We start from the raw sequence: 109,612 nt of genomic DNA, 5'->3' as shown, positions 1-109,612 counted from the left end.
CGCGGCGGCGGCGACGCTGTTCGGCTTCGCCGCCTGGGGCTTCCTGATGCGGCATTATCCGGCGAGCCTCGTCGCCCCCTTCTCGCTGCTCGTCCCCATCTTCGGGATGAGTTCCAGTGCGTTGCTGCTGGGCGAGACCTTCACCGCGGCGAAGCTGGCCGGCGGGCTCCTGGTCTTCGCCGGGCTGGCCCTGTCGGTGCTGAAACTGCCGGCTCCGGCCCGCGCGCGGGCCTGACGGCACCGGCATTGGTCAAGGTCCTATTGACCTCGATGAGCTTGACGAGGCGCTATGCCGTCCGGATCATTCCGGCCGATCAGTGCGTCACTAAACCATAGGCAGGCCTTGCTCTCTTCCGACAGGACCGCGCAGCCGGACGGCGGGATGCCGACTCCGCCGATCCGGCATTGGCTGGCCCATCTGCGCGCCAGCCGGCCTCTGCGCGTCCTGCTTCTGATCGGCGGGCTGTCGGTCGGCGTGCTGCTGGCGGCGACGATCCATTACATCGACAGCATGCGCGACCGCGAGCTGGAGGGGGCGGAGCGCGAGCTGTCCACCCTGAACCTGTCGCTCGCCGAACAGACCGCCAGCGCGACGCAGAGCGTCGATCTGGTGCTGACCACCATCATCGAGCAGCTGAAGTCGGACGGCATCGACACGCCGGAGGAGTATGTCCGCCGGCTGGGCGGACGCGACACCCACCAGATGCTGCGGGCGCGCATCACCGGCCTGCCGCAGCTGGACGCGGTGACGATGATCGCGGCGGACGGGCATCTGATCAACTTCTCGCGCTATTACCCGATACCGGCGGTCAACGTCTCCGACCGGGATTATTTCGCCTATCTGCGCGACCACGACACCACCGACCCCTACATCAGCGAGCCGGTGCAGAACCGCGGCAACGGCAGCTGGACCGTCTATCTCGCCCGCCGGGTCAGCGGGCGGGACGGCAGATTCGTCGGGCTGGTGCTGGGCGCCATCGAACTCAGCTATTTCGAGCGGATTTACAAGGCGTTGCAGCCCGATGGCGACGGCAGCATCAGCCTCTGGCGGCGCGACGGCATCCTGCTGGCCCGCCATCCGGCGCTGCCGGACATCGGCCGGCCGCTGGGCGGGCGCCAGTTCCTGAAGGTGCTGGAGCACACAAGGGCGGGCGTCTATCTCTCCGCCGGCGGGTTGAGCGACGGCGCCCGTCTGGTCGCGACGCAGGCGCTGGCCGACTATCCGCTGGTCGTCAACGTCACCCGCAAGCTCGACGCGGTGCTGAAGGAATGGCGCATCCAGGCCTGGACCATCGGCGCCGCCAGCACCATCGGCATCGCGGCGCTGCTGCTGTCGCTGTGGGCGCTGGCCCGCCAGTTCAGCGCCTACGAGGCGGCGACCCGGGCGATGGACGCCGCCCGCCGCGCGGTGGAGGGGCGGGAGCAGGCCGAGCAGGCCCTGCGCCAGAGCCAGAAGATGGAGGCGATCGGCCAGCTGACCGGCGGTGTCGCCCATGATTTCAACAATCTGCTCCAGGCGATCGGCATCAACCTGCACGTCATCGACAGCCGCACCGACGACGAACGCATCTCCGGCCCGGCGCGGCTGGCCTTGCAGGCGGTGGAGCGTGGGGCCACCCTGACCCAGCATCTGCTGGCCTTCTCGCGCCGGCAGCAGCTTCGTCCCGTTCCGGTCGACGTCGCGGCGCTGGTGGAACGGACCAGCCGGCTGCTCGGCCGCACGCTTGGCCAGTCGGTACGGATCGAGGCCGAGGTGGCGCCCGGCCTGTGGCCGGCGATGATCGACCCCACCCAGCTGGAAATGGCGGTGCTGAACCTGGCGCTGAACGCCCGCGACGCCATGCCCGGCGGCGGCACGCTGTGGATCCTGGCAAGCAACCGCACCGTCGGCAATCAGATGGCGCGCAATCAAATGGAAGGCAATCAGGCGGCCGGCACCGGTCGGCTGCCGGTGCAGGTGGAGGGGCTGGACGCCGGCGACTATGTGGTGCTGCGGGTGCGTGACACCGGCACCGGCATGCCGGCCGATGTGGCGGCCCGCGCCTTCGAGCCCTTCTTCACCACCAAGGAGGTCGGACGCGGCACCGGGCTGGGCCTCAGCATGGTGCATGGGCTGGCGACCCAGTCGGGCGGCGCGGTGGAACTGGACAGCCGGCCGGGGCTGGGCACCACCGTGACGCTCTATCTGCCGCGTGCCCGTCAGCCGGCGGAGGCGCCCGCCGCGCCGCCCGCCCCATCGCCGGGGACGGGAAATTCGCCGAATGCGGTCGCAATGGGAACCGGCTGCGCCGTCCTGCTGGTGGATGACGAGGAGCTGGTGCGCGGCGCCACCGCCGGCTATCTGGCAGAGGCGGGCTTCGCGGTTCGCGAGGCGGCCGACGCGGCGGCGGCGCTGTCGCTGCTCGACGGCGGCTTCCGGCCGGACGTGATCGTCACCGACCATATGATGCCGGGGATGACCGGGCTGGACATGGCCCGCACCCTGCGCGCCCGTCGGGACGGCACGCCGATCCTGATGGTCACCGGCTATGCCGAGGATCTGACCTCCACCGCCGCGGCGCAGGAGGTGGCGCTGACCGTGCTGTCCAAGCCGGTCGAACCGTCGCGGCTGGTCCGCTTCATCCGCGACATGGCGGCGGTGGAGGGGTGACCACCTTCCGGAGGGCTGACCAAGGGAACCCGGACGGGCATCACGGCGTTGGAAGGGCCATCCTCAATCCCTTCAGCCTCCGGAGCAGCCATGAACGCCCAATCCACCATCCGCAATGCCTATGACAGCGTGTTTGAAGGCCACACCAACCTGGGCATGGGCGAGCGCATCGTCTCGACCGGTCTCGGCCTCGCTGTCGCGGCGGGCGGGCTGCGCAAAGGCGCAAGCATTCCCGGCGCCATCATGGGGCTGGTCGGCGCCGCCCTGGTCGCCCGCGGCATGAGCGGCCATTGCCCGCTCAAGGAACGGCTGTCCGGTGGCCAGCAGGACCGGCTGGGCCATGGCGGTTTCTATGGCGAGTCGCGTGACATGGACCATGCGCGGATGGCGGAGACCCACTGATCCGCCGGGCGGCGGCTCCCATCCATTCACGAAACGCCGCCGCGCCGTTAACCCTGATGGTGAATTGTTGGGCGGACCAGCCACGAAGGGAAGACCGGGCCATGCGGGTGTGCCATCCTGCGCAACCCGGTCTGCCGGCTCCGGCCCGCAGCCCTCCGGGTTGTCGTCCCGCTCAGGAGATCCACCGCATGTGGTTTGCCGCTTTCCGATCCCGTTCCGCCATTGCGGCAATGGCGGCGCTCTGCGTCGGCTCCGCCTTGGTGCTGCCGGTGCCGGTGCTCGCCCAGAAGGCTGCTGCTCCGGCCCTGGCGCCGGCATCGGCTCCGGTCCGCTACGACATCGGCTACAATGTCTTCTATCCCGTCCGCGGCCAGAACGGGATGGTCGCCTCCGAACACCGGCTGGCGACCGAGATCGGCGTCGAGATCCTGAAGCGTGGCGGCAACGCGGTCGATGCGGCGGTCGCCGTCGGCTTCGCCCTGGCGGTGGTGCTTCCGAATGCCGGCAACATCGGCGGCGGCGGTTTCATGGTCGTCCATGACGCCAGGAGCGGCAAGGACGTCGCCATCGACTTCCGCGAGATGGCGCCGGCCAAGGCCTTCCGCGACATGTATCTGGACCAGGAGGGCAAGGTCGTTCCCGACCGCTCGCTCTACACCCATCTGGCTGTCGGCATCCCCGGCACCGTCGCCGGGCTGGCCCATGCGCTGGAAGGATACGGCACGATGACGCTGGCCGACGTGCTGGCCCCGGCGATCAGGCTGGCGCGCGAGGGCTATGCTGTCACTCCGCAGCTGGCCGGGCTGCTGGAGGTCGAACGCGACCACCTGGCGGCGTGGGACGCCACGAAATCCATCTTCTTCAAGGACGGCCGGCCGCTGACCGCCGGCGAGACGCTGGCCAACCCCGACCTCGCCAACTCGCTGGAGATGATCGCCCAGCAGGGACCGAAGGCCTTCTATGAAGGCGCCATCGCCGAGAAGATCGCGGCGGAGATGGCCAAGCATGGCGGCTACATCACCAAGGAGGATCTCAAGGCCTACAAGGTGGTTGAGCGCGAGCCGGTCAGCGGCAGCTACCGCGGCTATACGGTCAAGTCGATGCCGCCGCCCAGCTCCGGCGGCACCCACATCATCCAGATGCTGAACATCCTGGAGCGCTGGCCGCTGAAGGATTACGGCCCCGACAGCGCCAAGTCGATCCACCTGATGGCGGAGGCGATGAAGCTGGCCTACGCCGACCGCTCCGAATATCTGGGCGATCCCGACTTCACCAAGGTGCCGGTGAAGGGGCTGACCTCGCGCAAATACGCCGACGAGCTGGCGGCCAGGATCGATCCGGAGAAGGCGACACCGGCCGGCAGCATCAAGCCCGGCAAGCCGGCGCCCTATGAAAGCGACCAGACCACCCATTTCTCGGTGGCCGACAACCAGGGCAACGTCGTCAGCACCACCTATACGCTGAACCTCAATTTCGGCAGCGGCATCGTCGCCGAGGGCACCGGCATCCTGCTGAACAACGAGATGGACGATTTCTCGGCCAAGCCGGGCGTTCCCAACGCCTTCGGTCTGGTCGGCGGCGACGCCAACGCCGTCCAGCCCTTCAAGCGGCCACTCAGCTCGATGTCGCCGACCATCGTGCTGAAGGACGGCAAGCCCTGGCTGGTCACCGGCAGCCCCGGCGGCAGCCGCATCATCACCACCACCATGGAAACGGTGATCGACCACATCGACTTCGGCATGAACCCGGCCGAAGCCGCCGCCCTGCCGCGCGTCCATCACCAGTGGACCCCCGACGAGCTGCGGGTGGAAAAGGGCCTGAGCCCCGACACCGTCCGCCTGCTGGAGGGGATGGGCCACAAGGTGGCGGTGAAGCCGACGATGGGCCGCACCCAGACCATCCAGCTGCGCGAGGACGGGCTGTACGGCTATTCCGACCCGCGCAACCCCGATGGCATGACCCTGGGATATTGAAAGGATTATTGACCGCAGGGAGCTGGCCGAAAGGAAAGAAGGACGCCCGGCGACGGCCGGGCGTCACAATTCCCGTGTACAAAGAAAAAGCGGCGTGCTTTGGTAACCTTTGATCCGCCGTTCCGGGCGGCGCAGGGCCCAAGGGCTCGTGCCCGTTCCGGGAAGGCAACGGAACAGTTGGATTAAGGCGGGCCTGTCGGTTAGCCTTTGCAGGAGTGAACCGGAGCATTTGCCGTGGACAAGGCCTTGGTCGAAAAGAACCGCGAGTGGACCTATCAGCGTGAAGGAAAGCAGCCCGTCACCATCCGGGTCGCCGATTTCGAGCGCGAGGGGAAGCGCATCGTCGCTTTCCTGGAACAGACCGACATCGCCAAAGCGGCCGGGTCGCCCCAGCCGGCCGTGAATGACTGGCCCCGCATCGCCGAGGCCTATGCGAAGGAACAGGGCGTGTCGCTGAGCGACATCTATTGGTACGAGCTGCATCCACGCCGCTTCGCCAATGGCCGCCCCAACGTGTCGGAATACCGCCCCGGCATGGCCGAGTGGCGCTTCGAGACCAGCATCCCGCTCGCCCGCGCCATCGTCGAGCAGCTGGGCTTCGACCCCGACAATCTGCCGCTCGACATCTGACGGTCCCGCATACGGCTCCCGCGCGCAGCCTCTGTGATGCGCCGCGGAGCCGGTGTATGATGCCGGCATCGGCCAGGCGGCCGGCGGGCCAAGCGTTCGATGGGACGGTTCCGTCGCCGCGATGGGGAGACAGAGGATGAAGACGGTGCGGAGGGCGATCGCCCTGGGTGCTGCGATGCTGGCGGTTGCGGCCGCAGGTGCCGTGATGTCGGTTCCGGGTGCGGCGCAGGCGCGCGCCTCGGTGTCGGTCGGCATCGGCGTCGGACCGGTTTTCCCGGCCTATGGCTATTACCACCCCTACCGCTACTATTACGCGCCGCCTCCGCCGGTGGTGCAGTATTACGCGCCCCCGCCGGTCATCTATGCGCCGCCTCCGCCGGCGGTCCAATATTACGCGCCGCCCGCTGCGGCCGGCGTCGACCCGGCCGGACCGGTCTATTATTCGCGCAGCGGTCAGCAATGCCGCGAATACCAGAGCCGCGCCATGGTCGGCGGCCGCTCGCAGCCGGTCTACGGAACCGCCTGCCTCCAGTCCGACGGGACGTGGCGCATCGTCAACTGAGTTTGCCTCGGTGGTGAGGGCTCTTCGGCCCTCAGGCTTCCCCCGGGATCAGGTCCGGCAGTTCGTCGGCATTCTCATGGTGGATTCTGCACACCTCGTCCCAGCGCGACAGGAAGGCGTCCAGCAGCGCCGGATCGAAGTGGCGCCCACGGTTTTCGACCATGTAGGCGCGCGCCTCCTCCAGCGTCCAGGACCGCTTGTAGGGGCGGGTGGAGGTCAGGGCGTCGAACACGTCGGCGATGGCGACGATGCGGCCGGACAGCGGGATGGCGCTCCCGGACAGGCGGTTGGGATAGCCATTGCCATCAAATTTCTCATGGTGGCTGAGCGCGATCTCCGACGCCAGCCGCAGAAGCGGGATGGCGCTGTCCGCCAGGATGCGGTGGCCGATGGTGGCGTGCTGGCGCATCACCGTCGTCTCTTCCGGCGTCAGCCGGCCCGCCTTCAGCAGGATCATGTCGGGGATGCCGATCTTGCCGATGTCGTGCATCGGCGCCGCCTTCATCAGCTCCTGCGCGAAGGCGGCACCGCAGCCGGCCGCTTCGGCGATCAGCCTCGAATAGAGCGCCATCCGCTCGATATGGGCGCCGGTTTCGGGATCGCGGTACTCGGCGGCGCGCGACAGGCGGCTGACCAGCTCCTCCCCCTGGCGCTGGAGGGCGGCGGTCACCCGCTCCACCTCGGCGGCCAGCAGGGCGGCGCGGTCGCGCAGCAGGGCGCGGCTCTGGCGCAGGGCCAGCAGGTTGCGCAGGCGGGCCTGCACCTCCGGCACGATGATCGGCTTGGTCAGGAAATCGCTGCAGCCCTCGTCCAGCGCCCGCACGCGGATGTCGACCGCCGTGTTGGCGGTGATCATCACCACCGGCACGCTGTCCAGATGCGTATCGTCGCGGATGTGACGCAGCAGATCGATGCCGTCCATCTCCGGCATCATCTGGTCGAGAAGGATCAGGTCCGGCTCGTTCCCGCGCAGCCATTCGACGGCGTCCAGCGGGTTTTCCATGGTCACCGGCTCCGCATCGTCCAGGCGGCGGACGATGGCGGCCATGATGAACAGGTTCGTGCGGTCGTCGTCAACGATCAGGATGTTCATCCCGCGACATTCCCCTTGGCATCGGCCCCCTTGGCATCGGCCCCCTTGGCATCGGCCCCTTTGGCTTCCGTCCCCTCGTCCGCCGCCCCCCTGCCTTCCGCCGCCTGCCGTCCGGCGTCCCGGCGCATGGCGACCAGCCGGTCGGCTTCCGCCAGCAGGGCCTTCAGGTCGACCGGCTTCTCGAACGCCGCCTCCGCTCCCAGCAGGCGGGCCATACCCGGCAGCTCCAGCCGCAGGCGCAGGCTGCCGCCGGTCACCGCGATCAACGGCGGGCGCGACTGTTGTGCCTTCAGCCGCAGGATGATCTCGTAGCCGTCGGCCTCCGGCATGATGATGTCGGTCACCACCAAATCCACCTGATGGGCGGTCAGGATGTCCAAGGCCGCATTGCCGTTCTCCGCCTCGTGGACGGTGTAGCCGGCGCGTTGGAAGGCGATGCGCACCATCCCGCGGAAGTCGGGATCGTCGTCGACCAGCAGGACGGACGGCGCGGCTTCGGTCGTGGGAGAGGAGGCGGGCCGGGCCCGCATCTCGTAGAGGGTCATTTCCATGGGTGCCGCTTCCGTGGTCCGCCGCCCGACCGGCGGGTCGCGCCGGAAAGAAATCGCAATGGTTCAGCATATCCGGCCATCGCCGTGTGTACCCGCGGCGTCTGGGATAGCAGGGGCGGGAAATGGGATAGCGGGGATATTATCCCGCGGCCGGGGAAATATGATTCGTCAGGCAAATATGACTGACGTGAAATATGGCGAGGCCACGAAAACTTAAGATTTCGTCCGACACAATAGGGAATGTTGATACTATGGGATGAGCGGTTGCCGAGGGTGGCGGAGGCTGGTTGATGAAGATCTTGGTGGCGGACGACCATCCCCTGTTCCGGGACGCGTTGGAGCTGTCGATCCGCCAAGCCTGGCCGGATGCCGAGATCGGCTGCATCGGCTCGCTGCTTGAATTGCCGTCCGTCCCGGCGTCGGTGGACGGCATGGACGGCGCCGTCTTCCGCTATGACCTGATCGTGCTCGACTGGCGGATGCCCGGCGCGGAGGGCGGCAATCCGATCAGCGTTCTTCGCCAGGCCGGTGTCCTGGGGCCGGTCGCCGTCGTGACGGGGGCGGAGGATGCGCTCACCGCCCTGGAGGTTCTGCGCTGCGGCGCCGAAGCCTTCCTTCCGAAGACCACGCCGCGCCGCATCCTGGCCCAGGCCCTGCGTCTGGTGGCCGAAGGCGGCAGCTTCGTGCCGAAATGCGTGGCGCTCGACCTGCTGCACATGAGCGACCTGTCGCTCGACGACGACGAGGCGGAAGAGGCCGATGCGCCGTCGCTGGAGGGGGAGGGGGCGCCGTCCTCGCCCCTGACCGACCGGGAACAGCAGGTGCTGTCGATGCTCGCCACCGGCGCCACCAACAAGGAGATCGGCCGGCACCTCACCCTTCAGGAGGTGACGGTCAAGCTGCACACCCGCCGCATCCTGCGCAAGCTGGGCGCCCGCAACCGCACCGACGCCGTGCGCCGGGCCCAGCAGGCCGGCCTGTTATCGCGAAGCCTGGACGAAGCGTCACCCTGACAGGGAAATGGATAGGGCGGGTCGGACAGGGAAGCCCGGCGAAGGGAAGAGAACCGGAAGCAAGCCGGCGACTGTGCATGTTTCCGGTCGGATTACCGCATAGGGCTGGTCCCAGCAGCACGACGCCAGCCCTTCTGTTATGGTGGCGCTCTTCGGTCATACGCCTTTATCCAGCGCGGCAGAGACGGGCGTGACAGCAATGGGGCCGCATTCCGAGTCGCCGATGAGCCCATCCGACCATTCCCTGTCCGGTCCGCGAACAGGCCGCGCCGCACCCGTTTTCGCTGCGTCCGCCTTTGCCGCCCCTGTCCTTGCCGCAGTGGGTGGAGCGGCGCTGTTTCTGCTGTCGGCACTCGCCTCGCTGCGCGAAGCCGCACCCTGGGCGCTTCCCCTGACGGCCGCCGCCAGCGGCGCGGCGGCCGGGCTGGCGCTTCTATCGGCCCGAAGCGCCGGACGCCGCGCGGCTCCCCGGGATCAGGCGCCGCCCGGTTCCGCCCTGCCGTCCCCGTCCTTGTCCCCATCCTCGCTCCTGTCGCCGCCCTTGCCGCAGCCCGTCCTGCCGTCCATGCCGGCGACGCCGCCGGCCGCGGAGTGGGCTGCCGGGGCCGCCGTCCGCATCGCCGCGCTGGAAGAGGCGCTGCGCGACAAGGACAGGCAGGCGGCCGAGCGGCTGCGCGGCCAGCAGCTGGCGGCGATGGATGCCCGTGCCGAGCTTGCCAGCGCCATCGTCCACGATGTGAACAACGCGCTCGGCGCGGTCTCCGGCTACGCCGATTTCCTCGCCAGCGATCTTCCGGCCGGTTCGCCCCAGGCGGACTATGCCAACCGCATCGTCACCGCCGTCGACCGTGCCCGGCCCGGCCTGCGCCGGCTGGTGACGGCCGCGCGGATGGAGGCGGCCCCGATGAAGCCCGAACGCGCCGCCGGCATTCTGGACGAGGCGGCGATGCTGCTGCGCGCCGTTCCGGCGCCGCCGGGCAGCCTCGCCGTCCGCCACGACACCGGCACGCCCGATCCACTCTGCAACGCCGATCTGCTGGCGCGGACGCTGGCGGGGCTGGCGGCGGAGATCCTCGCCGCCACCGGCCGGGCCGGCGATGCCCGGCTTTGCCTGCGGGCCGCGGCCGATCCCTCCGATGCGTGCGTCTCCGGTCTGGCGGAGCAGGACGATGCCGCCGCCGGTTGGGCCGTCCGCCCGCTCCTGATGCCGCACCCGGGGCCGCACACCCTGTTCGAGCTGCGCGTCGACGGCCCGCCGCCGGCCGATGACGTGCTGTCCATGCTGGTCGATCCCCTGCTGTTCGCCCGCGCCTGCTACCGCCGGGGCCAGTCCGGCCGTGGGGACGGCGCCCATTGGCCGGCGGCCCTGCTGACCGCGCGGCTCCATGACGGTGGGTTGAGCCTGCTGACCCACCCCGCCGAAGGCACGGTGGTGCGGCTGTATATTCCCGCCGCGCCCGTTCCGCTCCGCTCCTCCCGGCCGCCCGTGCTGGCGCAACCGGCGCCGGCTCCGGTGAAGCCCAGCCTCGCGCCGGCCTGCAAGGTTCTGGTCGTCGACGCCGACCCGACCTCGGGCGACCGCTTCCAGACCGGGCTGGAGCGGCAGGGGTTCGAGGTGTCGGTCTGTGACGACCTTCGCGATGCACTGGACGTCGTCACCGACGAACCGGGATTCTTCGACGTGGTGGTCGTCGGTCCGGGGTTGAGCGCGCTTCCCGCCGGTCTGGCGCTGGCCGGCCGTCTGAAGGCGCTGAGGCCGGACCTGCCTTGCGTGCTCTATGCCGCGGCGGGCGCGGGGTCTCCGGGAGCGGCGGCCGCCCCGCTTGAGCCCGGGGAGGGAGCGGCCGACCTTCTGCTGCCGCTGCCCGTCGATCTGCCGCGGCTGGCGCGCGGGGTGGCGGCGCTTGTCGCCGGCGGCCAGGGAAGTGGCCAGGGAAGCGGAGACGCGATGACCGGAGAGCGGCGCTGATGGGCGGGCGCCTTCACCTGCATGGTTTCGTCATCGCCGTCTGGACGGCGACCCTGGTGATCGCCGCGGGATTGTGGGCGGCTGCCCTGACGCTGGCCCATTACGACGATGCCGAGGCGATGGCGCGGGCCGAGCGTGACAGCGGCAATCTTGCCCGTGTCGTCGCCGAACAGGCGACCCGGACGATCGCCGAGGCCGATCAGATCCTGCTGTTCCTGATCGACGACTACCACGAGCATGGCGACATCTGGACTGCGGGCATCTCCCAAATGCTGCGGCAGGCGGTCGAGCGGTCGGGCATCCTGGTCCAGCTGGCGGTGATCGACTCGCATGGCGATTTGATCCACACCAGCGTAGAGGACACGCCGGTCCGCATCCATCTGGCCGACCGCGAGCATTTCCGCGTCCATGTCAACAACCCGTCCGCCGGACTTTTCATCGGAAAGCCGGTGTTCGGCCGGGCATCCGGCAAATGGTCGATCCAGCTGACGCGGCGCGTCAACAACAGCGACGGCAGTTTCGCCGGGGTGCTGGTCGCCTCGATGGACCCCTTCTATTTCAGCCGCTCGCTGGAGGATCTGGACGTCGGCCCCAACGGCGTGGTGTCGATCATCGGCACCGACGGCATCCTGCGCGCCCGCTCGCTGATGAACGACCGCATCGTCGGCCGGGACGTCAGCGAGTCGCCGACCCTGCTGCTGGCCCGCCGCCAGCCCACCGGCTTCGTGCGCTCCGCCAGCGTCATCGACGGCATCCCGCGCCTGCAATCCTTCCGCACCCTGACCTCCTATCCGCTGATCGTCACCGCGGCCTTCGACGAGGGCTCGTTCCTGGCCGACACCCGCAAGCGCCAGCGGGTCTATCTGCTGGCGGCCACCGCGTGCAGCGCCGGGTTGATCGGGCTGGCGCTGCTGGCGACGCGGCAGACGGCGCGGCTCGCCGCCCTGGCCCGAGAGCTGGCCCGGAGCGAGGAGCGCTTCCGCGATCAGGCGGAGACCGCCTCCGACTGGTTCTGGGAGATGGACGCCGACCTGCGTTTCTCCAATCTGGCCGGGCCGCTGGTTCCGCATGTCGTCAACGGCACGCTGCCCATCGGCCTCCGGCGGGAGGACGTGGCGCTGCGCGAGCCGGGGGACGCCGCCAAGTGGGAGAATCACCGTCGGATGATGGAGCGGCGGGAGCCGTTCCGGAACTTCCGCTACCGGGTGATGACGGCGGCGGGCCTGCGCTATTTCAGCGTCAGCGGCCGCCCGATCTTCGACGAGACGGGAAATTTCCGCGGCTATCGCGGCTCGGCCACCGACATCACCGAGCGCGAGCTGGCCGCCAACCGGCTGGCCTCCAGCGAGGCGCGCTACCGCGCCATGTTCGAGGCGGTCGGCCAGCCGATCATCACCATCGACGAGAACGGGACGATCGACGCCTTCAACCGGGCGGCGGAACGGCTGTTCGGCTACCGCGCGGCCGATGTGGTCGGCGGGCCGATGACCCGGCTGATGCCGAGCGCCGTCGGCGCCGTCCATGACGGGCTGCTGGCCACCTATTGCGAGAGCGATGCCTCGGTCCCGCGATCGGAGATGCGGGAGCTGACCGGCCGCCGCAAGGACGGCAGCGAGTTCCCGCTGGAGGCGACGCTGGCCGGCTGGCGCGAGGGCGACCGCCGCTACGTCACCGGCGCGCTGCGCGACGTCACCGCCCAGCGCGAGATCGAGGCCAGCCTGCGCCGCGCCAAGGAGGCCGCCGATCAGGCGAACCGCGCCAAGGGCGAGTTCCTGGCGACGATGAGCCACGAGATCCGCACGCCGATGAACGGAGTGCTGGGCGCACTCGCCCTGGTGGAGGGGCCGAACCTGAACGAGGAGCAGCGCCAGCTGCTGGACGTCGCCAACCGGTCGGGCAACGCGCTTTTGCAGATCATCGACGACATCCTCGACCTGTCGAAGCTGGAAGCCGGCAAGGCGGAGGTCGAGCCGGTGGATTTCGAGCTGCGCGCCGTGCTGGGCGACAGCATCGACCTGCTGGAACCGACCGCCTGCGGACGCGGCCTGATCCTGACGCGGGAGGTCGACCCCGCCGTGCCCGAGCGGGTGCGCGCCGACCTGCGCCGCATCCGGCAGGTTCTGGTCAATCTGGTCGGCAACGCGCTGAAATTCACCCACCGCGGCGGCGTCGCCGTGCGGGTCGGGCTGGACGGAACCGGGACGGAGGCCGGTTCGGCAGGGGCGGCCGGCGGCCGCTTCTTCCTGCGCTTCGAGGTGGCCGACACCGGAATCGGCATTCCGGAGGACGTGCAGCCCACCCTGTTCCGCCGCTTCACCCAGGCCGACAGTTCCACCACGCGCCGCTTCGGTGGCACCGGGTTGGGGCTGGCGATCAGCCGGGAACTGGTGACGCTGATGGGCGGACGCATCGGCGTGGTCAGCGCCGAGGGCAAGGGCAGCACCTTCTGGTTCACCGTCCGCTGCGAACCCGCCGCCGATCCGTCTGCCGGCGTGCTGGCCGTGCCCTGCGGCCCCGAGCCCGTGGCGGGAACCGGGACGGCCGAATGCCGGACGGGGCAGTCGGCGGGTCTGCATGTGCTGGTCGCCGAGGACAACGAGATCAACCGCGACATCGTCGTCACCATGCTGCGCCGCGCCGGCCACCGCGTGACCGCGGTGGAGGACGGGCTCCAGGCGGTGCGGCTGGTGGAGGAGGGCGGATTCGATCTTGTCCTGATGGATGTGCAGATGCCGGTGATGGATGGGGTCACCGCCACCCGCCACATCCGCACCATGCCGGGCGAGGCGGGCCGCCTGCCCATCGTGGCGCTGACCGGCAACGTCATGCCCGGTCACCGCGCCGAATATCTCGCCGCCGGCATGACCGCCTATCTGACCAAGCCCATCGTGTCGGCCGATCTGTTCGACGTGCTGGCGTCGGTGGTCAACGCGCGGATGGCGGGCGATACGGAGGAGGGCGGCATGCCGCCGCAACAGGCTGCCCTGCCGCCCGTCCCGTCCCCCGCTCTCCTGCCGGAGGCGGAGCTTTGGCGTGCGGCGCCGCTGATGGATGGCGGGCAGGCCGAGTCGCTGCGCGCGGTGATCGGGGAGGAGGCCTGGACGCGGACCGTGGCCGCCTTCCGGCGGACGGTGGACGACAGCGTTGCCGCCATCCGCGATGCGGCCGGACAGCCGGTCGAGGGGGGCGATCTGCCGCTGGTCCGCATCGCCCACACTCTGAAGGGAACGGCTGCCAACATCGGTGCCGTCCGTCTCAGCCGTCTCGCCTCGCTGCTGGAGCAGCAGGCGCAGAGCCATGGCGGCTGGGCCGCCGACGATCCCCATTGCGGGGCGCTGAGCGGTGTCGCCGAAGCCACGTTGGAGGTGCTGTCCTCGCAGTTCCAGCCGGCCGACGAGGCCGCCCGGGAGCAGGAGACAGCCTGACGCAACGAATACTCCGCCGGCTGTTCCTTTGTTTCCGAAGCAGTTTCACAGAATTTCTCAAGATGAAATCCGGATTATTATCACACAATTGGTCACACTTAAGCCTTTCCAGTGACGAAATTATTTGTGTAGTCTATGAGAAAATTTGCCGGATTCCGCTGGCCGGTCGGACTCTTAACCATTGAAGTTCTTAATCATGATGGCTGTCGGTAGCATTCTGCACATCATCTCGATCCGGGCGAAGGTTGTGTCGGTCGCGGTGTTCGTCTTCGCCGCGGTCTGCCTGTCCTCCGTCCTCACCATGCGTGACATGGGCCGGCAGACCGATCATCTGTCCGAAGTGCAGCGCGGCGCGCACGACGTGGTCGGCAGCGTCATTCCCCTGCTGTCGCTGGTCTGGGAAATCCGCAACGACGTGGTGCAGACCCAGCAATGGCTGACCGACATTTCGGCCACCCGCGGGCTGGACGGGATGAATGACGGCCCGGAAAAGGCCGCCGACTATGCCCGCAAGTTCGAGGAGCACACCGTCAAGGCCACCGAACTGGCGCGGGCACTGAACCTGCCCCAGGTGGTCGGCGAGATCGACAGCGCCCGCAAGGCTTTCGGTCCCTATTACGACATGGGCCGGCGGATGGCGCAGGCCTATGTCGACGGCGGGCCGGAGGCCGGCAACCGGATCATGGGAGAGTTCGACAGCGTCGCCGACGCGATGGGCGACAGCCTGGAGACGCTGGGCGCCAGCGTGGTCGCCGTCAGCGGCGACCGGCTGAAGGAGCTGACCGGTGGCATCGAGGTGGTGCGGGAAACGTCCGACGGTCTGCGCTGGACGCTGATCGGCGCCGGGCTGGCCATCCTGCTGATGGCGTTGGCCTGCGTCATCTTCCTGGAGGCGGCGGTGATCCGCCCGATGGACCGGCTGCGCCGCGCCATGGTCGCGCTGGCCGGCGGCACCCTGGAGGTCGAGGTCGGTCTGGACGGGCGCCGGGACGAGATCGGCCACATGGCCGACACCGTCCGCGTCTTCCAGAAGAGCGCGCAGGAGAACGCCCGGCTGCGCGCCGCCCAGGAGGAAACCCGCCGCCGCGGCGAGGAGGAACGGCGCCACGCGCTGGAGGCGATGGCGGAAAAGGTGGAGCGCGAGACCCGCGTCGCCGTCGACCATGTGGCGGAACGCACCAGCCGCATGAGCAGCAATGCGGGCGCCATGGCGGAATCGGCGGTGCAGGTCAGCGGCAATGCGCAGAACGTCGCCGCCGCCGCCCAGCAGGCGCTGAGCAACGCCGAAACCGTCGCCGCCGCGACCGAGGAGCTGTCGGCCTCCATCGGTGACATCGGCATGCAGGTGTCCACCGCCACCCAGGTCACCGGCCGCGCGGTGGAGCGGGCCGGCCTCGCCCGGTCGACCATCGAACGGCTGTCGGCCTCGGTCGAGCGCATCGGCGCCGTCGCCCGGCTGATCGGCGACATCGCCAGCCAGACCAACCTGCTTGCCCTGAACGCCACCATCGAGGCGGCGCGGGCCGGCGATGCCGGGCGCGGCTTCGCCGTGGTGGCGAACGAGGTGAAGAATCTCGCCAGCCAGACCGCCCGTTCCACCGAGGAGATCGGCTCGCTGATCTCGGAGGTCGAATCCGTGACGGCATTGGCCGTCGGCGCCGTCGGCGAGGTGTCGGAGACCATCGACGAGGTGGCCGGCATTTCGTCCTCCATTGCCGCCGCGGTGGAGGAGCAGGCGGCGGCGACCCAGGAGATCGCCCGTTCGGTCACCCAGACCAGCGATGCGGCGAAGGAGGTGTCGATGCGGATCGGCAGGGTTTCCGCCGAGGCCGATTCAACCCAGAACCGGGCCGACGAGGTGCGCACCGTCGCCGACGATGTCGCCGGCGGCATCGACGCCCTGCGCAACGTGCTGATCCGCGTCGTCCGCACCGCCACCGCCGATGTCGACCGCCGCCAGCGCCCGCGCTTCGCCGTCTCGATCGGCTGCGTGCTGGAGGTTCCGGGATCCCGCCCGGCGTCCGTCACCATCGCCAACCTGTCGGCGGGCGGCGCCATGCTGACCGGCCTCCCCGATCCGGTGACCGGCGGAACGGTGACCCTGCGCATCGACGGCTTGGCCCGCCCGCTCACCGCACGGGTCAAGTTCGGCGAGCAGGACCGGCTGCATGTGAAGTTCGATCTGTCCGAGGCCGAGCAGGAGGCGTTCGACCGCGAGGTCGACCGGCTGACGCGCGGCCTGACGCCAATGGCCGCGGTGGCGTGACCGCAGAGAGGTGGTGGATACGTCCTGCCCTACAGCCCGATGAAGGGCTGCATCAGCCGGCCCATCAGGCCGGTGAAGCGCAGCGGCGCGTCGGTGGCGATCAGGCAGATGCAATCGCGGTGGCTGTCGGCGATCGGCTGGTGGCTGGTCTCGCCATCGACCTCCGCCAGATCGCCGGGGCCGTAGCGGCCGAGCTCGTCGGCGAAATGGCCGCTGAGCACCACGGTCAGTTCCAGCCCGCCATGGCCGTGGTGGGGCAGGGCGGTGCCGGGCGCGATGCGCAGCAGCTGGGCGGCACCGCCGGATGCCGTGCGCGGCAGCAGTTCCACCCGCCGCACGCCCGGGGCCAGACGCTGCCAGGGCAGGCCGTCGAGCGACGGGACATAGGTGCGCAACGGACGGGGCAGGGCCGGCGTCGTATCGGCCGTGGGGACGTGGTTCGGCTTGCTCAGCCGCAGCCTGGAAGGCAGGGCCTTGCACGGATTGGCCGGCGCCTCCTCCCGGTCCAGCCGGTCGAGCGTGGCGGCCAGCGACAGTGTCTCCAGCGGGGCCGGCGGCAAATCCTCCAGCAGGGCGCCGCCCAGCGCCTCCACCTCCGCCAAGGCGGCGCGGCAATCGGGGCAATGGGTGAGATGGACGGCGACGGCCAGCGACAGCCCTTCTCCCAGGCTGCCCGCGCCGTAAGCCACCAGCAAGGCGTCGCTGGGGTGATGGTTCGGCAGGAAGATCTGGCGGGCGGTGGATTGGCGGGGGGTCATCGGTCGTCGTCTCCCAACGCCTTGCGGATCTTGACCATGGCCAGACGCAGGCGCGATTTCACTGTGCCCAGCGGCACGTCCAGCCGTTCGGCGATCGCCGGATGGGCAAGGTCGGCGAAGAAGGACAGCCGCACCACCTCCGCCTGCTCCGGCGTCAGCGAGGCCAGCGCGCCGCGCAGCCGGCTGGCGCGGCGGTCGCCGTCCAGAAGTTCGTCGGCGCGCGGGCGGTCGTCCTCATGCTCCAGCAATTCGTCGTCCGACACCTCCGGATGGCGCTCACGGCGCAGCGCGTCGATGCGCAGGTTGCGGGCGATGGTGAAGACCCAGGTCGCCGCCTCCGCCTTCGCCGGGTCGTAGAGGGCGGCCTTGCGCCACACCGACAGCAGGGTGTCCTGCGCCAGATCCTCCGCCCGCTGCGCCGGCATGCCGAGCTTCAGCATGTAGGCCTTCACCCGCGGGGCGAAATGGGCGAACAGCCGGGCGAAGGCCTGCCGGTCGCCCGCCGCCACCGCGACCAGATCGGCGGACAGCTGCGCAGCCGCCGGATCGTCGCCGCGTGCCGGCAACCCGCCGCCCGGTGCTCCGGATCTGGCGCGGTCCGGTCCGGCGGCATGGGTCAGAAGGGTGGCCAAGGGGGCGATCATGCTGGAGTTACGCCGACGCCCGCGCTTCGGATCACTGGTGCCTGCGTCTTTTTGTCCGTGTCTCCCCGTGCATTCCGCCGGGTGACCGGAAAGCGCGAGCGTGGCGATGATCCAACCGCGATCCGCCTCCGTATCTCGATCACACGCCGAGCCTACCCATTCCGGTTAGGGTGCCGACCCTCAGACCGATCCCGGAAACAGCCAAGACCCCGAAAAGGGCCGCCCCATGCCGCAATCCCCGTCTCCCCCTTCCTCTCCGGCTCCGCTCGACATCGCCGTGATCGGCGCCGGCATCGCCGGGCTGTCGGCGGCCTGGCTGCTGTCGAAGACGCACCGCGTCACCCTCTACGAGAAGGAGGACCGGCCGGGCGGCCACGCCAACACGGTGGATGTGGAGGGGGAGGCCGCCACCCCGGTCGACACCGGCTTCATCGTCTACAACGAGCCCTGCTACCCCAATCTGGTGGCGTTGTTCGACCATCTGGGTGTCGCGACCCGGGCGACCGACATGAGCTTTTCCGCCTCGCTGGACGGCGGGCGGGTGGAGTATGCCGGCAGCTCGCTCGGCACCCTGTTCGCGCAGAAGCGCAACCTGCTGCGCCCGCGCTTCTGGCGGATGATCGCCGACCTCTTGCGCTTCTACCGCGAGGCGCCCGGCCTGTTGACGGATCCGGCGGCGGAGACGCTGACGCTCGGCGACGTGCTGGACCGCGGCGGCTATTCCGACGCCTTCGTCCGCGACCATCTGCTGCCGATGGCCGCCGCCATCTGGTCGACCCCGGCGGACTCGATGCGCGGCCATCCCGCCGCCGCCTTCATCCGCTTCTGCGACAACCACGGCCTGCTGAGGATCACCGGCCGCCCGGTCTGGCGCACGGTGGAGGGCGGCAGCCGCAGCTATGTCGGGCGCATCCTGGCCGACATGCCCGGCGCCCTGAGGCTGAATTGCGGGGTGGAGGGAATCGTCCGCGAGGAGAACCGTGTGCTGCTGCGCGACCGCCGCGGCGTTGTGCGCGCCCACGACCATGTGGTGATCGCCACCCACGCCGATCAGGCGCTGTCCCTGCTGGAGGATGCCGGGGAGGAGGAGCGCCGGCTGCTGGGCGCCTTCGGCTATGAGCGCAACCTTGCCATCCTGCACAGCGACGCCGCCCTGATGCCGAAGCGCCGGGCGGTGTGGTCGAGCTGGAACTATCTGGCCGAGCAGGGCGATGGCGGCCGGCAGGGGGAACGCGACGCCGTGTGCGTCACCTACTGGATGAACCGGCTACAAGGCTTCCTGCCAAGGGAACGCGATCTGTTCGTCACGCTGAACCCGATCCGCCCGCCGCGCGAAGGCAGCATCCTGCGCAGCGTGCTCTACGACCACCCCATTTTCGGGATGGAGGCGCTGGCGGCGCAGAAGCGGCTGTGGAGCCTGCAAGGAAAGCGGCGGACCTGGTTTGCCGGCTCCTATTTCGGCGCCGGCTTCCACGAGGACGGGGCGCAGGCCGGCCTTGCGGTGGCGGAGGCGCTGGGCGGCCTGCCACGGCCCTGGACGGTGGCGAACCCGTCCGGCCGCATTTATGTCGGACCGACGCCGGCGCCGGCACCCGTCCAGGCAGCGGGCGCCGCCGAGCTGGAGACGGCGTGATGGAAACGGCGCGTTTCGCCTCCGGTCTCTATGTCGGCACGGTGATGCACCACCGGGTGAAGCCGGTGCGGCACCGGCTGTCCTACCGGGTGTTCAGCCTGCTGGCCGATCTGGACGAGCTTCCCCGGCTGGACCGCGAGTTGCGGCTGTTCGCCCGCAACCGCTTCGGGCTGATCGGCTTCCGCGACCGCGATTTCGGGCCGTTGGGTGGTGAATCCCCCCTCCCCCCCGGGGGGGAGAGGGAGATAAGGGATCTGAAAGCCTGGGCCGAAAGCCAGCTTGCCGCCGCGGGGATCGACGGCGGCGGGCCGGTGCGGCTGCTGTGCTTCCCGCGGGTGTTGGGCTTCGTCTTCAACCCGCTCTGCGTCTGGTTCTGCCACCGCCGGGACGGGACGCTCGCCGCCGTCATCCATGAGGTGTCCAACACCTTCGGCCAGCGCCACGCCTACCTGATTCCGGCTGCGCCGGGGCCGGACGGGCTGGTGCGCCAGCGCTGCGAGAAGGGCTTCTACGTCTCGCCCTTCATGGACATGGAAACCGCCTATCACTTCCGCATCCGGCCGCCCGGCGGGCAGCCGGGGGAGCCGCTGGCGGTGTCGATCCGCCAGACCGATGCCGAGGGGCCGGTGCTGCACGCCTCGCTGACCGCCGAACGGGTGGAGCTGAGCGACGGCGCCATCCTGCGCGCCTGGGCCCGCCATCCGCTGATGACCGCCAAGGTGGTCGCCGGCATCCATTGGGAGGCGCTGCATCTTTGGCGCAAGGGGCTGGCGATCCGCCCGCGTCCGCCGGCCCCGGCGCATCCCGTCACCATCGTGAAAAGCGCAATCGTGGGGGGCGCCGGCGTGACAGGCATCGGCCCCACCCGTTCCTGACCGTTTCCGAGAAGGCTTTCCGCCCATGACCGACATCGCTGCAAGCGCGCTTCGACGTCAGCCCCGGTGGCTGCGGCTTGTGACCGGACGCGACCTGTGGACCGCAGCCCTGACGAGGATGGCCGGCCGCATCGGCCGTGGCGAGCTGACCCTGCGCCTGCCCGACGGCCGGACCATGTGCGTCGGCGATCCGGCGCAAGGCCCGCGCGCCGACCTGACGCTGCTCGACGATGTCGCGGCACGCCGGCTGCTGTTGGGCGGCGATATCGGCATGGCGGAGGCCTATGGCGACGGGCTGTGGCGCACCGGCGACCTGCCGGCGCTGATCGAGCTGGCGATCCGCAACGAGGCGGAGCTGGGCAGCGGTCTGGACGGCAGCCTGCTGGCCGGGCTGGTCAACCGGCTGTTCCACCGCAGCCGTGCCAACTCCCGCCGCGGCAGCCGCCGCAACATCGCTTTCCATTATGATCTGGGCAACGGCTTCTACCGGCTGTGGCTCGACCCCGGCATGACCTATTCCTCCGCACTGTACGAGCGCGAGGACCAGAGTCTGGAGGACGCGCAGGAGGTCAAGATCGCCCGCGTCGCCGACCTGCTGGATCTTCGGCCCGGCCATCGGGTGCTGGAGATCGGCTGCGGCTGGGGCGGCATGGCGGAGCATCTGGCTGGCCGCCGCGGCGCCTCGGTCGTCGGGCTGACCCTGTCGGCCGAGCAGCTGGCCTTCGCCCGCGACCGCATGGACGGCGCCGGGCTGGCCGCACAGGCCGATCTGCGGCTGATGGACTATCGCGATGTGGGCGGCAGCTTCGACCGCATCGTCTCGATCGAGATGATCGAGGCGGTGGGGGAGGAGCATTGGCCGCGCTACTTCGCCACCCTGCGCGACCGGCTGCTGCCCGGCGGGGCGGCGGTGGTCCAGGCGATCACCATCGACGACGCCCGATTCCCGGCCTACCGCCGCAATTGCGATTTCATCCAGCGCCACATATTCCCCGGCGGTCTGCTGCCCTGCCCGTCGGTCCTGCGCGCCGAGGCGGAGCGCGCCGGGCTGGTGGTCGACCATGTCGAGACCTTCGGCGCTTCCTATGCCCGGACCTGCGCCGAGTGGCGGCGTCGCTTTCTGGAGGCCGCGCCGCAGGTGGCGGCACAGGGCTTCGACGAGCGGTTCCGCCGGCTGTGGGATTATTACCTCGCCTATTGCGAGGCAGGCTTCCGCGCCGGGACCATCGATGTCGGGCTCTGGCGTTTCCGCAAGCCGTGAGCGGAGGGCGCCTGAGATGAAGATTGAGGATTTCGCCGGCCGGACGCCCGAGTTGCGGATCGAGGAGTATTTCGCCGGGCGCACCCATGCCTGGGGGGTGTTCGAGGACCGGTTCGGCACGCTGCGCCGCAGCTTCACCGTCGAAATCGACGGCCGGTGGGACGGCCGGGAGCTGATGCTGGACGAACGCTTCGTCTATGCCGACGGCGAGACCGACCGCCGGGTCTGGCGCATCGCCAGGACCGGCGACGGCCTCTATGAGGGGCGGGCCGACGATGTGATCGGCACGGCGTCCGGTCGGTCGGTCGGCAATGCGCTGAACTGGACCTACGAGATGGCGCTGAAGGTCGGTGGCGACCGCTGGCGCGTGCGGTTCGACGACTGGATGTGGCTGCAACCCGGCGATGCGCTGATCAACCGGGCCAATGTCTATCGCTGGGGGCTGTGGATCGGCACGGTCAGCCTGTTCTTCCTGCCCGAAGGCCGGCTGGCGCTGCCGGAGGCCGTCAATCCGGCGGAAAGGCGCCCAGCCGCCGCCGAATGAGGCGCAAGGGCGCGCCCAGCAGCGGCAGGCGCAGATAGACGTGCTCGCCGGAATCCCAATGGTCGATGTGTTCGGCCACCCGACCGTCGGCGGCCTGCCGCACCTCGCTGGTGCCGATCACGTCCAGGCGGCCGATGCCGGTCACCGTTGCCTCGAAGCGCCAGCGCAGGATCGCCAGATCGGCGGCGAACAGCCGGTGGGTGACGGTGAAGCGCAGGTCGCGGCAGCCGTCCAGCGTGTGGACCAGCACCGCGCGCACCGCGTCGCGGCCATGGGCGTCGTTGAAGGGGTCGCGGAAGCGCACTTCCGGCACCGTCAGCGCCGGCAGCCGGTCCAGCCTGTCATGGCTGAGCGTCTCGAAGAATTGGGCCCAGGCCTCCAGCCCGGCGTTCCGCGGATCGTCCGTCATGTTCCCGTCGCCTTGCGCACCAGGGGGAAATAAAGCCGATAGGGCAGGCAGCGCGCCAGCTTCAGCTTGCGGGTGAAGCGCCGGGGGAAGCTGATCTCGAAGCGGTCGCCGTCAAGCCCCTCGGCCAGTTCGCGGGCCGCGTCCTCCACCGCCATCAGGTCCGGCATGGAAAAGCGGTTGCGGGCGGTCAGCGGCGTGTCGACGAAGCCGGGGCAGACCAGTTGCAGCTTGATCCCGGCACGATCGCAGTCGGGCTTCAGCGATTCGCACAGGTTGATCAGCGCCGCCTTGGTCGGGCCATAGGCCGCCGCCGTCGGCAGGCCGCGGTATCCGGCGACCGAGGCGACCACCGCCACCTGCCCGCGTCCCCGCGCCCGCATGCGCGGCAGCAGCGCCTCCAGCCCATGGACGACGCCCATGTAATTGACCTCCAGCAGCCGGCGGGCGGTGTCGGCGGAGAAATCCTCCAGCGACATCGGGATGTGGGTGCCGGCGTTCAGCACCGCCCGGTCGATTGGTCCCAGCCGGCTTTCTATCGCTTCGACAGTGGCGGCGGTCGCCTTGCGGTCCGTCACGTCCAGCGGGAACATCCGCATGCGGTCGGGCACCAGTTGAACGGCGGCCGTCAGATCCTCGACCGTTCGGGAGGACAGCGCGACCGAAGCCCCGCCCGTGGCGAGATGGATCGCCAGCGCCCGGCCGATGCCGCTGCCGGCCCCGGTGATCCAGGTAACGCCGTTCGAGCCGGCCTCCGTACCATCCATGGCGTGTGCTCCGCACCGTTTCCCCCGAGCGGTACGCGGCCGGGACTCCGCCGGATCACCAGATGCGGCGGGCCAGTTGGTCGCCCTGCCCGGACAGATCACGCATCAGGGCGCGGGCCTCCTCCTCGCCGGTCCAGTGGGCGACGGACGCGATGCCGTCGGGGGTGTCCGTCGCACCCTCGCGGCCACCGCCGACGTCGTCCGGCATGCCGAACACCTGTCCAGCGCGTGCCTCGACCACCGCGAAACGGCCATCGCAGGCCACCAGTCGGAAGCTGCCCTTTTCCTCCACCACCGAAACCGTGGTCATCGGCCCTCTCCTTGGCGTTGTCTTGACCGCCGGTTCAACCGCTGCGGAAGCCGGAAGGTTGCGCAACGCCGAGATTCTTCGCGACAGCCGGGGGGAGTTGGTGGTATTGAGACTTATTCGCACTTGGTTGCTGCTGCCATTCCCGCGTCCTTTACAGTTCGTGCGGCCAACAAAATCGCGGCCGAGCAGCGCCGAATTCCCACAAAAAACGAATGACTCGCCGCTGGGTGCGGTCGATTTTCAGTGCGAGTGCGACTCATTCGCATTATAACCGCGGTGGGGTATCTGCTCCGGGGCATTGCTCCGGAGTGCCATCGGGTTTTTGCATCGCGCGTGCCGGGCACGCGCCGAGGGGGAGTTGGACCGCCATGCCGACATCGTATCGCCACCGTCCTGTCCTGGCCGCCATGTTCGCCGGCGCCGGGATGCTGATGGCCGGCGCCGTCCGGGCGCAGGAGGCCGCCGCGCCGGCCGCCGCCATGCCGTCGGTGGGGCCGTCGGTGGGGCCGGTAGCGGGGCCGGGGGTGGCGCAAGGGGCGGCGCAGGGCGTGCCGGACGCTGCGGCGGCGCTCGCCTCCCTGCCGCACGACCTGTCGCCCTGGGGCATGTTCATGACGGCCAGCCCCGTGGTGCAGGCGGTGATGGTCGGTCTGGCGCTCGCCTCGGTCGTCACCTGGACCATCGCCATCGCCAAGACGGTGGAGCTGTCGTCCGCCAAGCGCAAGGCGCGGGCGGCGCTGGCGATGCTGGAGGACTCCCGCTCGCTGTCGCAGGCGGCGGAGCGGGTCGGTTTCAGCCAGGGCACGGCGGGGATGCTGATCCGCGCGGTGGTGGCGGAGACCCATCTGTCGGCCGACGCGCCGTCGCGCGACGGGCTGATGGACCGTGCGGCCTCGCGGCTGGAGCGGATCGAGGCGGCGGCCGGCCGGCGCATGGCGCGCGGCACCGGCATCCTCGCCACCATCGGCTCGACCGGTCCCTTCATCGGCCTGTTCGGGACGGTGTGGGGCATCATGACCAGCTTCATCGGCATCTCCAAGGCGCAGACCACCAACCTCGCCGTCGTGGCGCCGGGCATCGCCGAGGCGCTGCTGGCGACCGCCATCGGCCTGGTCGCCGCCATCCCGGCGGTGGTGGTCTACAATGCGTGCAGCCGCGCCATCGGCGGGCACAAGGCGCAGTTGACCGACGCGTCGGCCGCCGTGCTGCGCCTGCTGAGCCGCGACATCGACCGCCACGCCCTGCCGCGGCCTCATGCGGTGCAGGGCCATGCCGTGCCGGGCCATGGTGTCCAGAGCCATGGTGTTCAGGGCCACGGCAATTCCCGTGCGGCGGAGTGACGGCGATGGGTGCGCGCCTCGGCTCCGGCAACGACGATGATCTGACCGAAACCCATGAGATCAACGTCACGCCCTTCATCGACGTCGTCCTCGTCCTGCTGATCATCTTCATGGTCGCGGCCCCGCTGGCGACGGTTGACGTTCCGGTCGACCTGCCGGCCTCCACAGCGACGCCGACGCCACGGCCGGACAAACCGCTGTTCCTGACCATCCAGGCCGACAAGACGCTGTCGCTGGGCGAGACCACGACGACCAGGGAGGCTCTGGGCACGGCACTGGACGCCGCCACCCATGGCGACAAGACCCAGCGCGTCTTCCTGCGCGCCGACAAGACGGTGGATTACGGTGCGCTGACCGAGGTGATGAACAGCCTGCGCGCCGCCGGTTACCTGAAGATCGGCCTCGTCGGGCTGGAAACGGCGCCCGCCCCATGAGCGCCGCCTTCGACCACGGCATTGTCGACTGGTCGGCCGGGGACGACGAACGGCCGGCGCGCGGGGCATTCCGCTGGGGTGGCGCCCTGATGCTGGCGCTGGGCGTCCATGCCGCGGCCGGTGTCGCGATGGTCGCCTGGCATGTGCCGGTCACGCGATCGGAGGCTGAACCGCCGGCCGTGCTGCTGGAACTCGCCCCGCTGCCGGTCACCCCGCCTGAACCGCCGCCGGCCATCGACATTCCCTTGCCGGAACCGATGCCGGAGCCGGTGATCGAACCGCCGCCACCCGAGCCCGAACCGGTCGTGGAGGAACCGCCCCCGCCGCCGGAGCCGCCTCCCGTGGTCGAGCCGGAGGTCGTGCTGCCCAAGCCTCCGCCCGAACCGCCGAAGCCCAAGCCCGAGGTGAAGAAGGAAGCGCCGAAGCCGAAGCCGGAGAAACCGAAACCGCCGCGCCCGGTGGTGGCCCAGCCGGTGCAGCAGGCTCCGGTGGCGGCCCCGCCCGCTCCGGCGCCCGCTCCTGCCGCCGCGGCACCTGCGCCCAGCCGGGCGGTGCCGACATGGCAGGGCCGGCTGCTGAGCCATCTGGAACGGCACAAGCGTTACCCGCGCGCCGCCCAGGCCCGCCGGCAGGAGGGTGTCGCCCAGGTCCGCTTCGTCATCGATCGCGAGGGGAATGTGCTGTCGGTCCAGCTCGACCGCAGTTCCGGCGTCAGCGCGCTGGATGAGGAGACGGTGGAGATGGTGCGCCGCGCCTCCCCCCTGCCGGCCCCGCCGGAGGAGATGGCGAAGGACCGCATCGAGCTGGTGGTTCCGGTCCAGTTCTTCATCCGCTGATCCGTCCAGCCGCCTGTCCCGTCAGAGCCCGCCCATGGCCAACGCCAGCAAGCCGCGCAGCCAGCGCCCGTGGTACCGTACGCTTCAGACCGTCCATCTGTGGGTCGGGCTGATCCTCTGCCTTCCGCTGGTCGTCCTCGGCATCACCGGATCGATCCTGGTGGTGGACGAGGAGTTGCGTGGCCTGACCGGCGATGCGCCGGCCATTGCCGACGGGCCGATGCAGCCGGTCTCCGCCATCCTGGCTGCCGCCCGCGCCGCCGCACCGGCTGGGACGCAGCCGGGCTTTCTGGTCCTGCCGGACGAGCCCGGCCATCCTGCGACCGTCCGTCTGGTCACCGCGCGCGAGCGCGGAGGGGAACGGCTGCAAGGGGCGCAACCGGGTGCGCCGCAAGCGCCGCAGCAGGGGCCGGTCGGCATGCTGGCCATCGACCCGGTGTCGCTGGCGCTGGTGGGGGCGCCGATCCGGCCCAGGCCTCCGGCGGCTTCCTGCGCACGGTGCACCTGCTGCACGGCAATCTGCTGATCCGCGACCGCAGCGGCCGCGAACTGGTCGGCTGGCTTGGCGTGGCGATGCTGGTGCTGGGCGTCAGCGGCCTTGTCCTGTGGTGGCCCCGGCCGGGCCGCTGGAAGGCCGCCTTCACCGTCAAGGCCGGCGCCCGTGGCCTTCGCCTGCACCGCGATCTGCATGGCGCGGTCGGCATCTGGTCGCTGCCGGTCTTCCTGATCGTCAGCTTTTCCGGCGTCTATCTCGCCTTTCCGCAGACGCTGGGGGCGGGGGTGTCGTCGGTCCTGCCGGCCCGCGACCTGCGCGCCGCCGTGACGGTGCAGCCGGTGAAGGGAGCGGCCCCCATCGACGTCGACCGCGCGGTCGCTTTGGCGCGCGAGGCGATTCCGAGGGCTGATCTGCGCTCCGTCTCGCTGCCGATCCGGCCGGATCAGGCCTACCGGATCGGTCTGGCCCCGGTTGGACGGGCGCATGGCGCACCCGCCGCGACGGTGTTCGTCGATCCCTGGACCGCGCAGGTCGCCGAGGTTCGCGATCCGGCCGGTTACAGTGCCGGCGAGACGGTGATGGCGTGGCAGCGCCCGCTGCATGCCGGCGAGGGTCTGGGACCGCTGTGGAAATGGGCGGTCTTCCTGTCCGGGATTTCGCCGCCGCTGTTCGCCGTCACCGGCACGCTGATGTGGTGGCTGAAGCGCAAGGCCCGCCGGGGCAAGGACGCCGAGCGCGCGGCGGCACTGGCGGCGGGGTGAGCGGAGACTCCCGCCGCAGGAGACAGCCCGTCACTCCAGCGTCGGTTCCACCCGCCGGCCGACCCGCCGCTGCGAATCGACGGCGGCGCGCAGGCGGTCGCGGGCGGCGCCCCGGCTGCCGGCGGTGGCCGCCGGGCGCAGGCCGTTCAGGGCGGCCAGGAAATTGGTGCCGGCGCGGCCCTTCGGTTCGTTGACCAGCCGGGCCGGCAGCGCCGGGATTTCCTGCGTCACCACATCGCGGTCGGCGTCGCTCCCCGCCATATCCGCCGCCTTCGCCTGGGCGCGGGCCTGCTGCGCCTCAACCCGGGCGCGGGCGACGATGCGTTCGCGCAAATCCACATCCAGCGTGCGGAACACGCGCGAGGCCTCGTTCAGTTCATTCTCCCGCCCGCTGTCCAGCGTCCGCTTCAGGGCGTTGGCCAGCAGGCGGCATTCCAGGACGCCGGGCACCCGTTCGCGCTCCACCGCACGGGCGAGGACGCCGACGGCTTCAAGGGTTTCGCGGTCGAGTGTGCCCTGGGGCATGGTACGGCCTGATCCGAATGGGTTAGCGCCGACACTATCGGTTGGTAAGCGTCCTTATTCAACCCGCTTGTTAACCTTTTGTGCGATGCACCCGGATCAGCGCCGGCATCAACGCCCGGCGCTCGCTTCCGGCCGGTCCTGCTCCACGGCGCCGCGGCGTTGCAGCCACTCGGCGATCATCCAGCAGAAGGCCGCCCAGGCGGCGCCGACGCTCCAGCCCGCCAGCACGTCGGTCGGCCAGTGGACGCCGAGATAGACGCGGCTCGACCCGATCACCAGCGTCAGCAGCATCGCCCAGGTCAGCAGATAGGCCTTGGTCCGCCGGCCCTCGACGAACTGGGTCAGCAGGGCGCCCAGCGTCAGGTAGACCACCGCCGACTGCATGGCGTGGCCGCTGGGAAAGCTGGCGGAGATCACCTCGTCGCCATGGGGCACCAGATCGGGGCGGGCGCGGTCGAACAGCATCTTCAGCACCGTGCTGAGCGTCCCGCCGCCGCCGACCGACACCAGAACCAGCAGGGCGGCCGCCCGCTTGTGCAGAAGCAGCAGGAAGCCCAGCGTGGCGACGGTCAGCAGGGCGAGGATGGTGGTGCTGCCGAGCGAGGTGATGTCGCGCGCCACCCGGGCCAGCCACCAGGGGCCGCCGGGCTGGTCGGGGTTCAGCGGGTCGCGCAGCGCCAGCAGGATGCGCTTGTCGAAGGCGGTGGTCTCACCCTCCATCACCTCGCCGGCCAGTTCGACGAAGCCGAACAGCAGGCCGGCGATGACCGAAAGGCCGACCAGCATGCCCAGCTGATGCCGGCTCAGCCTCGCCCAGAAGCCACTTTTGCCAAAACCGTTTCCACCGCTGCTCCCGCCCCCTTCGCTTCGGCTCACCCGCACCCTCCATCCCTGTTGCCGTTCAGGCGGGAGAGAGCAGCCGCACCGGTGAGCCGGCCGTCCAGGCCAGGATGTCCTCCAGGGCGTCGCGGTAGAACACCGCGTAATTCTCCCGCGTCACATAGCCCAGATGGGGCGTCAGCACGGTGTTGGGAAGGTCGAGCCAGAGGCTGTCTTTCGGCAGAGGCTCGATCGGGAAGACGTCGATGCCGGCGCCGCCGATATGGCCGTGGCGCAGCGCTTGGACCAGCGCCGCCTCGTCCACCAGCCCGGCGCGCGAGGTGTTGACGAAGAGCGCGGTCGGCTTCATGGCGCCGATCTCCTCCGCGCCCACGACGCCGCGGGTGCGGTCGCTCAGCACCAGATGGACGCTGACCACGTCGGAGGTCGCGAACAGCTCGCGCTTCTCCACGCGGGTCACGCCCGCTTCCGCGGCGCGTTCGTCGGTCAGATTGGGGCTCCAGGCCACCACATCCATCCCGAAGGCCTGACCGACCCTGGCGACCTTGCTGCCGAGCTTGCCCAGGCCGACCAGACCCAGCCTCTTGCCGCCGAGATCGCCGGTCAGGCCGGTCTGCCAGCGGCCCTCGCGCAGGGCCCGCTCCTCGGTCGGGATGCGCTTGGCCAGCGCCAGGATCAGGCCCCAGGTCAATTCGGCCGTGGGGGCGCCGACCATGCGGGTGCCGCTGACCGGGATGCCGCGGGCGGCACAGGCCTTCAGGTCGATGGCGTTGTTGCGGGCGCCGGTGGTGACCAGCAGCTTAAGGTTCGGCAGCCGGTCGATCAGGGAGGCGGGGAACGGTGTGCGTTCCCGCATGATGACCAGCACGTCGAAGGGCTCCAGCGCCGCCGCCACCGCCTGCTCGTCCCCGAGCGGTTGCTCGAAGACCGTCAGGCTGCTTCCCGCCGGAAGCTGCGACCAGTCGGCGAGGTCGCGGGCGACCCCCTGGTAGTCGTCGAGAATGGCGACACGCATGGAGCCCTCCCCGTCTTACTTGGTGAAGTAGGGCGCCAGATTGGCGCGGATGCGGTCCAGCACCGGGACGGCGGTCGCCGGCACCTCGAACGGCTGGCCGGTGATGGTCTCGCCGGCTTCGATATAGACGCGGGCGGCTTCCAGAACGACGTCGCCGGGGATCTCCGGAATGTCCTGGGTGTAGGGATCGCAGCGGGCGACCACCCAGTTGCGGACGAAGTCCTTGTCGAAGCTTTCCGGCTTCTCGCCGGCCTCGAACCGCTCCTGATAGCTGGCGGCGAACCAGTAGCGCGAGCTGTCCGGGGTGTGGATCTCGTCCGCCAGCAGGATGTTGCCGTCCTCGTCGAAGCCGAACTCGTACTTGGTGTCGACCAGGATCAGGCCGCGCTCCGCCGCAATCTTCTGGCCGCGGGCGAACAGGGCCAGCGCCTTGTCCGACACCTCGTCCCACTGGGCGCGGGTCAGCAGGTTGCGCTCGACGATCTCGGTCGCGGTCAGTTCCTCGTCGTGGCCGGCATCGAAGGCCTTGGTGGTCGGCGTGATGATCGGGGTGCCGAGCTTCTGGTTCTGGCGCAGCCCGTCCGGGAAGATGTGGCCGTACATCTCGCGCCGGCCCTGCTTGTACATCGACCAGATCGAGGTGCCGGTGGTGCCTGCCATATAATCGCGGACCACGACCTCGACCGGCATGATGGTCAGCCGCTTCGCCACCACCACGTTGGGATCCGGATATTCCAGCACGTGGTTCGCGCAGATGTCCTTCGTCGCCTCGAACCAGAAGCGGGCGGTCTGGGTCAGCACCTGCCCCTTGAAGGGGATGGCGGTCAGGGCGCGGTCAAAGGCCGACAGACGGTCGGTTGTGATCAGGATCCGCCGACCATCCGGAAGGTCGTAGTTTTCACGCACCTTGCCGCGGTAATGATTGGGCAGCTCCGGGATGAAGGCGTCGCGAAGAACGTTGGTCAGGTGCGGGGCGAGCAGGGCGGTGTCAACCATGGGATCCTGGTCCGGATGCAGGGGCGGATGCGAGAGGCGCGCATGATACCCGAAACCCCTGCCGGAGCCAGGACGCTAATTTAGGAGGGAGGATCGCTGTCCGATGCATGACGGGACCATCGAAATGCCGGATCCTGGGCTTGCCGGCGACTATGTCCTGGCGCCGGGAATCATCCGCGTCTGGTTCGCCGATCTCACCCGGCTGTCCGCGCACAAGGCGGCGATGCGGGCCCTGCTGTCCGCCGACGAGCGGGAGCGTGCCGACCGCTTCCTGATGGAGCGGCTGACCGACCGCTTCATCCTTCGCCGCGGGCTGCTGCGCCTGCTGTTGGGGCGCTGCACCGGCCGCGACCCGGCGGGGCTGGTCTTCGATTACGGCACGCACGGCAAGCCGGCGCTGCCCGGCGGCCCGGCCTTCAACCTCAGCGACAGCGAGGACAGCCTCGCCATCGCCGTGGCGGCGGAGGGGCGGATCGGCGTCGACATCGAAGGGCTGCGCCCGATCGAGAGCGCCGACGGCATTGCCGACCGCTTCTTCCACGCCACCGAGCGCGCTGCTTTGCAGGCGCTGGAACCGGAACAGCGGGACGAGGGCTTCCTGCTGGCCTGGACGCGGAAGGAGGCCTTCATCAAGGCGGCCGGCGTCGGGCTGTCGATGCCGCTCGACCGGTTCGCGGTGGAGGTGACGCCGGGCGCACCACCGGCCCTGCTGGAGATCGGCGAGGATTTGCGCGGCGATGTCGGCGTGACGGCGGACTGGAGCCTGTTCGACTGCCGGGTGCTGCCCGGCGCCATCGCCGCCATCGCGGCGCATGGCACCGGCTGGACGGTGGAGACGCGGGTGGTGGGTGCGGGGTTCGTGGAGTAGGAAAACGCCCTCTCCCGCCCCGGGAGAGGGAAATTCACTCTCCCCCGGCCAGTGTGCCGGTCAGGCGGTTGCGGATGGCGGAGACGGCGCATTCCAGCGGGCGGTCGTCATCGGGCTTGGGGGCCTTGTCCATCACGTCGGGGCACATGTCCTGCGCCAGCCAAACCTGCGGCTTCGGCGGGACCGGGGCGTTGGGGTCGCAGGTGGCCGGATCGGGGTGGGTTTCCTCGGTGCTGCCGTGGGTCGGCTTGACCTCCAGGTTCGGCGAGACGCCGAAGCAGTCCACCAGCGCCCCCGACGGGCGGTAGTAGCGGGCGGTGGTCAGCCGGATGCCGGTGTCGACGCTGAGGGAGGAGATCGTCTGCACCGATCCCTTGCCGTAGGAGCGGGAGCCGAACAGCAGCGCCCGGTGATGGTCCTGCAAGGCGCCGGCGACGATCTCCGACGCGGAAGCCGAACCGCTGTTGATGAGCACCACCACCGGCAGCCCGGCCATCAGGTCGCCGGCGGTGCCGCGATAGGTGCGGGATTCCTCCGGATCGCGGCCGCGGACGGAGACGATGTCCACCGTCTCCAGGAAGCGGTCGGCCACCTGCACCGCCTGCTCCAGCAGGCCGCCGGGGTTGTTGCGCAGGTCGATGACGGCGCCGGTCAGCCGGCCCTTCGCCTGCCGGCGCATGTCCTCGATCGCCGCGTCCAGCGCCGAGGAGGTCGACTGGTTGAAGGTGGCGATGCGGACATAGGCGACATTGCCCTCCAGCCGGTAGCGCACCGGCTGGATTTTGACGATGGCACGGGTCAGCGAGACGCGGGTGTTGGGCTCGGTCGCCGGCGGGCGGCGGATCGACAGGGCGACGGAGCTGCCGACGGGGCCGCGCATGCGGGCGACGGCGTCGTGCAGGTTCAGCCCCTTCACCGCCACGTCGTCGATGCGGGCGATCAGGTCGCCGCTGCGCAGGCCGGCACGGGCGGCGGGCGAGCCGTCGATGGGGGAGACGACCTTGATCAGGCCGCTTTCCTCGTCCATCGTCACCTCGATGCCCAGACCGCCGAACTCGCCCTGGGTCTGTTCGCGCAGATAGCGGTAGCGCTCGGCGTCGAGGAAGCTGGAATAGGGGTCGAGCGAGCCCAGCATGCTGTCCAGCGCGGCCTCGGTCAGCATGCGGTCGCTGGCCTTGGGGTTCTCCGCCTTCTTCTTCTTCATGCCGTCTTCGGCCTTGTCGACCAGCACCTGCGGGTCGAAGGGCTTCACATGCTCCGTCAGGACGCGGCGCATGGCGTCGGAGAAGAGGACGTAATTGCGGTCGGCGGTGGACAGCGAGCCATAGCCACGGATCTTGGCGAAATCGGTGCGGTAGCGGTCGAGCGCCGCGACGGTGTCGGCACGGCTGGTCGGCGCCACGGCGCAGGCGGGCCCGATCGCCACCATCATCAGCAGCAAGGCAGCCAGCAGCTTCGCCATCCTTGGACCCTCTTGACTGGCCGATCCGGCCGGCGGTCTTACACGCATCGTTCACTTATACCAGGGTTTCGCCGGTTGCCCGACCCTAGCACGTCGTTCGCCCATTCTCAAAGTCCACCCCGATTTCGGCAAGAGGGTCATGCCTGCGGTGGATATGGTGGACCGCGCGATGGGGCGGACTCCTGACATAGGAAGCGCAAACAGCGATGTCGCGCGCCCCGATGGGACGCGCGACCGGCGTGAAGGGATGAGCACTTTCGGAGGGGGCCGTGGGGGGCGCTAGTAGGCGCCGCTGCCCTTCACCACGACGCGGACGGTGCGCAGCATGATGCCGATGTCGGCCCAAAAGCTCCAGCCGACGACATAGGCGGTGTCGAGCTGGACGCGGCGCACGTAATCGACGTCGCTGCGGCCGCTGACCTGCCACAGCCCGGTCAGGCCGGGGCGGCAGCGGGTATAGAAGGGGAAACAGGCGTGGTAGTAGGACACCTCGTCGTCGATGATCGGACGGGGGCCCACAAGGCTCATGTCGCCGCGCAGCACGTTGATCAGCTGCGGCAGCTCGTCCAGGCTCGACTTGCGCAGGAAACGGCCGACCGGGGTGATGCGCGGGTCGTTGCGCAGCTTGCGCGTCGCCAGCCATTCGGCCCGCGCCTCCTCGTCGGTGGCGAGCAGCCGTTCCAGCACCTCGGCGGAATTGACCACCATCGAGCGGAACTTCAGGCAGGTGAAGGGGCGGCCGTCGGCGCCGACGCGCCGGTGGCCGAACACCGCCGGTCCGCCGTCGCGCGCCACCATCCAGGCCAGGACGAGCATCAACGGCCCGAAAACGGCAAGCAGCGCCAGCGAGCCGACGATGTCGAAGGCGCGTTTGACGCGGTGCCTGTGCAGGGGCGGGCAACCGGGGAGCCGGTCCATCGCCTGCATCGCCGACCGGGTTCCGGCCATCCGGCCGGGGTCCAGACGGGGAGCGCCCAAAAGAGCGATGTTGGACAACGCCATCGTATTCTCTCGTCGCTGATCGTCTCTGGTCAGAGCATAGGACCATCCGAGAGAGGCAACGGCCAGCGCGCGAAAGGGGTCCCGCCAATGGGACCCCTTCTTTGGAAACAGCGGGTTAGCCCGCCGGTACGGGTCGGCAGATAGCTTAGCAGATCCGGGGAAGCTGTTCTCCGGTCAGCCAATCCACGATCCGGCGGCCGCCGAAGCGGGTCTCCATCTGAACGAAACGGTGGGGGTCGTCCACCACACGGCCGATGCAGGCGGCATCCCGTCCCAGCGGGTGGTCGCGCATGACGGAGAGCAGGCGGTCGCACTCCTCCCCGGCGCAGATCGCGATCAGCTTACCCTCGTTGGCGGCGTAAAGCGGGTCGAGGCCCAGCAATTCGCAGGCCGCCGTCACCTGCGCCCGCACCGGGATGTCGGATTCGCGCAGCCGCATGCCGACGCCGGACTGGTGGGCGATCTCGTTCAGCGTCGTCGCCAGCCCGCCGCGGGTGGGGTCGCGCAGCACATGGACATCGGGCACCGCCGCCACCATCGCCGCCACCAGCCCGTTCAGCGCGGCGCTGTCGGACAGGATCGCCGTTTCGAATCCCAGATTGTCGCGGGTCGACATGATGGCGACGCCATGGTCGCCCATGGTGCCGCTGACCAGGATGGCGTCGCCCGGCCGCGCCCGGTCGCCGGAGGGGGCAACGCCGGGCGGCACCATGCCGATGCCGGTGGTGGTGATGAAGACCCCGTCGCCCTTGCCGCGCTCCACCACCTTGGTGTCGCCCGACACGATGGCGACCCCGGCCTCGCGCGCCGCGGCGGCCATGCTGTCGACCACCCTCTTCAGGTCGGCGAGCGGGAAGCCCTCCTCGATGATGAAGCCGGCGGTCAGGTGCAGCGGCACCGCCCCGGCCATGGCGACGTCGTTGACCGTGCCGTGGACGGCCAGCGAGCCGATGTCGCCGCCGGGGAAGAACAGCGGCGACACGACGAAGCCGTCGGTCGTCATCACCATGCGCCCGCCCGGCACGTCGAAGGCGGCCTGGTCGTTGCCCTGGTCGAGCCAGGGGTTGGCGAAGGCGGCGGCGAACAGCTCGCGCACCAGCTGCGCCATCGCCTTGCCCCCCGACCCGTGGGTCATGTCCACCGCCCCGCGGGCGATGTCGAGCTTGCGGGTGAAGAGGCGGCGGTCGGTCATGGCGGGAGTCCGGGTGGTCGGCGGGTGTGTGAGGGTGAGGGGGAGGGGGGTCAGGCCGCGGCTTCGGCTTCGGCGACCTCGGCCAACAGAGCGAGCGTTCGCTCGGCCTCCTCGGCATCCAGGCGGGACAGGGCGTAGCCGACATGGACGATCACGTAATCGCCGACGGCAACATCCTCCACCAGCTCCAGCGAACAGGTGGAGGTGACGCCGCCCAGGCTGACGGTGGCGCGATCGTCGGGCAGCAGGGCGGTGACCAGGGCAGGGACGGCAAGGCACATGGCGGGGGCCTCCGGTCAGATGGCAGCGGAAGCGGCGTGGGAGGCGCGGGCCTCGGCCAGACCGTCGGCGATCCAGTCGTACCACTCCTCCAGCCCCTGGCCGGTGGTGGCCGACAGCTGGATCACCGCCAGCGACGGGTTCAGGCGCTGGGCGTAGCCGATCATCCGCTCCACATCGAAGGTCAGGTGGGGCAGCAGGTCGATCTTGTTGACGACCAGCAGGTCGGCGCGGACGAACATATCCGGGTATTTCAGCGGCTTGTCCTCGCCCTCCGTCACCGACAGCACGACGACGCGGTGGGTCTCGCCGAGGTCGAAGCCGGCGGGGCAGACCAGATTGCCGACATTCTCGACGAACAGTACGCCGTCCGCGCCGAACCTGCCCTCGGCCGCCAGCTTGTCGGCGGCCTGCGCCACCATGGAGGCGTCGAGATGGCAGCCCTTGCCGGTGTTGACCTGGACCGCCGGGGTGCCGGTGGCGCGGATGCGGTCGGCGTCGAAACTGGTCTGCTGGTCGCCCTCGATCACCGCGACCGGGAAGCGGCCCTTCAGGTCGGTCAGGCTGCGGGTCAGCAGGGTGGTCTTGCCCGAGCCGGGACTGGACATCAGGTTCAGCACGAACACGCCGCGCTCGGCGAAGCGGCGGCGGTTGACGGCGGCCAGCCCGTCATTCTTCGCCAGGATGTCGCGCTCGATGGTGACCAGCCGCGGCTGGTTCAGCGCGGCGCCGCCGTCGATGGCGTCCGGACGGTCGGGGCGGTGATGGTCGTGGGTATGGGCGTGATGGGTATGGCCGTGGTCGTGCCCATGGCCATGATCGTGCTCATGGTGCCCATGGTCGTTGTGGCTGTGGCGGAACACCGTGCCGTCGGGGGCGACATGCTCGTGGGTGTCGTCATGGTGATGATGGGCATGGTGGTGCGCCTCGCCGTGGCGATGGCGATAGACCTTGCCGTCGGGACCGATGTGCTCATGGTCGGCGTGGTCATGCCCGCCATCGGCGGCCTTGCCGTCGATCCGCGTCTCGCCTTCGCCGCAACCGCAAACCGTACACATCACGCGCTCTCCCACTCGTCAATTCGCCGGACGCCCGCGCATCATCGACTTGCCCGCGAGCTTCGGCAAGCCATCGTCATTCCTGTACGTCCATGCCGCAAGCGATGCAGGGATCCAGCATCGCGACCAGCAGCCGCGCCCGCTTCACCGCATCGTCGCGGCCGCGCACCTCGGCGCCTGCCAGACCGCGCGCCAGCGGGCCGCCGGCGGCGAAGTTCCAGTCGGTCGGCGCCACCATGCGGGCGTCGGCCAGCCGGTCCTCCCCATCCAGCCGCAGCCAGTGGGCCAGCCGCCCGCGCGCCGTCTCCGCCACGCCGCAGCCTTCGCCCGGACCTGTCGAGCCGGCGGCGACCGGGTCGGCCGGCCGAAGAGCCGCGATGGCTGCCTCCATCCGCCGCGGCAGCTCGGCCAGATCGGCGAGACGCGCCGCGAACAGCCGCACCAGCCCATCGCCGAAGCGTTCCGTCACCGAGACGACCAGCGGGTGGTCGGCCTGCCGCTCCAGCGGACCGGTCAGGGCCGCGGCCCCATCGCGATGGGGGGCGGTGGCGAAGGCCGGATCGCCGGCCAGTGCCGCCGCGAACCAGTCCGGTGACCGTTCGCCGAGCAGAGGCACGCCGCAGCCTCCCCAGCCGGCCAGATCGGGCGACATCAGCCGGGCGGCCAGCCGGGCCGCGTCGGTGCCGCTGCCCATGGCCCAGCGGGCGAGGTCGTCGGCATCCTGCGGCGGCGGCCCGGCGAAGACGGCCGCGTCGAGCCAGCCGGCCATCCGGGCCAGCGCGTCGCGCAGAACCAGGATGTCGGGGCGCAGCGCGCCGCCGCCCGGACGCAGCCCGTCCTTGCCGGGATAGAGCGCCGGCAGGATCGCGGACACCGCCGCCCGCAGGTCGCGCAGGGCGCTTGGCCGCGGAGGGGCGCCCAGATGCGCCGGCCATTCGACCATGGCCTGCCAGCCATGGCTGTCCAGCGACTCCGCATCGGTCAGCAGGGCGCGGGCGGTCTCGTGGCAGGTGGCGTCGATCCCCAGCGCCATCTCGCAGGCGCGCGCGACGGCCAGACCCTGGGCGCTGCCGCACAGGCTGAACAGCAGCGGCGCCAGCCGCACCGCCTCCTCCGCCTTGCGGCCGACCAGGGCGGCGACGGCGCGCGGCCGGCGGGTGGCGACCTCGGCCCGTTGAACGGCCATGCCATCCCTGCCGCCGTCCAGCCACAGCCGGACGGACACCGAACCCTCTCCGGGAAGCATGGTGGCGGACATCGGGGATTCCTGGCGCATCGTCGGTCTGCATCCTGACGGATCGGGGGGCCAACTCATTGACCTGCGTCAAAATACGTAGATCCGGCGGGGTGGGACCCCCCTCTCGGCCATGGCCGGGCTGGCGCTTTCTGCTACACTTTCGCCCAACCGCGCCACTGCCGTCCGGTCTCCCCTGCGTCGGGCGGGAAAGCCAGGGCGGCACAATCCGATGGCGCGCACGACATCAGAGGATGCTGATCCATGAAACGTTTCCCTCTCGCCTCGGCCGTCCTGCTGGCCGGGCTGGTGCTGCCTGCGGTTGCCGACGCCCACACCTTCGGCGCCCATGACGCCGGCTTCGCCCACGGCTTCCTGCATCCGGTCGGCGGCTGGGACCATCTGCTGGCGATGGTCTCGGTCGGGCTGTGGGCGGCGCAGCGCGGCGGGGCCGCCCTGTGGGCGCTGCCGGCGGCCTTCGTCACCGCCATGATCGGCGGCGGCCTGCTGGGCATGGCCGGCATTGCGCTGCCGGCGGTGGAACTGGGGATCGCCGGCTCGGTGATCGCGCTGGGCGCCCTGGTCGCCGCGCAATCGCGCCTGGCGCTGCCGGTCTCGCTGGCGGTGGTCGCTGCCTTCGCCCTGTTCCACGGCCACGCCCATGGCGCCGAGATGCCGGAGGCGGCACAGCCGCTGCTCTACGGTCTGGGCTTCGCACTGGCCACCGCGCTCCTGCATGGCGCCGGCGTCGCCGCCGCCCTGTCGCTGCGCGGCATCGCCCGCGGCGGCAAGGGGGCTCTGGCCCTGCGCGGGCTGGGCGCCGCCATCGGCCTGAGCGGCGTGGCGCTGGCCGCCCTGGCCTGAGCCCGGCCTCCAGGCTGCTCCTGAAGAACAGGCTGCTTCTGACGAGGGGCCGGGCGGGAAACCGTCCGGCCCTTCGGCTGTCCAGGTCGAAGGGGCCTGGCCGGAGCGCCCAAGCCGGAACAATCGGCGTCTCCCGGTGTTGCAAGCCGGCAGCCCCCACAGGAGACGCCCGGCATGACCCATCACACCGACGCCATTCCGTCCGCCGCTCCTCCCAATACGACAGCAACCCAGGGCCGCCGCCCCGAAGAGATCGAGCACGAGATCCAATCGATCCGCGCCCGCATGGATACGGTGATCGACGAGATCGAGTTCCGCCTGTCGCCCGGCCAGATGTCCGGCGGCGTGGTGCAGGTGGTGCGCGACGTGATCCAGGGTGGCGGCGACGGCCTGTCCGGCCGCATCGCCCGCGCCGTGCGCGCCAACCCGATCCCGGTGGCGCTGATGGGCGTCGGCGCCCTCTGGCTTGCCGTGGCGGTCGCCCGCACGCAGGACCCGGCGACCGAGTTCGATGATTACGCCCCCCAGGGGCGGCAGCTCGACCCGCGCAGCCGGCATCTGCTGACCGACCTGACCGGCGCCTGCCGCGATGGGGCCGAGGCCTTCCGCCGGGCCGACATGACCATCGCCGACCCGTCGCTGTCCGGACGGCTGCAGGAGCTGGCCGACCAGCTCGACCGCAGCGCCCTGGCGCTCGACGCCGAGCTGCGCGAGGGCGGCGGCTGGATCGAGACCGCCGGCGACGGTGCGCGCGTCTGGTCGCCCATGCATGGTCTGGCGGAGGCCAGCGCCCGCAGCGTGATGGCAGGGGCTGGCGGACCGGCCGCGCGCGGCGACCTGCTGGCCCGGCTGGAAGGCGGGCTGGACGGCACGCTGGCGCTGTTCCGCGACGCCTTGCGCGATGCGCCGGACGACCATCTCCAGGTCGCCATCGGCGCCCAGTTCCACGCGCTGGAAACGGCGCGGCACCGGGTCGGCGCGCTGCGCGAAGCCGTGGCCTGAGGAGGGCGGGGGATGCTGGGGCTGAGCCGCCGTCACTATTACGAGCATCGGAACCGGACGAACCGGCAGCATGGTGGCGGGCGCGCCGCCAATGATGGGCGTGGGGATGGCAGCCGGGGCGGTGACGGCCGGGGACGGTCGGCGGACAGCCCGTCGGAGATCCCCAGGAAGGGCTGGAAGGACATCCTGCTGCGGGTGTGGGACGAGCAGGGCAAGGACAATGTGTCGATGCTGGCCGCCGGGGTCGCCTATTACGCCCTGCTCGCCATCTTCCCGGCCATCGCGGCGCTTGTGTCGATCTATGGCCTCGTCGCCGATCCGTCGATGATCGAAAGCCAGCTGAACCAGCTGGGCAGCCTTCTGCCGCCGGAAGCCCTGACCATCGTCAGCGACCAGGCGCGCAAGGTGGCGACCGCCCCGTCCCAGGGGCTGGGCTTCGGCCTGGTCTTCGGCCTGCTGCTGACCCTGTGGAGCGCCTCGCGCGGGACCAACTCGCTGGTGTCGGCGCTGAACATAGCCTATGGCGAGAAGGAGACGCGCGGCTTCATCACGCTGGCGGCGCTGTCGATGGGGCTGACGGTGGCCGGGCTGCTGTTCGTCATCCTTGCCATGGCGTTGATCGTCGCCGTTCCGGCCGCCATCGCCATTATCGGGCTGAAGGACACGCCGATCGGCTGGATCGCCAGCCTCGCCCGCTGGCCGATCCTGGCGGTGACGATCATGCTGGCGCTCGCCGTCTTCTACCGCTACGCCCCCGACCGGCGGGAGCCGCAATGGCGCTGGGTCACCTGGGGGTCGGCGATGGCGACGGTGGTGTGGCTGCTGGGATCGCTGGCCTTTTCCGTCTATGTGTCGAACTTCGGCAGCTACAACGAGACCTACGGGTCGGTCGGCGCCGTCGTCGTCCTGCTGCTGTGGTTCAATCTGACCTCCTACGTCGTGCTGCTGGGGGCGGAGCTGAACGCCGAGATCGAACACCAGACCGCCCGCGACACCACTGATCGCGACGGCCGCCCCTCCCGGCCGCTGGGCCAGCGCGACGCCTATGTCGCCGACACGGTGGGAGAGCGGAAGGCGAGCTGATCGGCAATCGGCCACCCAATCGGCTGCCCAAACACCCCTTGGCCCAATTTGCCTGTTGGCAGGCCGGCCGCCGCGCGCTATGGTCGGTGTCATGCAACAGATGCTCTCCATCGCGTCCTGCGGACGTTCCCGATATTTTGGCCGCTGGTTTCGTTCGGCGGCCTAGGAACGCGCATCTGTCGCTCACTCCCGAAGCCGCCCGGACCGACCCGCGGCGGCTTTCGTGTTTGTGACCCCAGCCCTTTGACGGGCTGCACATCCTGAAAATCCGAACATGGGCGACCCGGGCGGCCTCACCACACGCCAAGAGAGGTTGTCATGTTCGATTTCGATGTCGTCACCGGTCCGACCCAGCCGCCCCACTGTCCCCTTGCCGACGAGTTCATCGGCGAGTCGGGCTCCGAGTCGGTCCCGCAGCCTTCCATCCCGACCGCCAAGGCCGCCGCCGCCCCGGCCGAGACGCATACGACAAAGGGGGAAAAGGTGCGATCCTGAGCGTGGATCGGGCCGCCGACCGTGGCGTGCAGGTTCCGCATCCCAGCTTTCGACCAAAAAAATCACGAATCCATCCTATGTTCGGCCGGCTGTTGTCGTATACTCCCTTTGAGCAGACGTGTCCGGGTGGCGGCTCTGCCGGCCGCGCCTCTTGTATGGATACCACTCGCCGGCGTTCAGGATTGGACGGGTGGGTCGGGCGTGATGGTCGGATCGGGAGAAGGATGACGAATCATGGCGGATGATGCTCTCTCAAGCGTCAACTCTATGGTCTCGGGCCTCAACGCGTCGATCAACGCCGCGGTGGAGGCCATCAAGAAGTCGCAGAGCAATCAGGCCGTCGGTGACGTCAAGGAATATTCCAAGACGGTCAGGAAATCGGCGCTGAACACCACGGGCGGCGCCACCGACATCGGCGTGCTTGCCAAGAACACCACCCGCCTGAACGTCGCCAGCACGCTGGCGGCGAACGACAAGGTCGATTTCTACAAGTTCAAGGTCGTCACCAAGGGCGAGATGACCATGGGCCAGGTCGGCGACGACGGCGTGCATGTCCAGCTGATGAACCGGCTGGGCCGCGTGGTGGCCGACAGCGACCCGAAGGCCGGCGACGACTACAAGGCCTTCAAGCAGCTGCAGGCCGGCAACCTGACGGTCGACAAAGGCGACTACACCCTTCGCGTCAGCCGCGACAAGGGCCAGTCGGACAAGGACCCCAAGAACTACGCCATGCAGCTGGTCATGGGGAATTACAGCCAGGATTACGACACCGTCGCCAAGCAGCCGGCCAAGGGTGATACCGGCATGACGCTCACCACCGGTCAGCAGGCGACGCTTGACGGGCTGAACCAGGCCATCAGTAGCATGAACTCCATCCCAACCGGGCAGACCGGCACCCAGAAACTGATGGGCAGCTTCAGCCTGTTCGTGTGAAGCCGGGCCGTCGGTTGTGCCAGGCGCCGACTGTGCTATGACGGGGCGGAGCCTATCCGTTCCGGAGCAAGATCTTGTCGTCGAATCCGCCATCCGTCACGCGCCTGACCCCCGCCGACCATCGCCGCGTTCCCTGGAAGAATGGCGGCGGCGTCACCACCGAGCTTGCGGTCGAACCGGCCGCCGATGGCCGGCCCGGTGGTCTGCCCGGTGGTCGGTTCGTCTGGCGCGTCAGCATCGCCGACGTGGTCGAGCCCGGCCCCTTTTCCGCCTTTCCCGGTTATGACCGGCTGATCGCCGTGGTGGAAGGCGACGGCATGCGCCTGTCGGTCGACGGAGCGCCGCCGGTCGAACGCCGCCGCCTGGAGCCCGCCTTCGCTTTTCCAGGTGAGGCACCGGTGTGGTGCGAGCCGACCGCCGGCCCGATCCGCGACGTGAATTTGATGCTGGACCGCGCATCGGCCGCCGGTGCCCTGACCCTGCTGGCCGGTCCCGTTGCGCACCGTGCCGCCGCTGTCGACGTGCTGCTGGTCCACGCCCTGGACGGCGCGCTGTCGGTCACGCCCGAGGGTGGGGAAGCTCTGACGGTTCCCGCCGGTCACAGCCTGCTCCTGCGCGGCACGGCGGCACTGGTCGAGGCGCCGGCCGGGGCGGAGGGTGTCTGTGCGGAGGTGCGGCGGCGTTAGGATTTCGTCGCCCGGATCAGCTCCGCGTACCAGCGCGCCGAGTCCTTCGATGTCCGGGCCAGGGTCTGGAAATCGACGTGGACGATGCCGAAGCGCTGGCCATAGCCGCTGCCCCATTCAAAATTGTCCAGCAGCGACCAGACGAAATAGCCGCGCACGTCGGCGCCCTGGGCCATCGCGTCGCGCATCGCGGCATTGTAGATGGTCAGGTAGTTGATGCGGTGCGGATCGTGGACTGCGCCGTCGGGACCGACCGTGTCGCTGCCGCCGCAGCCATTCTCCGTCACCACGATGGGCAGGCGGTAGCGCCGCTGGATGGTCAGCAACTCGTCCCGGAAGGCGTCGGGGAAGATCGCCCAGCCGACGCCATGGGTCGGCGAATCGGGAGGCGCGTCGCCCCAGCCATAGCCCCAGGTCCGGGTCGGGTCCGCCTTGGCGAAGATCGGGCCGTAATGGTTCAGCCCGAACCAGTCCACCGGCCGTGCGATGCGCGCCATGTCGCCAGCCTGCACGTAAGGCTCAATGGCGGCGGCGGTCTGCGGTGGATAGTGGCCCAGGATCTGCGGGTCGCAGAAGACCAGATTCCAATGCTCGTCCAGCAAGGCGGCGGCGGCGCGGTTCTCCGGCGTGTCGGTTTCCGGGATCACGACTTGCCGGTTGTGGATGGCGCCGATGGAGGCTCCCGGCACCAGGGCGCGCAGCACGTCGACCCCGGCGCCATGGGCGAGGTTGACGTGGTGGATGGCGCGCAGATGCTGCGCCCGGTCGACGATGCCCGGGGCCGCCCAGGGGATCGCATAGCCGAACAGGGTGAAGACCGAGAATTCGTTGAAGGTGATCCAGCGCTTCACCCGGTCGCCATAGCGCCGGGCGCACAGCGCAGCATAGTCGGCGTACCAGCCGGCGCAGTCACGCGACGACCAGCCGCCCAGATCCTGCAAGGCCTGCGGCAGGTCCCAATGGTAGAGGCAGAGCCAAGGCTCGATCCCGGCCTCCAGCAGCCGGTCGATCAGCCGGTCGTAGAAGTCGAGCCCGGCCTCGTTCACCGCGCCCTTGCCGCGCGGCATCACCCGGGGCCAGGAGACCGAGAAGCGGTAGGCGTCGACACCCAGCCCCTTCATCAGCGCCACGTCCTCCGGCATGCGGTGGTAGTGGTCGCAGGCGACGTCGCCGGTGTCGCCGTTCACCACGCCGCCCCGGGTGCGGCAGCGCACGTCCCAGATACTGGCGCCGCGCCCATCCTCGGCCGCCGCTCCTTCGATCTGGTAGGCGGAGGTGGAAACGCCCCAAACGAAACCGGGAGGGTAGGGGGAGGCCGGGTCGGTCATGGTCAGGCTGCGATCTGGTTGATGCTGCGGCAGCGCGCCTCGAAATCGTCGGAGATGAATTCGGGGCGTTTGTAATAGCCCTTGATCCAGCTCGCCAGCAGGCAGAGTTCCTCCAGCTTCACCAGCTCGTCCAGCGTGCCCTCGGGAAAGCGGATGGCGAAGCTGTCGGAGATATACTCCAGAACCTGCTCGATCTGGTCGATCGACAGCTGGATGTCGGTCTCCAGCGTCGCATTCCGGGTCAGCAGAGCCTCGTCGACCCCATATTCGTCTCGGATCAGCTTCACGATCCAGCGGAACATGTGCATCCAGTTGGACACACCCTCGATCGACTTGCTCATCGCGACGCTCGGTTCGGGTTGCGAAAAAGGGGTAAGCGGAAGCGACTGTACGCACCGATCGTTAAAGAATAACGCAGCCACCGTCGGGGTCTCCAGCCGGGCGTGGCAATAAATCGCGCGGTTTTTGCCACCTGCGCGGGCAGCCGCGATCTTGATGTGCCTAAACCTTGTGCAGCGAAAGGGTTGATGCCGCTGGATCCGCAGGGCGGCAGGGCGGCACGCCCCATGCAGAATGAAGTCGACCTACCGGACAGCGAGGCTTTCGCCATGAAGAGCGCCGCCACCCCCGATTCCCATCCCGCAGACGTTCACCCGGTCGACGAGCTTCTGCCGCCCTGGCGGCTGCTGGCGCTGGGGTTGCAGCATGTGCTGGTGATGTATGCCGGGGCCATCGCGGTGCCGCTGATCATCGGCGGTGCCTTGAAGCTGCCCAAGGACCAGGTCGCCATGCTGATCAACGCCGACCTGTTCGCCTGCGGTGTGGTCACGCTGATCCAGGCGGTGGGATTCTGGCGGTTCGGCATCCGCCTGCCGGTGATGATGGGCGTCACCTTCGCCGCCGTCGGCCCGATGGTGGCGATGGCGACCAACCCGTCGCTCGGACTTTTGGGGATTTACGGCGCGGTGATCGGATCGGGTATCTTCGCCATGCTGGCGGCTCCGCTGGTCGGCCGGCTTCTGCCGCTGTTTCCGCCGGTGGTGACCGGCAGCGTCATCGCCATCATCGGCGTCTCGCTGATGCGGGTCGGGGTGGGCTGGGCCGGCGGCGGGGTCGGTAACCCGCGCTTCGGCGACCCGGCCTTCCTGGGGGTTGCCGCCTTCGTGCTGCTGGCGATCCTGGCGCTGATGAAGCATGGCCGCGGCTTCGTCCGCAACGTCGCGGTGCTGCTGGGGCTGGTGGCCGGGATGGTGCTGGCGATGGCGCTGGGCATGGTCGATTTCAAAGGGTTGGCCGAGGCGCCGTGGGTGGCGCTGGTCCAGCCTTTCCAGTTCGGCATGCCGGTGTTCGATCCGGTCGCCATCCTGACCATGTCGCTGGTGATGATCGTGGTGATGATCGAATCGACGGGCATGTTCCTGGCCGTGGGCGACATGGTCGGCCGACCGGTTACGCGGGAGGATCTGGTCCGCGGCCTGCGCACCGATGGGCTGGGCACGCTGATCGGCGGTGTCTTCAACACCTTCCCCTACACCTCCTTCTCGCAGAATGTCGGGCTGGTCGGGGTGACCGGGGTGCGCAGCCGCTGGGTCTGCGCGGCGGGCGGGCTGATCCTGCTGCTGCTGGGGCTGCTGCCGAAGCTGGCCCATGTGGTGGCGTCTGTGCCGGCCTTCGTGCTGGGCGGGGCCGGGCTGGTGATGTTCGGCATGGTGGCGGCCACCGGGGTGAAGATCCTGGCGCAGGTCGATTTCGCCAACCGGCGCGAGAACCTGATCGTCGTGGCGGTCAGCGTCGGCGTCGGGCTGATCCCGCTGGTGTCCGACAAGTTCTTCTCGCAGATGCCGGCCGTCCTGTCGCCGCTGCTGCACAGCGGCATCCTGCTGGGAACGCTGACCGCAGTGGCGCTGAACTGGTACTTCAACGGTCTGGCGAGCGCCGACCGCGCCCGCCACGACGTCGCGTCCGCCGCGCAGGGGGTGGAGGCTTAACCCTTCCGCTTCAGCAGATCCTTGCTGGCGAGCAGTGATCCGCCGGCGATCAGGACGCAGGACAGCCAGATGATGCTGGAGTTGGGGGCGAGGCCGAACAGGACCAGCAGCAGGGTCGACAGCAGGGGCGCCAGATAGGACAGCGCCCCCAGCGCCCGGATGTCGCCGTGGCGCACGCCGTAATCCCAGACGAAGAAGGCCGCCCCCACCGGTCCCAGCCCCAGCAGCAGCATCGCCCCCCAGCCGGCGGCGGTCTCCGGCCATACCGTCTGTTCCAGCGCCAGATGGCAGAGCAGCGACAGGATCGCGGTGACGAGGCAGAAGGCGCTGACCGCGTCGGTCGGCGCCTCGCCGATCTGGCCCAGCCGGCGGCGCAACACCGAATAGCCGGCCCAGGTGACGGCGCTGGCCAGCGCGGCGGCATAGCCGGGCAGATGCGCCGGGTCGATGGAAAAACTGCCATTCCTCCCGCGGGCGATCAGCAGTGCGGTGCCGGCCAGCCCGGCGACGGCGCCGCCGACATGCCAGGAGCGCAGCCGTTCCCCCGGCAGCAGGGCGGAGAACAGCACGATCAGCAGCGGCCACAGATAATTGATAAGGTTGGCCTCGACCGGCGGTGCCGCCTGCAAGGCCATGAAATAGAGGAAGTGGAAGCCGAAAAGCCCGCCGACTCCCAGCGCCCAGGCTGCAACCGGCTGGCGGAAATAGCGCAACGGGTTGTCGCCGCGCGAGGCGGTCCAGCCGCAGCCGACCAGGAAGGCCAGCAGGAAGGAGGTCGCCACCAGCTGGAAGGGCGGGACCATGGAGGCCAGCGTCGCAAGCGGGGCGAGCGTCGCCCACAGCAGGATGGCGATGAAGCCGACCAGCGTGGCGCGGTTGGCGGAACGGCGGTCGGGCACGGCGGAAGAGGGGGCTGAGGAGACGGTCATCGGACGATCGGTCGGTTGGCGCGAAGGGGGCGACCATAACCGGCCGACGGAGGGCTGTCTTGACCGGACCTCCGCCCCGCGTTGACCGAACCTCCGGCCTCAAGCGCTCAAGGGAAGCGCCTCGTCGCGGGCGAAAGCGGCCATCACCATCGCCTCGGCGGCCTCGGCCGCCAGGGGGCGCGAGATCAGATAGCCTTGCAGGCAGTCGCATCCCGCCTCCGCCAGCCAATGGCGCTGCTCGGCGGTCTCCACCCCCTCCGCCACGGTGGACAGCAGGAGCCGCTGGGCGAGTGCTATGACGGTGGAGGCGATGTCGGGGGCGTGCGGCAGGTCGTTGACGAAGCTGCGGTCGATCTTCAGCACATCGACCGGCAGCTGGCGCAGATAGGCCAGAGAGGAATAGCCGGTGCCGAAATCGTCGATGGCGATGCGCACCCCCAATGCCCGCAGCCGGTTCAGCGTCGGCAGATGGTGGCGCACGTCCTTCATGATGACGGTCTCGGTGATCTCCAGTTCCAGCAGGTGGGGCGGGGTGCCGTGGCGCTGCAACACCTGTTCGACCAGCCGGGCGAAACCGGGATCGGCAAGCTGGCGGGCGGAGACGTTGACCGCCACCGGAACCGGGCCGTGGTCGAGCGCCCAGCGGGTCGCGGTGCGGCAGGCTTCCTCCAGCACCCAACGGCCGATCTCGATGATCAGGCCGGTATCCTCGGCCACCGGGATGAAATCGGCGGGGGAGACCGCCGTCCCTTCGTGCCGCCAGCGGATCAGCGCCTCGAAGCCGGTCAGCCGGCCGCCCGCCGCCTCGATCTTCGGCTGATAGACCAGCTCGAAGGCACGCGCCGCCACCGCCTCGCGCAGGCCGGATTCCAGCCGCAGCCGGGTCTCCGCCCGGTCGGTCATGTCGCGGGTGTAGAAGACGAAACGGTCGCCGCCCGCCGTCTTGGCCGCCTGCATCGCCGAATCGGCCATCCGCATCAGGCCGGTGCTGTCGGGCGGTTCCCCATTCTCCTCGGCCGGGTGAATGGCGATACCGATGCTGGCGGTCAGGTGGACGCGATGCTCCCCCACCTCGCGCAGGGAGGACAGGCCGTCGAGCAGCCGTTGCGCCACCATCGCCGCCTCGTCGCGGTCGGCGACGCGTTCCAGCACCACCAGGAACTCATCGCCGCCCAGCCGGCCGACGGTGTCGCAGCGGCGCACGCTGGCGCCCAGCCGTTCCGCCACCCGGCAGAGCAGCAGGTCGCCGACGCCGTGGCCCAGGCTGTCGTTCACCCGCTTGAAGCGGTCGAGGTCGACAGACAGCACCGCCAGCCGGCCGGCATCCGGCTCGCGCGCCCGGTTCGCCAGTTCGATGGCGTGGTCCAGCCGGTCGAGCAGCAGCGCCCGGTTCGCCAGCCCGGTCAGCGGACAGCGGGTCGCCAGACGCCGCAACTCGTCATGTTCGCGCTCCAGCAGGGTCAGCGTGTGGTTGAAGCGGGCGATGACGAAGCCAAGTTCGTCGTCGGCGTGGCCGCGCGGCACCGCCAGCGGCTGGCCATAGGGCTTTTCCGGGTCGATGCGCGCCACCGCGCGGCCGATCTGCAACAGCGGGCGGGTCAGCAGCCGATGGAACACCGCCGCCATCGCCAGCCCGATCAGCAGGTTGCGCAGGGTCCCCGCCACCAGCGCCGCCGAGACATAGGCGAGGAAGGCGGAGGCCGCCCGCCCGGTGTCGATGCCGACGGACAGCCGGCCGATCCGGGAAGCGCCGGCCGCCCCCGCCCCAACCCTGGTCCCGCTCGCCGGCGTCATCAGGTCGTGGGTCACCATCGGCCGGTCGATGAACAGCAGGGTCGTCGCCGCCCGCGCCAGCAGGCTCGGCGGCCTGGCCGGGCGTTCGCGGCGGGCGAGCAGGGTGCCGTCTCCCAGCCGGATCTCCGCCCAGGCGGCGTTGGCCCGCACCATGCCTTGCAAAACCTCTCCGGCCAGTTCGCCGTCGATCAGCCAGGCGGCGGTGGCGGCCGGCCCCTCCACCAGGGCGACCATATCCTTCACCTGCGCCAGCGCCATCGTCCGTTCGCGCGTGGCGGTCCAGGCGAATTCGGCAGCGCTGATGGTCAGGCCGATGACGAAGGCGGCGAGTACCGCGTGAATCGCCTGCTTCAGCGTCAGGCTGCGCAGGACTGGGATCGCCATCGCACCGTTCCTCGGCCGGATGTTTCGCACCACCACCTTTGCCGGGAGTAAGCCTTTCGGCAGAGGTGGCGAACCGAAGCATTAGTGGCGTGACCGATTACCGAGGCGCGGCGATTCTGTTAAATTTTTGTAACCGGAGCGGTGTTCTATTGCTGACAACGCATATTGCTGCATGGGGCCATTCCCAAGGCGCATGGCTACCATTCAGCATTGGTAATACCAGTTCGTGTGCGCCGCAGCATATTCTGGCCCTGCCCATTCTCGGGGCGTTTCCTCCCTAAACTATAGGGCCGCGCAATTGCGCGGCCCTTTTCTTTTCCGGGAGGGAAGTGGAGCGGTCAGACGCGTCGGGCGAGCGCCAGCAGGCCGCCGGCGCCGATCATCAGGCCGCCGGTCAGGCGGTTCAGCGACTTCGCCGCCGACACGGTGGTCAGCTTCGCCGCCAGACGGTCGCCGCCGGTGGCATAGGCCATGATCCAGCCGAACTCGATCACCACCATGGTGGCCACCAGCGCCATCAGTTGCGGAGCCAGCGGGGCGGCGGCGTCGATGAATTGCGGGAACAGGGCGCCCATGAAGACCAGCGCCTTCGGGTTGCTGAAGGCGACCAGCGCGCCGCGCAGGAACAGGCGGACGGGCGTGCCCTCCCCCGAGGCGGATGCCGTTGCGTCACGCTCGCCGGGCTGTTGCACCGGCGCCCGCCATGCGGCGATGCCGAGCCAGGTCAGATATGCAACGCCGGCCCAGCGCACGATCTCGAAAGCCAGGACCGAGGTGGAAAGCAGGGCGCCGAGCCCGAAGGCCGACAGGGCCGCCATCACCGCCAGCGCCGCGCACATGCCGACCCCGCCCCAGGCGGCGCGGCGCGCGCCGAACCGCAGGCCGAGGCTCATCGCCAACAGCATGTTCGGCCCCGGCGTCATCGAGATCACGAAGGCGGTGGCGAAGAAGAAGGCGAGCGTTTGCCACGTCATGGCTGGAAACCTCGATACCGGATGGATGCCGGGGGGTGGGCGACAATTGGCCACACCACAGCATCATGCGACCGGTTCCGCTGCAAGCGGTGCCGGCGAAACACAGCCATGCTTTTGGGACCCGCTGTCCGATGCGGGTCAGTGCGACGCCGTCTGGACCTGCCAGGCACGGAAGGCGAGATTCGCCGAATCATGGTCCGGCCGCTTGTAGGAGGCGAAGCGGCGGTCGCGGATCCGGCTGCGCGCCTCCTTCCAGACGGCGTTCCAGTCGATGCCGCCGTCGGCGAGCAGCCGCTCCTCCATGATGCCGAGCAGGGCCTCGTTGACCGTCGACACGCCGATGTTCTGCGTCGCCAGCACCAGCGCGTCGGGCGCGCGTTCCAACGTGGCGCGCAGCCGCGTGTGTCCGCCGCAGGAGCCCCAGAAGACCAGCGCCGTGCCCGGCGCGATTTCCGTCATCGTGGCGTCTTCGTGATAGCTGTGGCCGCGATGGACGACGATGGAGGGGGTCAGCCCCTCGCGCGCCATCCAGTCCCAGGCGGCGGCCCGTCCGGCATCGCCGGCACCGGGTATGTCGGCGACGATGATGATCCGGCGCCCGTTGCGTTCCGGGCTGATGGCGACGGCGAAGCCGGATTGGGCGTGGAGCGCCCAGCCCTGCGCCCGATGTTGGCGCAGGAAGCCGCGGAAGGACGCCCGGCCGTCGGGATCGTCGTAGAAGGTCATCCGCTGCACGTTGAGGCCGTTGTGGAACAGGCGCTCTCCGCTCAGGACCGGCAGGGCGGCCAGCGGATGGTTCTGGAGGAAGCGTTCGGCCTCGAAGGCCGGGGTGGCCGGCCGGCCGGACAGGCGTGCCGCGTGCAGGCTGCCCGCCAACCCGATCATGCTCCGGGCCAGCGCATCGCTGGTCCCGCTCCGGGCCAGCGCATCGCTGGTCCCGCTCCGGGCCAGCGCATCGCTGGCCCCGTTCCGGACGGAAACCTCCTGGAGTCCGGACTTGGCCGGCGGTTGCCCCGCGGCGCGGTAGCGGGCGGCCAGCTCATCCTCGAGCGCCGCGCGGATGGCGGGATTGTCGAGGTCCATGGCGTCGGCCAGGGCGCCGATCACCACCGCGGTGTCGATCGCCGGAGGCTTGCCGTCGACCGGCAGAAGAGCCCGCAGGCTCTCGCGCATCAGGTCCCGCGCCATGGCCGGGTTGGTGCCGAACACACTCGCCGCCCGTCCGCCACCGACCGCCGCGACGAAGAATTCCGCCCACAATGGCCGCGTCCGCTCTTCGCGCGCGAGGTCGAGGAAACTGCGCTTCTCCAGCTTCAACTGAATCCGCAGGATGTTGACCAGCCCGTCGAGCGAGGAGGTGTAGATCTGCGGCCCGGTCCGCGCGATCAGCCCGAGCAGATCCTCCGACGACAGCGCCATGGTGATGCGGAAGCGGTCGGCCGGCGGATCGTCGACCATGTCGTCGAGCAGCGCGCCGATCTTCGGCGCCATTCCCGCCGGGTCACGCGCCAGCGACACGGCCAATGCCTTCGCCGCACGAATTTCCAGAGCCTGGAGATCCGTCTTCGGCAGGCGTTTGCGCAACTCGTGCCGGGTCTCGTAGAAGGGCATGCCGCCGTCGAGCGAGCGCGTCAGCAGGCCTGGATCGAGCGCGCTGGCGATGACCCCCTCTCCGCCGGGACGGGTGCTCAACTGGTCGGCGGCACCGATCGCATCGAAAGGCGCCAGCGGGACCGCGTCGCGCAGGGCGGCGAGCGCGGCGTCACCGGGGAACAGGCTGGAGCAGCGGAAGGCCTCGGCCGGCGATCGGCGCACCAGCTCGGCGAAAGCCACCTCCCCGCCGAACAGGGCGTCGAGCACCGGCTGGCTCGCCGGCTCATGGTCGGCGCAGGCGGTCTGTCCTTCGGCCGGCCGGCTGTCTGCGGCGCGGCTGTTCATGATCTGCTCGTCGGCCGCCCTGGCTTCAGCCATCCTGGCGGCTCTCGCCGCTTTCGCGGCGGCGGCCCTGGCTTCGGCTGCCTGAGGGTCGGCGTTCGGCGCATCGGGTGGCCTGATGGCGATCCGCTGGGCCTGGGCTTGCGGTTTGGGGCGGTCGGATTTGGGCCGGTCAGGCGCCATCAGCTCCGCCGCATGGATGGGGGCGGGCGGGGCCGGCAACTCGGCAACGGCGTCCAGGGAGGCGATAGGGGCAGCGATCGGTGCGGGCGTCGTCAATGGTTGCGCCGCGCCGAGCGCCGGCAGCCCGGCCGACAGCACTGCGCAGGCGGACAGCAGCAGCCGGCGGGTCCATCGCGACGAGGATGCCGCAGCGGGCACGGGGAGCAAACGACCAGGGAGCACGTCGATGGCTGCTTCGGACATTGAACGGGGAGGTTGGCGGCACAGGATAACGCCGTGCCTGACGGCTTACCCCTTAGGGCTTAACCTATGCAGGCAACCTTGGCTTTGTCATCCGTTACCCGCGGTCCGCCTGCACATTCCTGGCGTTCAGGGATCATTCCGGCGACGGAGTACCCCGCACTGGTCCTCCGGCGGCGTCGGAATCGTCCTGTGAAGCATAGACAGGGAACGTTCGCATACCAATCCTCAATCCTTCGTCCGGCGCCTTGGCCGGAACCGGTGGCTGGATGGAGGGTGCGGATGCGTGCATACCGTCTCTTGGCCCACTCCCTGATCCGTGCGTCCGCGCCGGCGGTCGCCCGTCTTGCGATCCTCGCCCTGTCATACCTGCCCGCATCCGTGGTTCCGGCCGCCGCGCAGACGCCGGTGGACGTCGAACTGGTTCTGGCAATCGACGTGTCCGGCAGCGTCGACCCCGACGAGGCGAAGCTTCAGCGCAACGGCTACGTCCAGGCTCTGCTGAATCCGAAGGTGCAGGCGGCGATTCGCGGCGGGCCGTTCGGCAGGATCAGCGCCACCTATGTGGAATGGGCGGGCGAGAGCCACCAGCACATCGTCGTCGGCTGGACCGAACTGAGCGATCCGGCCAGCGTCGAGCGCTTCGCCGCCAGCGTGGCGGAGGCGCCGATGATGACGGAGCAATGGACCTCGATCAGCGCGGTCATCGACTTCGCCGTCCCGCTGTTCGGCAACAACGGCTTCGAGGGCACGCGGCGGGTCATCGACATTTCCGGCGACGGCGAGAACAACCGTGGCCGTCCGGTGGAGGAGGCGCGCGACGCCGCGGTCGCCCGCGGCGTCACCATCAATGGGCTGCCGATCCTGAACGACCGTCCCAACCCGTGGGGCGGCGCGGCCCCGAACGACCTGGAAGCCTATTACCGCGACCATGTCATCGGCGGGCCCGGCGCCTTTCTCGTGCCCGCCCGCGACTTCGACGCCTTCGCCGACGCCATTCTCAGCAAGCTGCTGCTGGAGGTGTCGGGCGTCCAGCCCGGCGGACGGGGGCGGGATTTCGCCGCCCGCTAGCCGGCGGCGGCTCAGTTCACCGTCCGGTCGATGGCGCGGCCGGCCTTTTCGGCGGGGCCCGGCGGATCGATGGCGTCCTTGACGCTCTGGCCGGCCTTGTCGATCGACTCGCCGGCGCGCTCGGCCGGACCTTCCTGATGGCAGGCGGCCACGGCGACCAGCGGAAGAACCAGGGCGGCGGTGCGCAACAACGTCAGCATCTAGAGACTCCTTCGCTTATGATGCGCGGCGATCGTGGGCGCCACGCTGCGGTGCGATAGGAAACGGTACGGCCGGGCTTCGGGTTCGCCCGCCTGACCGATTGCTCCGCCGACGGTCACGCTTGGGCTTCAGCCTGCGCGGAAGAGGTAAATCGCCACGGCGATCTCCGCATTTTGTGTTCTACGGTCAACTGCCTGCCGCGTCGCCCGTGCCACTCTCGTCGCAGGATGAGACGGGCGGGAGGCCGGGATGGCTGGGTACCATTGCGATCTGGGGCGGCAGCGCCACCGCTTCGACGACCTGAAGGCGGTGATGGCCTGCGCCTCGCCGCGGCGGTCGGGGGACGAGCTGGCTGGGATCGCCGCCGACAGCGATGAACGGCGGGTGGCGGCGCGCATGGTGCTGGCCGACCTGCCGCTGAAGACCTTCCTGAGCGAGGCGCTGGTCCCCTACGAGACCGACGAGGTGACCCGCCTGATCATCGACCGTCACGATGCCGACGCCTTCCGGCCGGTGGCGCACATGACGGTCGGGCAGTTCCGCGATTGGCTGCTGTCCTATCAGGCCGACACCTCCGCCCTGACGGCGCTCGCCCCCGGCCTGACGCCGGAGATGGTGGCGGCTGTGTCCAAGCTGATGCGCAACCATGATCTGGTCAGCGTCGCTGCCAAATGCTCGGTGGTCACCCGTTTCCGCACCACGGTCGGGCTGCCGGGGCGGCTGTCGAGCCGCCTGCAGCCCAACCACCCGACCGACGACCCGACCGGCATCGCCGCCTCGACGCTGGACGGGCTGCTCTACGGCATCGGCGACGCGGTGATCGGCATCAACCCGGCGACCGACAATGTGCCGGCCTGCATCGCGCTCTTGGAAATGCTGGACGCCGTGCGCACCCGCTTCGACATTCCGGTGCAGTCCTGCGTGCTGGCCCATGTCACCACGACGATGCAGGCGATGGAGCGCGGGGCGCCGGTCGATCTGGTGTTCCAGTCCATCGCCGGCACCGAGAAGGCCAATGCCGGCTTCGGCGTCACCCTGTCGCTGCTGGCCGAGGCGCAGGAGGCGGCCAAGTCGCTGAAGCGCGGCACCATCGGCGACAACGTCATGTATTTCGAGACCGGGCAGGGCTCGGCGCTGTCGGCCGACGCCCATTTCGGCGTCGACCAGCAGACGGTGGAAACCCGCGCCTATGCCGTCGCCCGCGCCTTCGACCCGCTGCTGGTCAACACGGTGGTCGGCTTCATCGGCCCCGAATATCTGTATGACGCCAAGCAGATCACCCGCGCCGGGCTGGAAGATCATTTCTGCGCCAAGCTGCTCGGCGTGCCGATGGGCTGCGACGCCTGCTACACCAACCACGCCGAGGCCGACCAGGACGACATGGACGTCCTGATGACGATGCTGGCGACGGCGGGCGTCAATTTCCTGATCGCGGTGCCCGGCGCCGACGACGTCATGCTGAATTACCAGAGCCTGTCCTATCACGACGTGCTCGGCCTGCGGCACCTGCTGAAGCGCCCGCCGGCCCCGGAGTTCGAGGCGTGGCTGGAGAAGGCCGGCTGGCTCGACGAGCGGCGCCGCCTGCCACCCTGGCCCGATCAGAGCCTCGTCGTCTCCGCTCTGCTGGGGAGTGCGGCCTGATGAGCGATACCCAAAAGGATCCATGGGCGCGCTTCCGCAGCGCCACCCGCGCCCGCATCGCGCTCGGCCGCAGCGGCGACGCCCTGCCGACCAAGGCGCTGCTGGAGTTCCAGCTGGCCCATGCCCGCGCCCGCGACGCCGTCCATAGCGCCGTCGATTTCGACCGGCTGGCCGCCGACCTGTCGCCGCTGGAGACCATCCGCGTCCACAGCGCCGCCCCCGACCGGCCAACCTATCTGCGGCGACCCGACCTTGGTCGTCGACTCGATCCGGTCAGCGCCGCCGCTTTGCCGGGGGGGGAGTGGGACCTGCTGTTCGTGATCGCCGACGGGCTGTCGGCCGCGGCGGTGCAGGTCAACGCCGCGCCGCTGGTCCAGGCCTGCATGGCGCGGCTGGGGCATCTGCGTATCGGGCCGGTGGTGCTGGCGGAACAGGCCCGCGTCGCGCTGGGCGACGAGGTGGCGTCGGCGATGGGCGCCCGGCTGGTGGCGCTGCTGGTGGGCGAGCGGCCCGGCCTGTCGGCCGCGGAATCGCTGGGAGTCTATCTGACCTGGGAGCCCAGGCCCGGCCGCGCCGATTCCGAACGCAACTGCATATCGAACATCCATGCCGACGGCCTGTCGATCCAGACGGCCGCCGACAAGCTGTGCTGGCTCGCCACCGAGGCGGCGCGGCTGAAACTGACGGGGGTCGCCCTGAAGGAGGACGCCCCGTCGCTCGCCGGTCCGGACAACCAGAAAAACCAACTGACCGACCGGTCATGAGAAAGCGCCGCCAACGGCATCAACCGCCTTTGAACAGGGGCAGGAGGCAACATGTCTGGGAACACGACACCTGAATTGAGCAAAAGCCTGAGCGGGCTCCATCTGTGGGGCATCGCCGTCGGGCTGGTGATCTCCGGCGAATATTTCGGCTGGAGCTACGGCTGGGCGGCGGCGGGGACGCTGGGCTTCCTCGTCACCACGATCCTGATCGCGGCGATGTACACCACCTTCATCTTCAGCTTTACCGAGCTGACCACCGCGATTCCCCATGCCGGCGGTCCCTTCGCCTACAGCTACCGCGCCTTCGGGCCCAAGGGCGGCTTCGTCGCCGGATTCGCCACCCTGATCGAGTTCGTCTTCGCCCCGCCGGCCATCGCGCTGGCCATCGGCGCCTATCTGAACGTGCAGTTTCCGGGGCTCGACCCGAAGACCGCGGCGGTCGGCGCCTATATCCTGTTCATGGGGCTGAACATCGCCGGCGTGTCGATCGCCGCCACCTTCGAGCTGTTCGTCACCATCCTGGCGATCATCGAGCTGGTGGTGTTCATGGGCGTCGTCTATCCCGGCTTCTCCTGGGCCAACTTCACCGCCAACGGTTGGGCGGGGCAGGCCAGCTTCAGCAAGGACGCGCTGGGCGGCATCTTCGCCGCGATCCCCTTCGCCATCTGGTTCTTCCTGGCGATCGAGGGTGCGGCCATGGCCGCCGAGGAGACCAAGGATCCCAAGCGCACGGTTCCACGCGCCTATATCGGCGGCATCCTGACGCTGGTGGTGCTGGCCTTCGGCACGATGATCTTCGCCGGCGGCGTCGGCGACTGGAACGCGCTGTCGAACATCAACGACCCGCTGCCGCAGGCGATGAAGACGGTGGTCGGTGAATCGAGCGGCTGGCTGCACATGCTGGTGTGGATCGGCCTGTTCGGCCTGATCGCGTCGTTCCACGGCATCATCATGGGCTATTCGCGCCAGATCTTCGCGCTGTCCCGCGCCGGTTTCCTGCCGCCGGTTCTGGCCCGCCTGCACCCGACGCGCAAGACCCCGCACTGGGCCATCCTGGCCGGCGGCGTGATCGGCATCGCCGCCATCTATTCCGACGAGCTGATCCAGATCGGCGGCCAGCCGCTGACCGCCAACATCGTCACCATGTCGGTCTTCGGCGCCATCGTCATGTACATCATGAGCATGGCGGCGCTGTTCCGCCTGCGCGCCACCGAGCCGGCGCTGGAGCGTCCATTCCGCGCGCCCTTCTATCCGGTGTTCCCGGCGATCTCGCTGGTGCTGGCGGTGCTGGCCCTGGTGACGATGGTCTACTACAACACGCTGGTGTTCGGGCTGTTCGTGGCGCTGTTCGCGCTGGGCTACCTGTTCCATCTCGCCACCGCCGGCATGCGGGTGAAGGCGGGTGGCGGCGCCGGGCTGACGCACATGGATGCGTTCACCGAGGCGCGGACCATGGTGGATTGAGGCGGTGGATTGAGGTTGAGAGTTTAGGCTGGTTGACGTCAGGGAAAGGGGCGCCGGTTTTCGGCGCCCCTTTCGTTTTCACTGCCCATCGTGGCTTTGGATGAAGCTGCGGATTTCCGGCAGGATGCTTTCGCGCCAGCGGCGGCCGTTGAAGATGCCGTAATGGCCGACACCCTTCTGGAAATGCGTCTTGCGCATCCCGTCCGGCAGCGACGAGCACAGGCGCTGCGCCGCGATGGTCTGGCCGGGGGCGGAGATGTCGTCCAACTCGCCTTCCACCGTCATCACCGCGGTCTTGGCGATCGCCGCCGGCTCAACCTTGCGGCCGCGCGAGACCATCTTGCCTTCCGGCAGGGCGTGCTTCTGGAACACCGTCTCGATGGTCTGGAGGTAGAAGTCCGCCGACAGATCCATCACCGACAGATACTCGTCATAGAAGCGGCGATGCTGCTCGGCCGAGTCGCCGTCGCCGCGGACGAGATGGCGGAACAGGCCGACATGCTCGTTGATGTGGCGGTCGAGGTTCATCGACATGAAGCCCGACAGCTGGATGAAGCCCGGATAGACGCGGCGGAAGGCGCCCGGATAATAGACCGGGACCGTTGTGATGACGCTGCGCTCGAACCACTTCAGCGGATGTTCCATCGCCAGCTTGACCGGCGTCGTCGGGTTGGCCATCGGGTCGATCGGGCCGCCCATCAGGGTCATGCTGCGCGCCTGAACCGGCTCGTCCGCCGCCGCCATCAGCGACACCGCCGCCATCACCGGCACGGCCGGCTGGCACACCGCAATGACGTGGGTGTTGGGGCCGAGGAAGCGGATCAGCTCCGCCACCGTGTCGATGTAGTCGTCCAGGTCGAAGCGGCCGGCCGACATCGGCACCAGCCGCGCGTCGATCCAGTCCGTGATGTAGACGTCATGGTCGCGCATCAGCGCTTCGACCGTGCCGCGCAGCAGCGTGGCGTGATGGCCCGACATCGGGGCGACCAGCAGCACCTTCGGCTGGCGCGGCGTGCCTTCCGGCTTGGCGAAGTTCAGCAGCTTGCAGAAGGGGGACTGCCAGACGAAACGTTCGGTGACCGGAACGGTCCGACCGTCGACCACCGTCTCCGCCAGCCCGAAGGCCGGCTTGCCGAAGCGGCGGGTCGTCCGTTCCACCAGTTCGGCCCCGGCGGCGACCGCCCGGCCCAGCTTGGTGTAGGACAACGGCATCAACGGGTTCTGGAAGGTGTGCTGGGCGGCTTCAGCCCAGAAACGCATTGGCCGCATGGCGGCATGTTGCATGTCGTACAGGTGATACAGCAAGTCAGATCCTCACGTCACGGCTGCCCCCGGCCGGCCAGGGTCGGTCATTCCTTCGACCACATATTGATCGTATTACCAACCATATCCTTCGTCGGGGGTTGCGTATAGGTCAAGAGCCTTTTCGCATTTGCAAAGCTCTGTTGTTGAAAGAACATTGCGGTGCACAAAAAAATATCAACCGCAACGATCCCGCTATGACCCCGGCGCATGAGTCCGTTGGTCATACTGACGTTATGGGGCGGCCCCCGACGATCAGGGGACGGCGAGCACCGCGCGGACCGGCAGATGGTCCGATGCCCGACGGGTGAGGATGGTGCGGACCACCTCGAAAGCGGGGATTTGCAGGCCTCCCGTCACATAGATGCGGTCGAGCCGCAGGGTCGGCATGCGGGCGTGGAAGCTGCGCGGATTGGCGACGTCGGCGAAGGAGGAGGCCAGCTGGCGCAGCCGGGGAGAGCTTGGCGTCCATTCGTTCAGGTCGCCCATGAACAGGGTGGGCAGCTCCGGCTGACTTTCCACCCGCGACACTATGTCGCTGACCTGCTTGGCCCGTTCCCAGGGGTCGAGGCCGAGATGGGCGACGATCACCCGGACGGGACGGCCCTGCACCTCCACCACCGCGTCGATGCCGCCGCGCGGCTCGCGCTTGCCGACGGACAGGTCCATCGTCTCCATCGACCGCACCGGCAGCCGGGTCAGCAGGCAGTTGCCGTAATGGGCGCGCTCGCTGTGCTTGGTCGGGCCGGCATAGGCGGTCAGCCCGGTGTTGCGTTCCAGGAAGGCGAACTGGTCCATCCCCGATTCGCCGCGGTGGTGCCAGCCGACCTCCTGCAGTCCGATCAGGTCGACGTCCAGCTCGCGGATCACCTGGGCGATGCGGTCGGGGGCGAAGCGCGCGTCCAGCCCGACGCAGCTGTGGATGTTCCAGGTGGCGACGCTGAGGGCCGCCATCCCGTCGGGAACGGGAAGGCTGCGGCGGTCGGCAGGGCGGGGGCGGCGGGCGCGGGCGGCGCGCAACGCGGCGGCGATGCGCTGGACACGGTCGCGGCTGAAACGGATCACGGTTCCAAATTCCTTCCCTTTGGCCTTTCGTCTGACCTGTCGTCTTTATGGTCCTCACCGGTCTTGCCCCCGCCGGAACGGCCGAGGAGCCGGCCGGTGAGCCAGCCGAGCCCGACCGCCACCGCCGCCATCGCCACCAGCAGCGCGATGTCGCCTGCTCCGGGATCGGTGATGGTGCGCTCAAGCTGCCGTCCGAGCAGGTTGAAGGCAAGGATGCCGGGCGCAAGACCGACCATGGTGCCGATCACATAGTCGCCGAAGCGCAGCTTCGACGCACCTGCGGCGAGGTTCACCACCGTATAGGGCGCCACCGGCACGGCGCGCACGCCGGCCACCGCGGCGATGCCGCTGTCGGCGAGCTTCTCGTTGATGCGGGCGATCAGCGGCCCGCCATGGCGGTCCAGCAGGTCGCGTCCCGCCATCCGCCCGGTCCAGAACATCGCCACCGCCGAGGCGACCGCTCCGGCCATCGCGGTGGGAAAGCCCCACCACGGCCCCATGACGATGGCGGTGGCGGCGATCATCACGGTCAGTGGGAACATCACGTAGCCGCCGGCGACATAGGCCAGCATCAGCCACAGCGGCGCCAGTGGGCTTTCGCCCAGGCTGTGGAAGACGGTCAGCACCGACTCCAGCGTCGCCCAGTCCTTCAGCGCGGTGTAGCGCCACATGCCCCACAACCCCAGCAGCGCCAGGATGCCGGCCAGCGTCAGCCAATGGCGGGTGCGCGGGATGCGCGACGGCAGCACCCGGCGGACGATCTCCACCGCGCCGACCGGGTGCTCGGGATCGAAGACGCGGGCGTCGGCCACCGCGGCGGCCAGCCCGTCGGGTTCAGGATCGTGCAGCGGCTCCAGAGTGCGGCCGATCGGCTTGCGCAACTGGTCGATGGCGGCGGCGAGCGAGCCCAGCCGCCGGTGCGCCTCCGCCACCTCCGCCGCCGTGGAGCCCAGATGCTCGGCGATCAGGTCGTTGCGGGTGTGCAGGATGGCGCGGCGTGTCTCCGCATGCCCCGGCCCCGGTCCTGCCTCCAGCGCCAGGTCGCATTCGGTGTCGAGCCCCATGGAGCGGTTGTTCAGGTTGGCCGAGCCGATGCGCAGCAGCCGGTCGTCGACCACCATCACCTTGGCATGGACGGTGATGCAGGCGCCGCCGTCGGTCAGGGCGGCGAACAGGCGGAAGCGGCCATGGCGGTCGGCCTCGCGCAATTCCTGGGTCAGCCGGGCGCGGGCGCCGAGCATGACGGTGTTCTCCAGCCAGCTGGTGGTGCGCACCGGATTGACGACGATCACCTCCGGCCCGTCCTCCTCGGCCAGCCGGGCCTTCAGCGCCTCGGCCACCGCGGTGGAGGCGAAATACTGGCTTTCCAGATAGATCACTTCGCGCGCCTGGGCGATGGCTTCCAGATGGAGCGCCTCGACCTCGCGCACCGCCTCGCGCCCGTTGCAGGCTGGGTCGGTGCGCGCGATGCCGACGCGCACATCGCGCAGCATCGGCTCGAAGCCCGGCGGCCAGGGGTCGGCGGCCAGAGGATGCCGCCGGGCCGGGCGGCCGGGAGAGGGGGCGGGGGGCGTCAGCCGCTCGCCGGTGGCGCGCGCCCAGCGGTCGCGGAACATCTCCCCCAGCGCGCGGGCGGCGTCGCCGTCCACCGCCATCATCACGTCGTGGAACGGCTCGTAGGGCTTGCCGTCGGGCTGGCGCCTACGCGGGTCATGGGCATGGTGGGCGCGGGTGTCCCAGCGGTTGGCGGTGACGTCCAGCCCGCCGCAGAAGGCCAGCCGGTCGTCGATCACCAGCAGCTTCTGGTGATGGCAGGCGCCGGTCGGGTGGTCGCCGTCCAGCCGGTATTGCAGGCGCCGGTGGGTCAGCCAGTTGCGCAGCATGAAGGGGTGTGACCAGCGGGCGAGGTCGAACAGCTCGGCATAGTCCCATTTCAGCACATGGATGTGCAGGTCGGGCCGGGTGGTCGCCAGCCAGTTCAGCAGCGTGCCCAGCCGGTCGGGCCGGCGCGGGCGGCGGGTCTGCGGCATCAGGCGGATGCGGGCGTCGAAATCCCAGGCGGTCATGTAGATGCTGCGCCGGGCCCGCCGCATCGCGGCCTTGGCCAGCGCGAAGTAGTCCTCGGCATCGACGATCACGCCCAGCCGCGCGGTGTCCTCCACCCGCCAGCAGGTCCGCCCAGGCTCCAGGATCGGCCGCTGCAGGCCGGCCGGCCCGGCGAGGTCGGGCGGTGGTCCGGCTGACGGCAGAGGCTGGGGCGAGTGGGCGTACATGGCGTCCGATCGGGTGCGTGTCCTGGGTCATAACATGTGGGAAGGCCATTCCTTCCCCACCCTTCGCCATTTGGTGAAAGCCCGTGGGAATTGCAGCCACCCAGGCCATGCTGACGGTCGAAAAATCCGGCGGGGGAAGTTCCGTGCCCGCCGATTGACCTCGCTCAGTGCGGAAGGAGGGCCGGGCGTGGCAGGACTGCGCGGTCGCCGGGCACCACCTTCAAGGGGACAGCAAAGCATGAAGATCGCCGTCGGCACCAAGGATTTCGCCACCATCGCCACCCATGGCGGCCGTACCCGCCGCTTTCTGGTCTATGAGGCCGAGGCCGGCGGCGACCCGGTCGAGACCGGCCGGATCGAACTTGGGGAGGAGGAGGTGCTGCACCTCTGCGGCGACGGCCGGCCCCACCCGATCGACGCGGTGCGGGTGGTCGTCACCGGCCCGTCCGGCGCCGGCTTCGTCGCCCACATGAAGCGCCGCGGCATCGAACCGGTGACGACGACGGAAACCGATCCGTTGCGGGCGATCCGCGGCTGGTTCGCCGGCACGCTGGAACCGGCGCCCGAGCCGGCGCACCCCCATGAGCATGAGGATGGCGACGGGCACCGTCACTGATGGCGCCAGGGCGCTGTTAAACCGGGAAGCTGACGCTGGCGGTGGTTCCGGCGGCGTCGCTGTCGGTGGACAGCGTGTCGCCCAGCTGTCCCGCCAGTGCCTCGGCCAGCATCAGGCCGTCCTCCGTCGTGGTGTCGAAGCCTGCGGGCAGGGCGCGGCCGTTGTCCTCCACCGTCAGGCGGGCACGGCCGCTGTCGCCCTGCTGGCGCACCGTGATGCGGATCCAGCCGTCGTCGGGGAAGGCATGGTGCAGGCAGCTCGTCACCAGCTCCGCGATGATGAGGCCGAGCGGCATCGCTTCGTACAGGCCGATCTGGATCGGGTCCGAATTGACGGTCACCGGGACGCGCGACAGCGCGCCGGGCGTGCCTTCGCGCACCGCTTCGCAGAGTGCGGTGACGTAGCGGCCGAGATCGACATGGGTGCCGGCGCCGCTTTCGTGCAACTGACGATAGAGGATCGCCAGCGCCTCGATGCGGACCATGGTCTGTTCATAGGCGGCGCGGGCGTCGGGATCGCGGATGCGGCCAGCCTGGAGCTTCAGCAGGCTGATGACCAGCTGCAGGCTGTTCTTGGCGCGATGCTGCAACTCCCGCAGCTCCGCTTCCAACTCCTGGATGCGCGCCGTCAGCCGGTCGGCCGGCGAGGCGCCGGACATGCCGGACGCGATGCCGTCGCCGGTCTGGTCCGGAGGAGAAAAAGCGGCCTGCGACCGCGGAAGCATCGGCATGGGAACGGACTCGGCTCGATCGTCACGGGTAAGCATCGTCGAAAACAGTCGTCAATCTAAGCGCTTGTCCGGCCGGCCCCACCGGTTCTGAGGGAGTAACCCGCCGCGCCTAGCCGATATGACCGGGCCGTTATGGTGGGGGTGACATGACGGTTGCGCCGTATCCTGCCCGATGCCCGAAGGCATGCCGAAAAGAGATATTGTATCCCTCGGTTGCAGTGGCAAGAGTGCAGCGATGACGATACGCAAAAACCTGTTCTGGAGCCTGCTGCTGGTCGCCCTGTCCGGCGGCTGTGCCGCCGTGGTCGGCGCCGGCGGGGGCGAACCCGGCCCGGTCACCGCCTCTCCCGTGCCGCTCGACCGTGGGCGGCCGGACAAGCTCGCGGTCGGGCCGCTTCGCTTCCTGGGCGGTCTGGACATTTCCGGCGGCGAGCGGGTCGGGGGCCTGTCCGGCCTGTGGGTCGATCCGGCCGGCGACCGCTTCGTCGCCATCGGCGACACCGGGCTGGTGGTGGATGGCCGGCTGCGAACCGATGCCGATGGCCGACTGACCGGCCTGTCGGAGGTCCACGCCCGCCCGCTGACGGTCGAGGAGGGAACCTCCCACCGCAAGCGCCGCACCGACGCCGAGGATCTGACGCGCCTGCCCGACGGCGGCTGGCTGGTGTCGCTCGAACGCGACCACCGCATCCTGCGCTACAAGGCCGGCGAGCGTGGACCGGAGGGAATTCCGACGCCGATCCCCCTGCCGCCGGGCATGGACAGCACACCGGAGAATGGCGGGCTGGAGTCGCTGACCCTGCTGTCCGATGGCCGGCTGCTGACCATCGAGGAGGGAGAGGAGGACGGCCGTCAGGAGCGTCGCGCCTGGATTACAAAGCTGGGGAACACCAAGGCGGATCCGGCCGGAGGGGGCGTGCCGCACAGTGCGGCCGACTGGCAGCCCTTCACCTATCGCACGGCGCCGCGCTATCGCCCGACCTCCGTCGCCCCGCTGCCGGACGGCGGCGTGCTGGTGCTGGAGCGCCGGGTGTCGCTGCTGGGTGGCTGGTCGTCGCGGCTGGTGCGCGTGGCGGCGCGGCAGCTGACCGCCGGGTCCGTGGCCGGGGCCGTGGTGGACGGGGAGGAGCTTGGGCGTCTGGAGGCGCCCCTGGTGAACGACAATTTCGAAGGCATCGCCACCCGGCCGGGGCCGGCGGGGGAAACACTGGTCTATCTGATCTCCGACAACAATTTCAGCTCGCTCCAGCGCACCTACCTGCTGATGTTCGCCCTGCACGGCCCGTCTTCCTGACCATCCCGCTTCGACCAAAGCCCGCTTCGACCAAAGCCCGCTTCGACCAAAGGAGGAGAGCGCCGCCTGGCATTTGACAGGCGGGCGATCCTGCGGCTAGCTGGTCCATAATGGTTTCAAGGAAAACAATCTTGCCCACGAACGACCGGGCCGAAGCCGGTCCCGCACCGGCCGTGCCGGGTGCGGGGCGGGCGGCGCTGCTGACCTTGCTGGCGATGCTGGCCTTCGCCGCCAATTCCATCCTGTGCCGGCTGGCGCTGACGCAGACCGCCATCGACCCGGCGGTCTTCACCCTCGTGCGCATCGCCTCGGGTGCCGCCAGCCTGTGGCTGATCGCCCGTGCCACCGGGCATGCGAAAGCGGGGCCCGGAGCGAAGGCGGGGAGCTGGCGCGGTGCGGCGGCGCTGCTGGCCTATGCCGCCGCCTTCTCCTTCGCCTATCTGACCATGACGGCGGGGACCGGGGCGCTGCTGCTGTTCGGAGCGGTGCAGGCCACCATGATCCTGGTCGGGCTTTCGCGCGGCGAACGGCTGGTGCCGCTGCAATGGGTCGGGCTGGCGCTGGCGCTCGGCGGGCTCGCCCTGCTGCTGGCGCCCGGACTGTCGGCGCCGGACCCGCTGGGGGCATTGCTGATGGTGGCGGCTGGCGCGGCCTGGGGAGCATATTCGCTGCTCGGGCGGGCCAGCCGCGACCCGATCGCCACCACTGCCGGCAACTTCCTGCGGGCTACGCCGATGGCGGCCGTTCTGGCTCTGCTGGCGGCGTTCGCCGGCCCGGTTGTCGGCGGCAGCCTGCGCTGGGACCAGGGTGGACTGGCCTATGCGGCGCTGTCGGGAGCGTTGGCGTCGGGCGTCGGCTATTCGATCTGGTATGCGGCCCTGCCGGCCTTGACCGCCGCCCGCGCCGCCTCGGTCCAGTTGAGCGTGCCGGTCATCACCGCGCTCGCCGCCGTGCTGGCGCTGGGGGAACGGATCACGCCGATCCTGGCATTGTCGTCGCTCGCGGTGCTGGGCGGCATCGCCCTGGTCATCGTCGGCAAGTCCCGGCGGGCGTGAGAGCCCGCCTCAGGCCGGGGCGGTCTGCGTCCGCTCCTGTATCTGCCCCTGGGCCCGCCTCGGGGTCAGGAAATCGTCCGGCCGGCTGCGCAGCCGGGAGGGCGGGAACAGCACGGTTGCCGTGGTGCCGCGGCCCAGCACGCTGGACAGCACGAAGCGGCCATCCTGCAACTCCACCAGCGACTTGACCAGCGGCAACCCCAGTCCGGTCCCGGCATAGCGGCGGGTGTGGGAGTTGTCGACCTGATGGAAGGGCTCCATCACCTGATCCAGCTCCATGGCGGGGATGCCGATGCCGGTGTCGCTGACCCGCAGGCGCAGGCTGCGTGCCGCGCGATCCGCCTCCACGACGATCCGCCCGCCGGGCGGGGTGAATTTCACGGCGTTGGACAGCAGGTTCAGCAGGATCTGCCGCACCGCACGAGCGTCGGCATGGAGAACGGGCAGGGAGATTGGCAGCGTCGCCGTCAGGGTCACGCCCTTTTCCACCGCCAGCGGTTCCATCTGGCGCAGGCACTCGCCGATCAGCTCGCCGACCGCCAGGTCCTCCTGATGCAGCACATATTTGCCCGATTCGATCTTGGTGGTGTCGAGGATGTCGTTGATCAGGCTCAGCAGATGCTGGCCGGACTTGCGGATGTCGCCGACATATTCGGTCTGCTTGGCCGACATCTGGCCGAAGATGCCGCTTTCCAGAGCCTCGGCGAAGCCGATCACGGCGTTCAGCGGCGTGCGCAGCTCGTGGCTCATGTTGGCGAGGAACTGGGTCTTGGCGCGGTTGGCGGCGTCGGAGACCTGCTTGGCGGCGATCAGTTCCGCCTCGATCCGGTGGCGGGCGGCGATGTCCTGAATCAGCCGCTGCTGGCTGTCGCGCAGCGCCCGCTCGCCGTCCTGGAGGTCCGCCAGCGCCCGTTCGCGCCGCTCCGCCTCGCGCAGCAGGGCCAGCGTCATCACCGCCAGCACCAGCGTACCCGCCAGGTCGACCGCCGCCAGGGTCATCGCCTTGGACCACCAGTGCGCCAGCACCGCATCGCGCGAGGACGACACGGTCACCGCCAGCGGCATCTCGTCCGACGCGCGGTAGCTGAGAATCCGGTGCGGTCCGTCACTGGCGCTGTCCAGCGTCAAGGTGCCCGCCCGCGCTTCGGCCAGCAGTTTGGTGAACAGCGGCAAATGGCGGACGGAACGGCCGATGAAGCTGTCATGGTCGGGGAAACGGGCGATTACCGGCCCGTCGGCGTGATAGAGCGTGATCACCGCGTCGCCGGACAGCGGCAGAGTCTGGTAGAAGCTGCGGAACGCCATCGGCTCCATCACCGCGACCGCCACGCCGGCGAAGCGGCCGTCCGGCGCCGTGAGCCGCCGGCTCATGCTGATGAACCAGGTGCCGGAGGTGCGGCCGCGCACCGGATTGCCGACGAAGACGGCATCGGCGCCACCGGGAGCCAGCCCGTCGCGATGGGCCATCAGGTAATCACGGTCCGACAGGTCGATGCCGGCCGGCTCGGTCGTCTGGGTATCGTGGACCAGCCTGCCGTCGGCGGACACCACCAGAATGGCGCGGATCAGCGGCGACAGGGCCGCCTGACGGCGCAGCAGGGCATGGACATCGGTGTCGCCGCGGTTCCAGCTGTCGGTGCGGACGGCCAGCACCTCCACGACGCCGGCCAGGATCTTCGACACGCCGGAGAGGCTGTCGGTGGCATGACGCTCCAGAACCAGCGCCAGCGACGCGCTGTCCTCCCCCGCCCGGACCAGGGTCTCGTCACGCTGGTGCAGAAGGTCGTAACCGACCAGGGCGTTGAGACCGAGGATCAGCGCCACGCCGAATGCGCCCATTCCCCCTTTGAGACGCGAGATCAAGCGACGGACCGCCGTGTCCGGTCATCGATCCGCCGATCCTACACCGTGCACAGGGCCGCCGGAAGTCGCCTTTTCGTGGAGCGGGCCAGTATGTTCTTCCCTTAAAGGCGGACAGAGCTGCTGGAGTAGCGCTCCGCGGTCGAATGGCCGAGCGAGTTCAGCACGGCGGCCGTGCCCAGCGCGATCACCGCCGCGGCCGCGAAGCCGAGGATCATTGCCTTCATTCCATTTCTCCCTGACGCGTAAGCGAACTCGTTCGCATAAAAGCAAAGCGGCCGGGGCGGCGCAATCGGCGCTTTCCCGGAGCCATGCCGCAGAGGGGCGGTCGCCGAGGGTCGACCGTCGGAGGTCAGATCCCGTCCGGGTCGACCAGCGTCAGCGAGATGACGTCGGAATCGATCAGCACCTTGCCCGCATGCTCGAAATTGACCGTGATGCGGTTGCGGATGGCCGACTGCACCTGCCCCAGCCCCCAGTCGGGCTGGTCGGGGTGGCGCACCCAGGCGCCCGGCACCAGCGAATCGTCCATGTCGGATCCCGTCCATCACACTATTGTACATAGGAAATGCGACCGCCTGTGCGGCGCCGCCGGGACAGTATAGAATCTCCTGCACCGTGCCGTCGCCGTTCCTTTTTCCGGAGTCTGCCTCGTGACCGAATCGTCCTCCCGCCCCGTCAGCGTCGACATCCGCGTTCTGGAACTGCTGGCGTCGAAGCTCTGCCACGATCTGGTCAGCCCGGTCGGCGCCATCCGCAACGGGCTGGAACTGATCGAGGAGATGCAGGAGGACGAGGAGGGTGGCTCCATCGGCGGCTTCCTGGGCGAGGCGGTGAAGCTGATCGACCATTCCTCCGGTCAGGCCGACCGCCGGCTGCGGGTGTTCCGGCTGGCCTATGGGGTGGCCGGGCGCGATCAGAAGGGCTTCGGCGACGCCCGCGCCGCCGCCGCCGGCTATATCGAGGGCGGGCGCACCCGGCTGGACTGGCCGGACCGGGTGCCCCACGACATGACCGCCCAGCGCCGCGGCGTGGTGAAGCTGCTGCTCAACATGGTGATGCTGGCGGACGAGGCGCTGACCCATGGCGGGCTGGTTTCCGTCGCCGCCGACGGCGACGAGACCGCCGGCCGCATCACCGTCTCCGCTGCCGGCCGGCCGGGCACCCTGAACCCGGATGCGGCGGCGGCGCTGGCCGGCACGGCGACGCCCGAAGCGTTGAGCCCGCGCACCATCCATGCCTATCTGGCCGGCCGGCTGGCCGAAAGCGACGGCTTCCGCGTCGCCGTCGCCACCGAAAGCAGCGAACGGCTGGTCTTCACCGCGGAATGGTGAGACCGCCTGCCGCCGCCCTTGCGGTCGCGTCCCTCACAGCTGCTTGAAGATCCGCGGTTCCACCACGACCTGCTCCACCCCGCCGGTGGTCTGGTGGGCGGTGGTGCGCAGCGTGACGGCCAGATTGTGGCGGGCCGCCTCCGCAAGCGCGGTGTTGAGCCGTTCCACGGCATCGCGCACGGATTTGGCGAGTTCGGCGTCGGTCATCGATCCTCCCTGTGACAATGGATCCCTTATCCTACGGGTGGAAGCCTCGGGAAGACTCCCTATCGGAAGAGGTAAGGTTCTCTTAATCAGTGTTTGACAGGCTCCGACCCTACCTGGACTGGAGCGCAACCGGCGGCCCTTCGATGCTGCCCGTTCGAGCCGCAGGACGGCGCGGACCATAAACATTGGGCCTGGGGAATGCGACATGGATGATCTGCTGTCCGAATTTCTGACGGAGACCAACGAAAACCTCTCGGTGCTCGACGTCGAGTTGGTCCGGTTGGAGCAGAATCCCAACAATCCGGAACTGCTGTCGAACATCTTCCGGCTCGTCCACACCATCAAGGGAACCTGCGGCTTCCTTGGCCTGCCCCGCCTGGAAAAGGTGGCGCACGCCTCGGAGAACGTGCTGGGCAAGTTCCGTGACGGCGAACTGACGATCAATCCGGAAGCGGTGTCGCTGATCCTTCAGGCTCTGGACACCATCAAGAGCCTGCTGGCGGTGCTGGAAGCGACCGAGGCGGAGCCGCCCGGCGACGACCTGCCGCTGATCGAGCGGCTGAACCTGTGCGCCGAAGGCAAGCTGGGCGGTCCCGCCCCGGCCGCCGCCGCCCCGCCTCCGCCGCCTCCGCCGCCGACCGCCCCCGCGGTGGCGGCATCGGAAGACCGGCCGGTGACGCTGGACGAGCTGGAGGCCCTCTGGAACTCCACCCCCGGCCCGAACGACGCTCCCGCTCCTGCCGCGGCCCCGGCCGCCAGCACGGCGGTCGCCACCCGCGCGCCCGAGCCGGCCGACGAGCCCGCCCCGTCGCATGACCTCGTCGTGCCCGACGCCGAGCCGGCCGCCGCCAAGATGCCGGCGCCGGTCGCCCCGATGGCCGGTGGTTCGGCCGGCGGCAACGCCGGTGCCGCCGACGCCGGTGCCGAGGCCGCGACCAAGGAATCGGCGGTCGCCGCCCAGACCATCCGCGTCAACGTCGACCTGCTCGAAAACCTGATGACCATGGTGTCGGAGCTGGTGCTGACCCGCAACCAGCTGCTCCAGATCCTGCGGTCGCAGAAGGAGAGCGAGTTCGCCGCCCCGCTGCAGCGCCTGAACCATGTGACGTCGGAGCTGCAGGAAGGCGTCATGAAGACGCGCATGCAGCCCATCGGCAACGCCTGGGCCAAGCTGCCGCGTCTGGTGCGCGATCTGGCGCATGAACTGAACAAGAAGATCGACCTCCAGATGCTCGGCGCCGACACCGAGCTGGACCGCCAGGTCCTGGAGCTGATCAAGGATCCGCTGACCCACATGGTGCGCAACAGCGCCGACCATGGGCTGGAGATCCCGGCGGAGCGCCTGAAGGCCGGCAAGTCGGAGACCGGGCGCATCACGCTGAACGCCTATCACGAAGGCGGCCACATCATCATCGAGATCCAGGACGACGGTAAGGGCCTGGCGATCGACAAGATCAAGCAGAAGGCGATCCAGAACGGGATGGCGTCGGAGATCGAGCTGGCCTCGATGACCGACCAGCAGATCATCCAGTTCATCATGAAGCCGGGCTTCTCCACCGCCGCCAAGGTCACCAACGTGTCGGGCCGCGGCGTCGGCATGGACGTGGTGAAGACCAACATCGAGAAGATCGGCGGCACGATCGAGATCAAGTCGGCCCAGGGCAAGGGCTCGACCTTCGTCATCAAGATCCCGCTGACGCTGGCCATCGTCTCGGCCCTGATCGTGGAATGCGCCGGCGAACGCTTCGCCATCCCGCAGATCAGCGTGGTCGAGCTGGTGCGCGCCGCCTCCGACAGCGAGCACACCATCGAGCGGCTGAAGGGCACCCCGGTCCTGCGCCTGCGCAACCGCCTGCTGCCGCTGGTCTCGCTCCAGCAGCTGCTGCGGCTGGACGACAGCGAGGATAGCAAGAAGCCGGCGGACGAGACCTTCATCGTCGTCACCCAGGTCGGCACCTACACCTTCGGCATCATGGTCGACCGCGTGTTCGACACCGAGGAAATCGTGGTGAAGCCGGTGGCGCCGATCCTGCGCCACATCGAGATGTTCTCGGGCAACACCATCCTCGGTGACGGTTCCGTCATCATGATCCTGGATCCCAACGGCATCGCGTCGGCCACCGGCGAGATGGCGATGGGCGAGGCCGCCGGGAAGGAGACCACCGCGGTCCAGACCCAGCGCCAGGAGGACAAGATGGCGCTCCTGCTGTTCCGTGCCGGCGAGGGCGCGCCCAAGGCGGTGCCGCTGTCGCTGGTCGCCCGCCTGGAGGATGTCGATCTCGCCACGGTCGAGCTGTCGAACGGCCTCCCGGTCGTCCAGTACCGCGGCAAGCTGATGCCGCTGGTCCCGATCGACCCGAACTTCGTCGTCGGCACCGAGGGGCGCCAGCCGGTGCTGGTCTTCGCCGACGGCGACCGCTCGATGGGCCTGATCGTCGACGAGATCGTCGACATCGTCGAGGAGAAGCTGAACGTCCAGCTGGCCGCGGAGCGTCCCGGCCTGATGGGGTCCGCCATCATCGCCGGCAAGGCGACCGAGGTGATCGATGCCGGCTTCTTCCTGACCCAGGCCTACAAGGACTGGTTCGGCTCCTCCACCCAGGAGGGGTTCGAGGAGGAGAAGCTCCAGCGCGTGCTGCTGGTGGACGACAGCCCCTTCTTCCGCAACCTGCTGACGCCGCTGCTGTCGGTCGCGGGCTACGACGTGACGGCGGTGGAGAATGCCAGCGACGCGCTGGCGCTCTGCGAGGCCGGCGAGGACTTCGACGTCATCGTCTCCGACATCGAGATGCCGGGCATGAGCGGCTTCGACTTCGCCGAGGCGGTGCGCCACGGCAGCCGCTGGCAGGGGGTGCCGATGGTGGCGCTGTCCAGCCATGCCAGCGCCCGCGACCTCGATCGCGGCCGGATCGCCGGTTTCAACGACTATGTCGCCAAGTTCGACCGTGACGCGCTGCTCTTCGCGCTCCAGCAGACGCTGACCGACCAGAAAGGTGCCGCATGAGCAACGCCAAGCTGCCGTCCACCGTCCGCAAGTCGAAGGGCGACGATCTCGTCGTCTCCGGCAACCAGGACTATGTGACCATGACGATCGCCGACCAGATGTTCGGCATCCCGGTCCTTCAGGTGCAGGACGTGCTGGGCCATCAGCGGATCACCCGTATCCCGCTGGCCCCGCCGGAGGTCGCCGGATCGCTGAACCTGCGCGGTCGCATCGTCACCGCCATCGACGTCCGCCTGCGGCTCGGCCTGACCGGCCGGCCGAAGGACAAGCCGGGGATGTCGATCGTCGTCGACCTGCGCGGCGAACTCTACAGCCTGATGGTCGACTCGGTCGGCGAGGTGCTGAGCCTGACCAAGGAGGACTTCGAGCGCAATCCGGCGACGCTGGATCCGCGGTGGCGCGAGGTCTCCACCGGAATTTATAGGCTGAACGGTCAGTTGATGGTTGTGTTGGACGTGCCCCGTCTGCTCAACTTCACAACCATCGAGACGGCCTGACGGCTCGCGGCGCCTGCCCCATCGGGCAAGGCGCCGTTCCGGCCGGCCGGCTTTCGCCGACGAACAGATGACCTGAGGCCCTGCCGCAATGAAATCCTGCCTGGTGGTCGATGACAGCCGCGTTGTCCGCAAGGTCGCGCGCAAGATCCTGGAAGAGCTGAATTTCGCCTGCACCGAGGCGGAGGATGGGAAGCAGGCGATGGAGGCCTGCGCGGCCCAGATGCCCGACGCCATCCTGCTGGACTGGAACATGCCGGTCATGACCGGGATCGAGTTCCTGCGCCGGCTGCGCAAGATGAGCGGGGGCGAGCAGCCCAAGGTCGTGTTCTGCACCACCGAGAACGACCTCGCCCACATCCAGGAGGCGCTGTCCGCCGGGGCCAACGAGTACATCATGAAGCCCTTCGACAGCGACATCATCCAGACCAAGTTCGCGCAGGTCGGCCTTCTCTGAATCCGGCCGGGTGCCGGGAGAGGCCTCCCGGGAGAAGCGGAGTTGAACCAGTCGAGTTGAAAGGCGAATCGCCGTTATGTCGGACAGTTTTGGCAGAGGCCCCCTCACCACCGCGCGACCGGCCAACCCGGATCCCGTCCGGGTCATGGTGGTGGACGACTCCGCCGTCATCCGCGGCCTGCTGACCCGCGCTCTGGAGGGGGATGCGGACATCCGCGTCGTCACCTCCGTCGGCGACGGCCAGATGGCGGTCAATTCGCTTCAGCGCAATTCCATCGATGTCATCGTTCTCGACATCGAGATGCCGGTGATGGACGGGCTGACCGCCATCCCGAAGCTGCTGGCGGTCGCGCCGCAGGTGAAGATCATCATGGCCTCGACGCTGACCCTGCGCGGGGCCGACGTGTCGATCCGCTGCCTGTCGGCGGGTGCGGCCGATTACATCCCGAAGCCGACCTCCACCCGCGAGATCGGCGGGGCGGAGGACTTCAAGCGCGAGCTGGTCGCCAAGGTGAAGGCGCTGGGTGCCGCCGCCCGGCGCGCCGGATCGCGGTCGCGCGGCGAAATCCGCCCGCTGACCCCGGCGGCCCCGCTGGGGCTCATGAAGCGCGAGGTCGGGCCGATCGTCACCCGGCCGACCCCGGCCGGCGCCATCGCGACCAAGCCGGACGTGATCGCCATCGGCAGCTCCACCGGCGGCCCGCAGGCCCTGTTCGAGGTGCTGTCGCACCTGAAGGCCGGCGTCAGCCAGCCGATCCTGATCACCCAGCACATGCCGGCGACCTTCACCACCATCCTGGCAGAGCACATCACCCGCCAATGCGGGATCGACGCGCGCGAGGCGAAGGACGGCGAGCCGATCGTCCAGAACCGCTGCTACATCGCGCCCGGCGACTTCCACATGCTGGTGGCGCAGCGCGGCGGCGCCAACGTCATCACGCTGAGCAAGGATCCGCCCGAGAATTTCTGCCGCCCGGCGGTCGATCCGATGATGCGGTCGATCCTGAAGGCCTATGGCGGCCGCAAAATCCTGGCCTGCATCCTGACCGGCATGGGTCAGGACGGGTTGAAGGGCTGCACCGACGTGGTCAATGGCGGCGGCACCCTGATCGCCCAGGACGAGGCGTCGAGCGTGGTCTGGGGCATGCCCGGTGCCGTGGCGCAAGCCGGCATCTGCAACGCCATCCTGCCGCTCAAGGAAATCGGTCCCCACATCCGCAAGCTCGCTTCGAGGGCAGCATGAGAGTCGAAGATTTCGACATGTTCTCCACGCTGCTCAAGCAGCGTTCCGGCCTGGTCCTCACCCGCGACAAGGCGTACCTGCTCGAATCCCGGCTGATGCCGGTGGCGCGCAAGTGGAACATGAAGGGGTTGGAGGAACTGGCGACGACCGTCCGCACCCGCAAGGACGAGGCGTTGCTGCGCGACATCACGGAAGCGATGACGACCAACGAGTCGTCCTTCTTCCGCGACCAGAAGCCCTTCGACCAGTTCAAGCAGCTGGTGCTGCCGAAGCTGATGGAGGCGCGGGCGGCCAAGCGCAGCTTGCGCATCTGGTCGGCCGCCTGTTCGTCGGGCCAGGAAGCCTATTCGCTGTCGATGCTCCTGAACGAGGATGCGGCGAAGCTGGCCGGCTGGCGCATCGAGATCGTCGGCACCGACATCTCGGCGGAAATGGTGGAGCGGGCGAAGTCCGGCGTCTACACCCAGTTCGAGGTGCAGCGCGGCCTGCCGATCACCATGCTGGTGAAGCATTTCAAGCAGAACGGCGACAAGTGGCAGATCAGCCAGCAGCTGCGCCAGATGGTCTCGTTCCGTGAATGGAACCTGCTGGGCGACCTGTCGGCGTTGGGCCAGTTCGACATCGTCTTCTGCCGCAATGTGCTGATCTATTTCGACCAGCCGACCAAGGCGAAGGTTCTGGAGTCGATTTCCCGCCAGATGCCGCAGGACGGCGTGCTCTATCTGGGCGGCGCGGAAACGGTGCTGGGCATCACCGACAAATTCAAGCCGGTGGAGGGCCAGCGCGGCCTCTACAGCCTGGGCGGCTTCTCCGCCGCCGGCGCCAAGGTGGCGTGAGGCCCATCAAGAGCGACGGGGGCGGGGAAGCCGCCCCCACTCGATCAGCGAACTCTCAGGGCGACGGCGTGATCGACTTGATCGGGCCGCGCGGGTTGCCGGACATTTCGGCGATCTTGCGGTCCTGGGCTTCGATGAAGGCGCGGATGGAGTTCTCGCGGTCGAACTGATCGATGTCGGACGTCGGCACCTTGCGGTTCGAGGTGCGCGCACCGTCCTGGTAGATCACATCGAAGAGCGCGAAGGCGTTTTCAACGGGTTGCTTCTTCTGACGGGCCATGGCCTGTCCTCCGTATGGTCGCGGCCGGCCGTGCTTGCGGCCGTCCGGTCAGGCATTGTTGGTATCGGTTTTGGGCTCGGCGTCGGAATCGGTGCCGGTCGTCAGGACGTCGTCCTGCGTCTCCGTCCCCTCCGGCTCGCCGGCGCGGCGGGCGGCGACGCCTTCCTCGCGGCGCTGAAGCTTTTCCTGCTTCTTCTGTTCCTTGGCCCGGTTGCGCTCGGCCCGCTGCTGGTTGTAGTTCGGTTTGAAAGCCATCGCGGTTCTCCTCTGGGCAGAGCCCTGCATCTGGGCGACAGGGACTTGTGCAACACGGAAAAAGGGCACCGGTTTCCCGATGCCCCTTTTTCCGCAGGTCGGCGGTCAGGCGGTCAGACCGCCTTCAGATTCTCCGCCGAGGTCTTGCCACGCTTCGGATCGCGCTGCTCCTCGTAGGAAATCTTCTGGCCATCGACCAGGCTGCGCAGCCCGGCGCGTTCGACAGCGGAGATGTGAACGAACACATCCGGGCCGCCGCTTTCCGGCTGAATGAAACCGAAGCCCTTGGTGCTGTTGAACCATTTGACGGTGCCGACGGGCATGTCTGTCTCCCATAACGCAAAGGGCGCCACACCACCGGTGCGGCGCATCAGACTGGGTGTGGGATTGGCGGCCCCCATAAGCTCGCGAACGACTGCTCGCAATGGCGAAAAAAGGGGGGCTGAGCGTGGGGGCAGTTGAACGCCCCGCAGTCCGAAGCAGAATGACCCCCCAAGTATGGGAACGCCCGGTTCGGCTTTCAAGGTGAAAGACGGCCGGGCGTTCGATGGGGGGAAAAGAGATGGGCTGACGAAAAGAAAAGTCCAACCGGCGCCGTCTCAGCCGGCGGCCTGCTGCTGCGGCACGCGTGGCGGCGGCGGAGGATTGCCTTCGACGATTGCCTCGTGCGGGTCGCGCAGCACGTAACCGCGGCCCCACACCGTTTCGATGTAATTGTCGCCCTGGGTGGCGGCGGCCAGCTTCTTGCGCAGCTTGCAGACGAAGACGTCGATGATCTTCAGTTCCGGCTCGTCCATCCCGCCATAGAGATGGTTCAGGAACATCTCCTTGGTCAGCGTCGTGCCCTTGCGCAGGCTCAACAACTCCAGGATGCCGTATTCCTTGCCGGTGAGATGCAGCGGCGACTGGTCGACCTCCACCGTGCGGGTGTCGAGGTTGACGGTCAGGCGGCCGGTGCGGATGATGCTGTCGGAATGGCCCTTCGACCTGCGGACGATGGCCTGGATGCGGGCGATCAGCTCGCGCTTGTCGAACGGCTTGGTCAGGTAATCATCGGCGCCGAAACCCAGACCCTTGATCTTGTTGTCCATTTCGGTCAAACCGGACAGGATCAGGATCGGGGTGGTCACGCGCGCGGCGCGCAGGCGGCGAAGAACCTCGTACCCATCGATGTCCGGCAGCATCAGGTCGAGAATGATGATGTCGTAGTCATAGAGCTTGCCGATCTCCAGCCCGTCTTCACCCAGGTCGGTAGAGTCGACGATGAATCCTTCCGTGTTCAGCATCAGCTCGATGCTTTTGGCGACGGAGGAATCGTCTTCAACCAGCAGAACCCTCATGGCGATATCCCGACGTTTGATGGCGCGCTTTCGCTACCCGACCCCATGGATGGTCCCCGATCCTTCATGACCGATTTCAACCATCCCGTTTACACAAGTTAACAGACGATTCAGCTTAACGCCAGCGCCAAGCGCTTACACAACGTTAATCCTTCCATCGCAAGATGCGATCATGGTGGTTAACGTCGCCCCCATCCATAGAACTACCCCTTAATAGGAGCGCGTCCCGTCTTTGGGACGACGGTGTCCGATTCATGCCGTTCGATATCGATCAGTTGATCCGTGACATCGACCAGATCCCTGATTTCAGCCGCTATGGCCGCGTCACCGCAGTGTCCGGTCTGATGGTCGAGGTCGGTGGGATCGAGAAGGAGCTGTCGGTCGGCGGCCGCTGCATCGTCGAGACGCGTGATCGCCGTCAGGTGCCGTGCGAGGTGGTGGGCTTCCGTCAGGGCCGGGCGCTCGCCATGCCCTTCGGCGCCCTGGACGGGGTCGGCTTGGGCTGCCGTGCCCTGGTGGCTGGCGACCAGGCGCAGATCTTCCCGACCGACGCCTGGCTCGGCCGCGTCGTCAACGCACTGGGCGAGCCGGTGGATGGCAAGGGACCGCTGCCCAAGGGTCCAGTCGGCACGCCGATCCGCAACAACCCGCCCAATGCTCACTCGCGCGCCCGGGTGGGGGAGAAGCTGGACCTGGGCATCCGCGCCATCAACGCCTTCCTCACCTGCTGCCGCGGCCAGCGCATGGGCATCTTCGCCGGGTCGGGCGTCGGCAAATCGTCGGTCATGTCGATGCTGGCGCGCTTCTCCGCCGCCGAAGTCGCGGTGATCGGCCTGATCGGCGAGCGCGGCCGCGAATTGCAGGAATTCATCACCGAGGATCTGGGCGAGGAGGGTCTGGCCCGCAGCGTCGTCGTCTGCGCCACTTCGGACGAGGCGCCGCTGATGCGCAAGCAGGCCGCCTACATGACGCTGGCGGTGGCCGAGCATTTCCGCGACCAAGGCCGCGACGTGCTGTGCATGATGGACAGCGTCACCCGCTTCGCCATGGCCCAGCGCGAGATCGGCCTGTCGGCCGGCGAGCCGCCGACGACCAAGGGCTATCCGCCGACGGTCTTCGCCGAACTGCCGCGCCTGCTGGAGCGCGCCGGGCCGGGGGTGGTCGGGTCGGGCACCATCACCGGCCTGTTCACCGTGCTGGTGGACGGCGACGACCACAATGAACCGATTGCCGACGCCGTGCGCGGCATCCTGGACGGCCACATCGTGATGGAGCGCCAGATCGGCGAGCGCGGGCGCTATCCCGCCATCAACATCCTGCGCAGCGTGTCGCGCACCATGCCCGGCTGCAACACGCCGAACGAGAACGAGCTGGTGGGGCATGCCCGCCGCCTGCTGTCGTCCTACGACAACATGGCCGAGATGATCCGGCTGGGCGCCTACCGCCGCGGCTCCGACCCGCAGGTGGACGAGGCGATCCATTTCCAGCCGGCGCTGGAGGCCTTTCTGAAGCAGGGCAAGCGGGAAGCCACCGATCTGGAGACCAGCTACGCCATGCTCGCTGAAATCTTTGGGGTGCAGTGGCCGCAATGAGCCTGAAAACCATCATCCGCCTGCAGAAGCTGCAACTGGACGAGAAGCGTCGCGTCCTGGCGGAACTCCACACGCTGGCCGACCGGCTGCGCAACGAGATCGAGAAGGTCAAGCAGGAGATCGTGCACGAACAGGAAACCGTGCGCGACGATTTCTCCGTCTCCTTCACCTATTCCAACTTCGCCCAGGCGGCGATGGAGCGCGGCCGCAAACTCGGCCAGTCGCTGGGGCAGGTGGAGGCGCAGATCGAAATCGCCACCGACGAGATGGCCGAAGCCTTCCAGGAACTGAAGCGTTACGAACTGGCGGAAGAGGAGCGGCAGAAGCGCGAACGCGACAAGCAGAAGCGCAAGGACGCGGCGATGCTTGATGAGACTGCTCTCGTCGGCTTCCGGCGCCGTCAGGCGGAGGAAGAGGCGACCGGGGGATGATATTGGGGAGGGGCTGCCGATACCGCAGCGAAATCCCTCAAACCGTAACCGACACCAGTCCGCCCGGTGATCCGCCCGTGAGCCCGCCGCCGGTCGCGGCCGGCGTGGAGCCGCTTGTCGCCGACGCCGTGCCACCGGCCACCGCAGTCGTCCCGCCGCTGCCCGAGGCACTGGCGAAGGACACGCCGACCGACGTGCTGGCCGACGTGCCGGCCGATCCGGAACCACCCGCTGCCGTGTTGTAGCCGCTGCCGGATGAAGTCCCCGTGCCGCCGCTGGAGCCGTCCGCCGAGCCGGCCGAACCTGTCTTCGACGCCGCCGACCTCCCGTCATCCTGGGTCAGGCGGCTGGCGGTGCGGCGGTATTCGTCCACCACGCGCTGGGACGGGATCTGGTCCTGGGTCTCGCCGGTGTCGAAGTCGCGGAAATACAGAACGGCCACCCGGGCGCCCTGGTCATAGCGCAGGAAGGGGCTGATATAGCCGGCGCCGGAGGCCTTTTCCGTCTCGCCGGTGGCGCTGCTGTCGGCTGGACGCGATGCGGAAGCGCTGCCCGCCTCCGTCGGCTGGAAAGCCGTCGGACGGATTGCCGTCGTGCTGGAAACGCCACGGATCTCCATCGGTGCCTCCCGCGCTTTTGCCCGCATTCCAGGCGTTGATCCAGAGGCAAATCCCTACCGGGCGCTGCCCCGCTTCGCTTTCCTCACCACTGCCGTCACACCACTGCCGCCCCGTGAACCGATCTGCGTCAGACCGTGATGTTCAGGTTCTGGCCACGGGTGGCGGTGGTGTTGCCTCCGCTGGAACCGCTCTGGACGGCCTGCGCTTCCTGCTGGCGGCGGGTACGCTCGGTCTCGTCTTCCTGCGCGGATTCCACGGGCGAGGTGGACCGCTGAGCCGCGGCCGGACCGCTGCTGAGCGGGGTGACGTATGGCTGCTGCTGGTAGCCGCCGATACCGCCGATGCTGCTGACGCCCATGATCGTTCCTCCCGTCGCTGGTGCGACGCCACTTACCTCAAACTAGGCAAATTTTGCCCGATCGGACGGGGTAGCGCCAGCGAAATCGCGCGCCTGGACAAGCTATTTCGAGAATGTCAATGATCAAAGTGACTTGGGCGGCGACGCTCACAACTCTTTTTCAGCGGTCACTTCCGTTCCGGCAACCGGGGCTGCGGCCTCCGGCGGCGACTCGGCATTGCGCCACAGGGCGGCTTCGACCGCGAGCGTCCAGAAATTCTCGGCCGCCTTGCTCTGCCGTGCGCGGGGGCGGACCAGCCGGATCTGCACCGGCACGGTCCAGCGCTCGTCGCCGGCCGGCATCCCGGCGCGGACGAGGGAGCCGCGCGCCAGATCCTCGGCGATCAGGCTTTCCGGCAGCCACGCCACGCCGCGCCCGTCGCGCGCCAGCGTGCGCAGAACCGCCGCAAGGTGGGAGGTGAAGACGGTGTCGAGCGCTGCGGGCAACGGCTGCACCGCCCGCACCGCCTCCAGGATGCGGCCCATGCCGGATTCGCGGCTGTAGGACAGGTGCGGCAGCGGCGCATCCTGGCCGTCCGCCAGCAGATGGCGTGGCCGTCCGCCGGCATCGGGTGCGGTCACCGCCAGCAGCCTGTCGCCGCCGACGACGACGGAACGGAACGACTCCGCATCCAGCCGGCCGGCCGCCGCCGGGTGGGCGTGGCAGAGCAGGAACTGCGCCTGGCCTGCCAGCATCAGCCGCTCGCAGGCCTCCATGCTGTCGGACGACAGGGTGATGGCGCCCAGCCGGGCGCGGGTCTCCAGCGCCCGCAGCCAGGAGGGGAAGAAGGTCAGCGACAGCGCGTGGGTGGCGGCGAAACGCAGGGTCGCGGCCTCCGACTGGGCGGCGAGCCGGGCCTCCTCGCGGCCTTGCAGCAGGCGGCGCACGGTCTCGTCGGCGAAGGGGCGGAAGCGGCGGCCGGCCTCCGTCAGGGTCACCGGCTGGGCGCTACGGTCGAACAGCGGGGTGCCGGCCCAATCCTCCAGCGCGCGGATGCGCCGGCTGAAAGCCGGCTGGGTCAGGTGGCGCGCGTCGGCGGCACGGGAGAAGTTGCCGCAATCCACCAGCGCCAGAAAATCGTCGAGCCAGGAGAGTTCCATCGCCCAATCTTACGTCACGTCTGCCGGGCCGGTCGTCCGCTGCCCTATGCCGAACCCGCATGATGCGTTCCGACCTTGGCATTGGCCGGGCGGCCCGCATCATCCCTACAGTGCCGTCACGAAACGCGCCACCACGCTGCAAGGGAAACCGCCATGCGCATCGTCGAAATCCGCGAGCAGACCGCCGGCATCAAGTCCGACATCGCCAATGCCTTCATCGATTTCAGCCAGATGACGTGCAGCGTCGTTGCGGTGGTCACCGACGTGGTGCGCGACGGCAAGCCGGTGATCGGCTACGGCTTCAACTCGAACGGCCGCTATGCCGCGGGCGGGCTGCTGCGCGAGCGCTTCATTCCCCGGCTGATGTCGGCGGACCCCGACAGCCTGCTGGACGACACGGGCGAGAACCTCGACCCGTTCCGCATCTGGGCGCGGCTGATGACCAACGAGAAACCGGGCGGCCACGGCGAGCGCTCCGTCGCCGTCGGCACCATCGACATGGCGGTGTGGGACGCCGTGGCGAAGATCGCCGGCGTGCCGCTCTACCGCCTGCTGGCCGACCGCTACCGCGGCGGGGTGGCCGACGACAGCGTCTGGGTCTATGCGGCCGGCGGCTATTACTATCCCGGCAAGGATGTAAAGGCGCTTCAGGACGAGATGCGCAGCTATCGCGACCGTGGCTACAAGGTCGTGAAGATGAAGATCGGCGGTGCCCCGCTGGCGGAGGATCTGCGCCGCATCGACGCGGTGCTGGAGGTGGTCGGGTCGGGTGCCGACCTGTGCGTCGACGCCAACGGCCGCTTCGACCTCGACACCGCCGTCAAGTATGCGGAGGCGCTGAAGCCCTACGGCCTGTTCTGGTACGAGGAGGCCGGCGACCCGCTGGACTATGCGTTGCAGGCCGAACTCGCCAACCATTATGACCGGCCGATGGCGACCGGCGAGAACCTGTTCTCCCACCAGGATGCCCGCAACCTGATCCGCCATGGCGGCATGCGGCCCGACCGCGACTGGCTTCAGTTCGACTGTGCCTTGAGCTATGGGCTGGTCGAGTATCTGCGCACGCTGGACATGCTGAAACACAATGGCTGGTCCAGCCGCCGGGTGGTGCCGCATGGCGGGCACCAGATGTCGCTGAACATCGCCGCCGGCCTTCATCTGGGCGGCAACGAGTCCTACCCCGACGTCTTCAAGCCCTTCTGCGGTTTCGCCGACGGTATCGCAGTCGAGGATGGCCGGGTGCGGCTGCCCGACCTGCCCGGTGTCGGCTTCGAAGCGAAGTCCGAACTGTTCGCGACGATGAGCGGGCTGCTGGAAACCCGATAACGCCGCTCAAGGTCAAGGTCCCGACCTGTTCCATTGGGAGACGGTATCGCGATTGTTTGATTCGGCCATTGACCGAGCGCCGTACTGTGTCAATCTGTTGGTGGTCGCAACGTTTCAGAAAGGAGGTGATCCAATGTCTCATGGAGCCAGTCCGGTCGTCGCCGCTTTGTTCGGTCTCGCCACTCTCCTGACGGCGGGGATCGCCAACGCGGACTGTTCGCCCAACCACAGCGCGAGCGCATCGCCGCCGCCGGCCTCCAGCACCGTCGGGTCGGCCGGAACACCGGCGCCGAGCACCACGCGCGGCGGGTGAAAGCCGAACGCTGACGACCAGGAAATGCCCATGCATCGGAACGGGCCGCCCCTCACCGGGCGGCCCGTTTTCTTTGGCGATTGAACAACCATTGAAACAGGGTTGTGGTCCGCATTATCCATTAAATGCCGCAGAGGTAAATTTTTATTGCTTTTCCATATGGCGGAAGACCCTATATTGAAATTTTTAACAATCAGCTGCCACCATCGCGCGTGAAACCCCCGATACGGGTTCGGGGCGTGTTGGGAGGGCACAATGGATCATTCGACCGGTCATCACCATGGCTGCTGCCAGGGCGAGCACAGCTCGCGCCGCGGGTTCCTGAAGCTGGCGACGCTGGGCGCCGGCGTGACGCTGATGGCGCCGATGATGATGAGCCGCCCGGCGCTGGCCGGCAGCGTCGACACGCTTCTGCTGTCCTGCATGGACTATCGTCTGATGGGCCATGTCGCCAGCTACATGAATGCCCGCAACCTGCAGGCCAATTACGACCATGTCATCCTGGCCGGTGCCAGCCTGGGTGCCTTGACCGACAAGAAGCCGGCCTGGGGCGACGCCTTCTGGGACCATGTCGCGGTCGCCAAGGAACTGCACCACATCAAGCGGCTGATCGTGATGGATCACCGCGACTGCGGCGCCTACAAGGTCTTCCTCGGCATGGACCTGGCGCCCGATCCGGCCAAGGAGTCCGAGGTGCATGGCCAGTACCTGACCAAGCTGAAGGCGATGGTCAAGGAACGCCACCCGGACCTCGAGGTCGAACTGCTGCTGATGGGCCTGGACGGCAAGGTCGAGAAGCTGGCGGCGTAAGAACTCCAGCAAAAAGCCCCTTCTCCTCAGGCGTGGAGAAGGGGCTTTTTGATTCCCGTACCCTCACATATCCAGCCCCAGATCCAGGTTCGGGGCACTGTGGGTCAGCCAGCCGCAGCTGATCATGTCGACGCCGGTCTCGGCGATGGCGCGCACGGTGGCGAGGGTGACGTTGCCCGACGCCTCGGTCAGCAGGCGGCCATCCACCCTCCGCACCGCGCGGCGCAGCGTATCCGGGTCCATGTTGTCGAGCAGCACGACATCGACCGGCAGGCCCAGCAGCTCGTCCAGCTGGTCGAGCGTGTCGACCTCCACCTCCACCTTGACCATGTGACCGATGGCGGCGCGGACGCGCTCGACCGCCGGGCGCACGCCGCCGGCGACGGTGATGTGGTTGTCCTTGATCAGCACGGCGTCATCCAGCCCGAAACGGTGGTTGAAACCGCCGCCCAGCTTCACCGCATGCTTTTCCAGAACGCGCAGGCCGGGAGTGGTCTTGCGGGTACAGACGATGCGGGCCTTGGTGCCCTCCACCTCGCGCACCAGGGCGCGGGTGGCGGTGGCGATGCCGGACAGCCGGCCCATCAGGTTCAGCGCCGTGCGCTCCGCCGTCAGCAGGGCGCGGGCCTTGCCGGTCAGCGTGGCGATGGTGCCGCCGGGGGGGACGTCCTCGCCGTCGATCCGCTCCAGCGCCACGGCGATGTCGGGATCGAGCAGGCGGAAGGCGATCAGCGCCGCCTCCAGCCCGGCGACGCGGCCGTCCTTGCGGGCGGCGATGCGGGCGGTCGCCACCGCGTTGGCCGGGATGATGCTGTCGGTGGTGATGTCGCCGGCCCGGCCGAGATCCTCCGCCAGGGCGGCGCGGACTATGGGCTCGATGGTCAGAGGATGCAGCATGCGGCGTCTCCGGACAGGGGGCCGGTGGTGCCGGCCAGATCGCTGAGGGTCAGGGAGCGGGAGATGGAGGCGGGGTTCGGCAGGGGGTGGTCGCTGCGGCAATGGGCGCCACGGCTCTCCTCCCGCGCCAGGGCGGCATGGACGACCAGCCGGCCGACCAGCAGCCGGTTGCGCGCCTCGCCCCAATGGCGGACGATTTCGGGCGGAGCCTCGTCGCCATCCTCGCAGCGGAGCATGTCCAGGGCAGCCGCCAGCCGGTCGAGCTTGCGCCGGGCGGCCAGCAGCCCCAGCCCGTCGCGCACCAGCCCGGCGCCTTCATAGAGCGCCGTCCGCGCCTCCGCCCCGATGGCGTCGAGCAGGAGATGGCCGACATCGGCGGCGACCGCCGGCGGGCGGGGCAGGGCGAAGGGTGGCAGAGGCGCCAGGGGCCGTTCGGCCACGTCGCGGGCAACGCGGGCGCCGAACACCAGAGCCTCCAGCAGGGAATTGCTCGCCAGCCGGTTGGCGCCGTGGACGCCGGTGCAGGCGACCTCGCCGCAGGCCCACAGCCCTTCCAGGCTGGTGCGCCCGTCAGCATCGGTGACCACCCCGCCCATGTGGTAGTGGGCGGCAGGCGCCACCGGCATCGGCTCCGCGAACGGGTCGAGCCCATGCTCGGTGCAGAGCGTCAGCACGGTGGGGAAGCCGTCGGGCTTGGCGGCCAGCGCCGGGCGCAGGTCGAGGAAGACCGGCTCCCCAGCCGCGACGCGCCGGCCGATGGCGCGGGCGACGACATCGCGCGGTGCCAGCTCCGCCAGCGGATGCTCGTCCGGCATGAAGCGCCGGCCCTCGCTGTCGAGCAGCAGGGCACCCGCACCGCGCAGCGCCTCGGTCAGCAGCGGTACCGGGTCGGCGTCAACCGCGAGTGCGGTCGGGTGGAACTGGACGAACTCCAGGTCGGCCAGCCGGGCGCCGGCCCGTGCCGCGATGGCGAGGCCGTCGCCGGTCGCTTCCGCCGGGTTGGTGGTGCGGGCGAAGGCGGCGCCGATGCCGCCGGTCGCCAGGATCACGCGCGGCGCCCGGTGCAGCACCCAGCCTTGCCCATGGCAGGCCAGCAGGCCGCAGACCCGGCCGTTGCGCAGCACGAGATCGACGGCGAAGGCGTCGATCTCGACCCGTACCGACGGGGTGGCACGCAGGCGTTCGGCCAGGGCGGTGACCAACGTGCGGCCGGTGGCGTCGCCGCCGGCATGGACGATGCGGGCGGCGCCATGCGCGGCCTCGCGGCCGAGCAGCGGCGAACCGTCCGGCGCGCGGTCGAAGGGCAGGCCGTCCTCCAGCAGCCGGCGGACCTGGGCGGCGCCGTCGCGGGTCAGCAGGGCCGCCATCGCGGCATCGACCAGCCCGGCCCCGGCGGCGACGGTGTCGGCGGCATGGTCCTCCGGCCGGTCGCCGGTGCCGACGGCGGCGGCGATGCCGCCCTGGGCGTAAAGGCTGGAGCCGCCGGGCAGGCCGGCGGTCTTGGTGATCAGCGTGACCGCGCGCGGTGCCAGTTGCAGCGCCGCCGTCATTCCGGCAAGGCCGGAGCCGACGACGATCACCTCGGCATCGCGGACATCGTAAGGCGTGCTGGAGGTCATGGGGGACTCCTACACAACGCAAACAGATCCCTTCTCCCCCCTGGGGAGAAGGTTAGGATGAGGGGGTTCGGCGCAGCCGAAGAGAGCCACGAAGTGGATCCCCTTCACCTCTGGATAGAGAGGGGGTTTACTTCGGCCTCACCGCCAGCATGCGCTCCACCGAACGGCGGGCGCGGGCAGCCAGCGCGTCCGGGATCTCCACCCGTGGTTCCAAGGTCTGGAGCGACTCCAGGATGCTCGACAGCGTTACCGTCTTCATGTGCGGGCACAGGTTGCAGGGCCGCACGAATTCCGTCTCGGGCGAGGCGGCGGCGACGTTGTCGCTCATTGAGCATTCGGTGACCATCAGCACCCGCGGCGGCTTCTCCGAGCCGACGAAGTCGATCATCCGGGCGGTGGAGCCGACGAAATCGGCGGCTTCCAGAACGTCGGGCGGGCATTCCGGGTGGGCGATCACGGTCAGCCGGTCGAAGCGGCGGCGGAACTCCTCGATCTCGGTGCCGGTGAAGCGCTCATGCACCTCGCAATGGCCTTTCCAGGCGATGATCTCGACCTTGGTCTGGGTGGCGACATATTTCGCCAGATATTCGTCGGGCAGGAAGATCACCCGGTCGACGCCCAGCGATTCCACCACCTCCACCGCATTGCCCGATGTGCAGCAGATGTCGACCTCCGCCTTCACCTCGGCCGAGGTGTTGACATAGGCGACCACCGGCACGCCGGGATGCGCCTCGCGCAGGAGCCGCACGTCGGCGGCGGTGATGCTGTCGGCCAGCGAGCAGCCGGCGTTGCGGCTGGGGATCAGCACCGTCTTGGCCGGATTCAGCAGCTTCGCCGTCTCCGCCATGAAATGCACGCCGGCCAGCACGATCACGTCGGCGTCGGTCTGCGTCGCCTTGGCGGCCAGCGCCAGGCTGTCGCCGACGATGTCGGCCACGCCGTGGAAGATCTCCGGCGTCTGGTAGTTGTGGGCGAGGATGACGGCGTTGCGTTCGCGCTTCAGCTCGTTGATGGCGTGGACCAGTGGCGCGTGGAAGGGCCATTCGATGGCCGGCACGACGCGCTTCATGCGGTCATAGATCGGTGCGGTCGCCGCGGCGACGGCGGGGGTGTAGGCGAGTTCGGCGACCTCGGGCATCGGACGGCTCCGCTCTATGCTCGTTCTGAGCAAAACCATATGTGCTCTATTGGAGCATATCAAGAAGAAAAGGGGGGCGGAAACAATCTGGCGCGGGCGGCGTTGTGCGGTGGCGGGGAGGCCGGCAGTAGGGCCTCGCCCTCGGGTCTGCGTTGTCTGGAGTTTCGCCGATGAAAGCCTTCCTCGCCGCGCTCTGCGCCATTGTCGTTCTGGCCGGCGGTGCCTGGGCGGTCCTGCCGGCCCTGTTCGCCCGCAGTGCCGACGAGACCTTCGCGTCGAGTGGCGCGCGGGTGGGGGAGGAGGCGTCTGTCGCGCACCGCAACTTCTCCGGCCGCCCGCAGATCGACCCCCAGCAGGCCGGCAATCCGCAGAAGTGATCCGGCCGACAGGGAAAAAGGATGATCCCGGCAGGGTAGCCCCGACCGGGTAAGGCAACCTTTGCCCCCGCCGGACGTTAACCAAGTTCGGGCTGGCCCTGGCCCCATACAAGATTTCCGGAGCGGCTTGCGGGAGTGTGATGACGGTTCATGATCCGGAAAGCGGCGCGGATGCCCTCCGCGCCGATGTCTACCGGCTGCTGGCGCTGACGCTGGCCGCCCCGCCGGGCGCCGACCTGCTGGCGCTGCTGAGCGGTCTGACCGGCGATGAGATGCCGATCGGCCGGGCCTTCGATGATCTGGCAGCCCATGCCCGCGCCAGCGATCCGCAAACAGTGGAGCGGGAGTTCAACGCCCTGTTCATCGGCGTCGTCCAGGGCGAGCTGGTGCCTTATGCCTCCTACTACCGCACAGGTTTCCTCACCGACCGGCCGCTGTCGGCCCTGCGCGCCGATCTCCAGGCGCTGGGGCTGGAGCGTGCGCCCGATGTGTCGGAGCCGGAAGACCACATCGCTGCCCTGTGCGACGTGATGGCCGTGCTGATCCGCGAGGGGGCCGACCCGGCGGTGCAGCGCCACATGCTGGACAGCCACCTGACGCCCTGGGCCGGACGCTTCTTCCAGGATTTGGAGAAGGCGGAGGCGGCAGCCCTCTACCGCCCGGTCGGCACCATCGGCCGCCTGTTCCTGGAGATCGAGCAGGAAGCCCTGAACCGACAGATCGACGAGTTGGAGGGAGCCGACGCATGAAAACGCCGCCAGAACCCCCGCGCAATTCCCCCCCGCGCAATCCCCTGCAACGCCGCGACATCCTGAAGACGCTTGGCCTGGGTGCGGCCGGCGCCGCGGCTGCTGCCGTGCTTCCGGCAGGCGACGAGGCGCATGCGATGGAATCGCCGCAGGAGCAGGTGAAGGCCCGCTACCGCGAAACCGAACACGTCAAGCGCTTCTATGCGCTGAACCGCCTCTAAGGGCGATCCGGAGACTATCCATGCTGGTCAAACGCAGCTCGGCGAAAACGGCAGGCGGAAAGCGGTCCGGTCTGGTCGCGGCACTGGCCGACAGTCTGGAGTCGGGAGTCAGCCGCCGCGGTTTCCTGCGCCGCTCCGGACTTGCCGCGGGCGGCATCGCCGCCGTCGGCGCTCTGCCGGGCGCCATGATCCGCAAGGCGGAGGCCGGGCCGATCCTGCCGAATGTCGAGGTGGTGACGCGCAAGAACGTCTGCACCCACTGCTCGGTCGGCTGCACGGTGATCGCCGAGGTGCAGAACGGTGTCTGGGTCGGGCAGGAGCCGGGCTGGGAAAGCCCGATCAACCAGGGCACCCACTGCGCCAAGGGCGCCTCGGTCCGCGAACTGACCAAGGGCACCCGCCGGGTCAAATACCCGCTGAAGCTGGTCGACGGCGTCTGGCAGCGGATCGGCTGGGATCAGGCGATTGAGGAGATCGGCAACCAGTTGATGGACATCCGCAAGGCGTCGGGACCGGATGCGGTGTTCTGGCTGGGCTCGGCGAAGTTCTCCAACGAGGGCGCCTATCTCTACCGCAAGCTGGCGGCCTTCTGGGGCACCAACAACGTCGACCATCAGGCGCGCATCTGCCACTCCACCACGGTCGCCGGCGTGGCGAACACGTGGGGCTACGGCGCCATGACCAACAGCTACAACGACATCCAGAACTCCAAGGCGCTGGTGATCGTCGGCGGCAACCCGGCCGAGGCGCATCCGGTGTCGATGCAGCACATGCTGCGCGGCAAGGAGCACAACCGGGCCCCCTTCATCGTCATCGACCCGCGCTTCACCCGCACCGCGGCGCACGCCACCGAATATGTCCGCATCCGTCCCGGCACCGACATCCCGGTCGCCTGGGGCTTGCTCTGGCACATCTTCGAGAATGGCTGGGAGGACAAGGAGTATATCCGCCAGCGCGTCTACGGCATGGACGAGATCCGCGCCGAAGTGAAGAAGTGGACTCCGGAAGAGGTGGAGCGGGTGACCGGCGCCCCCGGATCGCAGCTTCGCCGGGTGACGGAGGCGCTGGCGAAGAACAAGCCCAGCACGGTGATCTGGTGCATGGGCGTCACCCAGCACACGGTCGGCACCGCCAATGTCCGCGCCCTGTCGATCCTTCAGCTGGCGCTGGGCAACATCGGCGTGGCCGGCGGCGGTGCCAACATCTACCGCGGCCACTGCAACGTGCAGGGCGCCACCGACTTCGGCCTCGATGTCAGCACGCTGCCCGCCTATTACGGGCTGGCGGAGGGGGCGTGGAAGCATTTCGCCCGCGCCTGGGACGTCGAGTACGATTATCTGAAGGGCCGCTTCGCCACCAAGGATCTGATGGAGGCCAAGGGCATCCCGACCACGCGCTGGTTCGATGCCGTGTTGGCCAAGCCGGGCGAGATCGACCAGCCGAGCCCCTTGCGCGCCATGATGTGCTTCGGCCATGGCGGCAACACCGTCACCCGCATGCCGGAAATGGTGAAGGGGCTGGAGAAGCTCAGCCTGCTGGTCATCGCCGACCCGCACCCGACCACCTTCGCCGCGATCAAGGAGCGGCGCAACGGCACCTACATCCTGCCGGCCTGCACCCAGTTCGAGACCGACGGGTCGCGCACCTGCTCCAACCGCTCGATGCAGTGGGGGGAGAAGGTGGTGGAGCCGATCTTCGAATCGAAGGACGACTACACCATCATCTATCTGCTGGCGCGCAAGCTGGGCTTCGCCGACGAGATGTTCAAGCACATCACGGTGGAGGACACCCGCCCGGTGCCGGAGGACATCCTGCGCGAGATGAACCGCAGCTGCCTGTCCATCGGCGCCACCGGCCAGTCGCCGGAACGGCTGAAGATGCACATGAAGCATCAGGCCGATTTCGACAAGATCACCATGCGGGCCACCTCCGGTCCCTGCGCCGGCGACTATTACGGCCTGCCCTGGCCGAGTTGGGGCCATCCGGAGATCAGGCATCCGGGATCGGCGGTGCTCTACGACACCTCCAAGCATGTCATGGATGGCGGCGGCGTCTTCCGCGCCCGCTTCGGGGTGGAGCGCAACGGCGTCTCGCTGCTGGCCGACGGCTCCTATTCCAAGGGATCGGAGATCGAGGACGGCTATCCCGAATTCACCATGGCCGTGCTGAAGAAGCTGGGCTGGGACAAGGATCTGACGCCGGACGAGATGCGCGTCATCCAGGCCATCGGCGGCAACGATGTCGACAATGTCAGCTGGCAGACCGACCTGTCGATGGGCATCATCCGCGTGGCGCTGAAGCATGGCTGCGTGCCGCACGGCAACGCCAAGGCGCGCGCCGTCGCCTGGAACCTGCCCGACCCGGTGCCGGTCCACCGCGAACCGATCTATTCCCCGCGCCCTGAGTTGGTGAAGGCCTATCCGGCCATCGAGGACCGGCGCGACTTCCGTCTGGTCCAGCTTGCCCGCTCGCTGCAGTTCAAGGTGGCGGACAGCGACCTGCGCCAGCGCTTCCCCATGGTGCTGACCTCCGGCCGGCTGGTCGAATATGAGGGCGGCGGCGAGGAAACCCGGTCCAACCCCTGGCTGGCCGAGTTGCAGCAGGACATGTTCGCCGAGATCAATACCAAGGACGCCGAACGGCTGGGCATCAAGGACGGCGCCTGGGTCTGGGTCTATGGGCCGGAGGACGGCGGCAAGGCCAAGGTCAAGGCGCTGGTGACCGACCGCGTCGGCGGCGGCACCGTGTTCATGCCCTTCCACTTCTCCGGCTTCTGGCAGGGCGATTCCCTACGCGGCAACTACCCGCCCAACACCGACCCCATCGTGCTGGGGGAACCGGTGAACGGGGTGACGACCTACGGCTACGACCCCGTCACCTTCATGCAGGAAACCAAGGTCACCCTCTGCCGGGTCGAACCGGCGTGACGCACAGGAGTTGAGCAGAACAATGGCCCGGATGAAGTTCCTGTGCGATTCCGAACGCTGCATCGAATGCAACGCCTGCGTCACCGCCTGCAAGAACGAGCATGAGGTCCCCTGGGGCATCAACCGCCGCCGGCTGGTCACGCTGAACGACGGCAAGCCGGGCGAGCGGTCGATCTCGATGGCCTGCATGCATTGCAACGATCCGCCTTGCGCCGCGGTCTGCCCGGTCGACTGCTTCCTGCAAACGGCGGATGGGGTGGTGCTGCACAGCAAGGATCTGTGCATCGGCTGCGGCTACTGCTTCTACGCCTGTCCGTTCGGGGCGCCGCAATACCCCCGCACCACCGATTTCGGCAGCCGCGGCAAGATGGACAAATGCACCTTCTGCGCTGGCGGCCCCGAACCGGACGGCAGCGTCGAGGAGTACCAGAAATACGGCGCCAACCGGCTCGCCGAGGGCAAGCTGCCGCTCTGTGCCGAGATGTGCTCCACCCGCGCGCTGATGGGCGGCGACGGTGCGGTGCTGGCCGACATCTATCAGGAACGCTCGCTGCGCCGCGGCTACGGCTCGGCCGCGCCGGGCTGGTCCACCGCCTATGGCCGCAACGACCGCGGCTCCCCCTTCGGCCCCGGCGGGCCGAGCACGGGAGGGGCGTGAGGAGTTTCCTCCCCCTGTTGAAGTCCATACCGGGAGACCACCATGCGCCCAACCAGACTCCCCCTGCACGCCCTGCTGCTCTTCGCCCTGCTGGCCATTGTGAGTCTGGCCGCTCCGACTTTCGCACAAGCGCAGCTTACCCAGGTGCCCGGCCCCAACTCGCCGACCACCAAGGAGCAGGTGCCGCTCTACGTCCCGCAGGACGACAAGGTGATCGGCCGCGTCAGCATCCCGGACGAGAAGCTGGCGGTGCTGGTCCAGCCGGAAGGGCGGAAGTGGCGGGAGTGGCGCAGCCACACGCTGCGGCTGGCGATCGGCGGGCTCGCCATCGGCATGACGGCGGTGCTGACGGTCTTCTTCCTCTATCGCGGCACCATCCGCATCCATGCCGGCCGGTCGGGACGGCTGGTGCTGCGCTTCAACTGGGCCGACCGCTTCGCCCATTGGACGACGGCGGTCAGCTTCCTGATCATGGCGCTGACCGGGGTGATCCTGACCTTCGGCCGGCCGCTGCTGATCCCGCTGATCGGCCATCAGGCCTTCACGCCGCTGGCGGAATACGCCAAGTCGATCCACAACTTCGTCAGCGTGCCCTTCGTCGTCGGGCTGCTGATGATCCTCGCCTTGTGGCTGCGCGACAACATCCCGGAGAAGGCCGACTGGATTTGGATCAGGACGGCGGGCGGCCTCTTCTCGAAGGCCGGCGGCCATCATCCGGAGGCCGGGCGCTTCAATGCCGGGCAGAAGATGGTGTTCTGGAGCATCGTTCTGGGCGGCATTGGCATGGCGGCGACCGGCTACCTGATGATGGTGCCCTTCGCCGTCTCCGGGATCGGCGGCATGCAGATCATGCACGTCATCCACGGCCTGATGGCGGCCGGGCTGATCGCCGCGGTGATCGGTCACATCTACATCGGCACCATCGGCATGGAAGGCGCCTTCGATGCCATGGGCTGCGGCGTGGTGGACGAGAACTGGGCGATGGAACACCACCGCCGCTGGTACCAGGAGCAGCTGCGCAAAGGCTATGTCGAAGGACGCCAGCCGGCGGAGTGAGCGGCTTCGCGCCGTCCATTGGGTGGAATACGAACAATCCCACCCCCAGACCGTCTCCTTCCATAGTACAATTTACCCCCTCCCTCTCAGAGTGGCTGAATGGCCCCGACAAACGCGCTGGACCGGAGACCTGACCGGTTCACCACATTGAGAGGAACGGCCCAAATGCTCCACCAGGCTCTCGAAACGCTCCAGAAGCAGATCGCGCTCCGCCCCCGCTACGACAACTATATCGGCGGCCAGTGGGTGGCTCCGGTGGATGGCCAATACTTCACCAATCTGACGCCGATTACCGGCAAGCCGCTGTGCGAGGTCGCCCGTTCCCAGGCCGCCGACATCGAGTTGGCGCTCGACGCCGCCCACGCCGCCAGGACGGCCTGGGGCCGCACCTCGCCGACCGAGCGCTCGAACATCCTGCTGAAGATCGCCGACCGCATGGAAGAGCGGCTGGAGATCATCGCGCTGGCCGAGACGCTGGACAACGGCAAGCCGATCCGCGAGACCCGCGCTGCCGACGTGCCGCTCGCCATCGACCATTTCCGCTACTATGCCGGCTGCATCCGCGCCCAGGAAGGCTCGATCGCCGAGATCGACCACCACACCTACGCCTACCACTTCCATGAACCGCTGGGCGTCGTCGGCCAGATCATTCCCTGGAACTTCCCGCTGCTGATGGCGGCCTGGAAGCTGGCTCCGGCGCTGGCCGCCGGCAATTGCATCGTGCTGAAGCCGGCCGAGCAGACCCCGATGGCGATCCTGGTCCTGATGGAGATGATCGGCGATCTGCTGCCGCCGGGCGTCGTGAACGTCGTCAACGGCTTCGGCCTGGAGGCCGGCAAGCCGCTCGCCACCAACAAGCGCATCGCCAAGATCGCCTTCACCGGCGAGACCTCGACCGGCCGCCTGATCCTGCAATATGCCGCGGAAAACATCATCCCGTCGACCGTCGAGCTGGGCGGCAAGTCGCCGAACATCTTCTTTGAAGACGTGATGGCCGAAGACGACGAGTTCCTGGACAAGGCGCTGGAAGGCTTCGCGATGTTCGCGCTGAACCAGGGCGAGGTCTGCACCTGCCCGAGCCGCGTCCTCATCCAGAAGTCGATCTACGACCGCTTCATCAAGCTGGCGGTCGAGCGCGTCAAGAAGATCGTCCAGGGCCATCCGCTGGATGGTGGCACGATGATCGGCGCCCAGGCCTCGCAGGAGCAGCTGGAGAAGATCCTCTCCTACATCGAGATCGGCAAGGCCGAGGGCGCCAAGGTGCTGCTGGGCGGCGAGCGTGCCCATCTCGGCGGCGAGCTGGAGGGCGGCTACTATGTCCAGCCGACCATCCTGGAAGGCCACAACAAGATGCGCATCTTCCAGGAGGAGATCTTCGGTCCGGTCGTCGCCGTGACCACCTTCGAGACCGAGGAAGAGGCGCTGGCCATCGCCAACGACAGCGAGTTCGGCCTGGGCGCCGGCGTGTGGAGCCGTGACGGCAGCCGTTACTTCCGCATGGGTCGCGCCATCCAGGCCGGCCGCGTCTGGACCAACTGCTACCACCTGTACCCGGCGCACGCCGCCTTCGGTGGTTACAAGAAGTCCGGCATCGGCCGCGAGACGCACAAGATGATGCTCGACCACTATCAGCAGACCAAGTGCCTGCTGGTCAGCTACAGCCCGAAAGCGCTCGGCTTCTTCTGAGCCCCGCTCCTCCCTATCGGGCAAACCTGGGCCGGGGGCGTGTCCCCCGGCCTTTTTTCTTTCTCCGCGTGGTTTCGTGATAAAGGACCACCATGACCGACCCCACGCCGACAGATCGCGTGATCGCCACCCCTGAAGCCATCGCCCTGCTGGATCGCCTGTCGGCCAAGCATGGGCCGCTGATGCTGCACCTGTCGGGCGGCTGCTGCGACGGGTCGGCGCCGCTCTGCCTGCCGAAGGGGGAGTTCCGGCTGGGCGGGCGCGATCTCTGTATCGGCAAAATCGGCGACACGCCCTTTTGTATGTCCGACGACACTTTCCAATGGTGGCGCAACACCCAGGTCATCCTGGACGTCATCCAGGCGCGCGGCGGCGGCTTCTCGCTGGAGGTGCCGGACGGCGTCCGCTTCACCGCCAGGGCCCGCCTGTTCACCGACGAGGAACTCCCCGGACTTGCCGACCCGCAGCCGGCAGAGAGTATTTGGACAGAGATCATTTAGGCCGAGACCGTTCAGGAGCCGCCCCGCACCATGTCCACCTTCACCGGTCCGCGGATTGGTCTTGCCCGCCGCCATCCCTGGAGTACCCTTGCCGGATCGCATCCGCGGACGGAGAGGGACACGGGAGGGGCAGCGATGTCCGCACAGGAGGCCTCCACGGACGGTGCCACCGTAAATGGCCCGGTGAGACCGGCGCCCGGCGATGGCATGCCGCGCGCCGTCACCCATGCCGAACGTCCGGACGAGGCGGCGCGGGACCTGCGCGCCGGTCTGGGCGAGGCGGCGCTGGAGCTGGTGGTGGTCTTCTGCGCTCCCAGCTATGACCGCAATGCGTTGGCCGACGCGCTGGCGGCGGAGTTCGGCACGGTGCCGGTGATCGGCTGCACCACCGCGGGGGAAATCGGCCCCGGCGGCTATACCACCAACGCCTTGGTGGCGGTGGGTTTCCCGACCGAGGATTTCTGCATCGTCACCGCCCTGGTCGATCATGTCGACCGCTTCGAGATCGCCGACAGCACCGCCATCGCGCGCTCGCTGCTGTCGCGCCGCGACCGCGCGATGGCGAGCCGGCCGGTGCCGCTGGGCGAGGATGCCCGCAGCTTCGCCATGCTGCTGATCGACGGCCTGTCGATGAGCGAGGAGACGGTGGTCAGCGCACTGCACAACGCGCTGATCGACATCCCGCTCTTCGGTGCATCGGCCGGCGACGATCTGCATTTCGAGCGCACCTTCGTCCTGCATGACGGCGCCTTCCACCCCAATGCCGCGGTTGTGGCGCTGTTCACCACCAACCGGCCCTTCACCGTCTTCCGCACCCAGCATTTCGTCAGCTCCGACCGCAAGATGGTGGTCACCGGCGCCGATCCGCAGCACCGCATCGTCCACGAGATCAATGCCGAGCCGGCGGGCCGCGAATATGCCCGGCTGGTCGGGCTGGAGGGGGAGCCGCTGACCCCGATGATCTTCGCCTCGCATCCGGTGGTGGTGCGGGTCGGCGGCCAGTATCATGTCCGCTCGATCCAGAAGGTGAACGACGACGAGAGCCTGACCTTCTTCTGCGCCATCGACGAAGGCATCGTGCTGACGGTGGCGGAGGGAGTCGATCCGGTCTCCAACTTCGACGGGCTGATCGAGGGCATCGAGGCGGAGGTCGGCGCCCCCGACCTGATCCTCGGCTGCGACTGCATCCTGCGCCGGCTGGAGATGGAGCAGCGGCAGCTGAACACCGTCATGTCGGACCGGCTGGCCCGTCACCGCGTCGTCGGTTTCTGCGCCTATGGCGAGCAGGTCAACGGCATGCACGTCAACCAGACCTTCACGGGCGTCGCCATCGGAGGGCGCTAAGCCATGGCCGGCATGCAAACCCGCAACTGGATACTCGACCCCGCCGACCGCATCGCCGAGCTGGAGCGCGAGAACGCCAAGCTCCAGCGCATCAACAAGGTGCTGATGGACCGTGTCGAGCGGTCGATGGATTTCCAGGGCGGCGCCTTCTCGCTGTTCCAGACCGCCATCGTGCTGGAGCAGAAGATCCGCGAGCGCACGCTGGAGCTGGAACGCGCCCTGCACAAGCTGGAGGACAGCAACCGCGACCTCGCCCGCGCCAAGGAGCTGGCGGACACCATGCGCACCCGCCTGTTCGAGGCGATCGAGTCGGTGAACGAGGGGTTCGCCCTGTTCGACTCATCCGACCGGCTGGTGCTGTGCAACCGCAAATACCTGTCCTACTGGCCGTCGGTCGCGGGCCGCATCCAGGCCGGGATCCGCTTCAACGATCTGGTCGCCATGGTCGCCGCCGCCGGCGCGGTCGCCGAGCCGCCGCCCGACGTGTGGCTGCGCGAGCGGATGGAGCACCGCCACGACCTGAAGGGTGTCTTCCTGAACCGGCTGTCCGACGGCCGCTGGATCCAGGTGAACGAGCGGCGCACCCGTGACGGCGGCATCGTTGGCGTCTACACCGACATCACGGTCATCAAGCATGAGGAGGAGCGGCGGCGCGAATCCGAACAGGCGGAGAAGTCCGCCCTGATGATGCTGAACGATCAGCTTCAGCAGGCGAAATCCCAGGCCGATCAGGCCAACCTGTCCAAGACCCGCTTCATCGCCGCCGCCAGCCACGACCTGTTGCAACCGCTGAACGCCGCCCGCCTGTTCGTTTCGGCGCTCGCCGACCTGGAGCAGCCGGACGCGAATGCGGAGCTGGTCGAGAACATCGATGTCGCCCTGGCGTCGGTGGAGGATTTGCTGTCGGCGCTGCTCGACATCTCCAAGCTCGACGCCGGGGCGGTGACGCCGGAGGTCACCGACTTCCCGTTGCGCGGCATCCTGGCGCCGCTCGCCACCGAATATGCGGCGGTGGCGGCAGAACGCGGCATCGACCTGAAGGTGGTCGGATCGGGCGCGGTGGTGCGCAGCGACATGCGGCTGCTGCGCCGGATCGTGCAGAATTTCCTGTCCAACGCGCTGCGTTACGTCCAGGGTGGCCGGGTGGTGGTGGGCTGCCGCCGCACCGGTGACGGCGGCATCCGGATCGAGGTGTGGGACAACGGCCCCGGCATTCCGCGCGACAAGATCGAAGAGATCTTTCAGGAATTCCGTCGGCTCGACACCCCGGTCACCAAGGGGCGCGACCGCGGCATGGGGCTGGGGCTGGCCATCGTCGACCGCGTCGCCCGCATGCTGGGCCACCCGATCACCGTGCGGTCGGAGCCGGGGCGTGGCTCCGTCTTCGCCGTCACCGTTCCGCGCGGGACCGAACGCCGCGCCGTGCGTCCGGCCAGTGTCGCCGCCCGGCCGATGACCAACCGGCTGGCCGGCACCTCGGTGCTGGTGCTGGACAACGAGCCGGCGGTGGTGGCGGGGATGGAGGCGCTGCTGCGTGGCTGGGCCTGCGACGTGGTGTCGGCCACCAACGGCGACGAGGCTTTGGCCCTGCTGTCCGGCATGCCGCAGCCGCCGGATCTGCTGATCGCCGACTATCACCTCGACGACGGGGCGCTCGGCGTCAACGAGGTGGCGCGGCTGCGCGCCGCCTGCGGCCGCATCCTGCCCGCCGTGATCGTCACCGCTAACCGCACGCCTGAACTGGCGGACGAGGCCAAGGCGGCCGGCTGTCTGGTGCTGAACAAGCCGGTGAAGCCGGCGCAGCTGCGCGCGGTGATGTCGGGACTGGTGGGCTGACACGGCTCCCGATGATTTACCGGTAACGCCTTACCGGTCCGGCTGTTGTCGGTTTTATGACCGACCCGGCTGCGTTGCGCGACAAGGCGCTCGAAATCCACCGGCTGCTGTGCACCGTCTACGGCTGCCCGGTCGCCTATTTCCACAGCCTCGACCCGCTGAGCGAGCTGGTGTCGTCGCTGCTGTCGCACCGCACCCGCAATGCGGCGTCCGGCGCAGCCTTCAAGGCGCTGCGGCGACGCTGGCCGGATTGGGAGCCGGTGCGCGACGCCCCGGTCGCCGAGGTGGAGGCGGCCATCGCCGGCGTCACCTGGCCGGAGCAGAAGGCGCCGCGCATCCAGGCCATCCTGCGCCGGATCACCGAGCGGGTCGGCAGCCTGTCGCTCGACTTTCTGTCCGGCATGGCGGTGCCGGAAGCCCGTGCATGGCTGGAGGAGTTGCCGGGGGTCGGGCCCAAGACCAGTGCGGCGGTGCTGAGCTTCTCCACCCTGCGGCAGGTGGCGTTGCCGGTGGACAGCCATCACCACCGCGTCGCCGTACGCACCGGCCTGATTCCCGCCAGCCTTGCCGTCGGTCCGTCCCACGCCGTGCTGTCGGCGCAATTGCCGGAAGATTGGGACGCCCAGCAGGTCTACGACAACCACGAGGTCATGATGCTGCACGGTCAGCGCTGCTGTTACCACCATGCGCCGGCCTGCGACCGCTGCGTGCTGCTGCGGCTCTGCCCGACGGGACAGGCTTTGCGGCCATCGGAGGAAGAGCGGGAAAGGGCGTGAGGGTGGGACGGCTGGGTGGTGGGGATGCCGGATTGGCCTGATCCTGCTATAATGTACCGTCATCGGGTACATGTTGCCGAAAGAGAGGTCGTCATGGGCTACGCTGAGCTGATCAAGAAGCTGCAGGCTTTGCCCGAAGACAAGCAGGCCGAAGTTTTCGATTTCGTCGAATTCCTGGCTGCCCGCTTCGCTGCCACCACGGACGCAGGAAGGGGCGAATGGTCTGGAAGCCAATTTGCCGAGTTCAGCATGGAACAGGCGATGCGGGGGATGGAAGATGACCCAGTTGCATACAGTCGTGACGACCTGCGGGAGGTCTGGCGGTGAAGCGAGCGGGTCAGTTTGCCTTGGTGCCCTTCCCGTTCACCGATCTGGATGGGAGCAAGCTGCGGCCGGTGTTGCTGATCCGACGGGCATCAACCCAATTCGACGATTGGCTTGTCTGTATGGTTTCATCACAGATCCGGCAAGCTGAGCCCGGTCTCGATGAAATTCTCACTCCCGAAGATTCAGACTTTGATGAGTCTGGTCTGAAGGTGGCCAGCGTATTGCGGTTGGGTCGGCTTGCTGTGATTGATGGCAGGCTGTTGAGCGGTCGAATTGGTGAAATTGGCGATGAGCGGCTGGTTCGCTTGCGCCATCGGTTGGCAGCATGGTTGACCGATGTGCCGAAATCACCGGTCTGAAGAAACTGTCTGCGTCGTTTTGTGCATTGCAACACGCAGCCATTCCCAGAATGCAGGGGCAATCATTGCCGGCAGAGCGCATATAAGATTGTGAGAGCGACGAAGACGCCGCTCCGATCTTCATAAGACGAGGCCTGAGGTGATTCACAAGATTTTGGACGCGATCGATACCATCATCGCAGAAAAGCGTCAGAACGGCCAGCTTGATGACTGGCTCAAGAGCGGAGCTGCACGCCGTTTCTGCGAAAAGATTTCGTCCGAGCGCAAACACTACTATCCAGCCCTGCTTCTCTACTTGGAGCGCAATGGCGGGCAGCACGTGTGACAGTATGCCTGTAACGGGAACGGGCCGCGGCATTCCGCGGCCCGCCCGTTTTTGAGGGGGCCTATTCGGCCGCAAGCGGCGCAGGCATCATGCTGCCGGTCTGCTGGAAGCGGGTGTGCCAGGCGAAGGCCTCCTCCAGCAGGTGCGGGGTGTGGCCGCCGCGTTGAAGCGCCCGGCGGTGATAGTCGGCCGCCAGCTCGCGGTAGCTGGGATGGACGCAGTTGCGGATGATGGTCTCCGCCCGTTCGCGTGGCGCCAGTCCGCGCAGGTCGGCCAGCCCGACCTCCGTCACCAGCACGTCGACGTCATGCTCGTTGTGGTCGACATGGGTGACCATCGGCACGACACTGGAGATGGCGCCACCCTTGGCAAGCGACTTGGTGACGAAGATGGCGAGATGGCTGTTGCGGGCGAAATCGCCGGAGCCGCCGATGCCGTTCATCATCTGCGTGCCGTTGACATGGGTGGAGTTGACGTTGCCGTAAATGTCGCACTCCAGCGCCGTGTTGATGCCGATGACGCCCAGGCGGCGGATCACCTCGGGATGGTTGGAGATCTCCTGCGGCCGCAGCAGCAGCCGGCCCTTGTAGGAGCCGATCTTCGGCAGCACCTCGGCATATTTGCCGGCGCTGAGCGTGATCGAGGACCCCGACGCGAAATTCAGCTTGCCGGCGTCGAACAGCTCGAAGGTGCTGTCCTGCAGCACCTCGCTGTACATGGTCAGGTCGTGGAACGGCCCGTCGATCAGCCCGTGCAGCACCGCGTTGGCGATGGTGCCGATGCCGGCCTGGAGCGGCGCCAGCGAGCGGCCGAGCCGGCCCTGCTTCACCTCGCGGCCCAGGAACTCGATCAGGTGGCCGGCGATGGCGTTGGTCTCGTCATCGGGCGGCAGGATGCTGGCGGAACTGTCCTGCTTGCGCGTCACCACGATGGCGGCGATCCGCGACGGGTCGATCGGGATATAGGGCAGGCCGGCACGGCTTTCCGCCGTCACCACCGGGATCGGCTCGCGGAAGGGGCGGCGCGTCGGGATGTAGACGTCGTGCATCCCCTCCAGATCCAGCGGCTGGGTCAGGTTCAGTTCGATGATGATCTTCTCGGCCAGGATGGCGAAGGTCGCCGAATTGCCGATCGAGGTGGTCGGCACGATGCCGCCATTTTCGGTGATGGCGCAGGCTTCGATCACCGCGACATCGACCGGCCCCATCTGGCGCGAGCGCAGCAGTTCCACCGTCTCCGACAGATGCTGGTCGACGAACATCACCTCGCCGCGGTTGATCGCCTTGCGCAGCACCGGGTCGGCCTGGAAGGGCAGGCGGCGCGACAGCACGCCCGCCTCCGTCAGGATCCGGTCGACGTCGTTGCCCAGCGAGGCGCCGGTCATCAGCGTGATCTTCAGCTTCTCCGACGCGGCGCGTTCGGCCAGCGCCAGCGGCACCGCCTTGGCATCACCGGCACGGGTGAAGCCGCTCATGCCCACGGTCATGCCGTCCTTGATGAGAAAGGCGGCCTCTTCCGCCGGCACCACCTTGCCCCACAGGGATTTCAGGCGGATGCGATCTCGGTACATCGGGCGTTCCTTTTATGAGTGCTTTTTGGCGAATGGCGAACGATCCGTTCCCATGCGGTCGCTTTTCTTTTTTGAAAATACTCATAAGGAGGCGCTGTCCGATGCCGCAATTGTTCGTCCGGAATATCAGGCAACGCTCAAGTGAATGGGTGGGCGAATATCGGCGGATCGGTGCACAATGCGGACAGTGACTTGGGAAAATATCGGAAGGATTTGGTGAAACTCAGTTTCGTTCATCGGCATTTGTGCCGTGCTGCCGATCCTGCGCCTGGGCACCCACGGGCTTGTCGATGCCGGGGAAGAGGGCGTACCATCGTCCTCTCCAACCGATTTCAGGAGTCCGCCGGCGTGGCGTCCCCGCATCGGCCGACCGTCAGCACCCGCAGCTATGACGGGAATGAACGGCGGCACGCGCATGACCATCACCAGATCGTGCTGCCCATCGCCGGAACGCTCGACATGGAGGTCGGCGGCGCCTGCGGCCGGGTGGGCGATGGGCGTGGGGTGCTGGTGGCGGACGGGGTGCCGCACAGCTTCCGCAGCGGCGGGACCAACCGTTTCGTCGTTCTGGATGTGCCGGCCGCCGGGCTGATGCCACAGGCGGCGGTGCGCGCCTGCGACGCCTTCTTCGCCATCGACGGCGCACTGGACGGGCTGGTGCGCTATCTGGCGGCAGAGGCGGCCGACCGGCCGCTCGATCCGGTGCTGGCCCATCATTCGGCGGGGCTGCTGCTGCGCGCGCTGGAAACCCGCCAGCCGCCGCCTGTGTCAAGCGACCCCATCGATCGCGCCCTGGCCCTGATGGCGGAACGTTGCGCCGAACCGCTGACGGTGGCGGAGCTGGCGGAGGCGGCCGGTCTGGCGCCCAGCCGCTTCCACGAACGTTTCCGCGCCCGCACCGGCAGCACCCCGTCCGCCATGCTGGCAGATCTGCGGCTGGACCGGGCGGAGGCGCTGCTGCGGGACGGCAGTCTGCCGCTGGCCGAGGTGGCGTTGGCGGTCGGATTCTCCGACCAGAGCGCCCTGACCCGCAGCCTGCGGCGGCGGCGCGGCACTACGCCGGGGGCGGTGCGGAAGCCTAGATAGCGCGGGCCGCCTCGACGATCACCGCCGCCACCGCATCGGGGCGGGACAGGTGGGGAGCGTGGCCGCTCTCGACCTCCACCGTCCGGGCGCCGATGCGCGAGGCGGTGGCGCGCAGGAAGTCCGGCGGCAGCATGCGGTCCTGCCCGGCGACGACATACCAGGCAGGCCTGCTCTTCCAGGCGGCGGCGCTGACCTTGGTGGCGAAGCAGGCAGCCGCGACCGGCCCCTGGGTGGCGGCCAGCAGGGCGGCGTCCTCCGCCGGCAGATCCTGGGCGAAGTTGCGGGCCATGGCCTCCGGCGTCAGGGTCAGGAAGCGCCCCTTGTCCACCGAGACGCCCGACAGGCCGGCCGACGGCGGGAAGGGCTTCAGCGTGTCGTTCGGCGACTGCCCGACGTCGGGGGCGAAGGCGGCGACATAGACCAGGGACTTCACCCGCTCCTGCCCGCCGATTTGGGTGATGACCGCCCCGCCCCAGGAATGGCCGACCAGCACCACCGGCCCCTTGGTCCGGTCGATGGCGCGCTGGACATGGGCGGCATCGTCCTCCAGCGAGACCAGCGGGTTCTGCACCGCGACCGCCGCGAAGCCCTCCGCCTGCAGGCGGGGAATCACCCGGCCCCAGGAGGAGCCGTCGGCGAAGGCGCCATGGACGAGGATGATGGTCGGGGTTTGGCTCATGGAAAGGCTCCCGCTGGCGGTAGGACCCGCCAGTGAGAGCATGGGGAGAGCCGGACCGTCCAGCCGGGGGCAGGCCCTTTTCCTCTGTGTGGAAAAGGGCTTGGTCATCATTCCGCCGGCTGCTGGCTCGTGCGCCGGCCAAAGGTGGCGACGCGGTAGACGTACCAGAGGGCGATACCGGCGGCGACGATGTTGGAGACCGGGTTCAGCCAGCCGGCGACCTGCTGGTAGCGGTCCTCCAGCAGATAGCCGGCGGTGGCGAGGAAGCTGGTCCAGATCACGGTGCCGACGGTGGTGTAGAGCAGGAAGGGACCAAGCGCCATGGTCGACACCCCGGCGGGAATCGAGATCAGCGTGCGCACCGCCGGGATCATCCGGCCGATCAGCACCGCCCGGGCGCCGCGCTCGCGGAAATGGGCGGCGGCCTCGTCCACCTCCTCCGGTGCGATGGTCAGCCAGCGGCCATGGCGGGCGGCCCATTGTTTCAGCCGGTGGCTGCCGACCCAGCGGCCGATGCCGTACCAGAACAAGGCACCCGCCACAGCCCCCGCCGTGCCGGAGACGATGATCATTGGCAGGCCGAGGTCGCCGCGCGCGGCGGTGAAGCCGGCCAGCGGCAGGATCAGTTCCGACGGGATGGGGGGAAACAGATTCTCCGCGAACATCAGCAGAGCGACACCGAGATAACCCGTCTGCTCCACCAAACCGACGATCCAATCGAACACGTCCATCCTCCTCGTGCCTGCCGGCCCACCACTGGGCCAACACGGGATATGGGGATTGGTTGCACGGAAGGGCTCGCGCCGGACGGCGGCTCTGCTTATGTTTGCAGGTGCAACGATTGGACGGACGGAGAAGGTGCCAATGGCGGCGATCAAGCTCGACCGGCATGAGAAGGGCATCCTGGCGGCCCTCCAGGAGAACGCCCGCCTAACCATGCAGGAACTGGGCGAGACCGTCGGCCTGTCGGCCTCCCCCTGCTGGCGCCGGGTGCGGTCGATGGAGGACATCGGCGTCATCCGCCGTTACACGGTGCAGCTCGACCCGCGCAAGTTGGGGCTGGGCGAGTGCGTCTTCGCCCATGTCACGCTGGAACGCCACAAGGAGAACGCGGTCGAACAGTTCGAGACCGCCATCGCCGGCATGCCGCAGGTGCTGGAATGCTTCGCCGTCACCGGTGACGCCGATTATCTGCTGCGCATCGTCGTGCCGACCACCGAGGATTATGGCCGCTTTCTCAGCGAGCGCATCTTCTCCATCCCCGCGGTGTCCCACGTCAAATCGAGCGTCACCCTCAAGGAGGTGAAGTTCGAGACCCGGCTGCCGCTGGACCATCTGGAATGACCGGAATTCGGCCATGAAAAAGCCCCCGCTCCGATGGAGCGGGGGCTTTTTCACATCACAACGACCGATGAGAGATCAGGCCATCTCGACGCGCTGAGCCTCGGGGCCCTTGGCGCCCTGGCGGATGGTGACGCGGACCTGCGCACCGTCGTCCAGGCCGTTGATGCCCGACCGCTCCAGCGCACGGATGTGCACGAAGATGTCCTTGCCGCCGGTCGACGGGGCGATGAAGCCGAAGCCCTTCGACACGTTGAACCACTTCACGGTGCCGTCGACGACCTCCCCGCTGTCCGAATCGCCGTAGCTGTCGGCGCCGTAACCGCCGCGGCCGCCGCCGTAGCTGTTGCCACCGCCGTAGCCGCCGTCGTTGCCCCAGCTGTCACGCTCGCGCGGGGCGCGCGACGGACGGCTCGGAGCGGCGGTCGAGGTGTCGACCGCGTGGATGGTGGCGACCTGCGGGCCCTTCGGGCCGCGCGACAGGTCGCAGGTGATGGTGGCGCCTTCGGGCAGGCTGTCGTGTCCGCAGAACTGCAGAACCGTGGAGTGCAGGAAAGCGTCGGGCGACCCATCGTCGGGGGTGACGAAGCCGAAGCCCTTGGTGGCGTTGAACCACTTGACGGTGGCGCGGATGTCGCGCTGGGTGATTTCAGGAGCGCGGAAGGAAGAGCGCTGCGGACGGTCGAACATCAGTTATCGTCTCATCTGTCGTGTTAAACCCCATCCCGGCAAAAACCAAAGAAGGGACACCCGGAACAGGGCGAGCGAAGGATGATCGGTTCCGACCCATAATTCAATCAGGATCGCGCATTTTCCCCATACGCGCACAACAAAAGCTCCGCCGCCGCCTGACAGGCGGGCGGGGCGGGGCGATTCCACCGTTTTTGTGCAGGTGCAGCGTGACGATTCAGCCGCGACTCAGATCGGAACCGGTCAGGCGCCGTGGCACTTCTTGTATTTCTTGCCGCTGCCGCAGGGGCAGGGGTCGTTGCGGCCGACCTTGGGGCCGCTGCGCGGACGGGCGCCGAGCTGGCCGTCCACATAGTACCAGCGGCCGTCCTGGTGGGTGAAGCGGCTGGTCTCGTGATGGGTCATCGGCTTGCCGTTCATGCTGAAACGGGCGACGAACTCGACGATGCCCTCGCTGTCGCCGGGCTGGCCGGCTTCGGTCGAGCGGATCTCCACGCCGGTCCACACGCTGTTCTTCGCCCAGGTCTCGATCTCTTCCCGGTTGAAGTCGTCGCGGGTGCTGGGCAGCAGCGTGTCGTGCAGATAGTCGATGTTGCCGGTGGCGAAGGCGGAATAGCGCGAACGCATCAGCGCCTCGGCCGTCGGGGCGGGCATGCCGGCCAGATAGGGTCCGCAGCAGGCGTCCAGCGGCTTGCCGGAACGGCAGGGGCAGTCGGCGGCGGTCTGGGTGGTGTCGGTCATGGCCTGCTCTCGGGTGATGGCGGGGCGGGTGATGGCTGAACGAACGATGGTATGGTCCGGCTTCGCGGGGCGCATCCATAGCGCAGCCGTGCGCCGCTTCTCAAGAGGCAGGTTGGCGCGAATGGCTGCCAACCGGCCCGGTCTTGCGCCGGGACTCCCGCCCGGTTATCAAGCGGCCCCATCCCAACCCCGTCCGGAAGGCCGCCCGCCGATGCCTGCGAAAGCGCCCCGCAAAGCCGCCGCCCCCCGGCAACGCCCCGACCTGTCGCTGGAGGCCGGCTTCGGCCCCGGCCGACGCGTCTGCGGCATCGACGAGGTCGGGCGCGGCCCGCTCTGCGGCCCGGTGGTCGCCGCCGCCGTGGTGCTGCCGCCCGAAGGGCTGCCGCCGGAGATCGCAGCGCAAATCAACGACAGCAAGGCGGTGACCCGCCGCCTGCGCGAGGAGATCGAGCCGGCGATCCGGGCGCACGCGCTCGCCTTCGCCATCGCCGAGGCGTCGGCCGCCGAGATCGACGATCTCAACATCCACAAGGCGACGCTGCTGGCGATGAGGCGGGCCTATCTGGCGCTGCCCGGCCCGGCCCCCGACGCGGCGCTGGTGGACGGCAAATTCACCCCGGACATCGCGTGCGAGCGGGTGGCGGTCGTCAAGGGCGACAGCCGCAGCCAGTCCATCGCCGCCGCCTCTATTCTCGCCAAAGTGGCGCGCGACAGCGAGATGTTGCGGTTGTCGGTCCAGTATCCACACTATGGATGGGACCGAAACGCCGGATATCCAACGCCCGAGCATCTGGACGCGCTGACCCGCCATGGTGTCACGCCGCATCACCGAGTCAGTTTTGCACCAGTGAAACGTCAAAAGGCACTAAGCGGCTGAGCCGTCGTCACTTGGCAAAGAAAGCTGTTGACGGCGACTCGGACGAGACTCATTGTCCGGCCGAGTCCCAGTTCTTTGCCGGTCGTATCATGCTCCCTGAAAACCGTATCCTGGTCGGCGATTGCATCGCTCTCATGAACGATCTGCCGCCCGCATCGGTCGATCTCATCTTCGCCGATCCGCCCTACAACTTGCAGTTGGGGGGTGAGTTGCTGCGGCCGAACCACACCCGCGTCGCCGGGGTGGATGACGAGTGGGACAAGTTCGACGATTTCGAAGCCTATGACCGCTTCACCCAGGACTGGATGGCGGCGGCGCGCCGCATCCTGAAGCCGGAAGGCTCGCTGTGGGTGATCGGCAGCTACCACAACATCTTCCGCGTCGGCGCCACCTTGCAGAATCTGGGCTTCTGGATTCTGAACGACATCGTCTGGCGCAAGACCAACCCGATGCCGAATTTCCGCGGCACCCGCTTCGCCAACGCCCACGAGACGATGATCTGGGCGGCCCGCGACAAGGACGCGCGCTATCGCTTCAATTACGACGCGATGAAGAGCCTCAACGAGGATCTTCAGATGCGCAGCGACTGGCTGCTGCCGATATGCAGCGGCGGCGAGCGGCTGCGCGACGAGGAGGGCAAGAAGACCCACCCGACGCAGAAGCCGGAATCGCTGCTGTACCGGGTGATCCTGTCCTCGTCCCGTCCCGGCGACGTGGTGCTTGATCCCTTCTTCGGCACCGGCACCACCGGCGCGGTCGCCAAGCGGCTGGGCCGCAAGTGGATCGGGCTGGAGCGCGACGATACCTACGTCAAGGCGGCCCAGGCCCGCATCGACGCGGTGGAGGAGGCGCCGGAGGCGGCGATCCTCGACACCCCGCCCAAGCGCAGCGCGCCGCGCATCCCCTTCGGCTGGGTGGTGGAGCGCGGGCTGCTGCGCCCCGGTTCGACCCTGTTCGACCAGCGCCGCCGCGTCGCCGCCCGGGTGCGCGCCGACGGCACGCTGATCGGCTCCGGTCCACGCGGCGACCATCGCGGCTCGATCCATCAGGTGGGGGCGGCGATGGCCGGCCTGCCGGCCTGCAACGGCTGGACCTTCTGGCATTACGAGGAGGGCGAGGATCTGCGCCCGATCGACGTGCTGCGCGAGCGCATCCGTTCGGAGATGCACTGAGTCCATCCCAGACCTGTCCGTCTGGCATGGGGGCCGAGGGGGACGGCTGCTTGGCAGTGGTGGCGTTGCCGTGTTAGGGCTGTCGCCCATGAACAAGCTCTTCGCCACCGTCACCGCCCCGGTGCCGCGCTCGGCCCCGGCGGTGCTGTCCACCCGTTGTTTCGTGCGCGATCTGGTGATGGACGCGCTGATCGGCGTCTATGCCCATGAACGGGCGAAGCCCCAGCGCATCCGCCTGAACCTGGATCTCGAGGTGATCGCCCCCGGCGTCACCGGTGAGGACATGGCGACCATCGTCAAGGGCGTCGTCACCCAGGGTCACGTCACGCTGGTGGAAACGCTGGCCGAACGCATCGCCGAGCGCTGTCTCGCCGACGCCCGGGTCACCATGGCCAAG

The 109,612-nt window shown here is 68.6% G+C and carries 111 protein-coding genes (2 of these 111 only partly in view); 64 read left to right on the top strand and 47 right to left on the bottom strand.

Translation table 11 applies throughout. The features are described from left to right. The 6 genes from E6C72_RS27710 to E6C72_RS27685 form a co-directional block, all read left to right on the top strand. On the top strand, positions 1–235 hold the 3' portion of the coding sequence (locus tag E6C72_RS27710) for an EamA family transporter (RefSeq protein ID WP_109085911.1). 647 nt of this gene lie to the left of the window's left edge; only the last 235 of its 882 coding nucleotides appear in the window; the start codon falls outside the window, past its left edge; the stop codon is at positions 233–235. Positions 236–382: 147 nt separating this feature from the next. Further along, on the top strand, positions 383–2,650 hold the full coding sequence (locus tag E6C72_RS27705) for a hybrid sensor histidine kinase/response regulator (RefSeq protein WP_158280164.1): 2,268 nt from the start codon (positions 383–385) through the stop codon (positions 2,648–2,650). A 90-nt stretch (positions 2,651–2,740) separates the two neighbouring features. After that, the gene (locus E6C72_RS27700) at positions 2,741–3,052 is read left to right on the top strand and encodes a DUF2892 domain-containing protein (RefSeq protein WP_109085913.1); all 312 of its coding nucleotides are present in this window, start codon (positions 2,741–2,743) and stop codon (positions 3,050–3,052) included. A gap of 188 nt (positions 3,053–3,240) precedes the next feature. Continuing rightward, positions 3,241–5,025, top strand: a complete 1,785-nt coding sequence (gene ggt / locus E6C72_RS27695; protein WP_109085914.1) for a gamma-glutamyltransferase — start codon at positions 3,241–3,243, stop codon at positions 5,023–5,025. Between the two features lie 234 nt (positions 5,026–5,259). Then, positions 5,260–5,655 carry a hypothetical protein gene (locus E6C72_RS27690; RefSeq protein WP_109085915.1) on the top strand — a complete coding sequence of 132 codons (396 nt, stop codon included), beginning with the start codon at positions 5,260–5,262 and terminating at the stop codon, positions 5,653–5,655. A gap of 136 nt (positions 5,656–5,791) precedes the next feature. After that, entirely contained in the window at positions 5,792–6,217 is a 426-nt protein-coding gene (locus tag E6C72_RS27685) for a hypothetical protein (RefSeq protein ID WP_109085916.1), read from the top strand. Positions 6,218–6,248: 31 nt separating this feature from the next. Here E6C72_RS27685 and E6C72_RS27680 read toward each other — a convergent pair whose 3' ends face one another. Then, a complete protein-coding gene (locus E6C72_RS27680; RefSeq protein ID WP_109085917.1) occupies positions 6,249–7,310 on the bottom strand; it encodes an HD domain-containing phosphohydrolase in 1,062 nt (353 codons plus the stop codon). Further along, positions 7,307–7,861: a response regulator gene (locus tag E6C72_RS27675; protein ID WP_109085918.1), complete on the bottom strand. Its 555-nt coding sequence runs from the start codon at positions 7,859–7,861 to the stop codon at positions 7,307–7,309. The genes E6C72_RS27680 and E6C72_RS27675 overlap by 4 nt, the downstream gene beginning before the upstream one ends. Positions 7,862–8,151: 290 nt before the next feature. Here E6C72_RS27675 and E6C72_RS27670 point away from each other — a divergent pair, with 290 nt between their 5' ends. The 4 genes from E6C72_RS27670 (at position 8,152) to E6C72_RS27655 (ending at position 16,534) form a co-directional block, all read left to right on the top strand. Further along, the gene (locus E6C72_RS27670) at positions 8,152–8,874 is read left to right on the top strand and encodes a response regulator transcription factor (protein WP_109085919.1); all 723 of its coding nucleotides are present in this window, start codon (positions 8,152–8,154) and stop codon (positions 8,872–8,874) included. A gap of 223 nt (positions 8,875–9,097) precedes the next feature. Then, positions 9,098–10,843: a histidine kinase dimerization/phospho-acceptor domain-containing protein gene (locus E6C72_RS27665; protein WP_109086034.1), complete on the top strand. Its 1,746-nt coding sequence runs from the start codon at positions 9,098–9,100 to the stop codon at positions 10,841–10,843. Continuing rightward, a complete protein-coding gene (locus tag E6C72_RS27660; protein ID WP_109085920.1) occupies positions 10,843–14,268 on the top strand; it encodes a PAS domain S-box protein in 3,426 nt (1,141 codons plus the stop codon). Before E6C72_RS27665 ends, E6C72_RS27660 begins: the two co-directional genes overlap by 1 nt. 196 nt (positions 14,269–14,464) lie before the next feature. Continuing rightward, on the top strand, positions 14,465–16,534 hold the full coding sequence (locus tag E6C72_RS27655; RefSeq protein ID WP_247875715.1) for a methyl-accepting chemotaxis protein: 2,070 nt from the start codon (positions 14,465–14,467) through the stop codon (positions 16,532–16,534). 29 nt (positions 16,535–16,563) lie between these two features. Here the strand turns inward: E6C72_RS27655 and E6C72_RS27650 are convergent, their stop codons facing one another. Both E6C72_RS27650 and E6C72_RS27645 read right to left on the bottom strand, forming a co-directional pair. After that, a complete protein-coding gene (locus E6C72_RS27650) occupies positions 16,564–17,292 on the bottom strand; it encodes a ChrR family anti-sigma-E factor (RefSeq protein WP_109085921.1) in 729 nt (242 codons plus the stop codon). After that, a complete protein-coding gene (locus tag E6C72_RS27645) occupies positions 17,289–17,936 on the bottom strand; it encodes a sigma-70 family RNA polymerase sigma factor (protein WP_109085922.1) in 648 nt (215 codons plus the stop codon). The genes E6C72_RS27650 and E6C72_RS27645 overlap by 4 nt, the downstream gene beginning before the upstream one ends. Positions 17,937–18,162: 226 nt before the next feature. On the opposite strand from E6C72_RS27645, the gene E6C72_RS27640 reads away from it, so the two are divergent. Genes E6C72_RS27640 through E6C72_RS27625 form a run of 4 tightly spaced genes read left to right on the top strand, consistent with a single transcriptional unit; the run spans position 18,163 to position 22,249 of the window. Further along, positions 18,163–19,569, top strand: coding sequence for an NAD(P)/FAD-dependent oxidoreductase (locus E6C72_RS27640; RefSeq protein ID WP_109085923.1), 1,407 nt, complete (start codon positions 18,163–18,165; stop codon positions 19,567–19,569). Next, complete coding sequence (locus tag E6C72_RS27635) at positions 19,569–20,444, top strand: DUF1365 domain-containing protein (protein WP_109085924.1); 876 nt, start codon at positions 19,569–19,571, stop codon at positions 20,442–20,444. Before E6C72_RS27640 ends, E6C72_RS27635 begins: the two co-directional genes overlap by 1 nt. 25 nt (positions 20,445–20,469) lie before the next feature. Next, on the top strand, positions 20,470–21,705 hold the full coding sequence (locus tag E6C72_RS27630; protein ID WP_109085925.1) for a cyclopropane-fatty-acyl-phospholipid synthase family protein: 1,236 nt from the start codon (positions 20,470–20,472) through the stop codon (positions 21,703–21,705). 16 nt (positions 21,706–21,721) lie between these two features. After that, positions 21,722–22,249 (top strand): DUF3833 domain-containing protein, encoded by a 528-nt coding sequence (locus E6C72_RS27625; RefSeq protein WP_109085926.1) that lies wholly within the window; start codon positions 21,722–21,724, stop codon positions 22,247–22,249. On the opposite strand, the gene E6C72_RS27620 is transcribed toward E6C72_RS27625, so the two are convergent. From E6C72_RS27620 to E6C72_RS27610, 3 genes are read right to left on the bottom strand one after another with little or no spacing between them, the layout of a single operon-like run. Beyond that, on the bottom strand, positions 22,212–22,658 hold the full coding sequence (locus tag E6C72_RS27620) for a nuclear transport factor 2 family protein (RefSeq protein ID WP_109085927.1): 447 nt from the start codon (positions 22,656–22,658) through the stop codon (positions 22,212–22,214). The genes E6C72_RS27625 and E6C72_RS27620 overlap by 38 nt on opposite strands. Next, positions 22,655–23,422, bottom strand: coding sequence for an SDR family NAD(P)-dependent oxidoreductase (locus E6C72_RS27615; RefSeq protein ID WP_109085928.1), 768 nt, complete (start codon positions 23,420–23,422; stop codon positions 22,655–22,657). Before E6C72_RS27615 ends, E6C72_RS27620 begins: the two co-directional genes overlap by 4 nt. Positions 23,423–23,477: 55 nt before the next feature. Continuing rightward, positions 23,478–23,732, bottom strand: a complete 255-nt coding sequence (locus tag E6C72_RS27610) for a hypothetical protein (RefSeq protein WP_109085929.1) — start codon at positions 23,730–23,732, stop codon at positions 23,478–23,480. Positions 23,733–24,100: 368 nt separating this feature from the next. Between E6C72_RS27610 and exbB the strand changes: the two genes are divergently transcribed. Genes exbB through E6C72_RS32570 form a run of 5 tightly spaced genes read left to right on the top strand, consistent with a single transcriptional unit; the run spans position 24,101 to position 27,599 of the window. Further along, on the top strand, positions 24,101–25,072 hold the full coding sequence (exbB, locus tag E6C72_RS27605) for a tonB-system energizer ExbB (protein WP_247875717.1): 972 nt from the start codon (positions 24,101–24,103) through the stop codon (positions 25,070–25,072). A 5-nt stretch (positions 25,073–25,077) separates the two neighbouring features. Beyond that, positions 25,078–25,506 carry a TonB system transport protein ExbD gene (gene exbD / locus E6C72_RS27600; RefSeq protein ID WP_109085930.1) on the top strand — a complete coding sequence of 143 codons (429 nt, stop codon included), beginning with the start codon at positions 25,078–25,080 and terminating at the stop codon, positions 25,504–25,506. Further along, entirely contained in the window at positions 25,503–26,342 is an 840-nt protein-coding gene (locus E6C72_RS27595; protein ID WP_109085931.1) for an energy transducer TonB, read from the top strand. The genes exbD and E6C72_RS27595 overlap by 4 nt, the downstream gene beginning before the upstream one ends. A gap of 34 nt (positions 26,343–26,376) precedes the next feature. After that, on the top strand, positions 26,377–26,868 hold the full coding sequence (locus E6C72_RS32575) for a PepSY-associated TM helix domain-containing protein (RefSeq protein WP_158280165.1): 492 nt from the start codon (positions 26,377–26,379) through the stop codon (positions 26,866–26,868). Further along, positions 26,841–27,599, top strand: a complete 759-nt coding sequence (locus E6C72_RS32570) for a PepSY domain-containing protein (RefSeq protein ID WP_158280166.1) — start codon at positions 26,841–26,843, stop codon at positions 27,597–27,599. Before E6C72_RS32575 ends, E6C72_RS32570 begins: the two co-directional genes overlap by 28 nt. Positions 27,600–27,629: 30 nt before the next feature. On the opposite strand, the gene E6C72_RS27585 is transcribed toward E6C72_RS32570, so the two are convergent. The 4 genes from E6C72_RS27585 to E6C72_RS27570 form a co-directional block, all read right to left on the bottom strand. Further along, positions 27,630–28,124, bottom strand: a complete 495-nt coding sequence (locus E6C72_RS27585) for a hypothetical protein (RefSeq protein ID WP_109085933.1) — start codon at positions 28,122–28,124, stop codon at positions 27,630–27,632. Between the two features lie 108 nt (positions 28,125–28,232). Then, on the bottom strand, positions 28,233–28,910 hold the full coding sequence (locus E6C72_RS27580) for a phosphatase PAP2 family protein (RefSeq protein ID WP_247875718.1): 678 nt from the start codon (positions 28,908–28,910) through the stop codon (positions 28,233–28,235). 115 nt (positions 28,911–29,025) lie between these two features. Further along, positions 29,026–29,979 carry a D-2-hydroxyacid dehydrogenase family protein gene (locus tag E6C72_RS27575; protein WP_109085935.1) on the bottom strand — a complete coding sequence of 318 codons (954 nt, stop codon included), beginning with the start codon at positions 29,977–29,979 and terminating at the stop codon, positions 29,026–29,028. A 15-nt stretch (positions 29,980–29,994) separates the two neighbouring features. After that, the gene (locus E6C72_RS27570; RefSeq protein WP_109085936.1) at positions 29,995–30,975 is read right to left on the bottom strand and encodes a phosphoribosylaminoimidazolesuccinocarboxamide synthase; all 981 of its coding nucleotides are present in this window, start codon (positions 30,973–30,975) and stop codon (positions 29,995–29,997) included. Positions 30,976–31,078: 103 nt separating this feature from the next. Between E6C72_RS27570 and E6C72_RS27565 the strand changes: the two genes are divergently transcribed. Next, positions 31,079–31,843, top strand: coding sequence for a 4'-phosphopantetheinyl transferase superfamily protein (locus E6C72_RS27565; RefSeq protein ID WP_109085937.1), 765 nt, complete (start codon positions 31,079–31,081; stop codon positions 31,841–31,843). 34 nt (positions 31,844–31,877) lie between these two features. Here the strand turns inward: E6C72_RS27565 and E6C72_RS27560 are convergent, their stop codons facing one another. The 6 genes from E6C72_RS27560 to E6C72_RS27535 form a co-directional block, all read right to left on the bottom strand. Next, positions 31,878–33,305, bottom strand: a complete 1,428-nt coding sequence (locus E6C72_RS27560) for a S41 family peptidase (RefSeq protein WP_109085938.1) — start codon at positions 33,303–33,305, stop codon at positions 31,878–31,880. A 279-nt stretch (positions 33,306–33,584) separates the two neighbouring features. After that, positions 33,585–34,307, bottom strand: coding sequence for a sugar transferase (locus tag E6C72_RS27555; RefSeq protein ID WP_247875719.1), 723 nt, complete (start codon positions 34,305–34,307; stop codon positions 33,585–33,587). A gap of 145 nt (positions 34,308–34,452) precedes the next feature. Beyond that, the gene (hypE, locus tag E6C72_RS27550) at positions 34,453–35,499 is read right to left on the bottom strand and encodes a hydrogenase expression/formation protein HypE (protein WP_109085940.1); all 1,047 of its coding nucleotides are present in this window, start codon (positions 35,497–35,499) and stop codon (positions 34,453–34,455) included. A gap of 50 nt (positions 35,500–35,549) precedes the next feature. After that, entirely contained in the window at positions 35,550–35,780 is a 231-nt protein-coding gene (locus E6C72_RS27545) for a HypC/HybG/HupF family hydrogenase formation chaperone (RefSeq protein WP_014189579.1), read from the bottom strand. Positions 35,781–35,795: 15 nt separating this feature from the next. Then, positions 35,796–36,836, bottom strand: coding sequence for a hydrogenase nickel incorporation protein HypB (gene hypB, locus E6C72_RS27540; protein WP_109085941.1), 1,041 nt, complete (start codon positions 36,834–36,836; stop codon positions 35,796–35,798). Positions 36,837–36,912: 76 nt separating this feature from the next. Then, positions 36,913–38,094: a nickel-dependent hydrogenase large subunit gene (locus E6C72_RS27535; RefSeq protein WP_247875720.1), complete on the bottom strand. Its 1,182-nt coding sequence runs from the start codon at positions 38,092–38,094 to the stop codon at positions 36,913–36,915. Between the two features lie 240 nt (positions 38,095–38,334). Here E6C72_RS27535 and E6C72_RS27530 point away from each other — a divergent pair, with 240 nt between their 5' ends. From E6C72_RS27530 to E6C72_RS27505, 6 genes are all read left to right on the top strand, one after another. Then, entirely contained in the window at positions 38,335–38,934 is a 600-nt protein-coding gene (locus E6C72_RS27530; protein ID WP_109085943.1) for a HupE/UreJ family protein, read from the top strand. Between the two features lie 174 nt (positions 38,935–39,108). Then, positions 39,109–39,936: a DUF3618 domain-containing protein gene (locus E6C72_RS27525; protein WP_109085944.1), complete on the top strand. Its 828-nt coding sequence runs from the start codon at positions 39,109–39,111 to the stop codon at positions 39,934–39,936. Between the two features lie 12 nt (positions 39,937–39,948). Further along, a complete protein-coding gene (locus E6C72_RS27520; protein ID WP_109085945.1) occupies positions 39,949–41,019 on the top strand; it encodes a YihY/virulence factor BrkB family protein in 1,071 nt (356 codons plus the stop codon). Positions 41,020–41,337: 318 nt separating this feature from the next. Beyond that, positions 41,338–41,514 (top strand): hypothetical protein, encoded by a 177-nt coding sequence (locus tag E6C72_RS31895; protein ID WP_158280167.1) that lies wholly within the window; start codon positions 41,338–41,340, stop codon positions 41,512–41,514. A 234-nt stretch (positions 41,515–41,748) separates the two neighbouring features. Next, positions 41,749–42,447, top strand: coding sequence for a hypothetical protein (locus tag E6C72_RS27510; protein WP_109085946.1), 699 nt, complete (start codon positions 41,749–41,751; stop codon positions 42,445–42,447). 74 nt (positions 42,448–42,521) lie between these two features. Beyond that, positions 42,522–43,133, top strand: coding sequence for a HutD family protein (locus E6C72_RS27505; RefSeq protein WP_109085947.1), 612 nt, complete (start codon positions 42,522–42,524; stop codon positions 43,131–43,133). Here E6C72_RS27505 and E6C72_RS27500 read toward each other — a convergent pair. Together E6C72_RS27500 and E6C72_RS27495 are read right to left on the bottom strand one after the other, a co-directional pair. Continuing rightward, a complete protein-coding gene (locus tag E6C72_RS27500) occupies positions 43,130–44,461 on the bottom strand; it encodes a GH1 family beta-glucosidase (RefSeq protein WP_109085948.1) in 1,332 nt (443 codons plus the stop codon). The two genes, E6C72_RS27505 and E6C72_RS27500, sit on opposite strands and share 4 nt — an antisense overlap. Before the next feature lie 2 nt (positions 44,462–44,463). Further along, positions 44,464–44,802 (bottom strand): acyl carrier protein, encoded by a 339-nt coding sequence (locus E6C72_RS27495; RefSeq protein WP_109085949.1) that lies wholly within the window; start codon positions 44,800–44,802, stop codon positions 44,464–44,466. A gap of 225 nt (positions 44,803–45,027) precedes the next feature. Here E6C72_RS27495 and E6C72_RS27490 point away from each other — a divergent pair, with 225 nt between their 5' ends. Beyond that, complete coding sequence (locus E6C72_RS27490; RefSeq protein WP_282183291.1) at positions 45,028–46,449, top strand: nucleobase:cation symporter-2 family protein; 1,422 nt, start codon at positions 45,028–45,030, stop codon at positions 46,447–46,449. Here E6C72_RS27490 and E6C72_RS27485 read toward each other — a convergent pair. The 4 genes from E6C72_RS27485 to E6C72_RS27470 form a co-directional block, all read right to left on the bottom strand. Further along, positions 46,446–47,378 (bottom strand): DMT family transporter, encoded by a 933-nt coding sequence (locus tag E6C72_RS27485; protein ID WP_109085950.1) that lies wholly within the window; start codon positions 47,376–47,378, stop codon positions 46,446–46,448. The genes E6C72_RS27490 and E6C72_RS27485 overlap by 4 nt on opposite strands. A 99-nt stretch (positions 47,379–47,477) precedes the next feature. Beyond that, positions 47,478–49,556: a bifunctional diguanylate cyclase/phosphodiesterase gene (locus E6C72_RS27480; RefSeq protein ID WP_109085951.1), complete on the bottom strand. Its 2,079-nt coding sequence runs from the start codon at positions 49,554–49,556 to the stop codon at positions 47,478–47,480. A 338-nt stretch (positions 49,557–49,894) separates the two neighbouring features. Then, the gene (locus E6C72_RS27475) at positions 49,895–50,530 is read right to left on the bottom strand and encodes a LysE family translocator (RefSeq protein WP_109085952.1); all 636 of its coding nucleotides are present in this window, start codon (positions 50,528–50,530) and stop codon (positions 49,895–49,897) included. Positions 50,531–50,668: 138 nt separating this feature from the next. Then, positions 50,669–52,846 carry a hypothetical protein gene (locus E6C72_RS27470; RefSeq protein WP_247875721.1) on the bottom strand — a complete coding sequence of 726 codons (2,178 nt, stop codon included), beginning with the start codon at positions 52,844–52,846 and terminating at the stop codon, positions 50,669–50,671. A 324-nt stretch (positions 52,847–53,170) separates the two neighbouring features. Here E6C72_RS27470 and E6C72_RS27465 point away from each other — a divergent pair, with 324 nt between their 5' ends. Then, entirely contained in the window at positions 53,171–53,959 is a 789-nt protein-coding gene (locus E6C72_RS27465; protein WP_109085953.1) for a DUF1194 domain-containing protein, read from the top strand. 11 nt (positions 53,960–53,970) lie between these two features. On the opposite strand, the gene E6C72_RS27460 is transcribed toward E6C72_RS27465, so the two are convergent. Beyond that, a complete protein-coding gene (locus E6C72_RS27460) occupies positions 53,971–54,159 on the bottom strand; it encodes a hypothetical protein (protein WP_109085954.1) in 189 nt (62 codons plus the stop codon). A gap of 250 nt (positions 54,160–54,409) precedes the next feature. Here E6C72_RS27460 and E6C72_RS27455 point away from each other — a divergent pair, with 250 nt between their 5' ends. The 3 genes from E6C72_RS27455 to eat are packed head-to-tail and all read left to right on the top strand — an operon-like array spanning position 54,410 to position 58,029. Further along, complete coding sequence (locus tag E6C72_RS27455) at positions 54,410–55,801, top strand: ethanolamine ammonia-lyase subunit EutB (RefSeq protein ID WP_109085955.1); 1,392 nt, start codon at positions 54,410–54,412, stop codon at positions 55,799–55,801. Continuing rightward, positions 55,801–56,565 (top strand): ethanolamine ammonia-lyase subunit EutC, encoded by a 765-nt coding sequence (gene eutC, locus E6C72_RS27450; protein WP_109085956.1) that lies wholly within the window; start codon positions 55,801–55,803, stop codon positions 56,563–56,565. The genes E6C72_RS27455 and eutC overlap by 1 nt, the downstream gene beginning before the upstream one ends. 51 nt (positions 56,566–56,616) lie before the next feature. Beyond that, positions 56,617–58,029, top strand: coding sequence for an ethanolamine permease (gene eat, locus E6C72_RS27445; RefSeq protein ID WP_109085957.1), 1,413 nt, complete (start codon positions 56,617–56,619; stop codon positions 58,027–58,029). Positions 58,030–58,107: 78 nt separating this feature from the next. Here eat and E6C72_RS27440 read toward each other — a convergent pair whose 3' ends face one another. From E6C72_RS27440 to E6C72_RS27430, 3 genes are all read right to left on the bottom strand, one after another. Beyond that, complete coding sequence (locus E6C72_RS27440; protein ID WP_109085958.1) at positions 58,108–59,334, bottom strand: polyhydroxyalkanoate depolymerase; 1,227 nt, start codon at positions 59,332–59,334, stop codon at positions 58,108–58,110. A gap of 252 nt (positions 59,335–59,586) precedes the next feature. Further along, entirely contained in the window at positions 59,587–60,396 is an 810-nt protein-coding gene (locus E6C72_RS27435; RefSeq protein WP_109085959.1) for an endonuclease/exonuclease/phosphatase family protein, read from the bottom strand. After that, on the bottom strand, positions 60,393–62,669 hold the full coding sequence (locus E6C72_RS27430) for a VTT domain-containing protein (RefSeq protein WP_109085960.1): 2,277 nt from the start codon (positions 62,667–62,669) through the stop codon (positions 60,393–60,395). Before E6C72_RS27430 ends, E6C72_RS27435 begins: the two co-directional genes overlap by 4 nt. Positions 62,670–62,907: 238 nt before the next feature. Between E6C72_RS27430 and E6C72_RS27425 the strand changes: the two genes are divergently transcribed. Next, entirely contained in the window at positions 62,908–63,285 is a 378-nt protein-coding gene (locus E6C72_RS27425) for a NifB/NifX family molybdenum-iron cluster-binding protein (protein WP_109085961.1), read from the top strand. 16 nt (positions 63,286–63,301) lie between these two features. On the opposite strand, the gene E6C72_RS27420 is transcribed toward E6C72_RS27425, so the two are convergent. Further along, a complete protein-coding gene (locus E6C72_RS27420; RefSeq protein WP_247875722.1) occupies positions 63,302–64,015 on the bottom strand; it encodes a sensor histidine kinase in 714 nt (237 codons plus the stop codon). Between the two features lie 235 nt (positions 64,016–64,250). On the opposite strand from E6C72_RS27420, the gene E6C72_RS27415 reads away from it, so the two are divergent. Together E6C72_RS27415 and E6C72_RS27410 are read left to right on the top strand one after the other, a co-directional pair. Then, complete coding sequence (locus E6C72_RS27415; RefSeq protein WP_109085963.1) at positions 64,251–65,309, top strand: esterase-like activity of phytase family protein; 1,059 nt, start codon at positions 64,251–64,253, stop codon at positions 65,307–65,309. Between the two features lie 131 nt (positions 65,310–65,440). Then, entirely contained in the window at positions 65,441–66,364 is a 924-nt protein-coding gene (locus E6C72_RS27410; protein ID WP_247875723.1) for a DMT family transporter, read from the top strand. A 9-nt stretch (positions 66,365–66,373) separates the two neighbouring features. Here E6C72_RS27410 and E6C72_RS27405 read toward each other — a convergent pair whose 3' ends face one another. The 3 genes from E6C72_RS27405 to E6C72_RS27400 form a co-directional block, all read right to left on the bottom strand. Then, positions 66,374–68,203 (bottom strand): ATP-binding protein, encoded by a 1,830-nt coding sequence (locus E6C72_RS27405; RefSeq protein WP_109085965.1) that lies wholly within the window; start codon positions 68,201–68,203, stop codon positions 66,374–66,376. Positions 68,204–68,328: 125 nt separating this feature from the next. Then, a complete protein-coding gene (locus tag E6C72_RS32565) occupies positions 68,329–68,451 on the bottom strand; it encodes a hypothetical protein (protein ID WP_256379132.1) in 123 nt (40 codons plus the stop codon). Between the two features lie 125 nt (positions 68,452–68,576). Continuing rightward, entirely contained in the window at positions 68,577–68,756 is a 180-nt protein-coding gene (locus E6C72_RS27400) for a DUF3553 domain-containing protein (RefSeq protein WP_109047905.1), read from the bottom strand. Positions 68,757–68,877: 121 nt separating this feature from the next. Between E6C72_RS27400 and E6C72_RS27395 the strand changes: the two genes are divergently transcribed. After that, entirely contained in the window at positions 68,878–69,558 is a 681-nt protein-coding gene (locus E6C72_RS27395) for a histidine phosphotransferase family protein (protein ID WP_109085966.1), read from the top strand. 33 nt (positions 69,559–69,591) lie between these two features. Here E6C72_RS27395 and E6C72_RS31890 read toward each other — a convergent pair whose 3' ends face one another. Then, complete coding sequence (locus E6C72_RS31890; protein WP_169055307.1) at positions 69,592–69,765, bottom strand: hypothetical protein; 174 nt, start codon at positions 69,763–69,765, stop codon at positions 69,592–69,594. Positions 69,766–69,970: 205 nt separating this feature from the next. On the opposite strand from E6C72_RS31890, the gene E6C72_RS27390 reads away from it, so the two are divergent. From E6C72_RS27390 to E6C72_RS27370, 5 genes are all read left to right on the top strand, one after another. Then, a complete protein-coding gene (locus tag E6C72_RS27390) occupies positions 69,971–72,769 on the top strand; it encodes a chemotaxis protein CheW (RefSeq protein WP_109085967.1) in 2,799 nt (932 codons plus the stop codon). After that, the gene (locus E6C72_RS27385) at positions 72,766–73,266 is read left to right on the top strand and encodes a chemotaxis protein CheW (protein ID WP_042694693.1); all 501 of its coding nucleotides are present in this window, start codon (positions 72,766–72,768) and stop codon (positions 73,264–73,266) included. Before E6C72_RS27390 ends, E6C72_RS27385 begins: the two co-directional genes overlap by 4 nt. An 88-nt stretch (positions 73,267–73,354) precedes the next feature. Beyond that, a complete protein-coding gene (locus tag E6C72_RS27380; protein WP_109085968.1) occupies positions 73,355–73,720 on the top strand; it encodes a PleD family two-component system response regulator in 366 nt (121 codons plus the stop codon). 76 nt (positions 73,721–73,796) lie between these two features. Beyond that, complete coding sequence (locus tag E6C72_RS27375; protein ID WP_109085969.1) at positions 73,797–74,963, top strand: chemotaxis response regulator protein-glutamate methylesterase; 1,167 nt, start codon at positions 73,797–73,799, stop codon at positions 74,961–74,963. Then, positions 74,960–75,799: a protein-glutamate O-methyltransferase CheR gene (locus E6C72_RS27370; RefSeq protein ID WP_109085970.1), complete on the top strand. Its 840-nt coding sequence runs from the start codon at positions 74,960–74,962 to the stop codon at positions 75,797–75,799. Before E6C72_RS27375 ends, E6C72_RS27370 begins: the two co-directional genes overlap by 4 nt. Positions 75,800–75,854: 55 nt before the next feature. On the opposite strand, the gene E6C72_RS27365 is transcribed toward E6C72_RS27370, so the two are convergent. The 4 genes from E6C72_RS27365 to ctrA all read right to left on the bottom strand — a co-directional run bounded on the left by E6C72_RS27365 (position 75,855) and on the right by ctrA (position 77,674). Continuing rightward, positions 75,855–76,079, bottom strand: a complete 225-nt coding sequence (locus E6C72_RS27365) for a hypothetical protein (protein ID WP_109085971.1) — start codon at positions 76,077–76,079, stop codon at positions 75,855–75,857. A gap of 48 nt (positions 76,080–76,127) precedes the next feature. Beyond that, on the bottom strand, positions 76,128–76,334 hold the full coding sequence (locus E6C72_RS27360; protein ID WP_109085972.1) for a hypothetical protein: 207 nt from the start codon (positions 76,332–76,334) through the stop codon (positions 76,128–76,130). Positions 76,335–76,447: 113 nt separating this feature from the next. Then, complete coding sequence (locus tag E6C72_RS27355) at positions 76,448–76,657, bottom strand: cold-shock protein (RefSeq protein WP_012977930.1); 210 nt, start codon at positions 76,655–76,657, stop codon at positions 76,448–76,450. Positions 76,658–76,933: 276 nt separating this feature from the next. Continuing rightward, positions 76,934–77,674, bottom strand: a complete 741-nt coding sequence (ctrA, locus tag E6C72_RS27350) for a response regulator transcription factor CtrA (RefSeq protein WP_109085973.1) — start codon at positions 77,672–77,674, stop codon at positions 76,934–76,936. Between the two features lie 254 nt (positions 77,675–77,928). On the opposite strand from ctrA, the gene fliI reads away from it, so the two are divergent. After that, positions 77,929–79,266, top strand: a complete 1,338-nt coding sequence (fliI, locus tag E6C72_RS27345; RefSeq protein WP_109085974.1) for a flagellar protein export ATPase FliI — start codon at positions 77,929–77,931, stop codon at positions 79,264–79,266. Continuing rightward, positions 79,263–79,697: a flagellar export protein FliJ gene (locus E6C72_RS27340; protein ID WP_109085975.1), complete on the top strand. Its 435-nt coding sequence runs from the start codon at positions 79,263–79,265 to the stop codon at positions 79,695–79,697. The genes fliI and E6C72_RS27340 overlap by 4 nt, the downstream gene beginning before the upstream one ends. 37 nt (positions 79,698–79,734) lie before the next feature. Here the strand turns inward: E6C72_RS27340 and E6C72_RS27335 are convergent, their stop codons facing one another. The 3 genes from E6C72_RS27335 to E6C72_RS27325 form a co-directional block, all read right to left on the bottom strand. Continuing rightward, positions 79,735–80,316 carry a hypothetical protein gene (locus E6C72_RS27335; RefSeq protein ID WP_109085976.1) on the bottom strand — a complete coding sequence of 194 codons (582 nt, stop codon included), beginning with the start codon at positions 80,314–80,316 and terminating at the stop codon, positions 79,735–79,737. Positions 80,317–80,444: 128 nt separating this feature from the next. Next, positions 80,445–80,675 carry a hypothetical protein gene (locus tag E6C72_RS27330; RefSeq protein WP_109085977.1) on the bottom strand — a complete coding sequence of 77 codons (231 nt, stop codon included), beginning with the start codon at positions 80,673–80,675 and terminating at the stop codon, positions 80,445–80,447. 147 nt (positions 80,676–80,822) lie between these two features. Further along, positions 80,823–81,815 carry a LysR family transcriptional regulator gene (locus E6C72_RS27325; protein WP_109085978.1) on the bottom strand — a complete coding sequence of 331 codons (993 nt, stop codon included), beginning with the start codon at positions 81,813–81,815 and terminating at the stop codon, positions 80,823–80,825. 153 nt (positions 81,816–81,968) lie between these two features. Between E6C72_RS27325 and E6C72_RS27320 the strand changes: the two genes are divergently transcribed. The 3 genes from E6C72_RS27320 (at position 81,969) to E6C72_RS27310 (ending at position 84,264) form a co-directional block, all read left to right on the top strand. Beyond that, positions 81,969–83,141, top strand: a complete 1,173-nt coding sequence (locus E6C72_RS27320; RefSeq protein WP_109085979.1) for a mandelate racemase/muconate lactonizing enzyme family protein — start codon at positions 81,969–81,971, stop codon at positions 83,139–83,141. 133 nt (positions 83,142–83,274) lie between these two features. Then, complete coding sequence (locus E6C72_RS31885) at positions 83,275–83,454, top strand: hypothetical protein (RefSeq protein WP_158280168.1); 180 nt, start codon at positions 83,275–83,277, stop codon at positions 83,452–83,454. Positions 83,455–83,709: 255 nt separating this feature from the next. Beyond that, positions 83,710–84,264, top strand: a complete 555-nt coding sequence (locus E6C72_RS27310; RefSeq protein ID WP_109085981.1) for a carbonic anhydrase — start codon at positions 83,710–83,712, stop codon at positions 84,262–84,264. A 63-nt stretch (positions 84,265–84,327) separates the two neighbouring features. Here E6C72_RS27310 and nadC read toward each other — a convergent pair whose 3' ends face one another. From nadC to nadA, 3 genes are all read right to left on the bottom strand, one after another. Then, a complete protein-coding gene (gene nadC / locus E6C72_RS27305; RefSeq protein ID WP_109085982.1) occupies positions 84,328–85,161 on the bottom strand; it encodes a carboxylating nicotinate-nucleotide diphosphorylase in 834 nt (277 codons plus the stop codon). After that, positions 85,146–86,780 (bottom strand): L-aspartate oxidase, encoded by a 1,635-nt coding sequence (locus tag E6C72_RS27300; protein ID WP_109085983.1) that lies wholly within the window; start codon positions 86,778–86,780, stop codon positions 85,146–85,148. The genes nadC and E6C72_RS27300 overlap by 16 nt, the downstream gene beginning before the upstream one ends. Positions 86,781–86,907: 127 nt before the next feature. After that, complete coding sequence (nadA, locus tag E6C72_RS27295; protein WP_109085984.1) at positions 86,908–87,918, bottom strand: quinolinate synthase NadA; 1,011 nt, start codon at positions 87,916–87,918, stop codon at positions 86,908–86,910. A gap of 170 nt (positions 87,919–88,088) precedes the next feature. On the opposite strand from nadA, the gene E6C72_RS27290 reads away from it, so the two are divergent. From E6C72_RS27290 to E6C72_RS27225, 14 genes are all read left to right on the top strand, one after another. Then, on the top strand, positions 88,089–88,295 hold the full coding sequence (locus tag E6C72_RS27290; RefSeq protein WP_109085985.1) for a hypothetical protein: 207 nt from the start codon (positions 88,089–88,091) through the stop codon (positions 88,293–88,295). A 140-nt stretch (positions 88,296–88,435) separates the two neighbouring features. After that, positions 88,436–89,044, top strand: coding sequence for a molecular chaperone (locus E6C72_RS27285; protein ID WP_109085986.1), 609 nt, complete (start codon positions 88,436–88,438; stop codon positions 89,042–89,044). Next, entirely contained in the window at positions 89,041–89,265 is a 225-nt protein-coding gene (locus E6C72_RS27280; protein WP_109085987.1) for a twin-arginine translocation signal domain-containing protein, read from the top strand. The genes E6C72_RS27285 and E6C72_RS27280 overlap by 4 nt, the downstream gene beginning before the upstream one ends. A gap of 20 nt (positions 89,266–89,285) precedes the next feature. Further along, positions 89,286–92,192 carry a formate dehydrogenase subunit alpha gene (locus tag E6C72_RS27275; protein ID WP_109085988.1) on the top strand — a complete coding sequence of 969 codons (2,907 nt, stop codon included), beginning with the start codon at positions 89,286–89,288 and terminating at the stop codon, positions 92,190–92,192. Positions 92,193–92,214: 22 nt separating this feature from the next. Next, positions 92,215–92,850: a formate dehydrogenase FDH3 subunit beta gene (gene fdh3B, locus E6C72_RS27270; RefSeq protein WP_109085989.1), complete on the top strand. Its 636-nt coding sequence runs from the start codon at positions 92,215–92,217 to the stop codon at positions 92,848–92,850. Between the two features lie 42 nt (positions 92,851–92,892). Beyond that, on the top strand, positions 92,893–93,906 hold the full coding sequence (locus E6C72_RS27265) for a formate dehydrogenase subunit gamma (protein ID WP_109085990.1): 1,014 nt from the start codon (positions 92,893–92,895) through the stop codon (positions 93,904–93,906). A 165-nt stretch (positions 93,907–94,071) separates the two neighbouring features. Beyond that, positions 94,072–95,592, top strand: a complete 1,521-nt coding sequence (adh, locus tag E6C72_RS27260; RefSeq protein ID WP_109085991.1) for an aldehyde dehydrogenase — start codon at positions 94,072–94,074, stop codon at positions 95,590–95,592. A gap of 92 nt (positions 95,593–95,684) precedes the next feature. Then, positions 95,685–96,092 carry a DUF779 domain-containing protein gene (locus E6C72_RS27255; RefSeq protein WP_109085992.1) on the top strand — a complete coding sequence of 136 codons (408 nt, stop codon included), beginning with the start codon at positions 95,685–95,687 and terminating at the stop codon, positions 96,090–96,092. Positions 96,093–96,227: 135 nt separating this feature from the next. Beyond that, a complete protein-coding gene (gene nosP, locus E6C72_RS27250; protein WP_109085993.1) occupies positions 96,228–97,436 on the top strand; it encodes a nitric oxide-sensing protein NosP in 1,209 nt (402 codons plus the stop codon). A gap of 3 nt (positions 97,437–97,439) precedes the next feature. After that, a complete protein-coding gene (locus E6C72_RS27245; protein ID WP_109085994.1) occupies positions 97,440–99,272 on the top strand; it encodes a NahK/ErcS family hybrid sensor histidine kinase/response regulator in 1,833 nt (610 codons plus the stop codon). A gap of 56 nt (positions 99,273–99,328) precedes the next feature. Further along, positions 99,329–100,048 carry an endonuclease III gene (gene nth / locus E6C72_RS27240; protein ID WP_109085995.1) on the top strand — a complete coding sequence of 240 codons (720 nt, stop codon included), beginning with the start codon at positions 99,329–99,331 and terminating at the stop codon, positions 100,046–100,048. Between the two features lie 93 nt (positions 100,049–100,141). After that, positions 100,142–100,375, top strand: a complete 234-nt coding sequence (locus E6C72_RS27235) for a DUF2281 domain-containing protein (RefSeq protein ID WP_109085996.1) — start codon at positions 100,142–100,144, stop codon at positions 100,373–100,375. Next, positions 100,372–100,734 (top strand): type II toxin-antitoxin system PemK/MazF family toxin, encoded by a 363-nt coding sequence (locus tag E6C72_RS27230; protein ID WP_109085997.1) that lies wholly within the window; start codon positions 100,372–100,374, stop codon positions 100,732–100,734. Before E6C72_RS27235 ends, E6C72_RS27230 begins: the two co-directional genes overlap by 4 nt. A 139-nt stretch (positions 100,735–100,873) precedes the next feature. Beyond that, a complete protein-coding gene (locus E6C72_RS27225; protein WP_109085998.1) occupies positions 100,874–101,059 on the top strand; it encodes a hypothetical protein in 186 nt (61 codons plus the stop codon). Between the two features lie 61 nt (positions 101,060–101,120). Here the strand turns inward: E6C72_RS27225 and E6C72_RS27220 are convergent, their stop codons facing one another. Further along, positions 101,121–102,629, bottom strand: a complete 1,509-nt coding sequence (locus tag E6C72_RS27220; RefSeq protein ID WP_109085999.1) for an acetyl-CoA hydrolase/transferase family protein — start codon at positions 102,627–102,629, stop codon at positions 101,121–101,123. Positions 102,630–102,977: 348 nt separating this feature from the next. On the opposite strand from E6C72_RS27220, the gene E6C72_RS27215 reads away from it, so the two are divergent. After that, complete coding sequence (locus tag E6C72_RS27215; protein ID WP_109086000.1) at positions 102,978–103,715, top strand: AraC family transcriptional regulator; 738 nt, start codon at positions 102,978–102,980, stop codon at positions 103,713–103,715. Here E6C72_RS27215 and E6C72_RS27210 read toward each other — a convergent pair. Continuing rightward, the gene (locus tag E6C72_RS27210; protein WP_109086001.1) at positions 103,708–104,394 is read right to left on the bottom strand and encodes an alpha/beta fold hydrolase; all 687 of its coding nucleotides are present in this window, start codon (positions 104,392–104,394) and stop codon (positions 103,708–103,710) included. The two genes, E6C72_RS27215 and E6C72_RS27210, sit on opposite strands and share 8 nt — an antisense overlap. Positions 104,395–104,501: 107 nt before the next feature. Continuing rightward, positions 104,502–105,125, bottom strand: a complete 624-nt coding sequence (locus tag E6C72_RS27205) for a DedA family protein (protein ID WP_109086002.1) — start codon at positions 105,123–105,125, stop codon at positions 104,502–104,504. Positions 105,126–105,258: 133 nt separating this feature from the next. On the opposite strand from E6C72_RS27205, the gene E6C72_RS27200 reads away from it, so the two are divergent. After that, the gene (locus E6C72_RS27200; protein ID WP_109086003.1) at positions 105,259–105,738 is read left to right on the top strand and encodes an Lrp/AsnC family transcriptional regulator; all 480 of its coding nucleotides are present in this window, start codon (positions 105,259–105,261) and stop codon (positions 105,736–105,738) included. Between the two features lie 75 nt (positions 105,739–105,813). Here the strand turns inward: E6C72_RS27200 and E6C72_RS32660 are convergent, their stop codons facing one another. Together E6C72_RS32660 and E6C72_RS27190 are read right to left on the bottom strand one after the other, a co-directional pair. After that, positions 105,814–106,425 carry a cold-shock protein gene (locus E6C72_RS32660; RefSeq protein WP_109086004.1) on the bottom strand — a complete coding sequence of 204 codons (612 nt, stop codon included), beginning with the start codon at positions 106,423–106,425 and terminating at the stop codon, positions 105,814–105,816. 243 nt (positions 106,426–106,668) lie between these two features. Next, on the bottom strand, positions 106,669–107,166 hold the full coding sequence (locus E6C72_RS27190) for a YchJ family protein (protein ID WP_109086039.1): 498 nt from the start codon (positions 107,164–107,166) through the stop codon (positions 106,669–106,671). A gap of 211 nt (positions 107,167–107,377) precedes the next feature. Here E6C72_RS27190 and E6C72_RS27185 point away from each other — a divergent pair, with 211 nt between their 5' ends. The 3 genes from E6C72_RS27185 to E6C72_RS27175 all read left to right on the top strand — a co-directional run. Then, complete coding sequence (locus E6C72_RS27185) at positions 107,378–108,043, top strand: ribonuclease HII (RefSeq protein WP_109086005.1); 666 nt, start codon at positions 107,378–107,380, stop codon at positions 108,041–108,043. A gap of 89 nt (positions 108,044–108,132) precedes the next feature. Continuing rightward, positions 108,133–109,215, top strand: a complete 1,083-nt coding sequence (locus tag E6C72_RS27180) for a DNA methyltransferase (protein WP_109086006.1) — start codon at positions 108,133–108,135, stop codon at positions 109,213–109,215. Positions 109,216–109,303: 88 nt separating this feature from the next. Then, a protein-coding gene (locus E6C72_RS27175; RefSeq protein WP_109086007.1) for a dihydroneopterin aldolase crosses the window boundary here: on the top strand, positions 109,304–109,612 show its 5' portion. The gene runs 75 nt beyond the window's last position; only the first 309 of its 384 coding nucleotides appear in the window; the start codon lies at positions 109,304–109,306; the stop codon falls past the right edge of the window.

The sequence above is a fragment of the Azospirillum sp. TSH100 genome, assembly GCF_004923295.1.
Lineage (GTDB): Bacteria > Pseudomonadota > Alphaproteobacteria > Azospirillales > Azospirillaceae > Azospirillum.
This window is presented reverse-complemented; position numbering and strand designations above follow the sequence as displayed.

What these genes read in the sequence shown, in the direction of transcription:
- E6C72_RS27705 (WP_158280164.1), top strand. Translation starts at nt 383, where the DNA reads ATGCCGACTCCGCCGATCCGGCATTGGCTGGCCCATCTGCGCGCCAGC.
- E6C72_RS27700 (WP_109085913.1), top strand. Translation starts at nt 2,741, where the DNA reads ATGAACGCCCAATCCACCATCCGCAATGCCTATGACAGCGTGTTTGAA.
- ggt (WP_109085914.1), top strand. Translation starts at nt 3,241, where the DNA reads ATGTGGTTTGCCGCTTTCCGATCCCGTTCCGCCATTGCGGCAATGGCG.
- E6C72_RS27685 (WP_109085916.1), top strand. Translation starts at nt 5,792, where the DNA reads ATGAAGACGGTGCGGAGGGCGATCGCCCTGGGTGCTGCGATGCTGGCG.
- E6C72_RS27680 (WP_109085917.1), bottom strand. Translation starts at nt 7,310, where the DNA reads ATGAACATCCTGATCGTTGACGACGACCGCACGAACCTGTTCATCATG.
- E6C72_RS27675 (WP_109085918.1), bottom strand. Translation starts at nt 7,861, where the DNA reads ATGGAAATGACCCTCTACGAGATGCGGGCCCGGCCCGCCTCCTCTCCC.
- E6C72_RS27670 (WP_109085919.1), top strand. Translation starts at nt 8,152, where the DNA reads ATGAAGATCTTGGTGGCGGACGACCATCCCCTGTTCCGGGACGCGTTG.
- E6C72_RS27665 (WP_109086034.1), top strand. Translation starts at nt 9,098, where the DNA reads ATGAGCCCATCCGACCATTCCCTGTCCGGTCCGCGAACAGGCCGCGCC.
- E6C72_RS27660 (WP_109085920.1), top strand. Translation starts at nt 10,843, where the DNA reads ATGGGCGGGCGCCTTCACCTGCATGGTTTCGTCATCGCCGTCTGGACG.
- E6C72_RS27655 (WP_247875715.1), top strand. Translation starts at nt 14,465, where the DNA reads ATGATGGCTGTCGGTAGCATTCTGCACATCATCTCGATCCGGGCGAAG.
- E6C72_RS27650 (WP_109085921.1), bottom strand. Translation starts at nt 17,292, where the DNA reads ATGACCCCCCGCCAATCCACCGCCCGCCAGATCTTCCTGCCGAACCAT.
- E6C72_RS27645 (WP_109085922.1), bottom strand. Translation starts at nt 17,936, where the DNA reads ATGATCGCCCCCTTGGCCACCCTTCTGACCCATGCCGCCGGACCGGAC.
- E6C72_RS27640 (WP_109085923.1), top strand. Translation starts at nt 18,163, where the DNA reads ATGCCGCAATCCCCGTCTCCCCCTTCCTCTCCGGCTCCGCTCGACATC.
- E6C72_RS27635 (WP_109085924.1), top strand. Translation starts at nt 19,569, where the DNA reads ATGGAAACGGCGCGTTTCGCCTCCGGTCTCTATGTCGGCACGGTGATG.
- E6C72_RS27630 (WP_109085925.1), top strand. Translation starts at nt 20,470, where the DNA reads ATGACCGACATCGCTGCAAGCGCGCTTCGACGTCAGCCCCGGTGGCTG.
- E6C72_RS27625 (WP_109085926.1), top strand. Translation starts at nt 21,722, where the DNA reads ATGAAGATTGAGGATTTCGCCGGCCGGACGCCCGAGTTGCGGATCGAG.
- E6C72_RS27620 (WP_109085927.1), bottom strand. Translation starts at nt 22,658, where the DNA reads ATGACGGACGATCCGCGGAACGCCGGGCTGGAGGCCTGGGCCCAATTC.
- E6C72_RS27615 (WP_109085928.1), bottom strand. Translation starts at nt 23,422, where the DNA reads ATGGATGGTACGGAGGCCGGCTCGAACGGCGTTACCTGGATCACCGGG.
- E6C72_RS27610 (WP_109085929.1), bottom strand. Translation starts at nt 23,732, where the DNA reads ATGACCACGGTTTCGGTGGTGGAGGAAAAGGGCAGCTTCCGACTGGTG.
- exbB (WP_247875717.1), top strand. Translation starts at nt 24,101, where the DNA reads ATGCCGACATCGTATCGCCACCGTCCTGTCCTGGCCGCCATGTTCGCC.
- exbD (WP_109085930.1), top strand. Translation starts at nt 25,078, where the DNA reads ATGGGTGCGCGCCTCGGCTCCGGCAACGACGATGATCTGACCGAAACC.
- E6C72_RS27595 (WP_109085931.1), top strand. Translation starts at nt 25,503, where the DNA reads ATGAGCGCCGCCTTCGACCACGGCATTGTCGACTGGTCGGCCGGGGAC.
- E6C72_RS32575 (WP_158280165.1), top strand. Translation starts at nt 26,377, where the DNA reads ATGGCCAACGCCAGCAAGCCGCGCAGCCAGCGCCCGTGGTACCGTACG.
- E6C72_RS27585 (WP_109085933.1), bottom strand. Translation starts at nt 28,124, where the DNA reads ATGCCCCAGGGCACACTCGACCGCGAAACCCTTGAAGCCGTCGGCGTC.
- E6C72_RS27580 (WP_247875718.1), bottom strand. Translation starts at nt 28,910, where the DNA reads ATGCTGGTCGGCCTTTCGGTCATCGCCGGCCTGCTGTTCGGCTTCGTC.
- E6C72_RS27575 (WP_109085935.1), bottom strand. Translation starts at nt 29,979, where the DNA reads ATGCGTGTCGCCATTCTCGACGACTACCAGGGGGTCGCCCGCGACCTC.
- E6C72_RS27570 (WP_109085936.1), bottom strand. Translation starts at nt 30,975, where the DNA reads ATGGTTGACACCGCCCTGCTCGCCCCGCACCTGACCAACGTTCTTCGC.
- E6C72_RS27565 (WP_109085937.1), top strand. Translation starts at nt 31,079, where the DNA reads ATGCATGACGGGACCATCGAAATGCCGGATCCTGGGCTTGCCGGCGAC.
- E6C72_RS27560 (WP_109085938.1), bottom strand. Translation starts at nt 33,305, where the DNA reads ATGGCGAAGCTGCTGGCTGCCTTGCTGCTGATGATGGTGGCGATCGGG.
- E6C72_RS27555 (WP_247875719.1), bottom strand. Translation starts at nt 34,307, where the DNA reads ATGGCGTTGTCCAACATCGCTCTTTTGGGCGCTCCCCGTCTGGACCCC.
- hypE (WP_109085940.1), bottom strand. Translation starts at nt 35,499, where the DNA reads ATGACCGACCGCCGCCTCTTCACCCGCAAGCTCGACATCGCCCGCGGG.
- E6C72_RS27545 (WP_014189579.1), bottom strand. Translation starts at nt 35,780, where the DNA reads ATGTGCCTTGCCGTCCCTGCCCTGGTCACCGCCCTGCTGCCCGACGAT.
- hypB (WP_109085941.1), bottom strand. Translation starts at nt 36,836, where the DNA reads ATGTGTACGGTTTGCGGTTGCGGCGAAGGCGAGACGCGGATCGACGGC.
- E6C72_RS27535 (WP_247875720.1), bottom strand. Translation starts at nt 38,094, where the DNA reads ATGTCCGCCACCATGCTTCCCGGAGAGGGTTCGGTGTCCGTCCGGCTG.
- E6C72_RS27530 (WP_109085943.1), top strand. Translation starts at nt 38,335, where the DNA reads ATGAAACGTTTCCCTCTCGCCTCGGCCGTCCTGCTGGCCGGGCTGGTG.
- E6C72_RS27525 (WP_109085944.1), top strand. Translation starts at nt 39,109, where the DNA reads ATGACCCATCACACCGACGCCATTCCGTCCGCCGCTCCTCCCAATACG.
- E6C72_RS27520 (WP_109085945.1), top strand. Translation starts at nt 39,949, where the DNA reads ATGCTGGGGCTGAGCCGCCGTCACTATTACGAGCATCGGAACCGGACG.
- E6C72_RS31895 (WP_158280167.1), top strand. Translation starts at nt 41,338, where the DNA reads ATGTTCGATTTCGATGTCGTCACCGGTCCGACCCAGCCGCCCCACTGT.
- E6C72_RS27510 (WP_109085946.1), top strand. Translation starts at nt 41,749, where the DNA reads ATGGCGGATGATGCTCTCTCAAGCGTCAACTCTATGGTCTCGGGCCTC.
- E6C72_RS27500 (WP_109085948.1), bottom strand. Translation starts at nt 44,461, where the DNA reads ATGACCGACCCGGCCTCCCCCTACCCTCCCGGTTTCGTTTGGGGCGTT.
- E6C72_RS27495 (WP_109085949.1), bottom strand. Translation starts at nt 44,802, where the DNA reads ATGAGCAAGTCGATCGAGGGTGTGTCCAACTGGATGCACATGTTCCGC.
- E6C72_RS27490 (WP_282183291.1), top strand. Translation starts at nt 45,028, where the DNA reads ATGCAGAATGAAGTCGACCTACCGGACAGCGAGGCTTTCGCCATGAAG.
- E6C72_RS27485 (WP_109085950.1), bottom strand. Translation starts at nt 47,378, where the DNA reads ATGACCGTCTCCTCAGCCCCCTCTTCCGCCGTGCCCGACCGCCGTTCC.
- E6C72_RS27480 (WP_109085951.1), bottom strand. Translation starts at nt 49,556, where the DNA reads ATGGCGATCCCAGTCCTGCGCAGCCTGACGCTGAAGCAGGCGATTCAC.
- E6C72_RS27475 (WP_109085952.1), bottom strand. Translation starts at nt 50,530, where the DNA reads ATGACGTGGCAAACGCTCGCCTTCTTCTTCGCCACCGCCTTCGTGATC.
- E6C72_RS27465 (WP_109085953.1), top strand. Translation starts at nt 53,171, where the DNA reads ATGCGTGCATACCGTCTCTTGGCCCACTCCCTGATCCGTGCGTCCGCG.
- E6C72_RS27460 (WP_109085954.1), bottom strand. Translation starts at nt 54,159, where the DNA reads ATGCTGACGTTGTTGCGCACCGCCGCCCTGGTTCTTCCGCTGGTCGCC.
- E6C72_RS27455 (WP_109085955.1), top strand. Translation starts at nt 54,410, where the DNA reads ATGGCTGGGTACCATTGCGATCTGGGGCGGCAGCGCCACCGCTTCGAC.
- eutC (WP_109085956.1), top strand. Translation starts at nt 55,801, where the DNA reads ATGAGCGATACCCAAAAGGATCCATGGGCGCGCTTCCGCAGCGCCACC.
- eat (WP_109085957.1), top strand. Translation starts at nt 56,617, where the DNA reads ATGTCTGGGAACACGACACCTGAATTGAGCAAAAGCCTGAGCGGGCTC.
- E6C72_RS27430 (WP_109085960.1), bottom strand. Translation starts at nt 62,669, where the DNA reads ATGTACGCCCACTCGCCCCAGCCTCTGCCGTCAGCCGGACCACCGCCC.
- E6C72_RS27425 (WP_109085961.1), top strand. Translation starts at nt 62,908, where the DNA reads ATGAAGATCGCCGTCGGCACCAAGGATTTCGCCACCATCGCCACCCAT.
- E6C72_RS27420 (WP_247875722.1), bottom strand. Translation starts at nt 64,015, where the DNA reads ATGCCGATGCTTCCGCGGTCGCAGGCCGCTTTTTCTCCTCCGGACCAG.
- E6C72_RS27415 (WP_109085963.1), top strand. Translation starts at nt 64,251, where the DNA reads ATGACGATACGCAAAAACCTGTTCTGGAGCCTGCTGCTGGTCGCCCTG.
- E6C72_RS27405 (WP_109085965.1), bottom strand. Translation starts at nt 68,203, where the DNA reads ATGGGCGCATTCGGCGTGGCGCTGATCCTCGGTCTCAACGCCCTGGTC.
- E6C72_RS32565 (WP_256379132.1), bottom strand. Translation starts at nt 68,451, where the DNA reads ATGAAGGCAATGATCCTCGGCTTCGCGGCCGCGGCGGTGATCGCGCTG.
- E6C72_RS27400 (WP_109047905.1), bottom strand. Translation starts at nt 68,756, where the DNA reads ATGGACGATTCGCTGGTGCCGGGCGCCTGGGTGCGCCACCCCGACCAG.
- E6C72_RS31890 (WP_169055307.1), bottom strand. Translation starts at nt 69,765, where the DNA reads ATGACCGACGCCGAACTCGCCAAATCCGTGCGCGATGCCGTGGAACGG.
- E6C72_RS27390 (WP_109085967.1), top strand. Translation starts at nt 69,971, where the DNA reads ATGGATGATCTGCTGTCCGAATTTCTGACGGAGACCAACGAAAACCTC.
- E6C72_RS27385 (WP_042694693.1), top strand. Translation starts at nt 72,766, where the DNA reads ATGAGCAACGCCAAGCTGCCGTCCACCGTCCGCAAGTCGAAGGGCGAC.
- E6C72_RS27380 (WP_109085968.1), top strand. Translation starts at nt 73,355, where the DNA reads ATGAAATCCTGCCTGGTGGTCGATGACAGCCGCGTTGTCCGCAAGGTC.
- E6C72_RS27375 (WP_109085969.1), top strand. Translation starts at nt 73,797, where the DNA reads ATGTCGGACAGTTTTGGCAGAGGCCCCCTCACCACCGCGCGACCGGCC.
- E6C72_RS27370 (WP_109085970.1), top strand. Translation starts at nt 74,960, where the DNA reads ATGAGAGTCGAAGATTTCGACATGTTCTCCACGCTGCTCAAGCAGCGT.
- E6C72_RS27365 (WP_109085971.1), bottom strand. Translation starts at nt 76,079, where the DNA reads ATGGCCCGTCAGAAGAAGCAACCCGTTGAAAACGCCTTCGCGCTCTTC.
- E6C72_RS27360 (WP_109085972.1), bottom strand. Translation starts at nt 76,334, where the DNA reads ATGGCTTTCAAACCGAACTACAACCAGCAGCGGGCCGAGCGCAACCGG.
- E6C72_RS27355 (WP_012977930.1), bottom strand. Translation starts at nt 76,657, where the DNA reads ATGCCCGTCGGCACCGTCAAATGGTTCAACAGCACCAAGGGCTTCGGT.
- ctrA (WP_109085973.1), bottom strand. Translation starts at nt 77,674, where the DNA reads ATGAGGGTTCTGCTGGTTGAAGACGATTCCTCCGTCGCCAAAAGCATC.
- fliI (WP_109085974.1), top strand. Translation starts at nt 77,929, where the DNA reads ATGCCGTTCGATATCGATCAGTTGATCCGTGACATCGACCAGATCCCT.
- E6C72_RS27340 (WP_109085975.1), top strand. Translation starts at nt 79,263, where the DNA reads ATGAGCCTGAAAACCATCATCCGCCTGCAGAAGCTGCAACTGGACGAG.
- E6C72_RS27335 (WP_109085976.1), bottom strand. Translation starts at nt 80,316, where the DNA reads ATGGAGATCCGTGGCGTTTCCAGCACGACGGCAATCCGTCCGACGGCT.
- E6C72_RS27330 (WP_109085977.1), bottom strand. Translation starts at nt 80,675, where the DNA reads ATGGGCGTCAGCAGCATCGGCGGTATCGGCGGCTACCAGCAGCAGCCA.
- E6C72_RS27325 (WP_109085978.1), bottom strand. Translation starts at nt 81,815, where the DNA reads ATGGAACTCTCCTGGCTCGACGATTTTCTGGCGCTGGTGGATTGCGGC.
- E6C72_RS27320 (WP_109085979.1), top strand. Translation starts at nt 81,969, where the DNA reads ATGCGCATCGTCGAAATCCGCGAGCAGACCGCCGGCATCAAGTCCGAC.
- E6C72_RS31885 (WP_158280168.1), top strand. Translation starts at nt 83,275, where the DNA reads ATGTCTCATGGAGCCAGTCCGGTCGTCGCCGCTTTGTTCGGTCTCGCC.
- E6C72_RS27310 (WP_109085981.1), top strand. Translation starts at nt 83,710, where the DNA reads ATGGATCATTCGACCGGTCATCACCATGGCTGCTGCCAGGGCGAGCAC.
- nadC (WP_109085982.1), bottom strand. Translation starts at nt 85,161, where the DNA reads ATGCTGCATCCTCTGACCATCGAGCCCATAGTCCGCGCCGCCCTGGCG.
- E6C72_RS27300 (WP_109085983.1), bottom strand. Translation starts at nt 86,780, where the DNA reads ATGACCTCCAGCACGCCTTACGATGTCCGCGATGCCGAGGTGATCGTC.
- nadA (WP_109085984.1), bottom strand. Translation starts at nt 87,918, where the DNA reads ATGCCCGAGGTCGCCGAACTCGCCTACACCCCCGCCGTCGCCGCGGCG.
- E6C72_RS27290 (WP_109085985.1), top strand. Translation starts at nt 88,089, where the DNA reads ATGAAAGCCTTCCTCGCCGCGCTCTGCGCCATTGTCGTTCTGGCCGGC.
- E6C72_RS27285 (WP_109085986.1), top strand. Translation starts at nt 88,436, where the DNA reads ATGACGGTTCATGATCCGGAAAGCGGCGCGGATGCCCTCCGCGCCGAT.
- E6C72_RS27280 (WP_109085987.1), top strand. Translation starts at nt 89,041, where the DNA reads ATGAAAACGCCGCCAGAACCCCCGCGCAATTCCCCCCCGCGCAATCCC.
- E6C72_RS27275 (WP_109085988.1), top strand. Translation starts at nt 89,286, where the DNA reads ATGCTGGTCAAACGCAGCTCGGCGAAAACGGCAGGCGGAAAGCGGTCC.
- fdh3B (WP_109085989.1), top strand. Translation starts at nt 92,215, where the DNA reads ATGGCCCGGATGAAGTTCCTGTGCGATTCCGAACGCTGCATCGAATGC.
- E6C72_RS27265 (WP_109085990.1), top strand. Translation starts at nt 92,893, where the DNA reads ATGCGCCCAACCAGACTCCCCCTGCACGCCCTGCTGCTCTTCGCCCTG.
- adh (WP_109085991.1), top strand. Translation starts at nt 94,072, where the DNA reads ATGCTCCACCAGGCTCTCGAAACGCTCCAGAAGCAGATCGCGCTCCGC.
- E6C72_RS27255 (WP_109085992.1), top strand. Translation starts at nt 95,685, where the DNA reads ATGACCGACCCCACGCCGACAGATCGCGTGATCGCCACCCCTGAAGCC.
- nosP (WP_109085993.1), top strand. Translation starts at nt 96,228, where the DNA reads ATGTCCGCACAGGAGGCCTCCACGGACGGTGCCACCGTAAATGGCCCG.
- E6C72_RS27245 (WP_109085994.1), top strand. Translation starts at nt 97,440, where the DNA reads ATGGCCGGCATGCAAACCCGCAACTGGATACTCGACCCCGCCGACCGC.
- nth (WP_109085995.1), top strand. Translation starts at nt 99,329, where the DNA reads ATGACCGACCCGGCTGCGTTGCGCGACAAGGCGCTCGAAATCCACCGG.
- E6C72_RS27235 (WP_109085996.1), top strand. Translation starts at nt 100,142, where the DNA reads ATGGGCTACGCTGAGCTGATCAAGAAGCTGCAGGCTTTGCCCGAAGAC.
- E6C72_RS27220 (WP_109085999.1), bottom strand. Translation starts at nt 102,629, where the DNA reads ATGTACCGAGATCGCATCCGCCTGAAATCCCTGTGGGGCAAGGTGGTG.
- E6C72_RS27210 (WP_109086001.1), bottom strand. Translation starts at nt 104,394, where the DNA reads ATGAGCCAAACCCCGACCATCATCCTCGTCCATGGCGCCTTCGCCGAC.
- E6C72_RS27205 (WP_109086002.1), bottom strand. Translation starts at nt 105,125, where the DNA reads ATGGACGTGTTCGATTGGATCGTCGGTTTGGTGGAGCAGACGGGTTAT.
- E6C72_RS27200 (WP_109086003.1), top strand. Translation starts at nt 105,259, where the DNA reads ATGGCGGCGATCAAGCTCGACCGGCATGAGAAGGGCATCCTGGCGGCC.
- E6C72_RS32660 (WP_109086004.1), bottom strand. Translation starts at nt 106,425, where the DNA reads ATGTTCGACCGTCCGCAGCGCTCTTCCTTCCGCGCTCCTGAAATCACC.
- E6C72_RS27190 (WP_109086039.1), bottom strand. Translation starts at nt 107,166, where the DNA reads ATGACCGACACCACCCAGACCGCCGCCGACTGCCCCTGCCGTTCCGGC.
- E6C72_RS27185 (WP_109086005.1), top strand. Translation starts at nt 107,378, where the DNA reads ATGCCTGCGAAAGCGCCCCGCAAAGCCGCCGCCCCCCGGCAACGCCCC.
- E6C72_RS27180 (WP_109086006.1), top strand. Translation starts at nt 108,133, where the DNA reads ATGCTCCCTGAAAACCGTATCCTGGTCGGCGATTGCATCGCTCTCATG.